Source organism: Peptostreptococcus stomatis DSM 17678, assembly GCF_000147675.1.
GTDB lineage: Bacteria > Bacillota > Clostridia > Peptostreptococcales > Peptostreptococcaceae > Peptostreptococcus > Peptostreptococcus stomatis.
Window position 1 is genome coordinate 1 of record NZ_ADGQ01000060.1, and the last position, 115,343, is coordinate 115,343.

The window sequence follows — 115,343 nt, forward strand, 5'->3', positions numbered from 1 at the left end:
CGATGTGGCTATGCTTAAAGACATTCTAAATACTAGGACTGATAAAATTCCCATGTGTTTTAGGAAGAGTATAAAAACCCTTAAAAAGCTTAGAAAGTATGTGCTAAACTCATTAAAATATGACTATACGAATGCTATGGTGGAGGGTAAAAATAACAAGATTAAGGTAATTAAAAGAGTATCCTACGGATACAGGAGCTTTAGGAATTTTAAGGCAAGGATAATGCTAATGGAAAGGTATAAAATACAAAAGGGCAACATCCATAGCTATAAGTTTGCTATGGATGCTGCCGCATAATTTAATAGATTTTGTTGATTTAAATTATCACCAACGTTATTTGACATAGAGCCGGTATTTATTGTATCAAGATGGTTTTTTATTATACTAAATTTTTGTTTTTAAATTTCATTTATTTCGTTATTGGAGGCTAGAAAATATAAAATTTATTGTATAATAAGTTTAGTAAAGAGATAAGGTACATTTTGTCTTGAAAAAACACTATTTAATAGATAAGGAGTAGCAATGGAAAAAAAATACCTACATGTCCTATCCTTTGATGGCCTATCGAGGGTGGATATAGATAAGATGAAAGAATTACCAGCCTTTGGAGAATTTTTCAAGGAGGCATCTGGTTGTATAAATGTAAAAACAATTTACCCAAGTTTAACATACTGTGCCCATGCTACAATATCAACGGGAACATATCCAGCCAGGCATGGGGTAATCAACAATACAAGGGTCCAGCCATCAAGGTTGAGTCCTGACTGGTTCTGGTATGACAGGGATATAAAGGTTCCTACCTTCCAGTCCTATGCCAAGAAGGCGGGTTATGATATTTTATCCATATTTTGGCCGGTTACAGCAGGGTCTAAAGATATAAAATACAATATGCCTGAAATATTTGCCAACAGGAAGTGGCAGAGTCAGATATGGGTCTCTATGGTAAATGGGAGTCCATATTTCCAGTATGACCTAAACTCTAAGTTTGGCAAGTTGAGAAATGGACACAAGGAGCCTGAGTTGGACAACTTCTCCCATGCATCATTTATGTATGCCCTAGACAGGTACCCAGCCCATATAAATATGGTCCACTATATAGACCTGGATTCTCAAAGACATGAGTACGGATATAATTCCAAGGAGGCCCATGAGGCCATGGTCAGGCTTGATAAGAGGTTGGGAGACCTGGTGGCCAAGCTAAAGGAAAAGGAAATTTACGAGGACTCTGTCATAGTTGTTTTGGGAGACCACAGCAGTATAGACGGCCACACAAACATATATCCAAACAAGGCCTTTGAAAGGGCAGGCCTACTCACAAAGACCCAGGACAACCTCGTTGCCAGCTACAAGGCAGTATGCAAGTCTGCTGACGGGGCCGCCTATATATATGCAGGTCAGGATATAAGCGATGATGACTTGATGAATGCAATAAAACCCCTTATAGATGAGGGAGCCATTGAGGCAGTATATAGCAGGGAAGAGGCTAGAGATATGGGGGCTGACCCATCTTGCAGGTTTATGCTAGAGGCAGCTATTGGCTACTTCTTCAAGGATGAGGTGGAAGACCACCCATTGATAAAGGCCCTAGAGGCACCAAAGAGGTCCTCAAAGCTTTGTATAAATAACCATGGATACAACCCCTACAGCAAGGAAAATTATGAAACAGTATTTCTAGTAGCTGGTAAGGGCATAAAAAAGAATGTATTTTTAGAAGAGATGTCACTGACAGATGAAGGACCTACCCTAGCTGCCATACTTGGCCTAGAAATGAAGGATACTGATGGTAGGGCACTAGTGGAGATATTGGAGGTTTAATGTGTTAAGAATTTCAAAAAAAGAAAAATCGTGGATCCTATACGATTGGGCCAACTCGGCCTTTACATTGACAATGTTGACGACGATCCTACCTATATATTTTACAGCAATGGTAGGTCAGATAGGTCTGTCAAAGGAAATGGCGACCTCATATTGGGGATATACTAATGCAATTGCATCTTTAATTGTGGCTGTCCTATCGCCTTTTATGGGTGGGCTGGCAGACTATATGGGGGTAAAGAAGAAGTTCTTTACTATCTTCTCAATGATGGGTATTATTTTTTCAGGAATGATGGCCTTTATACCTTATGGCCAGTGGCAGCTACTTATGGCTACCTATATTATTTCCCTAATTGGTTTCTCCCTGAGTAACGTATTTTATGATTCCTTTTTGACTGATATAACTACAGAAGAGAGGATGGATATGATATCGTCTCTGGGCTATGCATTTGGCTATATTGGTAGTACCATACCATTTATCATATGTATGGGTATAATCATGGCTGCACAGAAGTCAATAATTCCTATATCAAGTATTACAGCCAGCAAGGTATCATTCTTTATAACTACAATGTGGTGGTTGATATTTACCCTACCAATGTTAAAAAATGTAGAACAGATACATGGTAAACCATATGAAAAGTACAGGTTAAAAGACTCTATAATGATGTTGAAGAAGAGTTTCAACAAGGTAAGAAGGAATAGGAAGGCTTTTTTATTCTTATGTGCCTACTTCTTCTATATAGATGGTGTTGATACAATTATAAGGATGGCAGCAAGTTTTGGAACAGCTGTAGGTATCAATTCATCTACCCTGTTAGTAATCCTCCTAGTTACCCAGTTTGTAGCCTTTCCTTTTGCTATTATATACGGTAAGTTGGCCCAAATATTTAAGGGTAAGGCCATGCTGATAGCTGGTATAGGTGTTTATATAGTTATCTGTATATTTGCCTTTTTCCTTAAGTCAGCAAGAGAGTTTTGGATCTTATCCATCCTGGTAGGTAGTTCACAGGGTGGTATCCAGGCCTTGAGTAGGTCTTATTTTGCCAAGATGATACCAAAGGAAAATTCAAATGAATACTTTGGTTTCTATAATATATTTGGAAAATTTGCAGCCATAATGGGACCGTTTTTGGTTGGTATAGTGACTCAGATTACAGGTGACGTTAGAAATGGTGTCTTGAGTTTGATCCTAATATTTATAATAGGTGGGGTTTTACTCCTAAAAAATTAGCTAGTCTGCCTATATTTAAAATGTCTATAAGGAGGGGGATCTTTATATGAAGATAGTAGATTATAAAAAATATGCTAAATTTACACTTGGAGAGGAAAAATCAGATATAGTATTGAAAAATGCCAGGCTTATAATGGTCCAGACTGGAGAAGTCTTGGAAGCTGATATAGCTATCAAGGACCAGTATATAGTAGGTTTGGGCAACTATGAGGGTCTAAAAGAAGTAGATTGTAATGGCAAGTATGTGGCCCCAGGTTTTATAGACTCCCACCTCCACTTTGAATCTACTTTGGCTAACCCCAGGGAATTGGTCCATTATGCATCACTGAGTGGAACAACAACCTTTATAGCAGACCCACATGAGGCTGCAAATGTGGCAGGTATCAAGGGAATAGACTATATACTTGACCAGACAGAGGATGCCAGTGGAGATGTATATATTATGGCACCTTCCTGTGTGCCTTGTAAGGATGGGGAAGATACAGGTTGTCTGATGGAGGCTAAAGACCTTAGGTACCTCCTTGACAAGCCCAGGATTTTAGGTCTGGGAGAGGTTATGGATGAGAGGGCGGTTATAGGCCTTGAGTCTAGGATGATGGACAAGCTAGAACTTTTTGAAAATAGGGTTAAGGACGGCCATGCTATCTCTATAGAGGGTAAGGAACTGGCTGCCTATGCGATGGCTGGTATATTAACCGACCACGAGTCCACTGAGTACAAGTATGCCATGATGAAGGTGAGAAATGGTATGTATGTCCATATTAGGGAGGGGTCTGCAGCCAGGAACCTAGAGGCTATAGTTAGGGGTATAGTTGACAATAATACCGATGTATCCAGGTTTACCTTCTGTACAGACGACAAGCATATAGAGGATATACAAAGAGAGGGGCATATCAGCCATAATGTCAGGAAGGCTATTAGACTTGGTTTAGACCCTCTTGCTGCCTACAAGATGGCGACTTTAAATCCAGCCCAGTGTTATGGTTTAGATCATTTAGGCATGATAGCAGTTGGTAAAAAGGCCAACCTAATAATCCTAAATGATATGGAGACAGTTGATATAGATAGGGTTATGTATGGTGGTAGGTTTATAGACCAGGTCTATGATGGAAATAAGGGTAAGGTAGACCCAGACTTACTTAATAGCCTCCATATTGATTGGTTTAAGAAAGAAATGTTGGCCTACAAGAGTAGCCGTCATGCTATAGGTATGATAGAAGGAGAAATATTGACCAAACTAGTAGACTTGGATAATTATGAACTTGAAAATAAGGATCTAGGAAGCAAGAGGGACCAAGATAGTGAAAATTGTGATTTAGGTAAGACCATATCAAAGGTTGCAGTAATAGAAAGACACCATAATACTGGCAACTACCATGTGGCCAAGGTCTTGGGTTATAATATAAAAAATGGGGCAGTAGCTTCCAGTGTATCCCATGATTCCCACAATGTAATAGTTCTTGGTGACAATGACAGGGACATGATGCTTGCTATAGATAAGTTAAAGGAAATAAGGGGCGGATATGTCCTGGTAGAAGATGGACACGTATTCGGAGCCCTGCCACTACCAGTCATGGGTCTTATAAGTGACCTGGATAGTGGAAGGATGAATGAAATACTGTCAAGGATGATTGAAAGGGCCCACCAGATGGGTGTTCCTCGTGGTATAGAACCATTTATAGCCCTATCATTTATAGCCCTGCCAGTAATACCTGAAATCAGGATAAGGACCAGGGGCCTATATGATGTCTTAGGGGATAGATATCTTGACTAGGAATAAATTGGAAATAAGAAGAAATATAAATTAATACAACAAAAAAAGATACCAGCCTATGGTATCTTTTGTCGTCATTATGCTCTTTCAACTTTTCCAGAACGTAGACATCTTGTACAAACAGAAACTCTCTTAGGAGATCCATCAACAACAGCCTTCACGTTCTTTATATTAGCTGACCAAGTTCTCTTATTATGCTTATTTGAGTGTGATACCTGGTTACCAGATACTTTACCTTTACCGCACACGCTACATACTTTTGACATTAAGTACACCTCCTTAATACTAGAATATTAAGCCTAAAAACATAATTAATAATATCATAGTGGTATGAAAAAATCAAGTAAAAAATTGCATTACTGCTTATTTTTTTGTATAATAGTGTATAAGGATATATATAATTTAGGAGGTCAACATGAGTTCAATTTTAACTAGTAAATTAGGAAATATAGAAATAGACAAAAATGTATTGGCACAGCTTACTTATAAGGCTGCCACAGAAAGTTATGGCTTGGTTGGCTTTTCATCAAAGTCAAAGGGGATAGTAGAACTTTTAAAGGGTGAGAACGCCACTAAGGGTGTTAATATCGTAGAAATTAACGACAACCAGATAGATATAGAAATTTCTGTTATACTACAGTATGGTACAAATATTACAACAGTTGCCAACAATATTATTGAAAGAATCAAGTACACTGTTGAGACGTATTCTGGAATAAAGGTTAACTTAGTAACTGTAAGTGTTCAAGGAATAAGAGTCAAATAATCAGGAGGAGAGAAATGATAGAAAGTATTAATGGTAAATTGTTAAAGGAGATGTTTATCTCCGGTGCAAACCATCTACAGAATAACAAGGATCTAATAGACAAACTAAATGTATTCCCAGTTCCAGACGGAGATACAGGTACTAATATGTCGCTTACAATAGCTTCTGCTATAAAGGAGTTGAAGACTATAAAGTCTGATTCTATAACTGACCTGGGCAAGGCCCTATCTAAGGGATCACTGATGGGGGCCAGGGGTAATTCAGGAGTTATCCTGTCACAGATTATAAGGGGTATATCCAAGTCTATAGAAGGAAAAAATGACCTAAGTGTTGATGATTTTGCCAAGGCTCTTAAGTCAGGTTCTGATACTGCCTACAAGGCCGTAATCAAGCCTATAGAAGGTACAATCCTAACTGTTGTAAGAGAGTCAAGTGACTTTGCTGTAAAGAACTCCAAGAAGGCCAAGGACTTCGTTGAATTTATGGAAAAATTAGTTGAAGAAGCTGACAAGTCTCTTGAGAGGACACCAGACCTGTTAAAGAACCTTAAGGATGCTGGAGTTGTAGACTCTGGTGGTAAGGGCTTGGTATGTCTATATGAAGGTATGTTGAGTGCCTTAAAGGGAAGTCCTATAAGGTTATTAGGTGCCAGTGAAGAAACAAAGGCAGTCCCAGCTACTGGTGTTCACAGTGATAGTGCCAGGGATGTAGACATCAAGTTTGGCTACTGTACTGAATTTATACTAGAATCACAGGAAGTAGATTCTGATACTATAAGGGATATAATGATGGGCTATGGAGATAGCTTGGTAGTTGTTGGATATGACGGTGTTATAAAGGTTCACGTTCATACAAATAATCCAGGTAAGGCCCTAGAAGAAGCCCTAAAGTTTGGTCAATTATTGACTATAAAGATAGAAAATATGAGACTTCAGCATGAAAACCAGATAATCACTGATGAAGAACAGGAAGAAATCGATCAGGTGTCAGCTGAGGACGATTTTGTTGTAAATGAAGAAGAAAAGGACTTTGGATTTATCACTACTACAATGGGTAGGGGCCTAGCTGATATATTTGATGAGTTGGGTGTTGATATAGTTATCGAGGGTGGTCAGACAATGAACCCATCTACAGAGGACTTTATGAATGCAATCAAGATGATAAATGCCAAGAACATATTTATCATGCCTAACAACAGCAATGTAATAATGGCTGCTAACCAGGCCAAGGAACTATCTGAAAAAAATGTTTATGTAGTTCCTACTAAGAATATACCACAGGGAATTAGCTGTATGGTTACATTTGACCATGATGCAGACCCGGAAGCTAATATGGAAAACTTTGAGTCTGTGCTTGAAACTATCAAGTCAGGCGAGATTACTTATGCAGTGAGGGATACTGTAATGGGTGGTATAGAGGTTGCTGAAGGCGATGTAATAGGTATCACTGGTAAGGCCCTAATATCTTCTGGTAAGCAGGTTGAAGAGGTTACTAGAAATGTCATCAAGGAAATGGTAGATGACGATGCAAGCATAATTACCCTTTACTATGGTGAAGATGTAGAGGAGGATGCTGCAAGACTATTTGCAGAAAATATCCAGGATGAATTTGATGACCTGGATGTAGAGTTATACTATGGAGGTCAGCCTCTATACTACTACCTAATATCTGTAGAGTAGGCTTTAATATGGAACTATAAGAGGTTGACAAAGGAGGTCTAAGGGGATTTATCCATATTTATTAAGACCTCAAGTGACCAGTTATAGTTATAAGAGTATATTTGAGTATAGGTAGTCCTACCTATACTCTTTTAGTATATGGAGGTAGCATGTATAGTGTATTAAACGAAAATATACAATTTGTAAAAGGAATAGGTCCCAAGAAGGCAGAAAAGATGGCCAGGTTGGGCATATTTACAGTCAAGGATGCCCTCTACTATTTCCCAAGGCAGTTTGAAGATAGGAGTAGGCAGAAAAAGATATTCCAGCTGGAAGAAGGCGAAAAGACTGGTGTAAGGGTCAAGATAGACAGGATAAACTCAGTTAATCGTAGGGGGCTTAGGATTACAGAATTCTATGTCAGTGATGATACAGGCAAGGCTAAACTGGTATTTTTCAACAAGGCCTACCTGAGAAACACCTTTAGGGTGGGTGATATAGTCAAGGCCTTTGGCAGTGTAAAAAAGAATCTTGGTCCTATTACCGAACTACATAATTGTGAGATAGAATACGATAAGATAGACAAGAATACCGGGATAATAGTTCCTGTATACAGCCTAACAGCCGGAGTAGGCAATAAGGAAGTCATGGGGATGATCAGGAATATATTCGAATCATCCGATATAAGCATAGATGAGTACCTGCCCAAGTGGATAGTAGACAAGTACAATTTGTGTGGGGTTGACTTTGCCATAAGGAATATGCACTTCCCAGAAAAAAAGGAAAATGTAAAAATAGCCATGTATAGGCTCATTTTTGAAGAATTACTCTTTCTACAACTTGGCCTATTTGCTGTAAAGGGCAATAACAAGGTAAGTAAGGGGATAAAGTTCAAAAGGCATGAGGACATGGACAAGATAGAGGAAAATCTACCCTTTAGGTTGACTAGGGCCCAGAAGAAGGCCTATGACGATATAATGGCGGATATGACATCTGATAGGATAATGAATAGGCTAGTCCAGGGGGACGTGGGTTCAGGTAAGACTGTAGTAGCCCAACTGGCCCTGGCCAACTGCGTCCTAAATGGCTACCAGGGGGCCTACATGGCTCCAACAGAAATCCTGGCCAAACAGCATATGGAAAGTTTTAAGGAATTTTTTGATAATACTGGCATTAGGGTCGAGGTCTTGACCGGAAGTTCAACTAGAAAAGAGGCTAGTGAAATATTGAAAGATCTTGCCAGTGGGCAAATAGATATCCTAATTGGAACTCATGCCCTAATAGAGGACAGGGTTGACTTTGCCAACCTAGGTCTGGTAATTACAGATGAACAACACCGCTTTGGTGTTAACCAGAGGGGGAGGTTGACTTCCAAGTCAGAAAACCCGGATGTACTGGTTATGACAGCTACACCAATACCGAGAACCCTGGCCCTTATTCTCTATGGGGACCTGGATATATCCATTATTGATGAGCTACCACCAGGTAGGAAGCCAATAGAAACATTGGCTATAGAGAAGAGAAAAAGAGAATCCTACTATATGTCCAAGGTTAGGTCTGAAATAGAAAAGGGGAGACAGGTATATGTAGTCTGCCCCCTAGTTGAAGAGAGTGAGACCCTTGACCTAAAGTCAGCCAGTGAGGTCTATGATGAGTTGAGGGGTGACTTTTTTAAGGACCTTAGGGTAGGGCTCTTGCATGGCAAGATGAAGGCCAGTGAAAAGGACCAGGTCATGGAGGCCTTCAAGAACCATGAACTTGATATACTGGTTTCAACAACAGTAATAGAAGTAGGCGTAAATGTACCAAATGCCAGCCTGATGATTATTGAAAATGCAGAACGATTTGGCCTGGCCCAACTCCACCAGTTAAGGGGACGAGTAGGCAGGGGGAGTGAAAAATCCTACTGTACACTAATATACGGGTCAAAGACAGAAATCTGTAGACACAGGATGGCCATAATGGAAGAGACCAACGATGGCTTTAAGATATCCGAAAAGGACTTGGAACTAAGGGGACCAGGAGATTTTTTTGGAACTAGGCAGCACGGCCTACCTGAGCTAAGGGTAGCCAACCTATTTAAACATATGAAGATTTTGAGGCTGGTCCAAAAGGAGGCCAGGGAAATCTATGCAGAAGACCCATCACTTAGGCTAAAGGAAAATGAAGGCCTTAGGCTCAAGATAGAAGAAATGTTTAAGTCTATAGGTGGAAATATATCCATATAGGGAATTATGTGGAGAAATGTCACTAAGGGAAGCTATATTTGGATAAAATACATATATATTTGTATATATAATATTTTGCCTAAAATAGGAATATTAATCTAGTTAAATACAATATTGTATGATAGAATATATTTAAGTAAAGATTTTATTAGGGGGACTAGGAGTGAGAGTAATATCCGGAAGTGCCAGAGGGCTAAAACTCAATACACCAAGTGATGACAGGGTAAGACCAACTACTGACAGGGTAAAGGAGTCCATGTTCAACATAATACAGGACCGGGTTTACGATAGTCAGGTTCTTGACCTGTTTGCAGGTAGTGGAGCCCTGGGCATTGAGGCCTTGTCAAGGGGAGCCAGCCAGGCAGTATTTTGTGATAATAGTCTCGATAGTATCAAGATAATAAGGTCTAATATTGAAAAGGCTAGAGTGGTTGATAGGAGCCAGCTGGTAAATGGTGATTTCAAAAAGTGTCTAAGAGATATGGAAACCAGGAAGCAAAAGTTTGATTTAATTTTTGTGGACCCTCCCTACTATAAGGGCCTTTTTGAAGAGGTACTTGAAACCATAAGGACCAGGGAGATATTGAAAAAGGATGGAATAGTCATAGTAGAACATGATGCCAATACACCTATAGAACCCCTAGAGGGACTAGAGGTTTTCAAGGAAAAGAAGTATGGGATCACCATGTTGACTTTCTACTGTTTGGAGGATGAGGATGAGTAAGGATGTTAAGGCCATATTTGCAGGAACTTTTGATCCTATTACCAATGGTCATATAGATATAATTGAAAGGGCTGCCAAGATGTTCGAGCACTTGCAGGTGGGATTGCTGATAAATCCTAACAAGAATACCCTCTTTTCTATGGAAGAGAGGATGGACTTGATTAAGGAATCAATCAAGCACCTGGACAATGTAAGTGTTATCAGTTTTGATGGTCTTTTGATAGATTATTGCAAGAAAAATGATATAAGTGTACTTGTCAGGGGGGTTAGGACCATAGCAGATATGGAATATGAATTACAGATGGCCCACATGAACAAGGAGTTAAATGATAAATTGGAAACAGTTATCTTGCCAACCAGCAAGACATATTCTTTTATCAGTTCATCACTTATAAAAGAGGTTCTTCACTTTGACGCTGATGTGAGTAACCTGGTACCAAGATGTGTAATCGAAAAGTTAAAAGGAAAAAAATAATATAGTATGTAAATTGGAGGATAAATATGAACGAAGATATTAAGATTATGCAAATAATTGCTGATATGGAAGAGATGCTTAACCAGGCTAGTGGCTTCCCGCTATCAAAGAAGGTAGGAGTTGACAGGGATGAAATGTTAGACCTGATAGACGAGCTAAAGGGGGCCCTACCATATGAACTTGATACTGCCCTAAAGATTATAAAGGAGCAGGATTCTATCCTTGAATCTGCCAGGAATGATGCAGACTTCCTAAGAGAAGAAGCCAAGAGGGAAAGAGAACAAAAGATAAGAGAATGTAACGACGAAATAATAATAAAAAACAAACAGGTTGATTCAGAAATTGAAAGCATGATGAAGGAAGCTACTATCAGGGCTGAGGAACTTGTGTCTGAGAGCAAGATAAACAAGGATGCCAAGGCTAGGTCTGAAAAGATGATAAAGGAAGCTACAGACTACTCTAGAGACTTAAGAACAGGGGCTAGAAACTACTCTATAGAACAGTTAGAGAGTGTAGAAGCTACTTTAGTAGAAATCCTATCTGAAGTTAGGAAGGGTAAGTCCCAGCTATAGGCATATGAAGATTGGTGGAATAATAGCGGAATATAACCCCTTTCACAAGGGACATAGTTACCAGATAGAGGAATTTAAGAGGATATCCTCTTGTAGCCACCTTGTGGTAGCCATGAGTGGTAATTTTGTTCAAAGGGGAGGTCCTGCCCTAGTGGATAAGTATGCCAGGGCCCAGATGGCTCTAGATAAGGGTGTGGACTTGGTAATTGAAATACCAAGTATCTTTGCCGGACAAACTGCTGAAATATTTGCTAGAGGGGGTCTACTCAGTCTAAATTCATTGGACTGTGTAGATTCTTTTTGTTTTGGTTCAGAAGATGGTAATATAGACAGGCTTACTAGTCTGGCTGACTTTATATATGACCAGGCTGACTGGATAGACCAGAGGGCTAGGGACCTAATGAAGGGTAGCCTTTCCTATGCCAGGGCAAGGGAAGAGGCAATTAAGGAAGGCTTTAAGGACTTCGACCTAGGCAATATCCTTGCTGAGTCCAATAACATCTTGGGTCTAGAGTACCTTAAGGAGGCGAGAAGGCTAGGGTCACCTATGGAGCCAGTGACTATAAGGAGGAAGGGATCTTCATATAATTGTGAGGACCTGGGTGGAGACCTGCCGTCAGCAAGTGCCATAAGAAAGACCCTCCTAGGGTCGACTATGGAAATAAAACCTGGCCAGGAGCCGGCTGGACTCGATAATCTAGGGTTTAGAGGATTAGACAAAAGTCTGGGTATGGCCCTGGACAAGTCTGTCCTTGACATAATCAAGGATTTAGGTAACCAGGGGATAGGCCTAATGGGGGAAGAATCATTCTTCCAGGAAATATCATATATAGTAGCCAGGGACAAGGGTAAGCTGGACGGGTACTTTGAAGTCAATGGTGGCCTGGACAAGTCCATAGAAAAAGTAGTCCTGACATCTGCCAGTATGGAAGATACTTTAGAAAGCTTGACCAATAAGTCACATACTAGGGCAAAGTTAAGAAGGGCCCTCTACAATATCCTGCTTGGTATTAGGAGGTCAGACCTGGACCAGGTAAAGCTGGTTAAAAGCCTGCCATACATTAGGGTTTTAGGCATGACTGAAAGGGGTAGGGATATACTTAGGATGGCAAAAGAAAGGTCAGGTATAGAGATAGTGACTAGTCCAGCCAAGGCCCTGGATAGCGACCAATATAGGGAGAATGCCTTATACAGGCAGCTTTTGGATATAGACTTGAGGACATCCGCTATCTATTATCAAAAGTACCATGCCAAGAATCCGGACCTGCTAGCAAGGGGCCAGGCAGATTTTTTTGATACAAAGTTTAATTTTTGATTCAAGTAGATTTTTTAAGTTTGTTTTTTTAAGAAGTATATGTACTTTTTCTAAAAAAAGTGGTATATTAACAGAGGTAAAATAATTAAGGTTAAGTGGAGGAATGTAATTAAATGAAAGTTTTAGTATTAAATTGTGGTAGTTCATCATTAAAGTATCAGTTAATAGATATGGAAAATGAAGCAGTTCTTTGCAAGGGGTTGGTTGAAAGAATAGGAATAGAAGGCTCAATCCTTAAGCATGAAAAGGAAGGTCTAGATGGCAAGCACATAGTTGAGCAGCCAATGAAGGACCATAAGGATGCTATTGGCCATGTCCTAAGTGCTGTAGCAGATCCAGCTGTAGGAGCTGTAAAGGAAATGAAGGAAATAGATGCTGTTGGACATAGGATAGTTCACGGTGGAGAAAAGTTTGCTTCTTCTGCAGTATTGACTGATGAAGTAATAGCTGCAATCAAGGATTGTAGTGACCTTGCTCCCCTACACAACCCAGCCAACTTAATGGGCGTAGAAGCTTGTAAGGCTATACTTCCTGATGTACCAATGGTAGGTGTATTTGATACAGCCTTCCACCAGACAATGCCAGAAAAATCTTTTATGTATGGTTTGCCTCATGAATTATATAAGAAGCACGGTGTAAGAAGGTACGGTTTCCACGGAACTTCCCACCTATACGTATCACAGAAGGCTGCAGAAATGCTAGGTAAGAAGCCGGAAGACCTAAAGATCATCACTTGCCACCTTGGTAATGGTGCATCTATAACTGCAGTGGACGGAGGAAAGTCAGTAGATACTTCAATGGGCCTAACTCCACTAGAAGGTCTAATAATGGGAACAAGATGTGGTGACATAGACCCAGCTATAATACCTTTCGTAATGAAGAAGGAAGGTCTTGATGCTGATGGTGTTGACAAGCTAATGAACAAGGAGTCAGGAGTATACGGTATGACAGGTATATCTTCAGACTTCAGAGACATAGAAGATGCAGCAGCTGAAGGAAACCAGCTGGCTATAAATGCCCTGGATGCATATGCTCAGAGGGTTAAGAAGTATATAGGAGCTTATGCTGCCGAGATGAATGGGGTAGATGCTATAGTATTTACTGCTGGTCTTGGAGAGAATGGTATAGGCATGAGAGAAACGATCTGTGCTGACATGGACTTCATGGGAATCAAGCTGGATCCTGAAAAGAACGATGTAAGAGGTAAGGATAGGATAATCTCTGCAGATGATTCAAGAGTAAAGGTATTATTGATACCAACAAACGAAGAATTGATGATAGCAAGAGATACTTTAAGGCTATCTAATCGTTAAAAATGCTTGACAAATAAGACTCAAATATGTATAATAGACAAGTAATGTTTTAGAGGTGATAAATTTATGAAGCTAAATATAGACTCTCTAACCAATAAGGAGAGAGAAAGTGTAGACTTTGATTTTTGTGAAAATGTAGAGTCGATTAGATATTATGGTGTAGATTATAATTTGATATCACCCCTGCATCTAACTGGTAGGATATCTAGGGCTGGCAGGAATTTTTTACTGAAGGCTAAGGTTAACTTTGGTTATAAGGGAGCCTGCTCGAGATGTTTAAAAGACCTTGAGGTTCCGGTAGCTTATGAGATAGATGCATACCTAATGAAAGAGAAGTATGACGAGGATAGTTATGAAGATGTAGATATATTTCCTCTAGAAGGGACAGAGGTTGACCTCTTGGAACTTGTAGATAGTACTCTGACTTATAACATGCCTCAAAAAGTGTTGTGTAGCGAAGATTGCAAAGGAATATGTTCGGGCTGTGGGGTAGACTTGAATACCCAAGACTGTGTATGTGAAGACTCCATGGGCGACGATGACATTGATCCTAGATTTGCTAAATTAAAAGAATTGTTAAAATAGAGTAAGGAGGTGTCTTCATGGCAGTACCAAAGCGTAGAACATCTAAATCTAAAACTAAAATGAGAAGAGCGTCTAATTCAAAGATGGTTCCTACTGGTTTTGTTGAGTGTCCACAGTGTCACGAACCAAAGTTACCACACAGAGTTTGTCTAAGCTGTGGATCATACGATGGTAAAGAAGTAGTATCAGTTGACTAATTAGATTTTAGAAAACGGAATAAGATTTTTAGGTAGCGTAAGCTTTTTGCTTACGCTATTTTTACGTTCAAAAATATGGTATAATCTAAATAGTAGCTTTTTAATGGAGGTTAAATATGAAGATAGTTATAGATGGAATGGGCGGGGACAATGCACCTATGGCCCCTGTAGAGGGAGCCTGCATGGCCGTCAAGGAATACGGTATAGATATAGTAATAACAGGGGAAAAGGACCAGCTAAAAGCAGAATTGTCCAAGTATGACTGCGATAAGACAAAGATAGAAATAGTACATACCAGTCAGGTAATCACAAATGATGAAAAGCCAGTGGTCGCTATCAGGAGAAAGACGGACTCTTCTATGGTAGTTGCCCTTAATATGGTTAAAAATAAGGAGGCTGATGCCATGGTATCAGCTGGTAGTACAGGGGCCCTTCTAAGTGGTGGCGTCTTTGTAATAAAGAGGATTAAGGGTATTAGCAGGCCTTGTATATGTACGGCTATACCTACTATGGATGGGGGTGTCAGCCTCCTATCTGATACAGGTGCCAACGTGGACTGTGATGCCCAGCAGTTGCTTGACTTTGCAGCCATGACTAATATCTATGCAAAGAGGGTTATGAATATGGAAAAACCTAGGGTAGCCCTGGCCAATATAGGCACAGAAGAAGGCAAGGGTAACGACCTGGTAAAGACAGCTTTTGACCTACTAAAGGACAGGGATGATATGAACTTTATAGGTAATATGGAGACTAGGGAAATACTTAACGGGGTTTGTGATGTAGTCGTATGCGACGGCTTTATAGGTAATATCATAGTAAAAACCCTGGAGGGAACGGTATTATCACTTTTCAAGAAAATAAAAGAATCTATCATGTCTTCAACCAAGTCAAAGGTAGGAGCCCTATTGATGAAGGACAGTCTAAGGGGGCTAAAAGACTCTCTTGACTATTCATCACATGGGGGAGCGCCATTTTTAGGGGTAGAAGGAGGCCTAATAAAGGCCCATGGTAGTTCTGATGCCAGGGCAATTAAGAATGCGATTAGACAGGCCATTCAATTTGTAGATGGAAATGTGGTTGAAGAGATTAGGGCCTATATATCAAGTGACCAGGAAAAGGCTGAAAACAAGTAGGTAAACCAGACGGGTGTTTTGGAGGTAGATATGAGAGATAATTTAGCTGTTGATGACAAGGATTTAAAGTTCAAGTATTTGAAGCTAATGTCCAACCAGTATAAGACAATATCTGAAGCAAGTACAGAAATAATCAATTTAGAAGCAATATTGAACCTACCAAAGGGGACAGAGCATTTTTTATCAGACATACATGGGGAGCATGAACCCTTTATTCATGTATTGAAAAATGGGTCAGGTGTGGTTAGGAGAAAGATAGATGAACTCTTTACCAATACCATGAGGGACTCAGAAAAGAGGTCCTTGGCTACCTTGGTCTACTATCCATTTAGCAAGATGGAGATGATAAAAAAGACCGAGGCAAATATGGAGGACTTCTATAGGATATCTATTTACAGGCTGGTAGAATTATGCAAGTATTGCTCTAGTAAGTATACCAGGTCCAAGGTGAGAAAGCTCTTACCAAAAGACTATGCCTATGTCATAGAAGAGTTGATGCATGAGCATAGGAAGAGCGAGCACAAGGAAGAGTACTATATATCCCTGGTAGAATCTATAATCAGACTGGGCCAGTCAGAGGACTTTATAGGAGCATTGGCCAAGGTAATACAAAAGCTGGTAGTTGACAGGTTGCACATAGTTGGTGATATCTACGACAGGGGGCCAAGGCCAGACCTGATTATAGAAAGGCTAATGGGCCACCACAGTGTTGATATCCAGTGGGGTAACCACGACATACTTTGGATGGGGGCAGCAGCAGGAGAAAAGACTTGTATAGCCAATGCCTTGAGGATATCTTCCAGGTACGATAACCTGGATATTATAGAGGATATATATGGGATAAACCTTCTGCCCTTGGCCAGTTTTGCCATTAATACCTACAGAAATGACCCATGTAGTGAATTCCAGCCCAAGGTTGACCGTGATAATACTAATATGAGGGAAATCTCCATGATAGCCAAGATCCACAAGGCTATCAGTGTGATCCAGTTCAAGCTAGAAGGGGCTATTATCAACAGAAGGCCAGAATATGAAATGAGCCACCGCTTGCTTTTAGACAAGGTTGACTACGACAAGGGAACTATAGTAATCAAGGGCAAGACCTACCCGCTTAAGGATACAAACTTCCCAACGATAGACCCTAAGGACCCTTATAAACTGACAGAGGAAGAAGGGGAGATAATCGACAAGCTAGTCGATGCCTTTATGTCGAGTGACAAGCTCCAAAAACACGTAAACTTCCTATTCTCTAAGGGAAGCATCTACCTTAAGTACAACGGAAACCTCCTAATCCATGGTGGCCTACCACTTAATGATGATGGAAGCTTTATGTCCATGGAATTAAAGGGACAGAGGTATTCGGGCAAGGCTTTGTTAGATAAGATGGAATCCCTGGTTAGGGAGGCCTACTATGAAGAAGATGAAGAAAAGAGGTCCTATGGCTTAGACATGTTCTGGTACCTATGGACAGGCAAGTGTTCTTCCCTATTTGGTAAGGATGATATGACTACCTATGAGAGGTACTTTATAGAAGACAAGGCAACCCACAAGGAGAACAAGAACCCATACTTTAACCTGAGAGAGGACATGACTATATTAAAGAAGATCTTTGACGAGTTCGATATGGACTTTGAAGAAGACCACATTATAAATGGCCATGTGCCAGTTAAGTACAAGAAGGGTGAGAGTCCAGTCAAGGCCCAGGGTAAGGTCCTGGTAATAGATGGTGGTTTCTCCAAGGCCTACCAGAGCAAGACTGGTATGGCGGGTTATACCCTAATATACAATTCAAGGACCCTTCAGCTGGTAGCCCATGAGCCTTTTACATCAAAGGAAGATGCCGTTAAGAACGAAAGGGATATTATATCATCTACAGTCTTGGTAGAACACAAGGCCAAGAGGAGGATGATAAAGGATACAAATGATGGCCGACAGTTGTTGGAGATGGTAGAGGACCTTAAGGACCTTCTAGCAGCCTACAGGTCGGGTCTTATAAAGGAAAAATAATTTGCAAAAATAAGTATATTTTGGTATGATTGTAGCATAAGATAATAGTGAATAATCATGGAGGTGCACTATGGAAAATTTAGGTCAGATAAAGATTTCAAATGATGTTATACAGACAATAGCTGGTTTTGCAGCACTAGAAATAGACGGAATAGACAAGTCTACTTCATTCACAGATAAGCTATTCAGAAACCACGGAATAAAGGTAAGCGTAGAGGATGACAAGGCCATAATAGACATAGATATAGCCGTTAAATATGGTCAGGTAATACCAGATGTATCTGTCAAGGTTCAGGAAAGCATAGTAAATGCAGTTGAAACTATGGCAGGTCTCAAGGTTGAAAAGGTTAATGTCCATGTTGGCAGCCTAGTGATAAAAAAAGAAAAGGCAGAAAAGAAAGAAAATGACTAGAGCTAATAATTTAATAATGCAGAGGAAGGTTTCTAGGGAAATATTTATGAAGTATCTCTATAGCAGGGCCGTATCAAATGCGGGCTGGGAGGGTCTAAGTCAAGACCTGGACAGATTTTTGGATTCAGTAGAAGATGATGCTATAGAAATTCACAAGTCACATGGTGGCAAGGAAATAGATATGCTGGATTCTTATAGGGAGGTCATATTGGATTCCTCATATTTGATGGATGCAGCCAGGGCTGTTGAAGACAATATAGGGGCCATAGATGCCTATATAAATGAATATGCAAGAAACTGGACTACAGATACAATGCCTGCAGTTGACGTTGCCATCTTAAGGTTGGCTGTTGCTGAAATCAAGTTTATGTTTACTATACCAGAGGTTGTTGCCTGTGATGAGGCGGTAAACATTGCAAAGAAGTATTGTGACGATGATGCCTATAAGTATATAAATGGTATACTTGGAAGTGTTATGAAGGCTTAGTTTGCTGTAACTATAAGGCTAGAGTCTAATTAGATAATTTTAAAAATTGATGTTGATAAGGGAGGGTGAACAAGTAATTCATTCTCCCTTGTTTTGTAGACTTATATAAGGGGTGAGTTTATGAAGATAGCTATGATTGAAGATGATAATACAATATCTTTTGCAGTTCAGACTTTTTTAAAACGGTATGACATGGAGACCGAAGTTTTTGGAAATTTGACTATGACGGAAAAAATAGATTTTAATGAATTTGACTTGATAATACTAGATGTGAATTTTCCAGATGGTTCAGGCTTTGACTACCTAAAATGGTTAAGAGAATTTTCGAATATACCTGTAATTATGCTTACAGTAAAAAATACAGATGAAAATATATTGAGGGGGTTTGAATTTGGTGCAGATGAATATATAACAAAGCCATTTTCTTTACCAATATTAAAGGCCAGAATAGACAATATATTTAGGAGGAAGAATACAAAAAGTAGAGATATAGTATTTGGTGATTTGAATTTGAATTTAAAGTCGATGACTGCATACTTGAGTGGTGATAATTTAGATCTTAGTAAACAGGAATTTTCAGTTTTGGAGATTCTTTTGGAAAACAGGGGGGCTAATGTTATCAGGAAGAGGATTATAGATTCAGTATGGGGTTATGATCTCTATGAGGTAAATGATAATACACTGACTGTGACTATTAAAAGACTGAGATACAAATTAGGAAACTATGGAAAGTATATAAAGACTGTTAGAGGGATAGGCTATATGTGGGAGGATAAAAATTATGAGGATTAAGAAAGTATATTTACTTATTGTCCTTTTGAACCTGGTTCTTTCATTAGCAGTATTTCATATAAGTCCCAGGTTAGATGTAATTACATTATTCTTGTTTATATTAGTTAATACACTTATATTTCTACTCCTAATTTTAAGTGAAAGACGTAGGAAAGCTCAACTTAACAAGGAGATTGATAGTATATTTACCTTATTACATTCTTTGGATATAGATACAGATGAGTATGAACTTGAAGATGATGAATTTGGCAAACTAATGGATGAAATTATAAAGGTGATTCTAGAAAATAAAATAATTGCAGACAAGGCAAAAGAAAATAAAGAAACCTTGAGAGAATACACAGAGGATATTGCCCACCAATTAAAGACACCCCTAACTGGAATTTTACTAATGCTTGACTTGATAGAGGATGATGAAGAAAACAAAAAAGAATATCTTGGACATATAAGGTCAAATACTAATAGACTACACCATCTGGTAGATATTTTATTAAAATTGGCTGCATTAGATTCAGGTACCATTAAGATGAAAAAGGATATAGTTAATATCAAAGATATGGTTGGAGAAATCGTTACAGAAATGGAAATACTCTTTGCAGACAGAGGGTCTACAACACCTATAATAGGGGAAAATTTCGACCTGGTATGTGATAGGAAGTGGACATATGAAGCTATTTATAATGTTGTGAAAAACGGGATAGAATCATCTCCAAAAGAGGGTGTAAGAATTATCTTGAAAGAAACTAATATATACAAGAGTATAATAGTAGAGGATTACAGTCAAGGGATATCAGATGAGGTTCTTAAAAAGATATACAAAAGATTTTACAAGGAAAATCAAAATTCTAAAGGCTACGGGATAGGTCTACCTATGGCAAAAACAATAGTAGAAAAGCAAAATGGAGAGCTTATCTACACGAGGGGAAAAACTTCTAACTATTTTGAATTCAGGTTTTATATTTAATCTTAAGAAAAAAGTTACGATCACTCCCTTTTTCATTTTTATTTGTCTAGTCACTTTCTAGTCATATAAGCGTGATATTCTAGGCTTAAAGAAGGGAGGGTTTTATATGAGTATTGTAAAAACTGTAAATTTGACAAAGACATATGATTCAGGAGTGGAGGTTAGAGCTCTTTCAGAGGTGAACTTTGAACTAGAAAAAGGGGCTTTAATAGCAATAATAGGTGATAGTGGTTCTGGGAAATCAACCTTACTACATTTATTAGCAGGTGTAGATAAACCTACTAGTGGGGAAATTTATATACAGGATATGGATATAACCAAACTAGGTAAGGAAGAGTTGACAATTTTTCGTAGGAGGAATATAGGTGTAATATATCAATTTTTTAACCTTATACCTAATATTAGTGTCAGAAAAAATATACTCTTGCCCTTACTTCTGGATAATAAAAGGGAAGACAAAAAGTATTTTGATGAGATTATAAGAACTTTAGGCATAGAAGAAAAACTTGATCGCTTTCCCAAACAGCTATCAGGAGGAGAACAACAGAGGGTGGCTATTGCAAGAAGTCTTATAACAAGGCCAGCAATTATTCTGGCGGATGAACCAACGGGAAACTTAGACAGAAAAAATTCTGAAGAGATAAGTTCCTTATTTAGACTTGTGAATAAGCGTTTTAAATCAACGATTATAATTATTACACATGATGAAAAAGTAGCCAATTCATGCGATAGGGTATATAAGATGGTTGACGGTAAGTTAAATAGGATTGAGGGGTGATCCTATGAAAATTACTAATGAACTCTTGAACTCTCAAATAAAAAATAATAAAAAAGACACGCTTGCGACTAGATTGTCAATATTTTTGGCCGTAGTTTTATTGGGTACGATTATATTTATTATTGGAACGATTAAAGCAGACCAATATGATTTGATACTTTCTACTGTTGGTGATTACAATGTTTCCTTTACACAGGTAGATAGAAATATGCTCAAGTCAATTATGGATAATGATGAAATAAAGAGGGTTTCCTTTGACAAATTAATTTCAACAGATTTGGATGCAACCATAATAGAAAAGGGGGTCTACTACAAGGATTTAGAAGGTTATGAAATTCTATCTGGAAAAAGGCCGGATTCAAGTGATGAGTTGATTGTACCAAGGCGTTTTTTACAAAAATACAAGAAGTATAAGCTAGGTTCAAAACTCAAAGTAAAGGGCAAAGAATATACTATTGTTGGAGAATATAATGACTACGCAAAAAGTTTTGAAGAAAGTGCCTTGATAGGTGTCCTGGATGAAAGCAATAAAGAGAACCTATTAAAAAATACAGATGGTATAGAGGCCTATGTCTGGTATAAGAAACCAAGAGATACCTATACGTTGACGAAAAAAATGTTTGATGAGTTTAAAATAAATTACGATAAAGCACTAGAAACAGGAAGATTGTACTTTAATAGAGATATCTTAGAATATAAGATGATTTATCCATCAGGATTGATTCCACCAAAACACGTGATTGCAGATATGATTGAGTCCTATGGTGCCTGTCTGGTGCTAGTATTATTATTTGCTGTAATGATATATGGGGCTTTTAATGTATGGAATAACAGGGATATAAAAGAATTAGCCCTACTAAAGAGCGTAGGCATGACGGAAAAACAAATTAAAAAGATGATAAGGATCAAGGCTATAAAGATTGGTTTAGTTCCAATTTTTGCTGGTACACTAGTTTCATATTTAACTGCAAATTTATTGCTTTATTTGATGTGGTTCAACAACTATATTAGCTATAAAAATATGTCGTCCATAATAGGTGAAGATATGAGGACAACAGAATTTCATATAATACACCCATCATTTTCAACGGTTTGTATAATATTGTTTTTTGCCTTCTTAACTGTCTATTTGTCTGCAATTGTTCCTGCTAGAAAAAGTGCCAGACTCAATGTGATTGAAGGACTAACGGAAATAACAGGGATGAAAATAAAATATGGTAAATCAAAAATATCTGGTAAGCTAGAAAAGACTTTGGCAAGGGACTATTTTAAGGCCTATGAGTCTACCTATAGGACTATTATTTTAGCTATATTATTGTCAGCAATGGTCATGACACTTGTTTTAGTATCTCAATCATATAGGACTATTGACGAAACTTATGGAAAGTATAAAAATCCATACAATTTCAAATCAAATATCTTAACTAATACTAATTTAAATAAGGGTTTATTAAAAGAAATATATGGACTAGAGGGGGTAGATGATCTACATATCTATTGGGATAAGAGTTTTAAATTTTATCTAGAAGACAATAAGGGTTTTGAATCAGATGACTTGAAAAAGGCCTTTGAAACAGGTGGCAAGGAAAAAGATAATTTGTATGTCAATATTATAGGCTTGCATGGTAAAGACTTTGATAAAGTTGTTTCTATGAACAAATTGGATAGGGGTTTGAATTACATCTTGTTAAATAGGACACCTGATAATAATAAAACACCATATTCATTTAGAAACTATATTAAGTTGACAAATAATGATGAAAAAGACCTTGTCCTTCGCTATAATATAGATGGAAAACCAATGTCTGTTCATGTAGATGGGTATATAGATAAATTCCCATTTGATCTTAAGGGGCAGGAAGCTAGGGGTATTTATCTATTTACCAGGATGGAAAATTTAGAAAGTTTTGTAGAAAAGTATGGACAAGATAGTGGGGATCCGACGAATAGCTATATCATAAAAATGAAAATAAAGAAAAATTTAGCGAGGGTGTCTGATTCTTGTGAAAAGATAATATCCTCATATATAGCTAAGAGTGATCACTCAACGACAAATGAGATACTAAATCAAGCTTCCAAGAGAGAACAGACAAGAAACGAGCATATGTTGAACTTGGGAATACAAATTATACTTGTCCTACTAGCCCTTTCTAATGCTTACAATAGTTTTCATGGCAACTTAAGGGCAAGAAAGAGAGAATTCCAATTACTATCAACTACTGGAATGACGGAAAAACAAATCAAAAAATTGATCTATGGTGAAATTAAGATACTGTTCAAATTTGCAACTGTATTTTATGTGCTGATGTTTGTATTAGCTGTATGTGCACGTTCCTATAGGAGTAACTATGATTTTGCCTTTGTATCAAAAGCGATACTACTCAATATAAACTATATCCCAATTATATTGGTTTTTTGTGTGATAGTAGCTGGTATTCTTATAGCTATCCGCAGTGGTATTAGGGATATCTTAGATGATGATCTCAACAACATGGTAAGAGGTTTTTAAAATTAAGGACCTAGCAGGTATTTATACATGCTAGGCCCAATTTTTTTATATAATTATTAATCTAGTTAGCAAGGCTATAGTTTGAATTTTCTAGTTTGAACTTGTCTTTAAGTCCCTTAGTAGTATAGACCTTCTTGTCATTTGTAATAAAGATGGCATCTACATCCTCAAGACCCTCTATAAACTTCATACCCTCCTCAAGGCCTAGCCCAAAGGTTGAAGTAGAAAGGGCGTCACCATCTATAGACTTTTTAGATATTATAGTTACACTACTTAGGTTATTTTCAAATGGGTAACCAGTAGCTGGGTTAATCATATGGTGGTAGACCTTGCCATCCTTTTCAATAAATCTTTCATAGATACCAGATGTAACTATAGACATATCTGTTAGCTGGACAGTTCCGAGGGGCTCAGTATTTGTCTTGGCTGGGTCCTGGATACCAACATTGAAGTCAGTCTTCTTGGCATTTTGCCCAAATACGTAGATATTTCCACCAAGGTTGATAATGGCATTTTTCACACCATTTTCCTTAAGGTAGTCTGCCAGCTTGTCAGCACAATAACCCTTGGCTATACCACCTAAGTCTATCTTCATGCCCTCTTTTTTAAGGAAGACTGACTTGTCCTTGTCATTTAAAACAATATCCTTGTGACTTACTAGTGGAAGTAATTTTTTAATTTCCTGGTCTGCTGGAACCCTCGCAGCATCATTACCTATATTCCAGATAGAAGATATGGCACCGACTGAAATATCGAATTTTCCCTTAGTCTTGTCTGAATACACAAGGGATTTTTTGATTACCGTGTAGGTATCATCTGAAACCTTGACAGGCTTGATACCAGCATTTTGATTGATCTTAGAAACTTCACTGCTAGCCATCTGGGAGCTCATCTTGTTATGGATGTCTAAGACTATCTTGTCAGAACCAGGAAGGACCTTGTCTGCCTTGGACTTTCTTGTATTAATAACATTGATTTGGTTTACCGTATCTAGATAGTAGTTAGTAGTAGAGAAAGTACCTACCTTATCTATTACTGTAAAATAAAATATAAGACCAATAATAAAGAGAATTATTATTGATGCAAGTATCTTAAGATTTGATTTTTTCATTTTTACCTCCATTTATGTTATAATCAATATAGCACAATATGTATTATAACATATTTTAAAGTATATGAATAGAATTAGGAGAAGAAATGAAGAAGAGAGATATTATCCTTTTTGCAATAGTAGGCATATTAATTGTCCAAGGGGTTCTAATAAATAAATATTTAAATTCAGGCCAGGGGGCCAGGGTAGAGGTCTATGTAGAAAATAAACTCTACAATACCTACCCACTAGACAAGGACCAAAAGATAGATATAAAGGAAAAAAACGGGAGGATAAACAAGATACATATCCACGACAAGGGGGTTGAAATGACAAAGGCCAACTGCCCGGACAAGGTATGTATCCATACTGGCTTTATCAATAAGCCTGGACAGAGTATAGTCTGCCTGCCCCACAAGATAAATATAAAGATAGTCAGTGATGATGATAGCCAGGCAGACAAGGACGTAATTGTAAAATAAGAAAAGTATATAAACCTATAAATTTTATGGGTAGAGGGAAGATAATAGGAATAGAATAAGCAGTTTTTAGCTTATAGGAGTTAAATTAGAAACCAGGAGGATCTTATGGTAAATATAGGCAATGACTGGGACCAGGTCTTAGTTGATGAATTTAAAAAAGAATATTACTTAAAGCTAAGGGAATTTTTAAAGTCAGAATATAGGAGTCAGCAGGTTTTTCCTGATATGTACGATATATTTAATGCCTTAAAATATACATCTTACAAGGGTACAAAGGTCTTGATATTGGGCCAGGACCCCTACCACGATGATGGACAGGCTCATGGTCTGGCCTTTTCTGTAAAACCGGGTATAAAGACACCTCCATCCCTCTTGAATATGTACAAGGAACTGAGAGAGGAACTGGGGCTCTATATACCAAACAATGGCTACCTGGTACCATGGGCCAAACAGGGAGTCCTCCTACTCAATACGGCCTTGACTGTAAGGGCCCACCAGGCAAATTCACACAAGGGTATGGGTTGGGAGACCTTCACAGATAATGTAATTTCCTATCTGAACAAAAGGGAAGAACCTGTAATATTTGTCCTATGGGGGTCAAATGCCAGGTCCAAAAAGAAGTTGATAGATGTGGATAGGCACTATATATTAGAGGCACCCCATCCAAGTCCACTCTCAGCACATAGGGGCTTCTTCGGATGTGGCCACTTTGCCAGGGTAAACCAAATACTGGAATCTATGGGACAAGAGCCTATAGATTGGCAGATAGAAAATATTTAGTAGGTGCGGGTATATGAAATTTTCAGCGTCATTTAGTGGTGGTAAAGATTCCACCCTAGCAATAAAGAGGATGTTGGACCAGGGCAACGACTTAGTTGCCCTAATTGTTTCTACAAAAAAGGGTGAAGACATGTCCTGGACCCATAACCTGGCTAGTAAATATTTTGAAGATATTGGCCAGATACTTGATTGTAAGGTCCTGTTTACAGAGGCAGACCTAAAAGACTATGAGGACCTTTTTGAAGGGGCTCTAAAGGCCAGCAAGGAACTAGGGGCTCAAGCCTGTGTCTTTGGTGATATAGATATTCAAGACCACCTAGACTGGAATAGGACCAGGTGCAAGGAGGCTGGTATAACCTGTATACATCCCTTGGAGGGCGAGAGCAGGGAGGCTGTCCTAGAGGAGTTTTTAAATACTGGTCTTGAGGCAAGGATAGTCAAGGTCAATAAAACTTTCCTGGATGAATCCCTAGAGGGTAGAATCTTGGATAAAGACCTGGTAGAAGAACTTAAATCTAATAAGTCTATAGACCCCTGTGGTGAAAACGGTGAATACCACACCAGGATAGAGGTTTGGTCTGTAGAAAAATATCTAAAAAAAATTGCAAAATCTACTTGATTTTTATAAAAAGCTATGGTAAACTAAGGTTACTTGATACTGATTATCGTATCAAAATTAAAGATTTAATCAATCTTTAGCTTCCATATCAACACATATAAATTGTTTAATAAAAATAGGCTGGGCACAGCCTATTTTTATTTCTCTTAAACTTATAATCAAAATACAACAATTTATAATCAAAGTACAAAAAAAGATTCATAGCTTTCTGATAAAATAGAGTTTGCAAACACATCTAAAAAATCAGAAGGAGCTATGAATCATTATAATTGTTATATATAAGGTATATTATTAGCACTTAAGCAGTATTAATAATACTTAAGCAGTGTCTTAACGGAAGTTTCCATTTAGGGTATTGTAAGAAATCCAACCACCGTCAATCTTACACCAGATCCTGCTTGCAGATTCTACATAAGTATCATATACATATACTTCCTCACCCTTGTATAAGACTCTGACAGAAGAAGATGACTTGCTAGGACCACTCCTTATGTTGGCTTCACCGGCTGTTACATACTGGTAGCTATTTCTTATAGAATTAGCAGTAGCATTTGCGGCACTTAGGTTAGATGAAGGCTGGCTTGTTACTTCCCTGGTTATAACCTGTTTTACTTCAGCATCAGTCTTGCCAGATACTTTCTTGTAAAGGTCGCTGGCTGACTTGTCATCAGGAACCAGTCCTAGATATTCAGACAGTAGGGAAGAGGCAGAAGCAGTATTACCAGAATCTATAAAAGCACTGGCCTTCTTTACAACATCAGACTTTAGTGAGTTAATCCTGTCATTAGCCTTCTTGTAGTTGTCCTTATCTTCTGCAGGGATTTGCTTGTATAGGGCTATTGCCTTTACATATTCATCCTGTTGTTCCAGGTTCTTGGCTTCATCCATATTAGTCTTGGTTTCAGCCATTATATCCATCTGGTTTTTCTTGGACTTGTATTCCACATCACCAGTCTTCGCATAGAGGTCAGAATAAATTTTTGCTGCCTCTTCATAGTCCTTGATCTCTACAAAGTTTTCAGCTTTTTTATTTAGGGAAGATATTTCCATCTTACCCTTGGCAAAGATGCCACCAATCACGATTAAGGCCAAAATAACCAAACCACCTACTATAAAGATAAGCTTCTTTTTCTTATCTAGACCTTCATTTGCATCGTAATCAAAATCATTTGTAAATTTTTCTCTAGACAATGTATAATTCCTCCAATTCATAAAATAATAAGTTCAAAACTTTGATATAATAATTTTGATGTTAATATAATTATACCAAGTAAGGAAAACTATTTCAATTTAAATTATATTGGAAAGTGTAAAATTTATGGGTTTAGGAAAACTTGTCTATAGGAGGCTTTATAAGGGAAGTGGGACTGTAAAAATAAGATCTTTTATAGAAGGAGGAAGACAGCAAATAAGACCTTTTATAGACGCAAAAAAGACTATACATACTAGATGCATAGTCTTTTAGTTAGCTTACACTAAGTTTTTACAAATTCTTCTTAACAAGTTCGTTTATTTTTCTGCCGTCCGCACGTCCAGCAGTCTTAGGCTTGATAGTGGCCATAATCTTGCCCATATCCTTCATTGATGTAGCACCAACTTCAGCTATAGTCTCGATTACGATTTTTTCAAGTTCTTCTTCGCTTAATTGTTGAGGTAGGTATCCTTCTAAAACTTGTATTTCAGACTTTGTTTCTTCAATCAAATCATCCCTGTTAGCCTTCTCAAATTCAGCAAGTGAATCTTTTCTTTGCTTAAGCTGCTTTGAAATGATATCTATGATAGCATCGTCAGCCAGCTCAACACGGTTATCAACTTCATGCTGCTTGATTGCAGCCCTGATAAGTGTAACAACAGATTTCCTGATTGTATCCTTGTTTTTCATAGAAGACTTTAGGTCTTCCTGCAGTTTTTCTTTAAGGGACATTCCCTTTCACCTCTTTTTAATTAACTATCTTTTAGCGTTTTTTCTTCTAGCAGCTTCTGCCTTTTTCTTACGCTTAACACTAGGCTTGTCATAGTGTTCTCTTTTTCTAACTTCTGACATTATGCCAGACATAGCACACTGTCTCTTGAATCTTCTAAGTGCACTATCTAATGATTCGTTTTCTCTTACTCTAACTTCTGACATCTGTTTCACCTCCCTACAATCCAGCGATTTGTTAACCTAATTTGATTAGTTTAACACCATAATATTATAAGATAAATTAGGGCTTTTAGCAAGTCTTTTTGTAAAATATATAGAAATATGTGTAAATATCTAAAAAAGTCTAATATTGCTCAAAAATTATTTATGAATTTAAAAAAGTGTGGTATAATTAATAAATGGATAATATCCAATATTTTTTTACATATTGTGGGATGGAAAATGATATATAGGGACTAAAAAAGTCCATTATGTGTTTTAAATTATAAAATAATGGTATTTTGAAAATAGGTATTATAAAAGGTATTAGATTATAGATAGATATTTTATTATGGTAAATTTATGGTAAGTAAAACGGTAAAGAAAAAACAGGAGGTAATGTATGAAGGCTATTGGTATTTTAACTAGTGGAGGAGACGCTCCAGGTATGAACGCAGCCATCAGGGCTGTAGTAAGAACAGCCATATATTATGGCTACAAGGTTTACGGAATCGAAAGAGGTTACGCAGGTCTTTTAGAAAAGGACTTTAGGGAAATGGATCTTTCCTCAGTAGGTGATATCATCCAGAAGGGTGGTACAGTTTTGAAGTCATCAAGGTGTGACGAATTCAGGACAGAAGAAGGCAGGGCCAAGGCAGTCGAAATATTAGAAGAATTTGGAGTTGGAAGCCTAGTGGTAATAGGTGGAGACGGATCTTTTACGGGTGCCAACAAGCTGAGTCAATTAGGCGTACACACTATTGGTATACCAGGAACAATAGACAACGACCTTGCCTATACTGATTACACAATAGGATTTGATACAGCAACTAACACAGTTATAGATGCTATAGGTAAGCTAAGAGATACATCATCATCACATGACAGGGTGAATATAATAGAAGTAATGGGTAGACGTTGTGGAGACCTGGCCCTATTCGCTGGTATAGCTGGTGGTGCAGAATCTATCATAGTACCTGAAATGGATACAAAGACAGAAGACATAGTTAAGAAGCTAAAGACAACTCAAAAGAGGGGTAAGAAGCACAGTATCATAGTACTGGCAGAAGGGGCTGAAAATATAGAAGGTGGAGCCCTAGGCCTAAGATCTGCCCTTACAATAGAAGACAAGGCAGATGTTAGAATTACAGTACTTGGTCATGTTCAGAGAGGTGGATCACCATCAGCCTTTGACAGGATCCTGGCCAGCAGGTTGGGCAACAAGGCAGTTGAACTACTAATAGAAGGTAAGTCTGGCAGGGTTGTAGGCATAAAGGATAACAAGGTAATTGACATGGATATAGATGAAGCTCTTTCAATGAAGAAGACTTTTGATGATGATCTATATGAAATGGCAAAGATACTGTCAATATAGGCTTGAGTATCTAATTGACATAAAGACTGAGCTGGTAACTTGGTCTATAATTTATAATTTGGCAGGTAAAAAACCAGCCGTATAAGGTTATAGGAGTGATTAAGATTATGGTAAGATGTAAAAAGACAAAAATTGTATGCACAATGGGACCTTCAACTGATTCAGACCAGGTTCTAAAGGAATTAATAGAAAATGGCCTAAATGTTTGTAGGTTCAACTTCTCACATGGTTCACATGAAGAACACAAGGAGAGAATGGACAGGACAAAGAGGGTCAGAGAAGAATTAGACCAGCCAGTGGCAATCCTTCTAGACACTAAGGGGCCTGAAATCAGAACTGGTGAATTTGAAGAACCAGTAGTTCTTGAAGAAGGTGCAAAATTCGTAGTAAGTATGGACGACTGTATGGGTAATAGCCAGAGATGTAGCGTATCATACAAGGGTATGATAGACGACGTAAAGGTAGGAGATACAATCCTGATAGATGACGGCCTAGTAGCCCTAAGAATTAAAGAAATCAAGGGTAATGACATACATACAGTAGTAGAAAACTCAGGTAAGGTATCATCAAGAAAGGGTGTAAACCTACCAGGTGTAGCTATTAACCTACCAGCAATCACAGAAAAGGATATAGAAGATATCAAGTTTGGTATAGAACAGGGCATAGACTTTATAGCAGCATCATTTGTTAGGAAGGCTTCTGACGTACTTGAAATCAGAAAGGTACTAGAAGAAAACAATGCTCCTGATATCCATATCATATCAAAGATAGAAAGCCAGGAGGGTGTTGACAATATAGACTCAATCATCCAGGTATCAGACGGTATAATGGTAGCTAGAGGGGACATGGGTGTTGAAATTCCAAGTGAAGAAGTACCTATCGTCCAGAAGATGATCATCAGAAAGTGTAATGAGGTAGCCAAGCCGGTAATCACTGCTACTCAGATGCTGGACTCAATGATCAGAAACCCTAGACCAACAAGGGCAGAGGTAACAGACGTAGCCAATGCTATCTATGATGGAACTGATGCTATAATGCTTTCAGGAGAAACAGCTGCAGGTAAGTATCCGGTAGAGGCTGTAAAGACAATGAACAGGATAGCCTTGAGGACAGAAGAAACTTTGGACTACAAGGTTAGATATAGTATGGACATAGAAGAGATAACTGTAACAGATGCTATCAGTCATGCAACTTGTACAACTGCTATGGACCTATGTGCTAAGGCAATCATAACTTGTACATCATCAGGTTATACAACTAGGATGGTATCAAAGTTCAGGCCAAAGTCTCCGATTATAGCTGCAACTCAGAATGAAAGAGTTAGGAGAAAATTATCCCTATTATGGGGTACATACCCTCTAATTTCTAAGTTTGCAGAAAGTACAGACGAAGTGATGGACGAATCAGTAGAAGTAGCTAAGAATACAGGTATAGTAAATGCTGGTGATATAGTTGTAATAACAGCCGGTGTTCCAGTAGGCAAGACAGGTAAGACTAACCTGGTTAAGGTAGCTGTAATAAGTGAATTCCTGGGTAGGGGTGTTGGTATTGGTAAGGTTTGTGTAGAAGGACCTGCCAAGGTAATCATGCCAGGAGAAGACAAGGAATTTAATGAAGGTGATGTGCTAGTTACACTAGGAACTGACAGGGACATGCTAAAGTACATGGAAAAGGCGTCTGCTGTAGTAACTGAAACTGGTGGTATGACTTCACATGCTGCCATAGCAGGAATCAACCTGGGTATACCAGTAATAGTATCCGTTGTAGATATCACAAAGAAGATAAAAGATGGAGAAATGATAAAGGTAGAACCAGCCAGTGGTGCAGTTAGTAGAGAACAGTAGTTTTAACTAAATAAAAGAGATAGATTAGGTCGTATATCCAGGTTTGTATGAAATTGGGTCTACGGCCTATTTTTTGACCTTATAAAGGGGACTATGTGGTATAATAGGGTGTAGCATATAATTATTTTATAAGAATGATTAGACCCAGCTTAAGCAAATATTTGCTAAGCTAATTTATAGATATATTTTAAGAAAAAAGTGAAAAGTCTTTAGAAGGTTTGGAAAAAGATATATCAGTGTTGAGAAGGATGAAAGATGTTAGAAAAAGGTAAAAAATACGAATGCAAGATAGTAGATATAGGACAAAATGGCGTAGGCATAGGCAAGCATGAGGGCTTTACCGTCTTTGTAGATGGGGCACTCTTGGGTGAGGTCGTTGACGTCAAGATAAAGAAATCCAAGAAAAAATATGCAGAGGGCCTAGTATCAAAGATAAAGGAAAGGTCACCATACAGGGTAGATAGGGCCTGTAACCCTAAATACACAAACTGTGGTGGATGTCAAATCCAAGAACTAGACTACCAAAAACAGTTGGACCTAAAGACCAATATAGTCAAGGAAGACCTTAAGAGGATAGGTGGCCTAGAAAATGTCCAAGTCTTTGATACAATAGGTATGGAAAAACCCTTTAGGTATAGGAACAAGGCCCAATTTCCAGTCCAGATGGAGGATGGCAAGCTAAAGATAGGTTTTTATAGGAAGAAGAGCCACGATATTATTGATATAGACAAGTGCCTTATCCAGGATGAGAAAAATGACCTTATCATAGATATTATAAGGAAGTACATAGAAGAAGAAAATATCAGCATATACGATGAAAAAAGCCACAAGGGATTACTTAGGCATATAGTAACCAAGGTAGGCTTTACAAGTGGCCAGGTAATGGTAGTCCTAGTAGCTACAGAGGATAGGTTCAAGAACCTAGACAGGCTTATAGAAAGCCTAAAGGACCAGGTTGAAGGTTTTACCAGCCTGGTGGTAAATATAAACAAGGACAAGACCAATGTAATCCTGGGACTAAAGAATATAAACAAGTATGGAAATGGCAAGATAGTAGACAATATAGGAGACCTAAAGTTTGAAATATCGCCACTGTCGTTCTTCCAGGTCAACCCAATCCAGACAGATGTCCTTTACAACAAAGCCCTTGAATATGCAGACCTAAAAGAGGGGGACAGGGTCTTTGATATCTATTGTGGAATAGGGACTATATCCCTATTCCTAGCCCAAAAGGCAGAATTTGTCTATGGGGTAGAAATAGTTGAAGATGCAATCAAGGATGCCAGACTAAACGCAAAGCTAAACGGTATGGACAACCTAGAGTTCTTTGTAGGCAAGGCAGAAGAGGTAGTCCCTGAAATCTACAAGGAGGGCAAGAAGGCCAATGTAGTCGTGGTAGACCCACCTAGGAAGGGTTGTGACGAAAGGGTCCTGGATACCATAGTTGAGATGGAACCTGACAGGGTGGTATATGTGAGTTGCAATCCTAGTACCCTGGCCAGGGACCTGAGGTATTTGGAGGATAGGGGCTATAGGTGTGAGAAGGTCCAGCCTGTAGACTTGTTCCCTCATAGTGTTCATGTGGAGACGGTAGCGTTATTGTCCAAACTTGATGTCGATAAACATATAGATGTTGAAATTAAGCTTGATGAGCTTGATTTGACAAGTGCTGAAAGTAAAGCGACTTATGCACAAATCAAGAAATATATATTGGAAAAGTTTGATTTAAAGGTTTCGACACTCTATATTGCACAGATTAAAAAGAAATGTGGAATTGTACTGAGGGAGCATTATAATAAATCAAAAAAAGAGAAACAGGTTATTCCACAATGCACACCGGAAAAAGAGGAAGCTATCATGGATGCGTTAAGGCATTTTAAGATGATTTAATAGAAATGGAGGGTATTTATGAGATGGATATTAAAAATAATCTTATTTCCAATTAGATTGCTGTTAAGTATCCTCACTGCATTTCTGACATTCCTGCTCGGCATAGGAACAACTATTCTATATTTCTTGATGCTGATGTGTATCGTTGCTGCAATAGGATCATTTATACAAAAAGATATATCACTTGGAATTGAGGCGTTGGTATTAGGATTTTTGTTAAGTCCATATGGAATACCCATGGTCGGAGCAACCGTTATAGCCTTTTTTAAAGGTATAAACGAAGTAATAAAATCAATTTGAAAAATTTCATAAAAATGGTTACCAAAGACGATAGAGAAAAAACTATCGTCTTTTTCTTTGTAAAATTTTAAGGAAAGGAGGTGAAGCGATGGACTTTGACTATTTCTATAACAGAGAAGCGGAACGATTTAATTTCTTAAAAGTTCCGGAGATATTGGTTGATGGAGAAGAATTTAAGGGATTATCTGCCGAAGCAATTATCCTTTATTCCATGCTTTTGAAACGAGCAGGAATGTCCTTTAAGAATAACTGGATAGACAAAGATGGCAGGGTATTTATCTATTTTACTGTTGAAGAAATTATGAGAAGAAGAAATATCTCAAAGCCGACAGCTATAAAAACATTAGATGAACTCGATATGAAAAAAGGAATCGGACTGATTGAAAGAGTAAGGCTTGGGCTTGGTAAGCCGAATGTCATATATGTCAAAGATTTCATGAGTGTATTTCAGGTAAAAGAAAATGACTTTCAGAAGTTAAAAAACTTTACTTCAGAAGTAAAAGATGTTGACCTCAGAAGTAAAGAAAATGAACTTCAAGAGGTTAAAAATGTTGACCGTAACTATATAGAGAATAATAAGAGTAAGTATAGTAAGAGAGAATATAGTTTTGGTGTAAACGGACTTGGAACATTTCAAAATGTATTTTTAGCTGCTGAAGATATATCCGATTTACAAATTATAATGAACTCACAGCTTGATAATTACATTGAAAGACTATCAGCATATATCAAAAGCACCGGAAAGACCTATAAAAACCATAAAGCGACAATCCTTTCTTGGTTTTATAAAGATCAGGGAAGAAGTAAAAAAGTGAAAACATCAAATATCCCGACATGGGAAGAATATGATAAAGGAGAACACCTATGATGAAAGAATTAGAAAAAGTAATGATAGAAGATGTAGAGTATTCTTACGATCCTGAAAAAGAATATATCAAGGATGGACACGCATTTTGTAAAGTTTGTCACGAAAGAAAAGACGGAAAAGGGATGGAGTTCTTTGATAACAAGATGATATTTAAGATTTCTTGCAAATGCGATAGAGATAGAGAGGCAAGAGAAAAAGAAAGACAAAAGCAGATGGAGATTGAACAATTAAAGAGTAGCTGCTTCAACTCGATTATTCAGTGGTCATACACATTTGAAAATTATCAGGGAGAAGAAAATCAAAGCCTTATCATTGCAAAGAACTTTGTAAAAGACTATGAGGAAATAAAAAAAGAAAATATCGGACTTCTTTTTTATGGCTCAGTAGGTAGCGGAAAGACCTATCTTGCCTGCTCCATTGCAAATAGCCTTATTGAACAGTATCAAATAGGCGTTAAAATAAGAAATTTTGCACAGATTATCAATGAGCTGCAAAAGGGAGGATTTGATTTTGACAAGAACGCATATATTGAATCCCTTGTAAATACTTCCGTTCTTATCTTGGATGACTTAGGAATAGAAAGAGATACAAGCTATGCCAAAGAGCAAGTATATAACATCGTGAATAACAGGTACTTAAAACAGAAACCGACTATCTTTACCACTAACCTTTCCTACGACACAATCCAAAATTGTAAGGATAGCGTAGAGTATCAAAGAATCTACTCAAGAATCATAGAGATGTGTATTCCTGTTATGGTTGTAGGAGAAGATTTTAGAAAGGTTATTCAAAAGGACAAACTGAATCGGAATAAGGACAGACTTCTGAATGGAGGTGAGAGAAGTTGATCAATGAAGAAATAGCAAGAAAAACGCTGAATATGGAAGTTAGAGCTGCTAAAGTAACAGGAAAGCTAATTCTGAACTTGTTAAAGAAATTGATGAAAGAAGCAGAAAAACTTGGAGGACTTGAAAAGCTGGTTAATGCTAACGGAAATGAAGTAAAGCTAAAAGATATGGTTAAAAAGGGACAGCTTGAAGAAATTCCGGTTGAAGAAGCAGAGCTGAAAGAACTGAAAAAAGAGCTAAATAGATACGGTGTTAAGTTTTCGGTGATGAAAGATAAGGAAACAGGTAAATTCTCAGTATTTTTCCAAGCCAAAGATATGAAAGTAATGGACAAAGCATTTAAGCACGCTCTTTCCGAATCAGAAAAGAAAACGGAAAGAAAAGAATCTATCCATAAGAATATTGAGAAGTTCAAGGAGATGGCTAAAAAACTCTGTTTCCAAAGATAGAATCAAGAATAAACAAAAGGAGCGGAGCCTATGATAGATAAAATATTAAAGGACATCAAAGGCTTATTTAAGGTGCAAGATAAGGTAAAGTTTCTAAAGCAGAACATTCCCTATCTTGCATTTTTCTATTTAGGAAACATCTTTTCCCATCATGTAAGAAGCTATGTTGGAGGAGATGTGATAGATAAAATATTTCAGGGGATATTGGAGCTTAATACGATGAGCTTTCTTCCAAGCCTTCATCCTACGGATATTATAATGGGCGTGGTAGTAGCTGTTTTAATCAAAATTATTGTATATACCAAAGGGAAAAATGCTAAAAAGTTTAGACAGGGGAAAGAGTATGGTTCAGCAAGATGGGGAATGAAAAAAGATATAGAGCCATACATGGATGAAAAGTTTCAAAACAATATCCTACTTACGCAAACAGAACGATTAACCATGAATGGCAGACCGGCTAATCCTAAATATGCTCGTAACAAAAATGTGCTTGTAATCGGTGGATCAGGAAGTGGAAAGACGAGATTTTATGTAAAACCGAATCTTATGCAGATGCACTCGTCATATTGTGTAACCGATCCTAAAGGAACGATAGTCCTTGAGTGCGGTAAGATGCTTGAAGATAACGGATATGAGATAAAAATCCTAAATACCATTAACTTCAAAAAGTCTATGAAATACAATCCCTTTGCTTATCTTAGAAGTGAAAAGGACATACTCAAATTAGTACAGACAATCATTGCAAACACCAAGGGAGAGGGAGAAAAAGCAGGTGAAGATTTTTGGGTCAAAGCTGAAAAGCTCTACTATACAGCCCTTATTGGCTACATCTTCTATGAAGCTCCAAGAGAAGAAAAGAACTTCGCTACTCTCCTTGATATGATAGACGCTTCAGAAGTAAGAGAAGATGATGAAACCTATATGAATCCGATTGATAGATTATTTGAAGCATTGGAAAAGAAAGAGCCTACGCACTTTGCAGTCAAGCAATATAAAAAGTACAAATTGGCTGCCGGAAAAACGGCTAAGTCTATTCTTATTTCTTGTGGTGCAAGACTTGCTCCCTTTGATATTAGGGAACTTAGGGACTTGATGAGTGAAGATGAACTTGAGCTTGATACACTCGGAGATAGAAAAACTGCACTCTTTGTTATTATCTCTGATACAGATGATACCTTTAACTTTGTAGTTTCCATTATGTACTCACAGCTATTCAATCTACTTTGCGATAAGGCAGATGATGAATACGGTGGAAGATTACCTATTCATGTAAGGTGTCTTTTAGACGAATTTGCGAACATCGGCTTAATTCCTAAGTTTGAAAAGCTGATTGCAACAATCAGAAGTAGAGAGATTTCAGCAAGTATCATTTTACAAGCCCAATCACAGTTAAAGGCAATATATAAGGATAACGCTGATACAATCGTAGGTAACTGTGATAGTACCTTGTTTCTTGGTGGCAAGGAGAAAACCACGTTAAAAGAATTGTCTGAAACACTGGGAAAAGAAACTATCGACCTGTATAACACATCGGAAACAAGGTCAAATCAAAAGTCTTTCGGACTTAATTATCAAAAGACAGGTAAGGAACTGATGAGCCAAGATGAGATTACTGTAATGGACGGTGGTAAATGTATTTTTCAGCTTAGAGGTGTAAGACCTTTTCTTTCAGATAAATTCGACATCACAAAGCATAAGAACTATAAGTTCTTAGAAGATTATGACAAGAAGAATGTGTTTGATATTGAAGAATATATAAAGAGAAAAGGCAAGGTTAAGCTTAATAGAAATACGGTAATTACAAGATTGTAAGATTTACTGTTATAACTATATGGTCGAGGGTATATTTGATATAATAGAGCTAGATAAATTTGAATTTGTGGAGGTTTTCTATGAAGTATGAAGAAATTAAATTAAATATTTCAAATGATAAAATTAGCAATTACAAAGTATTTAAAGGGATGAAGCTGTATTCTGAAATATTTAAATCCGAAGATGAAAAGAAGTTAATAAATAAAAGAGTATTTGTAACTCCAAAAGGAAACTATGTTTATTATGAAAGGACAGATATAAATTGGAACTATTGGTCAGATAAAACAAGATATGATTCGAGTTTTGAATTAAGTGATATAAAACATAATATAGTATTTGAAGTATCAACAGAATTGACTAAGTTTACAAAATATTTAGGAGAAGAAGTAGTCAAAAAAATTATGTTTAAAGAAAAAAATGGAGAAATAGTAGAAGTACTGGATATTTAGTACATCTTGAACTCCCTATTTATTAGATTAAGTAAATTTGGAATTTTGGAGGTATCCGTTTATGAAATGGTATAATTATACGGCTAAACAAGAAAAAAGAAATTTTCAAAAAGTAATTGCTGTATGAATAGTAGGTGCAATTTTAATTCTACTTATTCGTATAGTTTTTCATACTATTTTGTAAGTAAAATATAAATCCCAGTTTGTTGAACTGAAAAATTGAATACTAAATGCGTAAGACGATAGAAAAGAAAAAAATCTATCGTCTTTTTTCATACCTATTTTCAATTTATATTGCGATCAATAAATAGGGGAAACTCGCTAATTAGCGAACTAGTATTTCAAGTACCTTTCACTAATATATACACGACAAAATGCTAATTCACTTAAATATGTTAAAGACAATAAAGGAGATAAGATGATAAGGATCAGAAGTCCCACTAAGAAAAAACTAAATAGTAAGAGTATCAGCGATTGGAAAAGAAATACTCCAGTCGCTTTTTTATTGAATTGAAAAGGAGAAATTTAAAAAGATGAAACAAGAAATGATTAACATCAACGCCAACTTAGTGGCGGAACCTACTTTCTCAAACTTTGAAAAAGACGGAGAAACGGTAGAAGTTGTAAACTTCACGCTTGTAAAAAAGTACGGAAAGGGAAAGGAGTACATCAACTGTGCAGCCTATGGAGAAAAAGCTGAGAAAGCAAAGGACTTTGAAAAAGGCGATTTAATTCATATCTTTGGTTACTTTAAGAAGCGTGAAAAAGAGGGAAAGACTTACAAAAACTTTGTAGTGAAGTCATATAACAAGATTGAAAAGAAAGAAGAAAACGAGGAGGAATAACTTATGGCATTTTTTACACAGGCAGTTAATGTATTAAAGATTTTGGTTATGGCAGTAGGTGCAGGACTTGGAGCATGGGGCGTCATCAATCTTATGGAAGGATATGGTAATGACAATCCCGGAGCAAAATCGCAAGGAATAAAGCAGCTGATGGCAGGTGGAGGTATCGTTCTTATAGGACTTAAGCTCATTCCACTACTTGCGGGTGTACTCAATTAAGAAGAAAAGGAGAGCTTAGATGTTTGGAATATTCGACAAGATAGAAGAATTCTTTAAGGAACTTCTACTGGGCGGTATCCAAGCAAACTTAGAGTCCATGTTTCTTGACATCAACGATAAAGTTGGTGCGGTTGCAACAGATGTAGGTAAAACGCCTATGGGGTGGAACGGAGATGTATTTGCCTTTATCAAAAGCATTAACGATTCCGTTATCATTCCAATAGCGGGACTAATCATCACAGCAGTTCTTTGTATCGAGCTTATCAATATGGTAATGCAAAAGAACAATATGCACGATACAGATACCTTTGAATTTTTCAAGTACATCATCAAGATGTGGATTGCTGTATGGTTAGTATCCCATGCCTTTGAGTTTTCAATGGCAGTTTTTGATGTGGCACAGCACATGGTAAATAAGGCGGCAGGGGTGATAAATACCTCTGCCACCGTTTCCGGAGATCAGATAGTGGCAATGATGGATACCCTAAAAGAAAAGGGACTTGGAGAACTTGTTATGATTCTCTTTGAAACCTCACTCATCAAGGTTGCTATACAGGTAATATCCGTTGTGATTATGCTTGTAGTTTACGGAAGAATGTTTGAGATTTATGTTTACTCATCGGTTTCAGCTATTCCTTTTGCCACAATGGGAAACAAGGAGTGGGGACAGATTGGTACAAACTACATCAAAGGACTATTTGCACTTGGACTACAAGGACTCTTTTTAATGGTTTGTCTTGGAATATACGCAGTTTTAGTTAAGACGATTAAGATAACAGATATACACACAAGTACCATGACGATACTTGGCTATGCGGTTTTGCTGGGGTTAATGATGCTAAAGAGCGGAACACTGGCCAAAAGCGTATTAAATGCACACTAAAAGAAAGGAAAGATAGTATGGATAAAAGAAAAACAATATTTACAGCAGTAGTAATTGGAGCAGGTATTATGGCGATAATTGATAGAATCAGGCTTCATAATAAGGTGGAAGAATTGGAAGAAAGAACAGATGACATCGGTCGCTGCCATAATGATTTTTGCTTAATGCAGGAAAGATATAACAAAAGTACGAATGAACAGATAGAGAGTATTCAGGAAGAAATCGGCTCTGTATATGAACACTTTGAGGAGCTGTCAAAGGGTAAAGAAGATGGGAGGTAAGATATGGCATATGTACCAATCCCTAAAGACTTAAATAGGGTAAAGACAAAGGTTGCTTTTAACCTAACGAAAAGGCAGCTCATAGGCTTCACACTTGCAGGACTGGTTGGAATACCAGTCTATTTATTTATGAGGAAGTTTGTGCCAAATGACATAGCTGTCATATTCCTTATCGTATCCACGCTTCCTATCTTTTTCATCACACTATTTGAAAAGGACGGACTGACCTTTGAGAAATATTTTAAGCACATCTACTTTCATAAGTTTTATCAACCGCAAAAGAGAGTGAGAAAGGAGGTTTACCTTGAACAAGAAAAGAAAAATTCAGCAAATAAAACTCATGCAAAACGAAAAGGCATTGAGAAGTCAAAAGCGGGACTTAAAGAAAAGTAATTGCAAGTCAAAAAAAGATAAGGGAGGAATCCTTGACCTTATCTTTAAGAAAGAACCGAAAAGATATACGGTAGAAGATACCATTCCCTATCTAAGGCTTTTAAAAAGCGGAATATGCCAGCTTGATGAAAGGCACTTCAGTAAAAGTATAGCCTTTCAGGACATTAACTATCAGCTTGCCTTAGATGAAGATAGGGACTTGATTTTTAATCAGTTTGCAAACTTTCTAAATTCCTTTGATCCGAGCATCAGCATTGAGTTTTCATATATCAATCAGCTCGGACGAAACGAAGAAATGAAGTCGGCAATTCAGATACCGGATAAAAAGGACGGTTTTGACGATATACGCTTTGAATTTAGAGAGATGCTTAAAAGCCAGATTGTAAAGGGAAATAACGGACTTAAAAAATCAAAGTATGTAACCTTTACAGTGGAAGCGGATAATTTAGAGCAGGCAACATCAAAACTTGAAAGACTGGAGATAGATATATTATCTAATCTAAAGAGCATGGGTGTGAGAGCAGAAAGCCTAAACGGAGAAGAAAGGCTAAAGATACTTCATGATGTTTTAAATCCAAATAAAACATTTGAATTTTCCTACAAAGACCTAAAGAAAAGAGAAAGCACAAAGACATATATTGTGCCTGATGAGTTTAACTTTACACCGAGTAGATACTTTAAGTTCGGCAAATTCATCGGAGCAACAAGTCATTTTCAAATCCTTGCCAGTGAGCTTTCAGATAGGATGTTATCCGAGTTTTTGGATATTGACGATAACATCAATATTTCCTTTCATATTAGGGCAATCGACCAATCGGAAGCCATTAAGATGGTAAAACGAAAAAACACTGATATTGATAAGATGAGGATTGAGGAAAATAAGAAGGCGGTAAGAAGCGGTTATGATATGGACATTCTTCCATCGGACTTAATTACCTATGGTGAGGATGTAAAGAGCCTCTTAAAAGACTTGCAGACAAGAGATGAGCGAATGTTTGTAGTAAGTATCGTCTTTATGAATTTTGCAAGGACAGTGCAAAAGCTTGATAACACGATTGCTCAAATAAGCTCTATTGCAAATAAGCATAACTGTAAGCTGAAAAGACTTGACCATTCTCAGGAACAAGGTTTAGTGAGCATGCTGCCTCTTGGTGTAAATAAGATTGAGATAGATAGAGGATTGACAAGCTCATCAACGGCAGTATTTATGCCATTTACCACAGAGGAGCTTTTTATCAATTCAAGCAATAGTCTTTACTACGGACTAAATGCCCTAAGCCATAACCTGATTATGGCAGATAGAAAGAAATTAAAGAACCCAAACGGTCTAATCCTCGGAACTCCGGGCAGTGGTAAATCCTTTAGTGCCAAAAGAGAAATGGCAAATGCTATTTTAGTAACGGATGATGATGTGATTATCTGCGATCCGGAAGGAGAGTATGGAAACCTCGTAAGGCAGTTTAAGGGAGAAGTCATTAAGGTCAGCAGTAAGTCAAAAGATTATCTGAATCCCCTTGATATAAACATGAACTACGGTGATGGGGATGCACCGCTGAAAGATAAGGCAAACTTTATCATGAGTATGCTTGAGCTTGTAGTAGGTGGCAGTGGTCTTACAGCAGAAGAAAAGTCCGTTATAGATAGGTGCCTTCCTAAAATCTATGAAAAGTATTTTGAACATCCTACTCCTGACAATATGCCGATACTTCAAGACCTATACGATATGTTAAAAGGGCAGGAAGAAAAGGTCGGTAAGAAGCTGGCAACAGAGATGGAAATCTATGTATCGGGTTCTCTTAATGTCTTTAATCACAGGTCAAATGTGGATTTAAATAAGAAGCTCCTTTGTTTTGATATTAAGGAGCTTGGAAGTCAATTAAAGAAAATCGGTATGCTTGTTATTCAGGATCAGGTGTGGAATAAGGTGTCACAAAACAGAGGAAACAAGGCTACAAGGTACTATATCGACGAGTTTCATTTGCTTTTAAAAGATGAGCAGACAGCATCCTATTCCGTAGAGATTTGGAAAAGATTTCGTAAATGGGGAGGTATCCCGACAGGTATCACGCAAAATGTCAAAGACCTACTTATGAGTAAGGAGATAGAAAATATCTTTGATAATACGGACTTTGTCTTAATGCTAAATCAGGCTTCGGGAGATAGAGAAATCTTAGCAAGGAAACTTAAAATCTCACTTCCACAGCTCAGATATGTTACTAATTCAAATGAAGGTGAGGGACTACTTTTCTTTGGAAATACCATTGTGCCTTTCCTTGATAAGTTTCCGAAAGATACAATTTTATATCAGAAGATGACTACCAAGCCGGAAGAAGTGAGGTAGCCTATGGGAAAGAAGCTGAAAAAGGATTTTAAGGAAAGGCATAAGGCAAGCCTTGAAAGAGAGATGTTTCATAGTGAAACAGATACGATACCTGAAGAAAGTAAGCTAAAACATAACGATGATTACAGAGGTAAAATCGTTCATGAGAAAGAACGGTTTCAGGATAAAGTGCATGAAAAAACAAGTAAGGTAAGTGCTGATAATGAAAAGTCTTATGGAAATTCCAAGAGAAACGCAAAATATAGAGTTTCAGATAAGGGGGGCATAACTTCTGTAACTGAAACTGGAAGAGCGGATTATGTTACAGAGGTTAAGGATGGGAAAATCTATGATCCTTTAGGAAAAGACCTTGATAATGATGGGATTATAGACAGATACGATAATGACTTTAGGGATAGCGACTATTTTGAGTCAACCTATGATGTCGAGGATAATCTTCATCATAAAGCAGAAAATACAAATAGTTTCTCAAAAAGCCAAAAAGCTCAAAAGAGAAATTATAAGAGAAAAAACTATACCGAAAGCCTTTATACAAGGAAAAAGGACGATGCACCAAAGGAAAATAAGGCTGATGATAAAAAGGCGGGAAAAGATGCTGTCAGCGAAAAAGTTCATAGCAGCCTATCAAAAGACCAAAAGAAAAAGCTAAAAAAAGACATGGTAAAGGTATCTGCCCTTTCAGGACTTGCCAAAGGAAGTGAAACGGTAAGAGACTACCTTTCTCATGGAAGTGATGAAAATCAAGGAGTGGAAGCAGGAGAAAAGACAGCAGATACAAGCTCCAAGCTCATTAATGGCATAAAGAAGTATTCTGATAAGAAAAGGGCTAAAAGAGGCTATGACCTTACAAATAAGGACTATAAAATCAGAAAGCGTAAGTCAAAGTTGGAATTTCGTGATTCCAAAAAGGAACTGAAAAAGACGGATGAGTATAAAAGAGCAAGTGCATATAAAAGATTTCAAAAGAAAAATCAGGTAAAGGCAGCAATTTCTCGTGAGAATAAGTCAAGGCTTAGAGATCGAATTAAAGAGGGACTTATCGGAACACTGAAAAGCTCAAAGGATATGATTATCCGAAAAGCAAAAGGACTAATGCTTATTTTCATAGGTATCATTATCTTAGGGACTTTTGTGATTAACTTTGCAGGAACGGGAATGACAGGCTTTATGAACTCTACAAGCTCTGTGCTTACAACAAGCTATTTATCAAAGCCAAATGTCCTAAGTGAAATCAATCAGAAATTTTCAGATATGGAGGTTGAGCTTCAAAGTGAAGTTGACCATGTGAAAGAAAATTATCCCGGATATGATGAATATATCTTAAATAATACAGAATATATCGGGCATAATGTCCATGAGCTTTTATCCTACATTACATCAAGGTGCGGAGAGGTAAAGAGTGTATCGGAAGTAGAATCCATATTAAAAGAATTATTTGATTCCATGTATGACCTTGAGTATAGGGAAGAAATTGAAATCAGATACAGGACGGTTACAAAAACCTATACCGATGAAGATGGCAATGAATATACCGAAAGCCACGAAGAACCTTATGAGTATAAAAAACTCATCGTAACGCTTCATAAAAAAGAGATGGACAGCATTATCCGAAAGGTCTTTGCAAACTATCCCGATAATCTAAAGCACTATGAAGCCTTGTTCCTTGCACAAGGCAATATGGGAGAAGCCTTTGGTAATTCTGACCTTATCAGTGCAAATGGAGGTATCGGCGGTGGAAAAGAGTATGAGGCATCTACGGAGGTTCAAAAGAAGATTGTTAATGCTGCATACATTACGCCATCTCCGGGTGCAGGCTGGTGTGCCATGTGGGTATCACAGGTCTATCAAAATGCAGGACTTGGATATATAGGTGGGAATGCCTGTGATATGTACCGAAACTATACCTTTACATCAGACAGGTCAAAGCTCAAGGTCGGAATGCTTGTGGCAGTTGAAAGCAGCAGTAGCGGAAGTAGTGCAGGGCTTACCTATGGTCATGTAGGTATTTACATTGGAGATGGAAAAGTGATTGATAACATCGGTCGAATAAGAGTAACTACCTTAGATGATTGGATAGCAACATTTTGTAAGCACCATCCCGTAGGATTCGGTTTTCCGCCAAATGTAAAGAAATAGGAGGTAACAATTTGAAAAAGGAACTGATAGCAGTAAAAAACAGAATAAAAAAGTTAAAGGATAAAAAGGCTCTGATTGATGAAGAATTGGAGCCTTTATTCATTCGTGAAGAAGAGCTTGAAAATGAAGAAATCATTGCCATTTGCAGAAAGAATAACATCACAATCAGCGATTTGATGGCAAAGGTAAACAGACAAAAAGCAGAAATGAAAAAGGAGAAAACAAATGAAAACCAGTTTGAAAAAGAATAATAAGTTTTGGACGGTAGCACTTGCGGTAATTGTAAGTATTAGTTGTATTTTAGGTCTTTGGACGGTTGTTTATGCACAGGAGCAAAAATCTGAAGCTCCAACAAAAAACGAAGCTGTTCAAACGGAAGTTGAAGTAAATGTAAGGTATATCTTTGAAGATGAAAAGGTCTTTAAGGAAGAAAAGATAAAGGCTGAGAAAGGACAACTTATTGATAGCGGAGATCTTCCAATGCTCCCAGATGATATGAAATTCATTGATGAGTTTCTGTTTTATGAGGTAAAGGGAGATGAAAAAGATGAGATTATCCGTAAGGTAGCAAAGGCTGAACTTAAGGATAAAGAAACTAAGACGGAAGAAGAAAAGCCACAGCAGGACAAAAGCACTCAGACGGAAGATAAAAAGACGAAAGATAAGTCAACGCAGACAGAGCTTTCCAAAGAGGATATTTCCAAGATGGAAAAGCAGGCAAAAGAACTTAAAGGGAAGCTTGATAAGCTAAATGGTGAGATTAAGGATAAAGATAAGTTAAGCGATAAGCAGAAGGAAAAAATCAAAGCTCTTGAAGATGAAATTGAAAGTCTGAAAGAAAAACTGAAAAAAGAAAAGGATAACAAAGATTTATCTTCTGATATTAAAAAGAAAATGGACAAGCTAAATGAAAAGATTAAAGATCTTGAAAAAAAGGCTAATGAAGTGAATAAAGCTCCGGCATCATCTAATGTTGTTACACCAATTCCACCAAATAGCAGTATAAAAACAAGTGCAGGAAATTCTCAGCCACCTGTAAATACAGGTAAGGGAAGTGAATCAAAGATAAGTTTTGGAAATACTACAAAAGATGAAAATACTAAACAATCAAAAGATAAAGAAAAGGAAATTCGTTATCCTAATAAGCTGACAGCTAAAACGCCTGCTAACAATAACAGCCAAGATTCAGCTATGGATGGCACAAGTAAGAGTGTAAATACCAATAAGGGAGTAGCTTCTGCACCGTCTAAGGCAAGAGGAAGTGTTACGGAAAATAAGGATAATGCCAATACGGAATATCCGATTCATCATAGCGATGATAAGGATAATAAAGAAACTGATAAATATTCGGCAGATGCAAGGCAGTTTATTACCTTTCAAACGAAAAACGGTAAGACCTTTTATTTAATCATCAATCATGATGAAGATAGTGAGAATGTAATGCTTCTTACGGAAGTATCTGAAGATGATCTCTTAAACATGGTGGAGAAAAAAGAAGCACCAAAGCAGGAAGTAGTAAAAGAAGAACCTGTTAAGGAAGAAGTAAAGCCTGAGAAGAAGGACGAAAAGAGTAATTTAGGAACCTATATTATTTTGCTTCTTGTTGTAGGTGGAGCATTAGGAGCAGGCTACTACTTTAAGATTGTAAAAAAGAAAGAAGATAAGGAGCTTGAAACCTTAGAGGAGGAAGATGATGATTTCTTTTCTGAAGCAGAAAGTGAAGAAGAAACAAATGATGCAGATGAAGTGGAAGATGAAGAATAAACGCACCTAAAAACATATTATTTTGGGTGCAAAGTTAGGGCGGGAGAGTAATATCTTTCGCTCTATTTTGATTTATAACAGGAGGAAAACACAGATGAAGTTAGTTATTGCAGAAAAGCCGAGTGTTGCAATCTCCATTGCAAAGGTTATTGGAGCAAATAAAAAGAAAGACGGATATTATGAAGGAAACGGATATAGGGTGAGCTGGTGCGTTGGACACCTAATTCAAATGGCAAATCCGGACGTTTATGATGAAAAATATGCTAAATGGAATATTACAGATTTACCGATTGTTCCAAAGAACTATAAGTATGAGATAGCAAAATCCACGAGGAAACAGTTTAATATCCTTAAAAAGCTGATGAATGATAAAGAGATTGATATGGTTATCAATGCCTGCGATGCAGGGCGTGAGGGAGAAAGTATTTTTAGACTTGTATATAATCAAGTGAATTGTAAAAAGAAGATGAAACGCCTTTGGATTTCTTCAATGAAAGATAGTGCCATTAAAGAGGGTTTTGATAACCTAACAGACGGAAAAGACTATGATAATCTCTTTGAATCGGCACAGGCAAGAGCGATTGCGGATTGGTTAGTCGGAATGAATATTAGTAGGCTCTACTCTTGCCTGTATCAGCAAAATTACAGTGTTGGCAGAGTGCAGACACCTACCCTTGCCATGATTGTAAAAAGAGATGATGAGATAGCAAACTTTAAGAAAGAAAAATATTATGCAGTGGAGCTTGCTACAAATGGTTTTACACTATCAACGGATAGAATTGATGATGAAGTTGCTGCTGAACAGCTCTTAAATTTAGTAGGCGATAAGATTGAAATAACCGATATTATTCAAAAAGAAAAAATTACAAAGCCTGATTTACCTTTTGACCTGACAACACTTCAAAGGGAATGCAATAAGTATTTCGGATATAGTGCCAAGCAGACACTTGACTATGCTCAAAGTCTTTACGAAAAGAAAATTATTACCTATCCAAGAACAGACAGCAGGTGTTTAACAGAGGATATGATTGTAAGTACGATCAATAACATCTTAGGGAAAAATGATTTTGATACAGAGCGTATAAAGACGGTATTTAACTCTAAAAAGGTTACAGACCATCATGCTATTATTCCGACAGTAAGTTCACTGAGTGAAGATTTATCGGGTATTCCTGAGAGTGAAGCAAAGGTATATAGGCTTATATCTGATAAATTTCACGCAAGTGTGGGTTATCCATTAGTTGAAAGCACAACGAAGATTGTAGCTTCATTTGATGGTTTTGAATTTACAAGTTCAGGTAAGGTAATTAAGGATGAAGGCTTTAGCAAATACCTTAAAGAATACAAATCAAAAAAGAGTGAAGATGCTGTATTGCCTGATGTAAGTGTTGGTGATGTTTTGAGCGTTGAAAATAAAGAGATAAAAGAAAAATTTACCCAACCGCTGAAACACTTTACTGAAGATACGCTTTTAAAGGCTATGGAGATTGCAGGAAATGATGCTTTAGAAAATGGTGTAGAAGTGGAAAGAAAGGGACTTGGAACACCTGCAACAAGGGCAGGGATTATAGAGAACTTAATTTATAAAGGCTTTGTAGAAAGGGATAAGAAAAATCTTGTAGCCACGCATAAAGGAATTAGCCTTGTAACGATTGTAGCTGATAACTTTAAGTCGGCAGAAACGACAGCAAAATGGGAAATGGAATTATCGGATATTGCTCAGGGAAAATCTTCAAAGGAAGAATTTTTAGAAGCGATTGAAAATGATATAAAAGAGGCGGTTTTTACATATACAAAGTAAGAGGTAACTAATATCAGAGTGGAAAAAATACCCTAAAAGTGCTATAATATATTGAAATATTTTTTTTGAAAAGGAGGTATTATGCAGCTTTTATATATAAAGAGAATGGCTCATAACATTCTTGAAAATCAAAATATAGAGAGCAGTTTTATCGAATATAAAAAGTCGGCAAATTTTAAAGATAAAATTCTAAAAACTGCTTGTGCCTTTGCCAATAACTATATGAACAATGAGATAGGCTTGTTGTTTGTTGGAATTGAAGAAGTTGATAATAAAGAAACGGGAGAAAAGGCAATTCCGAAAAGACCGATAGAGGGGATAAAAGAGTCTAAAGTTGAAGGTATTGAAAATGAATTAAAATCTCTTCTTTCTAATATCCATCCTAACATAAATTACCATATTATTACGGACAAAATTGATGATGAATATTATATCGTAGTTGCGGTAGAGAGTGGTAGTAATGGACCGTTTCAAACAAGTGAAAGGGCGGAAAGGGATAAAGATATTAAGCTAAAGGCAGGAAGATATATCAGAGTCGGCAGAGATTCAAGACTTCCAAATCCAACCGAAGAATTTGAACTTTTAAAGAAATTTGCAAACTTTTCTTTTAGTTCCAATCTCAATGATACAGCTACCATAGATGATTTAAGCTATGAATATATGAAAGAATATCTGCTTCAGACGGGAGCAAAGAAAGATATTAGAGAAATGTCTAAGTTGGATATGGCAAAGAGTATGGGACTTGTCAGTGAAAGTGAGTATGGCGGTTATAGAGCTAAAAATTTTGCTGTGCTGATGTTTGCGGAAACACCAAATAAATTTATTCCAAATGCCCATGTTGAAATCATAAGAGAAATTGACGGAACGGATAAAATGGAATCAAAAAGATTTGATGGGCCGGTTTGGATACAGGCAAAACAAGTCAGCAAGTATTTTGAAGATAATATTATGGCTTCATACACCATAAGGGAAGCTGATAAAATTGAGCATAAGATTATCTATAACTATCCTCTTACGGCATTTGAGGAACTTGCTACTAACGCTATTTTGCATAAAGAATATGATACGCCTGAATATGTAGGAATCTATATTTACAAGGATAGAATTTCTTTTGTAAACCATAACAGACCACTTCCTCCTGTAACTATCGAAGCTCTTAATAGGGATAGAAGTTTTGACAGAAGGCAGTATCTTAATAAAGAACTTAAAGATATGTTCTTTTCATTAAACTTGATAGAGTCTTACGGATCAGGAATAAGGCGTGCAAAAGATGCACTATTAGAAAATGGTTCTCCTGAGCTTAAGTTTTATCCGGACAATGAAGAAGATAACTATACTAACGCAGTTATGGGTATAAATGCAGAGTTTTTAAAGGAGTTTAATGGTAGTGCTACCCAAGAAACTACCCAAGAAACTACCCAAGAAATAAAAATTGAGAAATCCGTACCGAATAGAATTATTGAATTGATGATGATGGAGCCAAATATTACAGCAAAACAAATTGCGGAACATTTAAATGTTTCTTTTGATGGAGTTCGTTATCACATAAAAAAATTAAGAGCAGATGGTAAGATTAAAAGAGAAGGCTCTACCAAATCAGGTAAATGGGTAGTAATGAAATAGAATAAACAAGGTCATAGAATCAAAAGGTGATTAGAGTAAAATCTAACCACCTTTTTTGTTTGGAAAAAAGAAGGAGGTAAAAATGCGAATAAATGATTTTCATAACATTTTGGAGCTTGTAAAACAAGATGTGCTTCAAAGTGAAGCAGAATATCTGAAGCTACTAAAGGTTGTCGGAAGCAATCAGAGATATGACTTTAGAAGTCAGCTTAGTATCTATGATAGAAATCCTGAGGCGACAGCCTGTGCCAAGTTCGACTATTGGAGGGAACGCTTTAACCGTACCGTTATGAGAGGACAAAAGGGTATCCCAATTTTAGAGGACTACGGCACATACAAGAAGGTGACCTATATCTTTGATATAGGTCAGACAGTTTCAAGAAACAGAGATGTCAATGAAGTAAATCTTTGGAAGTTTGACAAAGAAGTTCATAAGGATGTTCTAAAGGAAATGATAAAAAATGAGGGCTATGAGGAAAGTGAAAGCACCTTAGAAAATATCTTTTCTTTAAGCAGGCTTTACGGAGATGAAAAGATAGACAGTCTTATGAACGAGCTTAGAATAGCCAATGAGAATAGAATATCTTTTGCAAAGTTTGTGAGGGACTCTATAAGCTATGCAGTTGCTTCAAGATTTAAGGCAGATTATCCGATAGATAACGAACTTTTAAGAGAGAATTTTCAAAGGCTTGATAGCATATCTCTTATGAGTCTTGGTGAAACCGTATCGGATATTAGTGGAAAGATTATTGATGGAACCATTCAAAAAAGCAAAGAGTTTGAGCTTCAAAAAGAAGTTTTAATAGGAAAAGAAGCGGGATATAATAAAATTAAAGAAGAATTAGAGGAGGTAGAAGAAAATGTACTTCGACGAGATGATCAGGAAAGAAATGAAAACGAGCGAGTTCTCCGAAATGGAGAGTACGGACGAGATAATAGAGAAAATCAGGGAGAATACACTAAACAGCTTGGAGGAACAGCCGGATTTCATGAAAGAATTCCCGAATCCGATTTACGCAGTGATGAGACTCACTTATCTTTCAGAGAGCGAGGAGCAGAGCCATTTCGAGATGTTAGTGGATCTATACAAGGAGAAGAAGCTGACAGGACACCTGATGGATATTCAAAAACAAGCGATAGACTTTATGAGAGCGGAGAAGCCGAAACTGATGGCAGCTTGGAAGATAGAGGACGAGAACGATCCGCAGTATGGGGCGATGATTTCAGCTCTAAAGGAAATGACGATCAAGGAAGTAGTGGAAATTTAAAAGATAATACTGAGGTAGAGATAAGAGAAGCTGATAAGGCTTCTTTTTCTTTACCCGAAAATACTTACGGACAGATGAGACTTACCATTCCATTAACTCAGAAGGATATAGATGCTGTCCTTATTAACGGAGGAAATCACGATGGAAGTAGACTTCCTGTTATTGCAGAGTTTTCTAAAGGAAAAAGTAATGGAGAATTGGGAGAATACCTCAAAGATACATTTAGAGGCGGAAACGGATTTTACATTGATGAAAGAGAAGTATCTTCCTGGTATTCGGATAAAGGCATTCATTTAGCTTACGGTACATCGGCAAGAGAAGATGATACACAAATTTTAAGTTGGAGTGATGCTGCAAAGAGGATAAATGAGCTTCTTGATAATGGTGAGTTTGCTACAAATGTAGAGCTTTTAGAGGCACAGGACTATGAAAGAGATAGAATTTCAGAATCCTTATGGTATCTAACGCATGATTTAAGCGAAGAAGGTCAAGGACAGGGATATTTTGAAATCTTAAAAATAAGCGGAGGAGGCTTTTCGGAAGAAACAAAAAGATTATCTGAGGCATTAAAAAATCCTGAATACCTAAAGGACACAATTAAAGAATACAGTAGGTTCTTAGCAGGCTACAAAGAAAACAGAGGTGTACTAAGATTTCATTATCACAAGGTAGATAGCCCTTATCAGAGATTACAGGAACTTGAGCTGACACGAAAGGAATATAGTACCAATCTGACAGAACTTCCTAAAGTAAAGCCATTTATTACAGAAGATGAAGTCCTTGAAAGCCTTTCAAGAGGAAGCGTCGTTGATAGAGGAAAAGAACGAATCACCAAGTTTTTTGAAGAAAATCATACGCTTCAGGAAAAAGCGAACTTCTTAAAAGATGAGTATGGCATAGGTGGAAGCTCTCATGCGGTTTCAGGGGCAATGGGAAGTGATGAATGGCACGATGCTAAGGGACTTAAATTACAGAAGAAAGATTGCAGTGATGTTTTTCTTACTTGGTCAAGTGTGGCAAAGCATATTGATGAGCTGCTTTCTAAAAATCTTTATCTTGAGGAAAAAATAGAAGGTAATTCAGAGATAGAAGAAGCAAAAGAACCACAATATTATTCTAAAGATGATCCTGAAAACTTAATGACTGATGAAATGCTTGAAAGAGTGCCTGAGCTTTATGCACAGGAAGATGTCGCTTTAGCAGATAAAGAGGTTCATGCTGCATATATCATTCCGTTTAGAAGTAATTGGACTTGGTATATGACAGAATACGATAGAGAAAGTGGAGATGCCTTTGGACTTGTACTTGGGATTGAACCTGAATGGGGATATTTCAGTATTGAAGAGTTGAAAGAATTAAATGCCCAGAGGCTTATTTTAGAAGATTTTCCAAAGACCTTTAGAGAACTTAAAGATACGGAACTTGTTAAGCAGATGGATGAGCAGGAGCTTCAGTCAGTCTTTAACGGAGAACTTAGTTTTGAAGAAGAAACAGAGCTTGAAGTACCTGAAGAAGTAGAAGAAAGAATAGCTGCAACACCTGTTCAGGGAACACTATTTGATTACCTCAAAGAAAGAGAAGAAGTAGAGCTTAATGAAAAAGAGGAAAGCCTTGCAGATGAATTTGCAGTTAAAACAGGCGATACCGTATATTTCAACCATGAAGAATACACTTTAAGGGAGATTTCTAAAAACCAAATCACAGGAAGATATGATTTATGGATTGATCCGGCAAGAAGTGGAAATCATCAAATCCCCATTGTAGCCTTTGAAGATAATGAGGACTTATTAAAGCAGGTAAGTCTTGAAAGACCTAACTTTATTGTTGGAGATGAAGTTAAATATAAGGATAAAAACTATACCATCACACGCTTTGATGATATGGGAAATAACCTAAAGACAATAACAGTCAAGGACAATACCGAATATCTTGGTGGTATGATAACAGGCTCCGATGTAATTCCTTATCGTTTTGAAAGCGACCTTGATAGGCTATTTGAAAATCTAAACTATACGAAACTTGAAAAAACTATTGAGGAAGTAGAAATAAAGAAAACGGAAGCACATAACTTCAAAATTACAGAAGAAACGCTACCTGAAAAGTTATCTCCAAGCGAAAGATTAAATCAAAACATTGAAGCAATTTCCATGCTTAACAGAGTGGAGAGCGGACAAAGAGAGCTTGACAGTACAGCGCAGGAAGTTTTAGCAAGGTATGTAGGCTGGGGCGGACTTGCTGATGTGTTTGATGAAAGTAAAGAGGGACAATGGGAAGCTGCAAGAAGTTTCTTAAAGGAAAATCTATCACCATCTGAATATGAAGCTGCAAGAGAATCTACCTTAACAGCCTTTTATACACCTAAAACAGTTATTGACAGCGTATATAAGACACTTGCAGGTATGGGATTTAAGAGCGGAAATATCTTAGAGCCAAGTATGGGAGTTGGAAACTTTATAGGAAATCTTCCCGATGAAATGAGTAAGTTGAAGTTTTACGGTGTAGAGCTTGACTCAGTAAGCGGTCGAATTGGAAAACTCTTATATCCTGAAAGTGAAGTGCAAATTAAGGGATTTGAAGAAACTACCTTTTCCAATAACTTCTTTGATGCAGTTATCGGTAATGTCCCCTTTGGAGAATATAAGGTAAATGACAGGGAGTATAACAAAAATAACTTCTTGATTCATGACTACTTCTTTGCGAAATCCATTGATAAAGTAAGAAATGGTGGTGTTATCGCCTTTATTACATCAAGCGGAACAATGGATAAAAAGGACGAAAGTGTCAGACGCTACCTTGCAGCAAGAACAGAGTTTTTAGGAGCTATCAGACTTCCAAATGATATCTTTAAGGGTGTTGCCGGAACGGAAGTAACATCGGACATTATTTTCCTAAAGAAAAGAGATAGTATTAGAGAAAGGGATGAGGACTGGATACATCTATCTGAAGATAAAAACGGACTTACCTACAATAAATACTTTGTGGATCATCCTGAGATGGTGCTTGGAAGTATGGAGGAAGTGCTCGGAAGATTTGGAAATATGATAGCTTGCCTTCCAAAAGAAAATGCTAACTTAAAGGAATTACTTACAAAAGCAAGTGAAGAAATCTCTAAAGATGCAAAGTATGAAGAAATAGAGCTACTTGACGATGAAATTAGCACAATACCTGCAACAGATGATGTCAAGAATTTCTCCTATACCATTATTGATGATGAAGTATATTACAGAGAAAACTCACTTTTCGTAAAGAAGGAAGTAACGGAGAAAAATAAGGAAAAGATTAAGGATTATCTTGAGTTAAATGATGCTCTAAAAGATGTAATCTACAAGCAAAAGGAAGATTTTTCCGATGATGAAGTAAGGAAAGCTCAGGAAAAGCTAAATGAAGTCTATGACAGCTTTTCTAAAAAGCATGGATATGTCAATAACCTTTCTAATACCAGAGCCTTAAAAGAAGATAGTAACTTCCCGCTTGTTTCCTCAATAGAAATTCTTGATGAAGAAGAAAACTTTAAGGCAAAGGGAGATATTTTTTCAAAAAGAACAATAACAAAAGCAAAGACAATCGACCATGTAGATACTTCTCTTGAAGCTCTTGTGTTATCTATGTCTGAAAAAGGTTATGTGGACTTTGACTATATGGGAAGTCTTACAGGAAAAGACAGACCTACTTTGATAGAAGAACTTAGAGGAGAAATCTACTTAAATATCAGAGAAGAACAGAACTTTTATAGACCGCTTTCCTTTAACCTCGAAGATGGAGATTTACCTTTTGCCTGTGCAAATGGCAGCAATTCATATAAATATGGATATGTAACAAAAGATGAGTACCTATCAGGAAATATAAGGGATAGGATTGCCATATTAGACAGTTATCTATCAAAACTTAGACAAACGGAAAGAGAGCTACCTCATCTTGGCTATGCGGAAGATGGCAAAGAAAAAGAACTGATAAGCTATGAGATGAACCGATTGGAATACCAAAAGGCAGAGCTTACAAAAGTTTTACCAAAGGAGCTTGAAGCAAGTGAAATCAATGTAAGGCTTGGTGCTACTTGGATACCGATAAAAGATATTGAAAAGTTTATCTTTGAAACACTGAAAACGCCGGGCTGGGCAAGATGGGATATTAAGGTTAAATTTTCAAATCTTACAAGCGAATGGAATATTGAGGGAAAAAGCAAAGACAGAGGAAATGACCTTGCTGAAATGACTTATGGTACATCAAGGGTAAGTGCCTATAAGCTGATTGAGGATGCCTTAAACCTTAAAGAAACAAAGGTCTTTGACCAGATTGTAAATCCTGACGGCTCGAAAACTTCTGTGCTAAATAAAAAGGAAACTCTCCTTGCAGGACAAAAGCAGGAGCTTCTAAAAGAAGAATTTAAGAACTGGATATTTAATGATCAGGAAAGAAGAAACAGACTTGTAAAACTGTATAATGAGCGTTTTAACTCTATCAGAAATCGTGAGTATGATGGAAGTAAACTATCTTTTGAGGGAATGAATACTAAAATAGATTTAAGACCTCATCAGAGAAATGCCATTGCAAGAAGTTTGTATGGTGGAAATGCGCTACTTGCTCATGTGGTAGGTAGTGGAAAGACTTTTGAAATGGTAGCTTCCGCAATGGAATCTAAAAGACTTGGGATGTGTTCCAAGTCTTTATTTGTTGTGCCGAACCATCTAACAGGACAAATAGGCAGAGAGTTTATGCAGCTCTATCCGTCAGCAAATATTATGGTGGCAGATAAAAAAGACTTTGAGCCGAAAAACAGAAAAAGGTTCATAGGAAGAATTGCAACAGGAGAGTACGATGCGGTTGTAATCGGGCATACGCAATTTGAAAAAATTCCGATGAGTAAGGACTATCAGGAAAAGCATATTCAGGATCAGATTGATGAAATCATAAATTATGTTGAGGAATATAAGCATGATAGAAATCAAAACTTTACAGTAAAACAGCTTGAAAAAACAAAGAAAAAACTGGAAACAAGGCTTGAAAAGTTAAACGACGATTTTAAGAAAGACGATGTTATTACCTTTGAGGAATTAGGCGTTGATAAGCTATTTATCGACGAAGCACACAATTACAAAAATCTCTATCTCTACACAAAAATGAGAAATGTAGCAGGTATCGGTCAAAGTGAAGCCTTTAAGTCCTCCGATATGTTTATGAAGTGTAGATATATGGATGAAATGACGGGTGGAAAAGGTATTGTATTTGCCACAGGAACGCCTGTAAGTAACTCTATGACAGAGCTTTATACCATGCAGCGTTATCTTCAGTATGAAAGTCTTAAAAAGAATAATTTAGAGCATTTTGATAGCTGGGCATCTACCTTTGGTGAAACACAGTCTGCCTTTGAATTATCTCCGGAGGGAACAGGGTACAGAGTTAAGACAAGATTTTCAAAGTTTTATAACCTGCCTGAGCTAATGAGTATGTTCAAGGAAGTAGCGGATATTCAAACAGCGGATATGCTGAATCTTCCAACACCGGAAGCACACTATGAGGTTATTAAAACATTGCCAAGTGAGGAACAAAAAGAAATCCTAAAGAGCCTATCTGAAAGAGCTGATGATGTCAGAAATAGAGTTGTTGAGCCTGATGAGGATAATATGCTGAAGATTACTAATGACGGAAAGAAACTTGCTTTAGATCAGCGTTTAATCAATCCTCTGCTACCTGATAATCCTGATAGTAAGGTCAATGTATGCGTAAAAAATGTGTTTGCCATTTGGGATAAGACAAAAGAAGATAGGTCAACACAGCTTCTATTTTCCGATATGTCAACTCCAAAAGGCGATGGAGAGTTTAATATATATGATGATATTAGAGAAAAACTTGTAGCAATGGGGATACCGAAAGAAGAAATTGCCTTTATCCATGAAGCTAATTCAGACAAACAAAAAGATGAACTCTTTGCAAAGGTAAGAAAAGGAGATGTGAGGATATTACTCGGTTCTACTCAGAAGATGGGAGCCGGCACAAATGTGCAAAATAAGCTCATCGCTCTTCACGACCTCGATGTTCCTTGGCGTCCTGCCGACCTTGAGCAGCGTGCAGGTAGAATTGTAAGACAGGGAAATGAAAATAAAGAAGTGAATATCTATCGTTATGTTACAGAGAATACCTTTGATGCCTATCTCTGGCAGACCATAGAGAATAAGCAGAAGTTCATATCTCAGATTATGACAAGTAAAACACCTGTCAGAGTAGCGGAAGATGTGGACGAAAGCAGTTTAAATTATGCTGAAATAAAAGCACTTGCAACAGGTGACCCAAAGATTAAGGAAAAGATGGACTTGGATAATGAAGTTACAAAACTTAAAATGCTGGAAGCAAACTTCAAGTCCAATCGTTATAGGTTAGAGGATAAGGTAGCGAAAAACTATCCGGAAGAAATAGCAAGGACGGAAAAGCTGATTGAGGCTGTAAAGAAAGACATATCAGAAGTTGATCCGCAAGGAGAGGACGAAAATAAATTTACTTCGATAACCATAAAGGGAGAGAAGATATTTGATAAAAAGGTCGCAGGAGAAAAGCTACTCGAAGCTATCAAGACCGTAAAAATCAATGAAAGTAAGATTATAGGAAAGTATAGAAATATGGACTTGGAAGTAAGCTATAACTTCTTTACCAATTCACATAACTTTAGCTTAAATGGTGCTGCAAAGCATTCAGGAGAGCTTGGAACAAGTGCAGATGGTAATATCACAAGACTGGATAATGCTCTTGAGAAAATGCCTGAGAAATTAAATAGGCTTGAAGAAAAACTTATCAGCACAAAGGAACAACTGGAAAATGCCAAAGAAGAATTAAAGAAACCTTTTGAGAAGGCAGATGAGCTGAAAACTAAGGTGTTAAGGCTTGCAGAACTGAATAAGCTCCTTGATATGGGAGAAGTGGAAGAAAGGAGAAATGATAATCCACTTGTAGAAGATGTAAAACGAGCCATCATTGACTTCTGCAACAGAGAGTATGAGGAAAACCATAGTTATGATGAGTTTGACGCTCTATATCCTGATTTAAAGCACATAGGAATTGCTTATACTGATACACCGGATGAAAGACATGGCATACAGTTTGAGTTAGACCTTGAGAATTATACAGCAACTCAATATGTAAATGATGTTGTAGTAAGTCATTATGATTATGTAAAGGAAAATGGAAGTGTTGAAAAGGCTCTTGATGTCATAAAATTTGAAATGGAAAATGGAGAGTTTAATACCTTTGTTTCGGTAGATGAAGAAGAATTAAAGCAAGCAATGGGACTTGAAATTGATGATGAAGGTAACTTCTATGATCCACTTTCTAAAGACCTTGATAATGATGGAATTGCTGACAGATATGACAATGACTTTAAGGACAGCGATTATTTTGAGTCAACCTATGATGTTGAAGATAATTTGCATACCAAAGAGGAAGCCACACAGAAAACGGGTGATAAACCATCTATCTTAGGACAGATAAGAGCCTATCAGGAAGAAAGTAAAACAGAAGAAAAACAAACTGCAAAAGAACAGGAATATGTACGATAAGGGAGGGAAACCTCCCTTTTACCATGAAAGGAGATAAAACATGGATTACAAAACAATGAGAAATCAGATAGAAGATATGGTAAGTGATAATCACAAGGACTTTGTTAAGGCGGTTATCAGCATGGAAAAAGGTATCAACGATGAAAGTGCTTTGGATAAGCTCTATGAGGCTTATATGGACAATGACACCGTTAATTTACTGCATGAGGAATTTGATTACATGATTGAAGATTTAAGAGAACAGGGGCAGATTAAAGATCTTCCTTATGTTCAAGAGGAGAAAGATAATCTTGTCAATATCGTTGGAAATATTGTAGGAAAGATCGATGTAGTTGAAAGAGAAAATAAGAACGGCGAAGCCTTTCAAGTAGTAAACTTCTCTGTGGCATCTAAAGATGATGAGGGCAATAAGGTATATCATAATTGCTCCGCATACGGAGAAAAGGGTGATATTCCAAAAGACTTTAAGCAGGGAGATTTTGTAAAACTCTTTGGACAGATCAGAACTTCCGTTGACGATAACGGCAAGGAACATACTAACATCAGGATACTTTCTTCAAAGCTCTTAAAGGCAAAAGAACAGATGAAAGGTCGAGATGAAAAGAAAGAGTCTGTGCTTGGAGCTATCAAAAAATATCAGGCTGAAGATAAGGAAAAGCCTAAAGAAAAGAAAGAAACATCAAAAGAAGCTGAGAGATAAACTTATGGTCGGTGTGGTCTTGGGACTGCACCGACTCTTTTTTTATTTGCGAAAAAAGGAGATAAAGATTATCTCTCCATCTCCTTACCCATATAAATTCCGTAATTTTTTCGTATCTTATAAAGCTCGTCCATAGTGGATTTTGAGGAAGAATACTCTTGCATAAGGCTATTCTTTTTTTCTTGTAATTTATCAAGCTCAGCTAAAATATCCTTTGAATTTGGAAGCTTGGAATAAGATCTTTTAAGCTCTGAGAGAGCATTTTCATATAGGGTAATCTGAGCTTTGTACTCTTCAAAAAATACCTTGTCAGACGGATTAGCAGTATATTCCTTGTAGCACGCTCTGTATTTTTTAACGGTATGAACTTGCTCCATAGTGGTGGAAAGCTTCTGCATTTCCTTATCAATAGCCTTGATTTTCTCTTGTATATTTTGCCTTTCATCGGCTGCTTTTTGAATATACTCGTCAAGCTGTTTAACGGATTTAATGCCATGTTCTCTGATATAAATAACAGACTCAGCCATTGTATGAAGGTTATGTTTGGTTGCCCAATATTCGTAGCCTTTGCTTTCCTTTACCTTTGCATTGGTGTTCATGTCAATAACATTGCCGATGCGTTTTTTGACGTCGGGAGTCTTGATAAACTCTCTTTCTGCAATTCGTTCTTTTAATCTTTCCTCGGTATAATCTTCTCCGATTGTTTTAGTCCTTGTAAATCTCGCCTTATCTTTTGGCTTAAAAGCAATGTGCTTACCGTATTTGATTTCATAGCCAAGATCAGCCATCTTCTTTAAAAATTCGTCCCAGTCCTTTGACTGTTTTATTATTCTATCAATGTCAAATTGAAGTTTACTTTTCCAAGAAGTGCCATGCTTTGCCTGTTCGTTTTCATACCAAGATTTACCGTTAATCTTATATTCTTTCTTATAGCTTTCGTAAAACTCGTCAATGACAGATAGGCTATTTTCTTTGCAGAGTTTATCACTCTGATAACGGATTTGGTGATAGCTTTTCTTGTTAGACTGGTAGCACCTCCCTGTTACCATATTTACATTATTGAAGATGATGTGATTGTGGATATGCCCCTTATCTACGTGAGTAGATAAGACAAATTCGTACTCATCTTTGAGTATCTTTTTACACAGCTCCATACCAATCTGGTGAGCCAATTCAGGGCTTGTTTCTCCGGGTAAAAAGGATTGAATGAGGTGTCTGGCAAGAACAGTTCCGTTTGTTCCTGAATCATTTCGTGTCCTTAAAAACTGAGTATGAGCAGTTTCTTGATGACATTTATGAGTGCTTACCAAGATTTGCTCATCTGTTTTTTCTTCATTAACAATATATGAAATGGCAAGATTAAGGGTTGATTTTATAGGATGTATTTTTGTGATAGCCATAAGATTTAATCACCTCCTGAAGTTCTGTTAAGAAGCAGAGAATGTATTTGCCACAACTCCTTTGAGAAATATTCTATCTGCTTTTTCATATCATTTATATCGTCCTTATAGATTATGCCGGTAGAATTTACACGCTTTGCAATTTGATTGATGTTGCTTGTAGCATTGGAAAGTAAACCCTGTAAATCTCTAAATGGCTCTAAATCCACTTGATATATTTCCTTTTCTAAAACGCACTTGCGTATGAAGTGGCTCATATTTTTACACTTCGCAAGTTTTCTTTTCTCCTCAAAAAGAGCCTTTTCTTCTTCTGTCAATTTAATTTCAAGTCGTTCATTTCGTATTCTATTTGCCATAGGTAAATCCTCCTTTGAATGTGTTTCGGGGTCTTAGGGTACACCCTAACAAGTTAAAAATTGATAAAAAAAGAAGCAGATCCCAAAGGGCTGCTTCATCAATTTTTTCGTAAGTGTCCGTACACTTACTGTGCTTGCTACAAAAGACTGATTATGGTAGCAAGCGTTAAGCACATATTGAATTCTAATATTAGTTTAAGTAATTGTACTTCTATATTTACTTGGTGTGATACCATAAGTTGATTTGAATATTTTAGCAAAATGTCCTGTGTGTGTATAGCCAACTTTTTTTGCTATCGCAGATATTTTATGCTCGGGATTTTTCAGCAATAATAGTGCTTTATTAAGCCTTAATTCTTTTAAGTACTCGTAGGGAGGAACACCGTAGTATTTGCGAAAAGCTAATTGAAATCGTGCAGGACTCATTAAAGCAATTTTAGAGAGTTCAAGTCCGTCAATATGAACAGATAAATCTTTTTTCATAGCTGATACAACTCTTTTCAGATTTTGCTTATCTTTTTTAGTTAAGACAACGGATATATTTTTTTCTTTTTCTTCTAACCTTGTAATTATGATAGATAATAGTTCCATAACTTTGCTTTCCAAATATAAAGGCAAAATTTTTCCTTCGGCTTGGGATTCCCTTATCTGTTGAAATATAAAATTCAATTGAGGAGAATTTTGAGTTTTTAACAAATAAGAATTAAGGATTTTTGTTTTTTCATATTCAAAATCATCATATTTTAACTTTAAGAAAGTATCAAAGTATTCTTTAGTTAGGATTATTTTCGTGAATTTTACAGGCTTATTTGCTTCGCAATAGGTATAAGTTTTCTTTTCCGTATTTAAGTAACAATATATACCTTTTTCTACATTATTTAACTTTCTGCCACCGACTTTAAATGAACTGCTTTCTGTTTCAAATTGGCTAATCTCTAAATACTTTTCAGATACTTCGGTTATTTTCTCCATTGTTTCATTTGGAGTAAAGTCAGCAATTAAAATAAGAATTAAACTGCTGTCAAACTTTAGTATGCGGAAAGTACCTTTGCCAAAATTGGGATCTATTTGAAAGATTTGTTTGTTTTCAGTTGATAAAGTTGGAACAGGAATAAAAGGAGCGTCATGCACTAAGTTTGTTAAATAATCAATAACGGTTCTTTCCATCAATTTTGCCCACCTTTCTCAATGTCAAGAATTTATTTAATTTTATCACGTATTTATAAAAATGTAAATAAAAATACCGATAAAAAGCTTATAAATAAAGGGATTATAAGCAATAATGAAATTCCTAGTTTGATTTTGAGTTATAGAAAATTAGCCTTATAATGAATGTGAATAGTTAGATACAGCTAACTATTAGGAAAGGAGATGGAATAACTAATGGAAAAAAAGAAGACAGGGATATCTTATGTATTCCAATTAGCAAAAGATGAGAGAAAAAAGCTACATTTAGGAATGTTTTTATCTGTCATTTCTGCGGCTTTATCATTAGTTCCTTATTTTGTAGTTTATAAGATATTACTAATGATATTCCAGAAAAATATTTCGTATACAGAAATTTTAATGTGGGCAGGTATAGGAATTACAAGTGCCGTTTTGCAAGCAATACTAATGTCATTTGCGGGCATTTTATCTCATACAGCAGCTTTTAACACAATACACAGAATTAAGCTGAAAGTTGTAAATCATATTTCAAAATTTAATTTGGGATTCTTTCAAGAGCATGACCCCGGAGAAATTAAAACATTGTTGTTTGATGATGTGGATAGAGTTGAAAATTTTTTAGCTCATAGCACTTTGGAATTAGCACAGGTAGCAGTTGTTCCGGTTATTATGTTTATTTTCCTGTTGAAATTAAATTGGATGATGGCACTTGTTATGTTAATCCCTATGATTTTAGGATTGGGAGTTCCGATGATGCTGATGAAAAATTATCCTGACATGTCAACGGAGCTATCCGAAGATATTGCTGATTTAAATGCTTCAGCAAATGAATTTATAAAGGCTATGCCTGTCATTAAAATGTATCAGTTAACAGCAGAAAAATTTGAACAATATAGGAATTCATTGAATGCGTATATTGCTTGTTGGAAAAAGATGTGTATGAGTTCTTGCTATCCTTTATCAATAACCTTAGTAGTTTTGGATTCAGCAATCTTATTTACATTGCCATTCGGAGGATATTTCTTTTTGAGAAATTCTTTATCAGCAACATCCTATTTGCTATTTATTATGCTTACAATGTGCTTTTTCGTTTCGTTCTTAAATATGGTAACAATCTTTATGCAATCTATGGAGCTTGGAAGCGGACTGAATAACATAAAAAAAATAATGGATATGGATGAACTGAAAGACGGAACAAAAATCATAAACAAGAATGAGTGTATGGAAATAGATTTTAAAGATGTTACTTTCAGTTATGGCGATGAAGAAACAAAAAATAAAGCATTACAACATATCAATTTGTCCTTAAAACCAAATACAATAAATGCTTTTGTGGGAGCTTCCGGTGCAGGTAAGACAACTGCTGCACAGTTGATTGGTAGGTACTGGGATGTAACAAGTGGAGCAATTAAAATCAACGATATACCTATCAATGAATTAAAAATAGATAATTTGATGGATATTACATCATTTGTTTTTCAAGATGTATTTCTTTTGGAAGATACTCTCTATGAGAATATTCGTATGGGAACAGATGCAGATAAAAATAAGATTATTGAGGCTGCGAAAGCAGCACAAATTCACGACTTTATTATGAGTTTACCGAATGGATATCAGACAAGAATCGGGGATCAAGGGGTGAAATTGTCAGGTGGACAGCAACAAAGAATCTTAATCGCAAGGGCAATACTCAAAGATTCTCCAATTATTATTTTTGATGAAGCAACTTCCTATTCAGATATAGAAAATGAATATCAGATACAGTTAGCACTTCAAAACTTGTTGAAAAATAAAACAATCATTATGATTGCTCATCGTTTGCATACTATTAAGAACGCAGATCAAATTGTCGTATTTGATGAAGGGGAAGTCGTAGAGGTTGGAACACATAAAACTCTTTTAGAAAGAAAAGGGGTCTATGAAAGTATGTGGAACACATACACAAAAGATTACTTTGGAGAGGAGGTAAGTGCAAATGCTTAAGATTATTAGAACACTTCTGAAAGAGAAAAAAGAAAAATTGTATTTACCGATTTTTCTAATTGTTATGGATTCGATAGGAAGTATTGTTTTGTATTTAATGCTCTATTTTACCGTTGTTAATATATTGCAAAACACATTAACTATAAGTTTAATCATAGAATACACTGCAATATGTTTTATAAGCATGATTGTAAGAATAATCATTTATAGACACGCATACTATTTAAGCTTTTCAAGAGGAGCTGAAATGTGTGGGGATATGCGTTTGGATTTAGCAAATCATTATAGGAGTTTGAGCCTTGGTCATTTCCAAAAAAATAGTAGTGGTTATCTATTATCAACTCTTACAAAGGATTTGAGTAGTTTTGAACTGATCATAACGCACACCTTGCCTTCGGTTATTAAAACGGCAGTTACAGCAGTATTGATTTTATTAGGCACATTTTTTATCGATTGGAAGCTTGCATTATTAGAGTGTTTAGTATTGCTTATTGCATATCCTATGTTGGTATGGGGCAACAAAATGATAGAAAAATATGGAGCAAGAAAAAGAAAACTAAATTCTAAGATGATTTCTATTATTTTAGAGTACATTCAAGGTATGAAGGCATTTAAGTCAGCCAATATGACAAGTGAACATTTTGAAAGAATGATAAACACACTTGAAAATGTTAGAAAGACAAGTGTAGATGCGGAAAAGAAAATGGCGTTGCCTACAAGTATGTATTTTGTCATAGTTAATTTCCTACTTCCTGTCGTTCTTTTGATTGGTGGGTATTTGTTCATAGGCGGACAAGTAGAGCCTGAACAATTTGTAGCTTTTATGCTTATGAGTTTAGCATTATCTGCACTTTTAATTGCATTTGAACATTCGTATGGTTTGTTAAAAGATTTGAAATTAGCTGCAAGCAATCTTGAAAAAGCATATGAAACAAAGCCGCTCTCTTATGTTGAAAATGAAACAGAATTGGAAAACTTTGATATTCGATTTAAGAATGTAAACTTCTCTTATGATGGAAATAAAACAACTTTGAAGAATATTTCTTTTGAAGCAAAAGAGGGGACTTGCACAGCTTTAATCGGTCCTTCCGGTGGAGGAAAAACCACAATTGCCAATTTGATTGCAAGGTTTTGGGATGTGAACAGCGGAGAAATTTTAATAGGAGGTAAAAATATAAGAACTATAAAACCTGATGAGTTACTTAAATATGTGAGTCAGGTTTTTCAAGACAATGTACTACTGACTGATACCGCCTATAACAATATCAAAGTTGGAAAACCTAATGCAACAAAAGAGGAAGTCTATCAAGCAGCAAAATTAGCTTGTTGCCACGAATTTATTTTGAAAATGAAAGATGGATACGAAACGGAAATAAAGGATGGCGGAAGTACACTATCAGGCGGCGAACGACAAAGAATTGCTATTGCAAGAGCGATTTTAAAGGATGCACCGATTCTTCTGTTAGATGAATCTACCGCTTCTCTTGATCCAGATAATGAAGCTAAAATCAATAAGGCTTTAGAACATTTAATGCAAGGAAAGACTGTTTTTGTTATTGCTCATAGACTCCATACGATTAAAAATGCCGATCAAATTATTCTAATAAATGATGGGATAATTGAAGAACAGGGCGACCATAATAAACTTTATGGCGAAAAGGGACATTACTATGAAATGGTAAATACACAAGAAAGAGCAAAAAAATGGATGATAAAGGAGGATAGTTATGGAAAGGCTTAGCACTTTGAAAGAAAAGACAAAGGGGAAAGTTGCTGAAATTATCGGTGATACACATTTCCAAAGCAGAATAATATCCATTGGGATAACTGTCGGAAGTGATATTGAAGTAATCCAAAATTATAAAAAGCAACCGATTCTAATTTATTGTAGAGATACGATGATTGCTGTCAATAAGATAGAGGCAGAGAAAATAATGATGGAGGTACTTTAAGATATGAAAAGAGTAACAATAGCTTTACTTGGACAGCCTAATTCCGGAAAATCCACTTTATTTAACGGATTGACAGGCTCAAATCAACACGTTGGGAATTGGCCGGGTAAAACCGTTGAGAAAAAAGAAGGCGAATTTTCGTATAAAGATACCAATTATACGATTGTGGATTTACCAGGAACTTACGGATTATCAGCAAATTCAGAGGAAGAAGTTATAACAAGAGAATATATAGAAACCGGGAACGCAGACTTAATTGCTATTATGGCAGATGCTTCACAATTAAATCGAAGTCTATTTATGCTCTCTGACTACATTGGAATAAATATTCCGGTTGTCTTAATCATGAACATGATGGATGTTGCTACAAGTCAAGGGAAAAATATAAATATAAAGGGATTACAAAAATCCTTGAATATACCTGTCATTCCTATCGTTGCGGCAGATAAAAAGGAATACAAAGAGTTTTATGCTTTTCTGGAGCGTTCAGACAGCGGAAGGATTTTAGCAGACAATAATTTTGAAAGAGCATATGAAAGTGTCGCCGGAGATAAATATAAATTGCTGAAAAATTACATTCCTGATGAAGGGATAGGCGTATTTTCAAAATCATGGATTGTCGGGAAATTATTCGATCAAGATGTGAAAGTAATCGAATTGGTAAAAGATAGTGTTGATGAATACAAATTTAAAGAAATAGAGGATATATTAAGAGGCATCAAAAATGGGAATCTGATAACCGGTAATTGCAAATTCGATTGGATAGATAAACTTATCAATGCAAATGTTATTCAGAAAAAGAGAGTATTTAAGAGAAGCAAATTTGATCGTATAGCTACAAGTAAAGCTTTCGGAAAACCTATGGCTATCGGAGTTATCATTTTAGGTTTGATTGTTTCCATGCTTATCGGCTTTCCGCTAATGGGATTGTTCGGGTTTGTGATACCTAAAATATCAGCATTATTAGCAAAAGGGCTTGTCGCCATTGGAGTATCAAATTGGCTGATTTCACTTTTGTGTGGAGCTGTAATGACTGCAATTACTTTTGCATTGCAAATGGCAAGTTATGTATTGGGAATTAGCTTAGTATTTGGATTTTTGGAAGATGTAGGATATATGGCAAGAGTTTCCTATGTCTTTGACAACACTATGTCGAAATTAGGATTGCAAGGAAAAGCAATCATGCCGTTCTTGTTAAGTTTCGGCTGTAATATAGGTGGAATCACAGGAACGAGAGTAATTGATTCATGGGGACAGAGGGTTATGACGATTGCATTATCTTGGGTAGTCCCTTGCGGGTCAACATGGGGCGTAATCGGTCTTGTTACAGGAACATTTTTCGGAAAGCAGGCTATATTTGTGATACTTAGTTTATTTGCAGTAGCATTCCTACATTTGCTAATCACATATAGAATTTTCAGGAAATCACTTTATGGGGGAAGTCAGCATTTTGGAATGATTATGGAACTTCCGCCGTATCATAGACCTCATTGGAAGAATTTATTTTCTTCTGTGATAAACAAGATGGGAAATGTTCTGAAAAGAGCATTGAGTATTATTATCCTCATTTCTGTAGTATTTTGGATTCTTGCCTATACACCTGACGGGAATATAGCAAACAGTCTTATTTATAAGGTGGGGACATTTATAGAGCCTGTAACAAAATTATTTGGTTTACCATGGCAATTATTTATGGCTTTTGTTGCTTCTGCAATGGGAAAGGAATCTGCATTAGGAGTAATGGCATCTCTGTTTACTTCTTCCGGGATATGGCATGCGGTTGAAGCAAAAGGAACAATAGATACAGCTATTTTAAGCAATAATATGTTGACAACAATTTCAAAACCTGAAGCCTTAGCATTTACTTTTGCATTCTTTTTCAATATGCCTTGTTTAATGGCTCTTGCAGCTACCGCTCAAGAAACCCATTCAAAAAAATGGACGATAAAAATAGCATTGTATTATATATTATCTGCTCTAATTATATCTTGTGTTGCATATCATATTGGAAGACTTATTTTTTAAGGGGTGATAAGGGTGCTTATACAACTATTAGAAGTATTGAAAAAGAAAAAGAACTGCACTTTGCAAGAACTTGCTGAATTGACAGGGGAGGATTTAGAAAGTGTAAAAATGAAAATTGAATATCTCGAAAATAATGGATATTTGGTAAAAACCAAAAGATCTGAAACAAGTAGATGCCAAAGTCAGTGTTTTGAATGTTCGAATTGTATTGTTAACCAAGATGATATTTGGATTGTAAAAGAATGACATAAAGATAACAAATGGAGGGACAGGCTATGAAAAAGGCTATATATTTATTTGAAGTAATAACTCAAAACAAAATCATTCCTTCTTCTTATAAGATTTATAGTTGTCTGTTTTTCCATATACTCGTCTAAACAATTAAATATAGTTAAAGAAAGAACAGGTTTATTTCATTTTAGAGGACTTCTTATGCCAAGATGCAGGAGTCCTCCTTTTTTGTCTGAAAAACAAACAGATAAAAAAGAAATGGAGGAAACTTTATGGCAAAAGAGTATTACCTTTATGTCGGAGGACAAAAGGTGAAAGTCAGTGAAGATATTTATAAAGTCTACTGGCGAGAACGAGAACACGAGAAGTATTTAGAGCAGGTGGACAGAAAAAACCACCTGCTTTTCTTTTCGTCATTGGATCATGATGGACACTTTGTAGATAATCTTGTTGATGAAAGCGTTGATGTTGAAAAGATTGTTGAAACACAGATGATGATTGAGGCGGTAAGAAATGTTATATCAAAATTAAACGATGAAGAAAGAGACATCATTGAGCGTTTGTATTTCAATGACGAAACACTATCGAGTATAGCAAGAGGTAAGAAGGTGAGTTACCAAGCTATACAATGGCGAAAAAATAGCATTCTTAAAAAATTAAGGGTGTTATTGGAAGAATTTATGAAGTGATCACCTTGTGTATGAGGGCAGATTTTCCTTGTTTAAGGTGAAGGGAGATCTGTCCTCTTAATCTAATTGAAGAATTATTTTCAAGAATTGCTTAAAAGAAAATCTCTCTAAAAGCCAATAGGCACTTGTTCCTTGACAACTGAATAGACCAAGGTAGGACTTTATCTACTTGTGGAGAATTATGGCTTACGCCATGACCTTTCTGCTGAAAGAGATTTCGGTTTTATGAATACTGGGTTAGCCAAGGATACAAGAAAGTGAGCGATAAATAAGAATACATAAAAACAGAGGTGGCAATCTGTTCGGTGATACAAGTAGTGATAATGATACTTCAATAGTTTAAGCCGGCTCATCTGGAATAAGGGGCGGAGGTGAGATTCCTATGTTGCTGCCAAGCACCTACCAATGTCATAAAACTTATAAATAAATTTGAAAGAGGAGGATTTAGAAATGAATAATGAATTATTAAAATACAGCCTCCAATTATCTATGTTATCTATACTGCTTTCTAAACACTTGCTCAGTGATATTGAATACAAAAAGATAAAACTAAAGCTGATGAAAAAGTATAATATCTCCACAGAATTATATTTATAATGTTTTGCAAGTGTGGTATAATAGAACTGCATAGAAATATACAAAAAGGAGGCGGATGCAGTGAAAAAAGATGTTAAAGTTATTAAAGGTGATACCACACTGAAGAGAACTGCATCAGGTTGTGTTCAACGCTCAATAAAGAGAGTAGCAGCTTATTGCAGAGTAAGTACGGATACCGAAGATCAAATTAACAGCTATAATTCTCAAGTAGAACACTATACAGATTTTATAAAGCAAAACAATGAGTGGACACTTGCGGGAATATATGCTGATGAAGCGATAACCGGTACACAGGTTGATAGAAGAATTGATTTTCAAAGGTTGATAAATGATTGTATGAATGGCGATATAGATATGGTGATTACAAAATCCATATCAAGATTTGCAAGAAATACTTTGGATACTTTGAAATATGTAAGAAAGCTCAAGGAATATAATGTTGCGGTATTTTTTGAAGAAGAAAACATCAATACCTTAACAATGGACGGTGAGTTGCTTTTAACTATTTTAAGCTCAGTTGCTCAACAGGAAGTAGAAAATATTTCAGCCAATGTTAAAAAAGGCTTGAGAATGAAGATGGAAAGAGGTGAAATGGTCGGGTTTCAAGGTTGCTTAGGTTATGACTATGACCCGGAAACCAAGAGTATTTCCATCAATGAAAAAGAAGCTGAGATTGTACGATATATTTTCAGAAGATACCTTGAAGGTGTTGGCGGAATGGTTATTTCCAGAGAGCTTGAAGAACAAGGTTATTTATCACCAAGAGGACATAAGAAGTGGACTGAAACTACGGTTTTAGGAATTATTAAGAATGAAAAATACAAGGGCGATCTTCTCATGGGTAAAACATTCACTGTTGATCCTATTTCAAAAAGAAGATTGGATAACTTTGGGGAGCAGGATAAATTCTACATTGAAAACCATCATGAGCCTATTATTTCAGAAGAAGATTTTGAAAAAGCGCAGGGAATCAGATTAAGAAGGGCAAAAAACAGAAATACAGTTGCAAACAATGGTGGTAAAAGAGAAAAGTATTCAAGGAAATATGCTTTCAGTAGTATGCTTGAATGTGGTTTTTGCGGTCATATACTTTCAAGAAGAAATTGGCACTCAAGTTCTGAATATAAGAAAGTAATTTGGCAATGTGTTAATGCCACTAAAAACGGAAAGAAGTATTGCCCACACAGCAAAGGCATTGAGGAAGAAGCCATAGAAAAAGCATTTATGGAAAGCTATCGTCAGGTATGTCACAACAATGTGGAAATCACGAATGAATTCTTGAAAACTGTGGAAGAAGAACTAAAAGATAATAGCTTATCAAAGGATTTGAAGAAAATTAGTAATCAACTTGATAAAATACTGAAGAAAGAAAAAGACCTTGTTGAATTAAGGCTTAATGAATCAATCAGTATGGACATATATCAAGAGAAATATAATGAAATATCTATCAGTAAGGAAAAATTGCTTGAAGAAAAAAGAGCGTTAGAGATAACTCTAACTGATGAAAAAGCATTAAAGAAAAGGCTTGAAGGATTTAAGAAGCTATTGGAGTCAAATAAATATCTTGAAAAATTTGATAGAACTGTATTTGAAAGTATAGTAGACAAAATCATAATCGGTGGAACTAATGATGATGGAGAAATTGATCCTGCAATGATTACTATCATATATAAGACAGGGAAAAAAGACTCTCAAGATGGACGATTATTCAAGAGCAGAAGAAAAAATGCAAAAGCTGCTGAGGAAAATGACAGCAATAAATTGTATCCTCAATCAAGCAACGAGGTTAATAAATTGTGTTTCTATTCAACAGACAACACATGTTGAGTGCGTAGTATTGATGTCAAGAGTTGCACCCACTAAGTAAATAAAGTGTAGAAAATAAAGGCTTATTTATAGGCCATCGTTAAAAGGTATCGGTAGTCTGGAGTAAGCCTTATTATTTATGATAAAAAGTGATTGAGTGGGAACATATCCATAGACAAAAGTTGACACTAGGGAATGGATAACAAGAAAAAATGTACCCACTTGCACCCACCTATAAATTTGATAATTGCAAAATAGCCTAATTAACATTATAATATATCTAAGAAACAAGTATACTAAAATATTGGTGGAGAATCTCTATGAATGGAAGAAAAGATATGGCTGAAAATGTAACTGTAATACAGAAGCAGAGAGTTATAAAAGATTATGCTGTGGGGATATATGCTCGTGTAAGTACAAGCCATAAAGCCCAAATGGATAGTTTATCGGCACAAGTATCGGGATTGACGAGACTTGCGGCTGCACATAGAACATGGTTTGTGGCGGATGTTTTTATTGATGTTGCATCTGCTAAGACAGGATCAAAAAGATCAGAATTTAATAGAATGATAAATGAGTGCGAGCATGGGAATTTAGATATTATTCTTACCAAAAGTCTCAGTCGTTTTGGACGTGATGCTAAAGAAGGCTTAAAAGCTATTAGAAGAATACAAGCAGCTGGGAAAAGAATTATCTTTGAGAAAGATAAGATAGATACAGAGACCGTTAAAGATGAATTATTGATTAGTATAATTGAAGCGTGTGATCAAGCAGAAAATGACTGGAGAAGCGAAAATATACGCTTGGGCTTAAAATATAGAGCCGAGGATGGAACATCAGGACTATATAATAGAGCCTGTTACGGCTATAAAAAAGATAAGAATGGAATGCTTATAATTGATGAAGAAGAAGCAAAAGTTGTTAGAAATATTTTTGACTGGTATCTTGAAGGATATAGCATTGGAGGCATCATAGATAAACTGGCAGAAAAGAAAATAAAGACATCGAAAGGTAAAGAACGATGGAGTAAAAGAGCGATTGAATCTACACTCACACGAGAAAAATATACAGGTGATGTGGCAATTGCGGATTCAGGGGGATCTGAGAATCGTTATTTGAATAAGAACCATCACGAAGGGATAATTTCAAAAGGGCAATTTGAAGCAGTTCAACTAGAAATGGAACTTCGTAGTAATGTTGAAATTGGAGAAGATGGAAAGGCTCGAAGAAAGAGTAAAAAATATAGTTCGAAGATACTAAAATGATAGGAGAAAATATATGAGAGATAAGTATTCTAAGTCTAATATTAATAATGTTTCGGGAAATATTTTTAATGGCCCAACTAATATTGTGGCAGGTAATAATTATTCTAAGGAAGCTGAAGAAGATAAGGTTGCATCATATACACCAGAACCTGTTTGGAGAAGTCCGATAACAATGGCAATGCTTTCATGGATAGGATTTATAATTTCTTTAATAGGACTTTTCCCAATGTATAAAATATTTGAGCCCTTAATCAATTTAATAACTAATGAGAGTATTAAGTCAGATTCAAATAATAGTATTTACTTCATAATTTTTTCTGTAATATCGATACTTCTTGTGCTAGTCATGTTTTTGAGGAATATTACAAAAAAAGAAACTAGACATCCCTTATTCTTTAATTATGCAATAAGCGGTCTTGGAAGGAAGATCACAATAGAAAAAATTCATATTGACAAATGTCCTATATGTGGTGGCACAATGAAATATTTCAATAAGGCTGTAGAATGGAGAAATACAACATATTCTGATGGAAAAACAAAAAGTGAGGTTACAAAAAAAGTGCCTGCGTTACAATGCAAGCGAAATTCAGATCATTGGTATGAAGTGGATCCGGCTGCAGATAAATTAAAATAGGTTTAATGAAAATAAGTATATTATTGTTGTAAAGTTGCAACTATATGCAAATTAAAAAATTGCAGTTGATGCTGGACAAATATTTTCGAGTGAGAAATTTCTGAAAAAGATTAATAATTTATATAGTATATAAAATAGCCTAATCAAAAATTATATGTTTGAAACAATAGAAATATTATAGTTATTATAAAATCAATGGGTTTTGCAGAGGTATTTAATTTTCCAAAATAGCCTAATAATCTCATGTGGAGTGCGTAGTTTTGATGTCAAAAGTTGCACCCACTAAGTAAATAAAATGTAGAAAATGAAGGCTTATTCATAGGCTATCGTTAAAAGGTATCGGTAGGTTAGAGTAAGCCTTATTATTTGAGAAAAATTAAGGTTGAGTGGGAACATATCCATAGCCTAGAGTTGACACGAGAGAATAGATAACAAGAAAAAATGCACCCACTTACACCCACTTTGAAATTTTGATTTGATGCAGAAAGAAAGGTACTGTATCGTGTGGAGAAGAGATGAAAATGTAGGAATTGATACACAAACCCACGCTTATATTACTCAATTTGCTTAAAATAAAGACTTTAGGAAAAATCAAAAATTGAATAAAAATAATCGTTGCTCTAGCTTATCAGAAAGCTAGATTTTTTTATTTTAGGTGTGTCAATTTCAATAACAAGGGGGTCAATAAAATCATTTTGGGTGTGTTTTGAATTAATGATATATCAAGCAGTGCATGAAATATAATCAATTATATCAAAACATATATTAAATAATATAGAAAAATGTTATAATACAAGGTGGAAGCACATTAATAACAAATGAGAGGAATTTTGATATGGATCAAAACTTTATAGATAAGTGGATAAGTATTGATGAAGCTGCAGAATATTTAGGTATAAAAACAGTAACACTTAGAGGTTGGATAAAAAAGATGATACACTTCCAGCACATAAAGTTGGAAAACAATGGAAATTTAAGTGTTCAGAAATAGATGAATGGATAAAGAGTGGAAAGAGCGCTAATGTTGATTAGAAATGAGGAGTAAAGCTTGAAAGAAATATTATTAAGCATGAAACCTGGATGGTTCAACATGGTGGTTTCTGGAGAAAAGTTATATGAGTATAGAAAACATTTCCCCGAGGGAAAAGTTAGAGCCTATATATATGTTACTTCACCTATTAAGGCAATAGAAGCTATTATTGAATTTGGAGAAAGAATTAATCTGTTGGACTTGAAAAGTAAAGATTATGTATCACAAGATATGCTCTCAAAAATAGATTATTACCTTGAAAATAGCAATTATGCTGTTCCAATATTAAAAGTATATAGAACTTGTAAAGTTGACTTAAATCATATACGACATCAAGTCAAAGGATTTATTGCTCCTCAAATGTACTATTTTTTGAGAGAAGAGTCAAAACTTACAGATTTTATACATAGCCAAGCTCAAATTATAGGGCAACCAATATATGAAAATATACTTGAGAAAATATCGAAAGATGATTTGTGTAAAATTTTTGATAGATCGGAGGTTAGAAATATGGGGCAATTATCATTATTTGATGACCCGAATTTTTTAAATAATAATAATAAAGAAAAACAAGTTGATAAGAGCAAAATTCTAGGTATACATCCTAAATTAGTATCATTATTTAGTGGATGTGGCGGAATGGATCTTGGTTTTAAACAGGCTGGATATGAAATAGTTTATGCGAATGATTTCGATTCTGATGCACAGAGAGTTTATGAAAAAAACTTTGGGGAAATTGATAAGAGAAGCATATTAGATGTAGATGAAAAGGAAATTCCTGATTGTGACATCCTAACTGCTGGATTTCCTTGTCAGCCATTCTCTAATGCAGGAAATCGAAGGGGCGTTAACGATTCGCGTGGAAATTTATATAAAGAGTGCTTAAGAGTAATAAATGAAAAACACCCCAAAGTAGTAGTTTTTGAGAATGTTAGAGGTCTTCTTTCAACGAAGGATGAAAATGGTAATCCTCTAATAGAAACTATTATTAGTAATCTATATGAATTAGGATATAAAACAACATATAAACTAGTAAATGCAAGTTCATATGGAGTTCCACAGAATAGAATACGAGTGATTGTTGTTGCATTTAGGAAAGACTTAAATAAAATGTTTATTTTTCCAGAAGAACAATCTAAAGAAGGTCTAAATATCGGGATGTGTTTAGATATACCAGAAGAAGTTCCTAATCAGGTTGATTGGCCTTTTTCACCACAAGCTATGAATTTAATTCAACATATTCCTGAAGGAGGATCTTGGAAAAGTATCCCTTATGAATATTTACCAGAAAGATTTAGGAAAATCAGGGATAATATGAAACGTTATCATGCTCCTAATATGTATAGACGTTTTGCGCGTACTGAAATTGCAGGAACAATAACTGCTTCAGCACAACCAGAAAACTGTGGGATTATTCACCCATTAGAAAATAGAAGATTGAATGTAAGAGAGATAGCCAGAATACAAACATTTCCTGATGATTTTACATTTTTTACAGATAATAAAAAATCTGTGACAGGTATGTATAAAGTTATCGGTAATGCGGTACCACCAAAACTGGCAGAAATAATTGCAACTGAAATTTTGTTACAGTTATCAGATGAATTAGAGAAGGAGGAATAGAGCTTGAAAAGAATATATGTATCAAATAATGGGTTGAAAAAATGTGTAGAGTACTTTCGTAATACTATAATTTCTTCTCCTGAACAGCTTGGAATGTTCTTCTTCTTTAAATCTATAGGCTTTAGTGAAAATGAGTACAAAGCATTTCCTAAGGTTAGTGGTATTTCGGATGAGCAAAGACAAGATTATTTAAAAAAATTATATAATCTTTCTGCTGTTTTCGATAAAGATGCAGAAAGCGGAGAGAAAAGATGTTGTCTTTTTCCTTTTTCTATAACTTCGGAAATAGGTAGCAAGCAGCAGTTTAACCCAGGGACAGTATTTAAAGGTTTGCTCAGTAGAATGAGAGATACTGTAGATAATACATTGGTTGATGATACGAAGTTTTTGAGAAAGGATGATACTAATCCAGATTTTTTTAAATTTCCTAGAGATTATATACAGATACTGCAGAATAACTTTCTAAATAATCAACGTATATCTCTAGTATATTTTTCAGCATGGTATTTTAGGTTTAGGGGCATTGAGTGCAATGATTCTTGGTTAGAAAATCCAAATGTTGATCTATATAAAGCATTTACTAGGGTTTGCACAAAAACATTGGTAGAAGAATTAAAATTGACAGATAGTGAGTTAAATGAACTATTCTATCATGATGAGGATGAGATAATACCATATTCATCAAATAAAATAAGTGGCGCTGATTTAAGAGGCCATTTACAATTTGCTAAGGATAGTATTCCTGAAATAAAAGAATTACCAAGAGGAGGAAATGATTATATGAGTGATACAAAAGATATTGAAATCCAAAAGACTGAAGAGTTATCACAACCAACAGGAAATAATATTACTGTTGATAGTTTAAAATCATTATTAAATGCGTTGAAGCAAGTTATTCTATATGGTGCACCAGGAACAAGCAAATCACACATTACAAACAAAATAAAAGATGATTTTGAAGACTCAGCCATGATACAATTTCATGCAAGTTTAACCTATGAGCAGTTTATAGGGGGGATTTCCGTAGATTCTGATGGTAAATTTATATCGAAGCCAGGTATTTTTCTTGATTTTTGTGAACGAGCAAGAAGAGAAGAGGAGAATGGAAAGAAGTATTTGTTTATTATTGATGAGATCAATAGAGGAAATGTATCAAAAGTATTTGGAGAAACAATACTGACTCTTGATAGAGAGTATACAGCTGATTTAGTAAGTCCCATAATATGGGAAGGTAATTCTGTCAAAAAATTCTCCATTCCTTCTAATGTATACATTATTGCAACGATGAACTCTGCCGATAGAAGTATTGCTCAGATAGACTATGCAATTAGACGAAGATTTGCCTTCGTTAAGTTTTATCCTAATTATGAGCTTATTGAATCTATTTCAGATTGCACGGAATTATCAGATATAAAACCAAATGTTTTGTTTAAGAGTATTAATAAGGCGCTTCTTAATGTTCTTAAAGACGAAAATATGATTCTTGGACATGCTTACTTTATACCTAAATGGGCAATTCAAGATGATAAGAAAATACATTGGACTCCAGAGGTATTAAAAGTATTGATTAATTATTATGTGTTGCCAATCATTGAAGAGTATACATATGGTAATAGTAGATATCTGGCAAATATTCTCGGAAGAACAATACCAACACGAATAGATGATAACGACTTGTTTATAAGCGAAATAAAGAAGCAGTTTAGAGTAGATTAATAGGGGGGGTATTTATATGAATGAAATTCATATACCTCAAGGTGGGTCGTTAAGACTTAATGAAGATGAAATAAGTATTTTGAGTTCAACATTTAAAAATATTGGTGTTGATATATCTTGTATTGATTTTAACCAAGGGATTGTTTCTTTTCCACAAGCATATGTTGGTTATATTAGTTTGCCAGGTAGAAAAATAATTATTAATCCAAAACATGAAGGAGTTACTTTTAAGCATATTCTGCGTATATACTATTTTCTATACACGTCAGATTCTTCAGATCTAGATGAACCTATTTATGATATGGATGCTGAAAAATCGTATGATATAATTCAAAATTTTGTACATGAATTAGAAATTGTAACTAAGAAAGGGTTGCCTGTAGAATATAAAAATAGGAGAAACACTCTTCAGTATCTACGTGGCAATATTAATCTTACAAATACAGCATTGAATGTAAAACTTGGCAAAAAAGACATCTTTGATTGTGAATATGATGAACTGTCTCATGATGTTCCTATAAATCAGGTTTTATATAAGGCACTAAAAAAAGCTGCACAGATGGTTGATTTAGGCACTGGATCTCTATTAAGCAAAAGTTTTCATGATGTATCTGAGGTTTTCGAAGTACCACAGAATATACAATTAAACACTAATACAAAGTACTGCAAAAAGGTAATGACACTTGCATATATGATTTTGAATGATTTAAGTATTTCAGATTATGGCAATTCAACATATGGACAAAACCTCTTAATTAATTTTGATCGTGTTTTTGAGGAATTTATTAAAAAGATTCTTACAGTTTATTCCGGTGATTATAACTTTACTTATTGGGATGACGAAAAGACATATGCTTTATGTAGAACACATGATAGAGAGTTTTTTAAATCATATATTCCAGATATGTTATATGGATATCAGAGTAAAAGTTTTCCAAATACAGCATATTGTATTTTAGATATGAAAAATAAAACATCAAAGCCATTTAGTAATGCGGATGTTTATCAAATGTTCTTTTATGCAAATCAGTTAAAGAGTAAAAAGGTCATTCTATGTTATCCTGCAAGCAAAAATATAAGTAATGCTCTATTGAGTTTTGAAAACGAAGACTTTTTAATAAGAAAGATATATGCTGCTTATATAAATATTGCAGGAGATACGTCAAAAGACTTTAAAAATAATATATATTCTTTTATAGAGAACGTTAAGAATTTATTATAGTTGTTTATAATGAAGGGAGGTTGCAAAAATTGAAAAGGATATGCTTAGGAACAATAATAACCTTAATACATCAAAGTCGCACACGCAGTGCAGACACGATTAAATCAGTGTGTGGTGGTATTTTTGCGACCTTTGGATTGGATATCAATAATTACAATAAAGAATTACCAAGTCATTTAAAGAGTGGCCATGATCCTGTGCCGGGTGATCTATTTGCAAAGGCAAGGACAATTGATATTAATGAGGTAGCATCTGGAGTTGAACGTTATATTTTACCGCTTATACACCCTGATAAGCATAAATGTCTATTTTGTGCAATCAAGGATGTTATCCGAGATGACACATACATTACTGATAGTACGATTATTGGAACTATGCCAGGGTACGAGAAGGAAAATATTTTGAAGTATGATTCTTTTTATGAATCTATTACTCTAGCAAATATTTTAATTTTTGCTATCACCCAAGTAGAAAATGACAAGCTAAAAACAAATATTCGTGAAATAGGAAAAGATTATGTAGATAGTTTTTTAACTTTAAAAGAGAGTCTTTTTTTCTTATCGCCTACAGTTGAAAATGATCAAGTTTTTCCACTGAAGAGAACATTGAAGGATCCAATGTTTGATAGGGTGTTTCTAAAAGCTACTGATATTACAGTCTCTGCACTTGCTAATCCGACCCAAGCTTCTGTGTTCTATATCGATCCGACAAATTGTAAATTTAGGTTTAGTGGTTTAAAAGATTTTATAATTAATAATGTCGGAAGCTATGTTTTTTCTAGAGCACAGATAAAGCGTATTATCGATAGAACAAAGAATCCTGCTGCTGTAGGGGCAAATGCAATGCTGAAATTTATGACAGCATATGGTACGAAGGCGGAAACAGTACTTGGAGAAATTCTACTTTATACATTTATGGAGCAGGAATTAGATGCTCCGAAAATTATGAGTAAGATTGAAATTGATGAATCCAATCGCAATATAGTTAGTAAAAGTGATGGAGTGCACTTGTTATCAATTAATAAATCTGGACAACCGTTTCATCAGCTTGTTTTTGGAGCATCTGATATTATTGGAGATTTGGGTATGTCTATAGATCGTGCCTTTGAAAAAATACTGTCGATTGAAGCTAATCAGGACATAGAATTACGAATGGTTGATAACACAACACAATGGACTATTTATGATCCAGAAGCAACAAAGTATATGGTTGAACTTATGACTCCTCAACGAAATGGTTCCTACAAACCGGATATGGCTTTTGGTGCATTTCTAGGATATACCATTAATTTAGATCAACCAGAAACGGATAGCCAAAAATATCGTACCGCTGTAAAGGAACAACTGAAAAAGGACATAGACAGAGTGCAACCATATATTATAAAGAAAATCCAAGACAATGGGCTAAGTGGATATAGTTTTTATTTTTATATACTACCTTTTAATGATGCACCGCACGAAAAAACTAGTATTATTAAAGAATTACTTACAGGAGGTGGTATTTAATGAATCTTGTACCAAGAAATACCACACTCGCAGAAGCATTGTATAGAGATATTGAAAAAAATGAGTACTTACAAGAAATATATGGAGATCTCCTTTATAATTATTCAATAAATTTATTTCACAGCGATAGAAGACAAAGAGATATTCCTATTGCTGATGCTTTACGTTTTGCAGATCTTTTGGCAAAATCAACATATCCGATGACTGCAGATAGAGATCACTTGTGGGGGCAAGAAATTGCTATTTTACTACGTCTGCTCTATCCGGAAGATGAAGCTGTGAAGTATTATTTAGGATCAGTGCTCTCTTCAGTTGGAAATTATCGAGGCCTAATGTCAAAAACGATGGAAGGCTTTCATAGTGAAGACTTTTTTGACAGTGTATATTATGAGTATGATAAAGAAGAACATCGAATTCCTGGAAAAGAGAAGGAATATTTTTTTAATGATCAAATGATGGTATATAAGGGGCTAAAAGAAAAATTTTTTAGTTACTCAGGACCTACATCAATGGGAAAATCATTTGTAGTTCAAACTTATATTCAACAACAAATTGAAAATGGATCAACTGAAAATTTTGCTATTCTTGTACCAACAAAAGCTCTTATTAATGAGGTGAAGAGTAATATGATAGGAGTTTTACAAGGAAAACTTAAAGATTTGAATTATCGTGTTGTGACCGCATCTGGTGATTTGGTGTTGCAACAAGACCACCATTTTATTTTCATTATGACTCCAGAACGTTTACTTCATATGTTGATTGAACGAGAAAATATATGTATCGATTTCTTATTTATAGATGAAGCACACAAAATATCTAGTCGTGGTGGAAGAAGCTCTTATTATTACAAAGTTCTTACTCAGATTGGAAAGATGCAACAACTTCCAACAGTAATATTTGCTTCACCCAATATTCCTAATCCTGAAATTTATATGAAAGCAATTCCAGGGATAGAAAAGACACAGATGAAAAAGCTAAAATCGAAGTTTGCTCCGGTATGTCAGTTTAAATATTTTTTAAATGTACCTGAGCGAGGTGGATACTATTACAATGATTATAGTAAGAAATTAGAGCGCTGTTATACCTTGCCAGAAGGACAAGAACTTTGTGACATTGTTGCTATGGTCGGGTATGATAAACAAAATGTTGTATATTGTAGTTCTCGTAAAAGTGTTCTAGAACAGGCAGTAAAGTATGCTCAAAATATAACTCCTAAAGATGATAGCGAACTCATATCACTTGCTGCAGAGATCAGAAAAGAAGTACATGACGATTGTTATCTTGCTGACTTGATCCTTAGAGGTGTTGCATATCATGTAGGGTATTTGCCTGCAAATATTAGACTTCGTATAGAAAAGAGCTTTGAAAAAGGCGTTTTAAGAACTATTTTTTGTACAAGTACGCTAGTAGAGGGAGTAAATCTCCCTGCAGATAATCTTTTTATTACAAGTTATCGAAATGGTCTCAGTAATATGGATGAAGTAGATTTTAGAAATCTTATTGGACGTGTTGGAAGAATCAAATATAACTTGTATGGAAATGTTGTGCTTTTGAGGCTAGACGATAAACTTAAAACCGAACGATATAAAGAATTACTTACTAATGATGTGCCGCTACAAGAACTATCTATCGAAATTAAGAATAACACAGATTGTATGAGTGCACTTATTAAGGATCTTACTGATGGCGATATTGAAATGAGTACTTGTCATGAAAAAGCAACGGAAACAGATTTTGAAGCACTTAGAAAGTTTGGTCTTATTTTAATTCGTGATTTAGCGAATGGTGATAGAACTCCAGTTTCGCAAAAATTTGAAGAGTATCTTACAGATAAACAAAAAAGACGTATTATTGAAAACTTCCCAATTGAGAGTACAAGTGATGACATCACAATTTCACATGATCAGGCAGATAAGTTGCATGATGCCATCATCCAAGGTCTTCATTATCCAGAGATAAATGGAGAAAACGATGAAGTAGATTTTGAAGAGTTAGTTGATTTTATGATGAAACTACGAAGAATTTTCAAATGGGATATTTATGAAAAAGAAACTTTAGGTAGACCTGGAACTAATAAATTTGATTCAGTAATGAGGTGGTATTCTACTATTTTACTTCGTTGGATTCGTGGTAACGGATTACAAGTATTAGTTAGCAGTGCGATTTCTTTTAAGGAAAAGAATCCGAATACAGGTGTATGGTCTGGAAAATATAGAGTTGATGAAATATATAACCCTAATTCTAAGTATCATAAAAATTTAGTAATAGCAGAATCATTAAGCGTAATAGAAAGTGTTTTGTTGTTTAGTATTGCTAATTATTTCAGGAAGTTTTCACTTGAATATAAATCAGTACATCAAGTAGATAATTTTGATAATGATTGGTATGAATTTGTAGAGTATGGAACGATAAATCCGGACACAATATTTTTACAACAAAATGGATTTTCTAGAGAAGCTTCTTTGTTTATACAAAAACCATCAAATTATTCCAAGTATATGGTAGTGGTGGAAAGTGTAAAGAAAATAAAACTAAGCATTTTAGAATGTGGAAATATAGGAGTAGAGACTGAAGCTGCAGATATTCAGTACAATGTTCCGGAACTGTTTATAGAATAAAAATGGAAGCTATAATAGCCTCTTGCGAAAGCAAGGGGCTTATTTTTTTTGCAATTTTTAATTTCCCAATTCACTCCCAATTCTCACCCAAAATCCTCCCAACTTAGGCTGTATTTTTAAATACCAACAATTTTTATAATAAAAGTGACCAAAGTAATTCGGTCAAATTTGAAAGAAAGCGAGGTGATACATAGGGAAAAGAATTCAAAACAGACATCTAAGACAGTAGCTTCTAAAGCGAGCTAAGTTCTTCGTGATGGTCGTTACAGCAAGATATCAAAGTCTGTAGCTGGGAGTGCACTAGCACAAACTAAAAAGAGTGGAAGGTAAGCTCTAAAAAATAACCTTATATAACAAAGTAGTGACTGATTTGAATAATCGGCCTACATAAACTAAATTATTTCAGAGCCTGATTAGCTATAGGGCAATGGGATACATCATAAGGCACTCACAGATTTACCTGTGAGATGCTATGTGAAGTACCTCTATTTTCCTATGGCTATTTTTGGCAAGAGAGTCGGTACTTCATATAGTATCGGCTCTTTTTGTATCCCTTGCCCAGACTGCTATCAGCAGAAAGGTAGGGATTTTAAATGCGAATTAAAAAAACAGATCAAAATGAACGTGGTGTCTACAAGTACACCACAACAGAAAGAACAGAAAAAGGTGCATACGTTGAAAAGACAATTACACTCAAACCCGGAGAAAATGGTGTAACGGAGCTGGATATTAAAATGCTACATTCGATGGATGATAGCGAGGTTTACTACAATCTAAAGAATGCCAGACCAGAAAGAACAAAGGAAGAAAAAGCTGAGATAAAAGTATGGAAACAAAAATTTGTCGGCGACTTCAAAGAAAGACATGGATATGAACCGAACAAGTACATCATAGAAGATGCAGTTAACGATGCTTTTCCAAGAGACTATAACTTATCTCTAGATTTTGATGCTGATGGAGACATTGACCCAGATAAAAGGTTGATTGCATCTATCTCAGATAAAGAATCGGATGAAATGTTTGAATGGTCTGAGCGTATGGAAGAGGTGCTTTCCTTATTAACTGACAAGCAAAGATTAGTGATTAATCTCATGTTTGTAGAGGGATATAAGCAGTCAGAGATTGCAGATTTAATGAATATTTCATCTGCTGCAGTCAAGAAGCATTTAGATAAAGCGAAAGAGATAATCAAAAATAATTTCTAAAAAAATTTGGACGGGGTTAAAAACTCGTCCTTTTTCTTTGCCTGTGATGTGTAAGGGAGAAAGCCTTACAGAAAGGAGCAAGTCTATGAAACACAAAGTGATTATCAATGTAACAAATGATAAGGGTGATAAGACGAAAGTTTTATGTGGAGCACAGATGTGGCTGCCAAGAAGGCTAATTAAGTGGTTGTTTGGCGAGTACACACAAGTATATCTATTAGAGCCAGGTAAAACCGTTGAATCAGTCGATGTCAAAGAGATTATGAAAGGAGAATCCCTATGAAAAAAGAATTTGTAGAACTAGTAGTTAAGGATTTAGAGATGCTGACATCTCATCTTAAAGAACTATTGGTAGATGAAGAAGATGGAAAAGTAGAAAAGACAAGGGCTGAGCCTAGTAAGAAAATCAGTCTAGAAGATGTAAGAGCAGTGCTTGCAAAACTTAGTCAACATGGAAAAACAGCTGAAGTAAAAGACCTTCTTACTAAATATGGTGCAACGAAGCTATCTGATGTTGATGAAGGAAAGTATAAAGACTTATTAAAGGAAGCGGAGGGAATCGAAATTGACTAAGCAGAAGGTGAATTGCACCACAGGTGAAAGAGATGCTGGCCTGGGCCATGCAGTTTTATCTCCATCCAGTTCTCATAGGTGGCTAAACTGTACACCAAGTGCAATGCTTGAACTTGAGTTTGAAAATACTAGTTCATCGGCTGCAGAAGAAGGAACAGCTGCTCATACATTTTGCGAACATAAGCTAAAAAAGGTACTTCATATGAGAAGTAAAAGGCCAGTATCGGATTATGACTCTGATGAAATGCAAGAATGTACAGATGCCTACGTGGACTATGTGATGGAGCAATTAGAAATCGCAAAACAAGTGTGTAAGGATCCTATGATTCTTATCGAGCAGAAGGTGGATTTTTCAGAGTATGTTCCCGATGGTTTTGGAACGGCAGACTGTCTTATCGTGTCAGATGAAATACTTCATATCATTGATTTTAAATACGGATTAGGTGTTTTAGTTGAGGCATATGAAAACCCACAGATGAAGTGTTATGCCCTTGGAGCATTGGCAATATATGAAAGCCTATATGACATCAAAGAAATCAGCATGACAATTTTTCAACCTCGTAGGGAGAATATATCGACCTATACGATATCTACGAGTGAACTGAAAAAATGGGCTGAGGAAGTCTTAAAGCCAAAAGCAGAAATGGCCATTAAAGGCGAAGGTGAATACTGCTCCGGTGAGTGGTGTAAGTTCTGCAGGGCATCTGTTAGATGTAGGGCAAGAGCAGAAGATAAGCTAAAACTTGCCAAGGAAGAATTTAAACTGCCACCACTACTTACGGATGAGGAAATCGAAGAGATTTTATCGATTATTCCTGACTTAACCAAGTGGGCAAATGAGATTATGAACTATGCAACGGAAGCTGCAGTAAATCATGCAAAGAAGTGGACTGGATTTAAGATAGTCGAGGGCAGGTCGATTCGTAAGTATAAGGACGAAAATGCAGTAATCCAAAAGGCAAAAGAACATGGATATACCGATATCTTTAAATCTAGTCTCATTACTCTAACAGAAATGCAAAAGTTAATGGGCAAGGCAAAATTTGAGGAAGTGCTAGGTGACCTCATTATAAAACCATCTGGCAAACCAACGCTCGTACAAGAATCGGATAAGCGTAAAGCAATGAATATTTCAAATATTAATGATGAATTTATGGAGGAAAAATAAGATGACAAATAACAAGACTAAGGTGATTACAGGTAAGGATACAAGACTTTCATATTTCAATGGCTGGGAGCCTAAATCCATTAACAGAGGACCAGAAAAGTACAGTGTATCAGTTTTAATTCCAAAGGATGATATCAAGACGATTAAAGCGATTGAAGAAGCAATCGATGTAGCAATTGAAGAAGGCATCGGAAAGTTTGGTGGCAAGAAACCAAACAAGGCAGCTATTAAACTTCCTCTTCGTGATGGAGATATCGAACGAGATGATGAGGCGTATAAAGGTCATTATTTTATCAATGCCAATAGTACCTCAGCACCACAAATCGTAGATAAGAAAGTAGTGCCAATTCTAGACCGTAGTGAAGTCTATTCCGGTTGCTATGCAAGAGTATCACTTAACTTTTATGCTTTTAATTCTAATGGAAATAAGGGTGTAGCTTGTGGACTTGGAAATATACAAAAAATTCGTGATGGTGAGCCACTAGGTGGAAAAGTAAATGCAGCAGATGAGTTCACAAGTCTTGAAGATGATGATTTCTTGGCATAGGAGGTAAATTATGACACAGATGCAAAATTTTATGTTATCGGTTTGTTTTGGGGCTGTTATGGGAACACTCATTGCCTCATGCTGGATTACGATTAAAGATTACTTTGATAAACGAAAAAAGAAAAAGCTGGAGGGTAAAAAATGAATTTAATTGATATATTTCTATCTATCTTTATTGGTACACTGATATTTGATTTTGTGGCTAAAACGGTAGTGAGTCTATATATGGATATCAAAGAACAACTGCACAGAAAGTAATGAAAAGGGTGGTGGATTCGTCTACCACCCATATTTCTTAATGTAGGGACGTGTCCCTGTTGAGCTTGCAAAGCGTACGAAACAATAATCCACCCGATATGCGGGTGCGTGACAGATGTTATACAAAAAAATCACCATTCCGTAGTATAATTGAATTGTTCAAGCTCAATAATACGAATAGGAAGGTGATTTTATGGCTAATAAAGCGAACAGCTTATCTCACACAAAATGGATGTGCAAATATCATATAGTATTTACACCAAAATACAGGTGAAAAATAATATATAATCAATATAAACAAAGTATAGGCCAAATTCTGAGACAATTATGTTCGTATAAAGATGTAGAAATACTAGAAGGCCATCTTATGCCAGACCATGTACATATGCTAGTAAGTATACCACCTAGAATTAGTGTATCACAATTTATGGGTTATCTCAAAGGAAAAAGTGCACTAATGATATTTGACAAACACGCAAACTTAAAATATAAATTTGGAAATAGGTATTTTTGGTTTGAAGGATACTATGTAAGTGCAGTTGGATTGAATTTATTCGTGGTTTGGAATATACTATTGTTAATGAGTGTAACTGTAAAGTTATTTACGGAGAGATTATGATGGAATATTTATCAATAAAGCAAACATCAGAAAAAAGGGGTATTACGGTTAGAAGAATACAGGTTCTTTGCACAGAGGGACGTATACCTGGTGCCACAAAGATTGGATCATATTGGGCTATTCCTGCAGACGCTGAAAAACCAAACGATAAAAGAATTAAGAGTGGTAAATATATAAAGAAAGGTGATATTAATGGATAGAAGTGCTTTCATTAAGACTCTGAAATAAGTATTGTAATATGATAGAAAATATAAATTAATTGAATCAAGAGACCAACTGTTGAGGTTGTTAGGTAGAGCAAGAGTTAATTTTGTTCCGCAATATGAATTTGCAAATCATGGTCGCTCCCATCAACATTGGGAGATTGTGGAATTACGAGTTCCAGTTTCTTTGTTAGAAGTCGCAGAAGAAAATGAGAAAATTTTAGTAAAGTTAGTAGAGTATGTATATGAGGAATCTGATGATTATGCTTTACACCACGTTGAAATACGTCCACAGGTAATTAATACACCAGATGAAGTAACAGAGCATAATGTAGTTTTTGATGCAATTCAAGAGGAAGTTATTCAGGGTATTAGAGATGCAAAATTTATAATATGGGCAGCTGTTGCATAGTTTTCCAATGAAGCTATTTATCAAGAGTTATTAGCTAAAAAGAAGCAAGGATTAAATATAAGAATAATACTCTCGCAGGAAGACTCGAATACAAATATGATTTCAAAACTGGAAGAGAATAATTTCGATGTTGTGGTCATTCCGAGATTTGGAAGTAGAGGATATAACCGTATGCATGAAAAGTTTTGTATAATAGATATGGACTATGTAATGCATGGATCATATAATTGGACATTAACAGCTAATTATAATGAAGAAACCTTAGCAACTGCACTTGATCATGAACTTGTCGCAAAGTTTGCTAAAGAATTTATGGAATTATATAAGGGGATTTATTTTTAAACGAAAACAAATTGAAAGTTGTGAGGTAAAGCATTATGTGTAAATATATTTTGAATGCTCCAATATGGAATGCATTGACAGCAATAGGTACCTTAGCTGCGGTAATTTTATCATTATATCTTGCAAATAGGGATAAAAAGATAATAAGAAAGCTCCATATTGCCCAGCAATTTACATAGTTTTACTCTGAAGGAGAAATATACTTGTTCGTAACAATTGAAAATGTGGGTAATGTACCTATAATTTTAAGTTCTTGTGGACGAAAGATTAATGAAAATAATGCTATTGTTGATTATACAATCAACCAAAAAATTCAAGATAATACGAGAAAATATTAATTCTTAGCATATATTTATAAAAGATATGTTTATTACTAAAGGAGTTTATTTCAAATGCAAAAAACGATAAGAGTAATGGGAAAAGGTAAGATATCTGTTAAACCAGATATGATTAGACTTGATATTACTGCTAATGAAGTGTGTAAAGAATATGATGAAGTAATTGAAGAGTCTACATTGTGTATTAAAAAAATCAAAGAGACAGTTGAAAGAGCGGGTCTTAATGGTAGAGAACTAAAGACAGTAAAATTTGATGTAGATTCAAAGTATGAGAGTTATTGTGATAAAAATGGCAACTATAAAAGTAGACTTGTTGGGTTTCAATATACTCAAAAGTTTTATATTCAGTTTCCTAATGATAATTTACAACTTGGCAAAATATTATATGAACTTTCACATTGTGATATTAATGTTGAGTTTTCTATAAAACATACTGTTGAAGATATTACAGCAGTTAAAAATGAGTTACTTACAAACGCAGTTCAAGATTCTAAAGTTAAGGCGGAAATTTTATCTAAATCTTCTGGAGTATTACTGGGGGATATAGTAAATATAGACTATTCTTGGGGTGAGATAGAAATTTACTCAGAACCTATTAAAAATTATTATCTATATGAAAGTACAATAAATGAACCATACAAAATAGATATTGAAGCTGATGATATTGATGTACAAGATACTGTTACTATTGTGTGGGAGATAAAATAAATATATAAATTATTAAATACTTCATTATAAGAAAAATATCCCTTGGTTGATTGTATAATCAAGTTGAACAATTAAATAAAAAATCCATAGCTATACTTCTGTGGTAGAATGTAGGTGTCAAATCAACAATCAACCAAATGAGTCATCACTGTGGATCATAAATATCTCCGCTTGTAAAATACAAAAATTTCAAAAAGTATCACAATGAACTTGAGTATAAGTTTATTGGTATGAAAACTACAGACGGAGTTGAAATCAAAAGTATATCATATCATTTTACAGGCAGAGCGATAGGTACTCATGATTGGGCAAATCCGAATAACTCAAAAGAAATTATGAAGAGGTTGAATCATAAACACGTACCTAGTGAAGTACTATTGAAATGCGTTGAAGAAGGTAAATTGTTTAAGAAGACCAACGAAAGCTGTGTGTTTTATACAGTAGGAACATATCTCACAAGTGAAGATTGTATGTATTATGATTCTGATGGTCAAAACTGGTACACTGAAAAAGGAAAATATGTACAGTCGTTATACGACAAGATATTAGACTGGAAGTACAGTCAAGAGGAGGCATAGTGGATAATCTAAAGATAGTGTATAAGATACTGGTTGGAATTGAAGCGTCTATGGACAGTAACCGATTTGATGGTACATTTCTAGAGGCATTAAAAATATCAGAAGAAAGAAGAAATAAAATACTCCAATCAATGATTGATGATGGATTAATTGATGGGTTTACAAGAGTCAATTATGCGGGCGGCTATGGCTTTAAAGCTTTAGAGCATAGGCTGACAATTAAGGGCATGGAGTTTCTACAAGAAAATTCGGCAATGCAAAAAATAAAGAATGGTTTAAAAGATATTAAAGACGTAACACCATTTATATAATTTGTTTGACACCTCTTTTAAGGGGTGGTATAATACAAGTATATAAATGAAGAGTGTTCGATATACAATATATCAAGGACAAAAAAGGGAAGAGTTGCCGCTCTTCCCTTTAAACGTTATTTCTTTTTATTGTCTAGGAATTGTATTGTATAATGCAATATAAGACCAGCGACTATAGGGCAAATAACATTTCCCATTATGAAAAGTGTCCAGTTAAGCAATATATCACCTCCTTTAGAGGGATAGGACATACTTATTATATCATTAAACCAAGCAATCCGAAAAGGATTGCTTTTTTGTAGAAATGAAAACCCCCAGTTAGACTGGTGGTTCCGTTTAGCTTTAGCGATGAGAAACTATTAAAAAAATCCTCCTTTGTATATAATTAATCTGTGGTCTGGCAACTACAAATTAATATTAAAAGGCACAAAGGAGGATTTAACATGTTAAAAGACATTCATAGTTTATCACACATAAGGTGGAATTCCAAATATCATGTGGTGTTTGCACCAAAATATAGAAGAAAAGTATTTTATGGGGAAAAAAGATAGGAGATAGGAGGCATACTCAGGGAGTTATGTAATTGGAAAGGTTAAATATAATACAAGCAGAGGTGTGTATAGATCATGTAGATATGTTGATAGAAATACCGTCTAAAATGAGTGTATCAAGCTTTATGGGATTTCTAAAGGCTAAAAGCAGTATAATAATTTATGAAAAATGGGGCAACTTAAAATACAAATATAGAGGTCGTCAGCTCTGGTGTTGGGGTTACTATGTAGATACAGCAGGCAAGAATGACAAGATAATAAAGGAATATATAGCAAAACAATTAAAAGAAGACGAATTAGGAGAACAACTAACATTTGATGTCAGTGACCCTTTTAAAGGGTAGCAGTTAAAATTTGCAAAAGTCAGACTACAAAAAATACCTTTTGAGGTATTGCTAGTAAATAAGGCCTTAACGGCCGAAAATGAAGAACCAGCAGCTAGGCTGGTGGATTTCTTTTTGTCCTATAGACCTCTAATTAGACATATAAACTGATGACAATAAAACTCCTATATGGCAGCATTCAAAATAAAAATATGGTGTAATAGCTTGCCACGTAAAATACTAAATTATCGTACACCGGATGAAGTCTTCGAAGATGAGCTTGACCTTATATATAGACAGAGAGCTTCGTGATATGGATTTTTAGTTATCAATGTTCAACTTATTATTGCAATTTACGTACAAAGTATTTTAACAGATTTTATGACATTCTTGCTTAGTATAGGAACGACCATGCTATACCCATCATTAAGCACGATAGTCATCTTTACAAATATTCTTTAATGATTGAAATTTAAAGAATAAATATAGGTGAAACAGCATTGATTTTCGTGCTTAAAAAATATATAATTTAAGTACGAAAAGGCGGTAATAGATATGACTCAGATATGTTCGGGCTAATTATTATGATATCGGGAAAACTTTAATAAAAAATCCATATGGGTGAGATGTGGCGCTTTATGATAAGGAGAGAACGCATTTAGATCTTATTAAAGACAAAAATCGAGTGGATACTTTCATTTTTAGCGAGGCAATAAAGCTATACTTTTCAACCGATGACAAATCATATAAAGTTTACCGAACGTTTGAAATACTATGAAGCATTTGTTGAAGAACTTGTAAGACATAATATATCAGCAATGGCAGATATGTTTGCAAGATATTTAAATCAGAGACTGAATTTATATTTGTCTATTTTGGATAATTAAGAATAATACAGAAGCAGTAAAAGGAGAAGAGCTATGAAGTTTAAGATGATTCACGAGAATTTAAATGTATCTAATTTGGATCAGTCCATTCGATTCTATAATGAAGCACTTGATTTACACGAGGTGAGACGAATGACCGGCGATGGGTTTATCATTGTGTACTTAAAGAGTGATGCCGGCGATTTTGAGTTGGAACTTACCTGGCTGAGAGACCATCCTCAGGCCTACGATTTAGGAGAGTGTGAATTCCACTTGGCATTTCAAGCGGAAAATTTTGAGGAAGCGCACAAAAGGCATAAGGAGATGGAATGCATTTGCTTTGAAAATGAAGCTATGGGCATCTATTTCATTCAAGACCCGGATGGCTACTGGCTTGAAATTTTACCATAAATTTTCCGATTTGTGGGGACAGGCTGTTTTTCAGAGAGAAAACCGTCGCATGGCTTACGACTATACAATTAGAACGGATGTTAGAAATAAGCGGCTTGGAACGTCATTCGTGATAATGAATTTTTATGATAAAGAATTAGAAGAAGTTTTGCACTGAAGTTAAATATTTCGGAAGATCCGGTATGTGGTTCAGGGCATTACCACATAGTTCAGTATAGGGCAGAACAACAGGGTAAAAGCGAATTAATAGCATATCAGGCATATAATCGTGGTGGAATACTATATTGAAAAGTGATATTAGACAGAGTTACGCTTGCTGGCAAAGCTTGTTTGTACTCAGTATCTGAAATAAATATATATATTAAAACTCTAGGTTTGTAGAACTAAGTAAAATGGAAATAGACGAATGAAATGGAGTGAGAAATCACTCTATTCATTTGGCTTCAAGTATTTATACGCATCTCCGGATTAAACAAAATTACAAAACACGAAATAAAAAATTCATCTTAATAAAAAGGTTATTATTGTGATGAAGCACTTATTCCTAAACATGATAATGATGGTATTTTATACATTGGAGTAGTGAATTCTTTCTTAATAAGGCAATCATAAATTTATAAAATATTTTGTATCATTCGATTGACATGAGAGTGAAAAACCTAATTTTTCTTAAAACCGAACCTTATGCAAATGTACTCACCCTACATACGAACGTAATTACTTGACATTCTTGGTGTTCACTTGTTTCTTGTGGAGAGTGTGGCACTGCTTGTAAGAGCTGATATATAAATAAAGTAGAAATTGAGTATATTTATATTTCCAGCACCAAATGGAGACGACAACAACTGATTCATCTAAAAAAAGCTAATTAATTGTTTAATAGTGTTATTGATGTATATATTGGAATTATAAAATGGGATTTATTTTTAAACAAAGACAAATTTGAATTTGTATAGTACCTTAGAGTAATGTATGAGCATTGTGTATTGTCTGATGCTCTAAAATTATTCTAAAACATTATATTATAGGAAGTGAGAGAATATGGATAAAAAAGTAGTAATTATTGGAGCAGGTGTTTCGGGCTTGAGTGCTGGAATATATGCATTGCAGGCTGGATATTCAGTAGAAATATACGAAAAAAACAAAATGCCCGGTGGTGAGTGTGCAGGGTGGAATAGGCAAGGATATCATATAGATAATTGCATTCATTTTCTCGTTGGATGCAATAAGGATGAACAATTATATAAAATGTGGGAAAATCTAGGAGTTCTTTCTGATAGTTTGGAGATTTATCGTGAGCCATATTTTTATTGTATGGAAATGGACGGGGTAACACTACATTTGTGGAGAAATTTAGAGAAAGCAAGAAAAGTGTTTTTAGAACTTGCTCCAGAAGATACCAAAGAATTAAATTTGTTTTTTGACTGTGCTAAAAGCTTAGAGTGTATAAAGCCGCCATGTGATATTTCAATTGCTCATATGAACCTAATACAATTTATTAAACTAGGAATGAGCATGAAAGATGCTAATAAGGCTATAAAGGAATATGGAAAACAGTCTATGGAAGACTTTACAAATCGTTTTACAAATTATTACATTAGAGCAATTTTTAAAAATTACTTTAATAGCAACTTCATTGCCCTCTCCTTTGTTGCATCGTATGCTTTTTATACAAGTAATACAGCAGCTATTCCAGAGGGAGGTTCTGTTGGCTTGGTTAGTAGAATGCTTGCAAAATTTGAATCCTTGGGTGGAAAACTACATTTAGGCGTTAATATTGAAAAAATAAATATTGCAGATAAGCAGGTTGTTAGTATTATTGGTAATAATGGAAAGGTTATCAACTCAGATAACTATATTTGGTGTGCAGACCCACATTCTCTTTTCTATGACTTAATTGATGAAGGATATTTGGATAAAAATCTTAGGTACATGTATGAGAATCCGGAGGGTTATGTTTCTAATACAGGTTATCAGGTTGCATTTGGAATAGTTACTGAAGCGGATTTGAAATTACCTGAAGGAAGCATTATTTTTCCTTGTGACGAATATGATGTTGCAGGAGAAACACACAATTTTTGTGGAATGCGTGTTTATGATTATGATGAAACACTATTTCCTATGGGAAAGAGAGTTATTCAGTGTAATGTTTTACAAAATGCTGAAAATTATGCGTACTGGTTTGGGCTAAAAGATAATAAGGAGAAATATAATCAAGAAAAACAGCGAATTGCAGAAGAATTGAGATTAAGGGTTGAAAAAAAGTTCCCTCAGCTTGAGGGTAAACTCATCGTGCTTGGAACGTATTCTCCAGTTACATTCACAACTTGGTGTAATGCCTACAAAGGGGGATATATGAGCTTTAATCCACAGAAAGGTTATAAAAGTAAGTATGTTAAGAGCATTATCAAAGGGATAAACAATTTATACCTTGCAAGTCAATGGATTCAAACTGGTGGAGGGCTTCCTATAGCTGCAGCAAGTGGAAAGTTTGCCATAGATAATATGAAATCTCATAGAAAAATTCCAGTTTGTCGAGGTAATATCTTTTAACGATAACCTTATGTTATCGTTAAAAGGTCCATGGATATATTTCCATATACGAAAAGGTCAAGAGGACGTACTTAGCATTCACTCGTTTCATGTAGAAGCAGTGTACGTTCCAACGCAAGACATCAAAAAAACGAGTAAGGAGAAGTTTGATTGGGAGGAGGCGACTGATGAAGTCTTAACACTACTCACAAGGGTTGACCCACTAAGTAAATAAAGTGAAGAAGACAAACCTTTATTCGAAAGTTATATTAAAAGCTAACGGCAGATTTGAGTAAGACGCATTTTTATGGGAAATATGGTTAAGTTTGTACATATTATTAGTAGAGTGACACTAGCGAATTAATAATAGAAAATATTTACACACCACTGACATATCAATTACGTTTAGAAAGTAAGATTTTACATAGTTTGGAGGAGAGAAAAAAATGGTATACGAGAATAAATTTACATTTTGCTTTAAAACGAAGGTGGAGATTGAAGTGATAATATAAATAGTGTTGGTGCAATCTAGGACTTGAGTTCTGTTTATATTGTGACTTATTAGTTACACAAAATATTGTTTTAATAAAAAGCTATTAGTAAATAACAAAAAAACGAATAATATAATGAATTTTAGGAGGTAAAATGTCATATATAAATAACTATATAGATATAACTAATGCAAAATCGATAAAATATATATACGGAAGGATTGATCCAGATGACCATGAAGTCTATGGATTTAAGGAAGTTTTGGATGATTTTACTAATGCGAGATACGTAAGAATAGCCACCTTTAATATAACAGAGCCCAAAAAGTATGATTATTTATTAGATACAATATATAAATTGGATGAAAATAAAGATATAAAGTTAATAGTAAATTTACCAGATAAATCTATAGAAAAAATAGAAAAATATTTAAAATTATTGGATCCTTTAAATTTTAAAGGAAGACCTCAAATATCAATAAATATTCATAATCATTCGAAAATTATTGGCACTGAGAATTTAGTATATATTGGTTCTCAGAATTTCTCTTATGGAAGTAGAAACAATTATGAAGCAGGTGTAGTTATAAAAGATAAAGAAGTAGTAGAAAAAATTTTTAAATCATTTGATGAAATTTTTAATAATGGTAGATATTACGGGTCAGATCAAGTAAAAAAAATAATATCGATACTATATAAAGTTGAAAAATTAGAAAAGATTTTACAAGCATATAAAGAAAGTTTAAAATTTGATGAAGAGGAAATAAGCTATTTGGATTCATACGATTTAGAATCTTACTATGAATATATAAATGAATCTTATTATGAACTAGATAAAGGATATAGTGACCTGTGCAAAGAAATAGAAACTACTAATCAAGAAAGTATAAATTTATGCCTTGAAAAATTAAGGGACATATCATACTGTATAGAATCATTGAAATTAGAAGAGTATTCATATGATATGGCGACTTTGATAGAAAAGAATAAAGATGATTGTGGTGTTCCAATACAATTTGCAGAACAAATGGAACAAGAAAGTGGATATAATGGAGCGCTTGATGAGATTCGCGAAAATTATTTAGATATATTAGACATAGGTAAAATTAATGAGAAACAAGAAGAAGCTGATAAAGTTGGAGTAGCTTTAATAGATATTATTTCAAAGTTGGAAAATGCAGCAAGTAATATCGATGAAAAAGGGAAAAAAGAAATTCAAGTAAAAGCACAGGAAATTAAAGATGATAATAAAAAATAGATATATGAGAGTCTATAAAACTAAATGCAATAAGGTAACAATGACATATTTTATTGGTCATTGCAGTACGAACCGTATGTTGAAGTTTTGAAACCAGAAGGTTTAAGAAGTCGGTTCAAATATAATCCACTATTATACGTTGAAAGGAAGAGTAAACAATGGCAAAGGAAAATGCTGTTCTTGATAAAAAGGAACAAATGAACGAAGATTTGATAGAATTCTTTGATTTTGATGAGTTGGAGGAAAAACTCCAAAGTCAATTGGAAGAAGAATTCTCGAATTTGGAATTTCTTAAAGAGGAAAAAGAAAAAATAGGAAACCCAGATGCCTTGGGAAAGGCAATACTTGATGAGGTCTGGAAACAGTTCGGAAATCAGATTGGTTTAGATATGACCAATGAAACTTTAAACCAAAAGTATGATAGGGAGCATCAAGACGAAACTTATAAAAATGTTGGTAAAAAGGTCATGCAAGACCCGAAATACAAAGAGGCCAATAAGGCTATGAAAGAGCAACAGCAATCTGGCAACTTAAAAGATGAATATACAGGCAAGAATATAAATAAAAATGATGATGCAAATTTAGACCATGTGATTCCCAGAAAAGAGTTGTATGAAAATAAACGTAGAAAACAAGCCGGAATAAATACAGAAGACCTTGCTAATAAAGATGAAAATCTCAAACCTACAAACGAATCCTTAAATAAAAGCAAAGGCGCGAAGAGTGTTGACGAGTATATCAGTGGTAGAGAGCAAAGAGAAAAAGACCTCAGAGAACAAAACGAACGTGTCAACAAAAAAATTGATGAATCTAATATGTCTGATGTTGAAAAACGGAAGGCAAAGGAAAAGAATAACAAGCGTTTACAGGATAAACTTGATACTGATGATGAGTTGATGAAAAAAGCCTATAAAAAATCAAGTAAGTCTATAAATAAGGAAATAGCGGAAGGAGTGGCTGAAGAAACAGCAAAGAAAGCTGGAAAAGATGCCTTAAAGGAAATGGCGGTAGCAGCATTGATTTCGTTGCTTAAAGAAGTGATGAACGCATTTGTAAGGTTCTTAAAAAGTCAGGCAAAATCATTTAAGAGTTTCTGGGAAGAAATGAAAAAAGCAATTAAATCGTTTTTTGAAAAGATAACTAATGTTTTGCAAACTGGGGCATCCAGTGTGGTCGGCACCATTGTGATCGAAATTTTTGGACCTATCGTAAGCACATTCAAAAAATTGGCAAGTCTTATTAAACAAGGCGTTTCATCTGTAATGGATGCTGTAAGATATCTTAACGATAAGGAAAATAAGAACAAACCTTTCAGCATTAAGGTGGCACAAGTCGGTAAAATAATCACCGCAAGTTTGGTTTCTGGTGGTGCAATTTTCCTTGGAGAATTATTTGAGAAACTTCTGCAATCAATTCCTGAAATGCTGATAGAGTTACCATTGTTAGGTACTTTGGCACATGTAATAGGTATGTTTCTGGCAAGTTTGGTGAGCGGACTTGTGGGTGCGATTACCATCAACCTCATTGATATGTTTATTGCTAAAAAGCAAAAATCAGATGCACAGGCGGCTACAATAGAAAAAGGAAATCAGATTATTGCTAAACAGCATCAACTTAAAATTGTAAATGAAGTCTTGCTCGATAGAGATAAAGAAAAGGCTTGGTCTAATATTTCGGGAAGACATCAAGAAGCGGCCTCTATTATGAAGGATGCATATGGAAACATTATGGAGGATTTTGTAGAAGATTTTTCTGAAAATGAATATTCAACAATAATATATGCAGAAGATATAATGACCAACAAGGAAATGGAAAAGGTAAGCAATGATTTAGACGATTTACTTGAAGGGATGAAGTAAGGAAGAAAAATCTCAGAACAGCAATGTTGTTGAAGATATGTATCAAGCGAAGAGTGAAAGAGTGCAGGCTGTTTATGAAAGCCATTCTGAAACCTGCTCTATCATGAAAGATGCATACAGTAACATTATGGAAGATTTTGTAGAAGACTTTTCAAGCAAAAAAGATGCAAATACAAAGGACGAAAATAAAGAGGTTATTATCGATAACGAATCTGTTTCGATTATGAAGGAGATTAATTCGATTTCTGATGAATTGGATGACCTGTTAAAGTAGGGGTGTAGATTATGAATGAGATAACTGTTAAAAGACATAGCTTTGAGTTGGCTAAAAATCGTTTAAAGGAGTTTTCAGAGAAAACTGAGGCTGAACTCGAAATTGATAAAGTTCGAACAGATGGTGATTTTTTTGGTCTTGGTGACCATAAGGTAACCGGAGATGAGTTGAACAGAAGATTGGAAACGATCCAGGAGCATTTTATTGCCGTTAATACAACAAACAACAAGGTGATTAAGGAGTTTCGAGAAGTTTATAATGCATTTGATGTGCTTGATAAGGACTACATCACAAGCATTGTTGCCAATGTTAAAGCCATAGAAAAAACCAGCAAGGATGTCAGAGTACAACAAGAAACATTGAAACAGCATAATGAAAAACTTGCAAATCAGCAAAGTAAATTGGATGCACATCAAGCGGAAATAGAAAAAAACGTAGAAAATATCTCAAAAATTGTTACCGCATTAAAAGTTTTCAAGGAAAAACTGGAATGCTATAAGCACCTAACTGATATCGATAAAATTTGGAATGATTGCAAGAGTATACAGAACGAAATCAGAGTAGTGTCAGATAGCATTACAAAGCTTTCCAAGAAAACAACAGAAGATATTGCAACAGCTAATAATAAAAATAAGGCTTTATCAGATCAGGTAAATAGAGATATTCTTACTCTTCGTAAAGAAGCAAAATCGTTTAAAAAATTATTTTCTGATTTGTCTGAAAAACTTGAATCCACTTCAAATTTATTATATAGTCAGATTTCTGTAATAAAGGAAATAGATTTATTTACAGAACAATTAAAAAAACTCACTCACATTGATGATGTCGATGGTATGTGGAACAATGTCGAAGAACATACATCTAAACTCATAGAATTTGAAAAAAGAGACGAAGAACTTGCTGATGCTATTCAGAAAAATAAGGAAGAAGTAAATGAGAATATTGTGGTAACGGTACAGGCGACAAATGCAGCTATTGAGACTTTAACAAAGAAAGTTAAATATGCGTACTGGATTGGCGGAGGAGCTGTAGGCTTGGCAATAATTGAGTTTATTTTGATTCTGGTGAGAAGGTGATATGATGGATAAGTATGGTAAAGCATTATTTAACAATGCTTCTAAATTGGATGCTGTTACAGATGCTTGTGGTGAAATTACAAAGTTGGCAACAGCAATTGTGGATGAACACAGCAAGTCGGCTACCATTACATTGCTTAAAAGAATATCTGAATCTGTGGACAATCCGAAATACAAAATTGAGGTTACACGAGCAGCACAGCTTGTTAACTCCAGTTTGATTGAATTTTATGGTTATACCACAATTCAAGGTATATGCAAACCGACCACGGATGCGGGCGAAGATAAGAGAACGCTTCAAGAGTTGTTAGATGAATTGGATGCCCTTATTGGTTTGGAAAAAGTAAAGAATAAAGTGCAAGATTTGATAGTGTATCAAAAGGTTCAAAAGTTGCGTAGAGAGAAAAATCTCCACTCAACAAAGAATACCTTGCATCTAGCATTCACGGGTAATCCTGGAACGGGAAAAACAACAGTTGCAAGAATCGTAGGTAGAATTTATAAGAGAATTGGGTTGCTTTCAAAAGGACATTTTGTTGAAGTTTCAAGAACAGACCTCATTGCAGGATATCAAGGGCAAACAGCACTTAAGGTCAAAAAAGTTATTGAACAAGCTAAAGGTGGCGTTCTGTTTATCGATGAAGCTTATAGCATCACGGAAAATGACCATTCCGATTCTTATGGTAGAGAGTGTTTGACAGAATTAACGAAGGCTTTAGAAGACTACAGAGATGATCTGGTTGTGATTGTTGCTGGATATACTGAGCCTATGAATAAATTTTTTGAGTCCAATCCTGGATTAAAATCTCGTTTTAATACATTTATAGAGTTTGATGACTATAGTTCTTCTGAGATGGATAAAATTTTGATTTCCATGTGCCAAAGAAACGATTATGTTCTAGATGATGAAGCTAAAGAAAAAATCCACTTGTATTTTGAACAGCAAATTTTATCGAAGGAGGAGAACTTTGCAAACGGCAGGTTAGCAAGAAACCTGTATGATAATTTGGTTATGAATCATGCAAGACGAGTAGTAAAAGTAGATACTCCAAGCAGTGTTGATTTATCAACCATTAAAGCCGAAGATTTCAATTTTGAATATAGTAAAGTGGAAGATAATTGACATATTCCTGCAAACGGTTCGAACACAAAAAAGGCTGTGGACTTGTTCCAATAAACGGTGAAATAGTCAAGACAATCAATCGTATCGAGCCATGTTGAGACAGTAGCGTTTATTGTCCAAACTAGATGTCGAGATGTAAATGATCCAGTGGACACTGTGTTTAAGGCACTAGGGTGGAATAGATGTCTATTACAAAAAAAGAAGAGGGCACATTTCTTCTGCAGATAAAGGGGAAGAATACTATGTTTTATTGGGCATTGCAGTATGGACCGTATGTTGAAGTTTTGAAACCGGAAGGTTTAAGAAATCGGTTCAAATAAGCTATTTTTGAATTGAACAATAAGTATAAAAAATGATTACGGATAATTTTATTTCTATCAACTTAAGTTTGAAAGTAGAAAAGGGGGATTCAAGATGAAGGTAATATTGAGTAGGAAGGGTTTTGATAGTGCTAATGGTGGTATACCTAGCCCGATATTTGAAGATGATACAATGCTGTCATTTCCAATTCCGAGTAAGGATCGTGAGATGGATAAAATTGCATATAATGAATTGACCTATAATGGGGTTCTGTTATATAAGATACTTAAAGATCTTGGCTATAGTGGTGATGAATGCTGTCACCTTGATCCAGACCTGGATATTACAAGAAGAGTAGATCCAGTTGCAGGGTGGAAACCTGCATTTGGGCAAATAAATCAGTCTGCATCATATCTGTTAAATAATAAGATAGACGAAGGTGACTTGTTTTTGTTTTTTGGTAACTTTAGGCATGTTGTTGAGAGCGATGGAAAATATAAGTTTGCACGCAGAAATAAAAATTCAGAAGATCCATACTATGGTAGAGAAATGCAGGCTATATGGGGATATCTTCAGGTTGGAAAAGTCATTTCAGAAGCTGAAGAGCAAAAGGAATTTTTCTGGCACCCACATGCTTGTAATAAACGGATATTTGGAAACAACAATCTGATATTTACAGCTGCGGAGCATCTGTCATTTGCACCGGATATGCCCGGATGTGGGATTTTTTCTTATAATGAAAAAAGAGTACTTTCAATGCCTGGAAAACCCAAGGCAACCTGGAAGAAGGAGAAGGCATATGATGTAGACAATATAAATGAGATAAACAATAGGAAGAGTAAACGCAAGAATTCAGCCAAAGACCCGGAAGGAATTTATTATGCAGGAATATGGCAGGAATTGGTTCTGAAGGATAATAAAGAGTCGAAAGATTGGGTTAAGAGAATATTCTGATGTACAGAATAATGTACATGAATTCTTGTGTACTGATTTTTAAATGAAGAGGAGGTATAGATTGTGTTTTTTAATGAAGAAGAATTAAAAGTAGCTGAGGACCTGGCTTGGAAGATGCTTGATGGATGAACCATGCTTATATGCCAAACTTAATGGATTATGCACATTTTTATTACAAAGGACAGATCATTTTTGATCCATGGATGAATGAAAAGTCACAGGGATTACTTTGGCCAGATCACGAGAGCAAAGAAACCTCTGTTAATCCGGTTGAGTATTATGGACATAAAACAATAGAAAATTATATAGTTAATTTATTTATGCTTAGACCGGAATGGGCACCTGAAATTACAGAAAAAATCAAGAAAAATTTGGGAGCTAATGGTAGATTATCATGGATAACATTCACTATGCCAATTGAGGTTTATATTGCTATGTCAGATGAACAAGCTGAGGAAGAAAAGGGAGTAGTTTGTATTGAAAGTGGAATGCCTGATTCTAGTAGAATATATTTGGAAATGGTAAAGCTTCCGCCGGAGTTAGTTACAATAGTTAAGAATGGATGGGAGCGAGAAATATTTTTTAGAAAAAAGAATGCTAAGAAAATTTTTGAGCTGCTTTATCCAGATGGTATAAGGTTCGACTACAAAAAGGCTTTAAATAGAATTAATGGTGAGAAAGTTAGACTGATAGGTTGGGGAGATTAGTTTGAGAAAATGGACTGAAGAGGAATTGTTTAATGAGTTATCTTCAATCTGATGATTATGCTTTACATCACGTTGAAATACGTCCCAGGTAATTGATACACAAGATGAAGTGATTCAGGGAATTAGAGATGCTAAATTTATAATGAGGGCAGTTATTGAATGGTTTTTATTTATCAAGAGTTCTTAGCGAAAAAGAAGCAAGGATTAAATGTAAGAATAATAGTTTCGCAGGAAGACTCAAATAAAAATATGATTTCAAAAATGAAGAAACCTTAGCCACTGCACTTGATTATGAACTTGTAACAAAGTTTGCTAAGGAGTTTATGGAATTATATAATGGGTTTTATTTTTAAGCAAAGAAAAATTAGAAGTTGGAGGTAAGTAGTTGAAAGAAAATCGAGCGGATTTTAGCAATATAAAATCATTTGAAGAATTTAACAGATACTATTGGTATCGAGAAGAGCTTTCGCAAATTTGTAAGTCTCTTGGATTAGAATACAGAGGTACAAAACAGGAGCTGAATCATATTATAGAACAATATTTTAAGGGAAATAGAATAGAAAAGTCTGTAAGAAAAGTAAACAAAAGACAAGCCGAAGCGATAACCTTAAATACGCCATTGCTTGAATGTGGCTTTTCCTTTAACCAAAAATTTCGAGAGTATTTTTCGGTTGTAACAGGCGTAGATCCATTTAAATTTAATGCTGACATGGCTACAGCTTGGCGAAAAGTAAAAGCTGAGAATGACTTAAACTTTACAATTCAAGATATGCTGAAAGTATACTATGGTGAGTCAGACTATGCTAAGTATGATCATTCAGTTTGTCAATGGAATCAATTCTTAAAGGACTTTTGCTCAGATGAATTTAGCGATTTTTATTCTAATAAGTTAAAAGTTGCTGCTATTCTATGGAAAGAAGTCAGAGATTCAACAAATGAAAAAATCTATTCAAGACAACTTCTGGATGAGTATAGATACAAAATAGAGGAGCATCAAAAATAAACAAATCCCAGTTTGTCGAGGTAATATCTTTTAACGATAACCTTATGCAATCGTTAAATAGTTTAGTAGATATGTTTTCGTATACAGACGGGATGTAATGTTATGAGACATATGTTACAGATATAAAAAAAGAGAGATACTTTAATATAATAGTTATTACCGACAAAACAATATCAAAAAGGAGTATCTCTCATGAAAAGTATAACAGAAGAAATGCGTTTTCTCCAATGTTTATGTGAATATGCTATTAAGTATGGAGTAACTCAAGTAGCAAGATGGTATCATATCAATAGGCAGTTTGTATACCGTCAATTAAAAAATATGATAGAGATGTACGAAGTCTTGCATTAAAATCAAGAAAACCGCACAAGAACCCAAATGCACATAATGAGGAAGAACTTGACTTAATTCGGCGTATGCTCAATTGTAATGATATATATTGTCTTGCAGAAGTATATGTAAGATGTAAGAGAAATGGATCCACAAGAAGTTAAAGATAAATTTTTTGGATATAGGTCCCTACTTTTTCGAACAGTTTAAATAAAGGATGCATTACTTTTGACGAAAATCTCAGCAGTTAATACTGTATATTTGAGTTAATTTAAAGAGTTTTTACTGTAAATATATTGATATAATCGATTTGCTTTGATACAATTAAGAAAAATAATAATTATATTTTTAGGAGGATTTTATGGCGAATATAATTGCAATAGTTTGGGATTTTGATAAAACTCTAGTTAATGGATATATGCAAGAGCCTATATTTGAAGAGTATGGGTATGATGCTACACAATTTTGGAAAGAGGTTAATTCGTTGCCAGAAAAGTATTTAAAGGAACAAAATGTTAGAGTTAATCCTGATACAATATATTTAAATCACTTTATAAAGCTTGCAAAAAATCGAATTTTCGAGGGTTTAAATAATGAGAAATTAAAATCACTTGGGGAAAAATTGAAATTTTATAATGGTGTACCAGAAATATTTGAGAGTACAAAGAAGGCTATTGAAGATAACTCTTTATATCAAGCTCATGATATAAAGGTTGAACATTATATTGTAAGTACTGGAATGAGTCAAATAATCAAGGGGTCAAAGGTCATTGATTATGTCGAAGATGTTTGGGGGTGTGAATTAATTTAAGGCGAAGATAATGAAGGAAATTCATGCATTAGTGAGCTGGGGTACACAATAGATAATACTAGTAAAACTAGAGCATTGTTTGAAATAAATAAAGGTGTTAATAAAGAAGGTGTTTCTGATGTTAATTTAAAAATTCCTGAAGAATTAAGAAGAGTACCTTTTGTTAACATGGTGTATGTCGCAGATGGACCTAGTGATATTCCGGCTTTTTCTCTTGTAAATAAAAATGAGGGAGCAACATTTGCTATTTATCCTAAGGGTGATATAAAAGCAATGAAACAAGTTGAACAACTACGTTCAGATAATAGAATAAACATGTATGCAGAAGCGGATTATAGTGAGGGGACTACAGCTCATATGTGGCTAATAAATAAAATAACAGAGTTTGCAGATCGAATTGTGAAGGAAGAAAAACAAAAATTGGCAAAATATACGGATGTAAACACACCCAAACATTTAATATAAATTTAAAAGGTTGCATAATATTTAGTGCTAGTAAGCGAAAAAGATTATCTTTCAATGCTAAATATTATACAACTATAATCTAATAATAGAAAGGGAGGTTTTTATGGATCTAATTCAAGCAATTTTAGATGGTATAGCAATAGCAGCAATCTTCAATGGTATAGTGGCTGCTTTGGTTCTTATCAATCCAAGATACTTTTTTGATTCTTATCCAAAAGCAATTCAGAAGGCTGCACCGGAACAAATGACAAAAAAAGAGAAAAAAATTAATGTTATCCTAACGATTGTGATTGTAGGGATTTGTTTGATATATTCCATAGTGAGCCTCCTACACACAGGAATTACTGGATTTAGGAATATTTTTATAATGGGATACATTCAGTGGTCCATATTAAACTTAGGAGATTTCTTTTTGTTGGACTGCCTTTTGTTTCAAGGTAAGTATAAGTCAAAGATTGTGATTCCTGGTACAGAAGGACATCCAGATTATGAATTTTGTAATTGGATGAAACATTTGGCAATAAAGGAACATTTTGTCGTTGCACCATTAATTATTGTACCACTTGTATCGGTGATTCAGGCAGGTGTTATATTCTTAATAAGATAATCCAATCGAAGGAGGTAGTATTTTATGCAGAAAAACTTAGAACAAATGAGAATAATAAGAATAATTTCAGGTGTGTTAGATGCAATCACTTTAATGTATTTTGTATCATATATGTATTGGATTTTTGCTGTGCTTAATAAGGATAGCCACATCTTATCTGACTTTTTTATCAAAGTAAACCCAATGACCGTAGGAACATACTGCATGGGGCTTTTTATGATATTACATCTGATTGCCTTTAGAAACCCTATAGGAAGGTGCGTAATTTGTATCCCATATATACTATCTCTAGTTGTATCTTTTATAGCTACTATGGGTATGACTGGCTGGGGTGATTTGATTATGTATGCTCCACATATCCTTATAATTGGTCTTGCAATTACAATAATGGTCAAGCAGAAAAAAGATAAGCTAAAAATACTATATAAATAAACTAGAATTTTCGGAGGAAAGGTTATGGGAAAGAAGAAAAGAGTTACTCTACCAAAAAACTTTGAAGAACTAATTAACAATGGAGACATAGAAGGGCTTAAAGCACTCTATGAAAAGTGTGAGCTCAATGCCTCATATGATGGACGCTTTGGAAAGAATACAGCCCTTCATCATGCCAATGTACCTGAAGAACTTGCTCGTTGGCTTGTAGGAGAGGGTTTAGATGTAAACGTTGAAAATTATTACGGTCGTACACCCCTATATAGTCATGCTACCCTAGGAAGAAGTAGTGTTAAATTATTCTATGACTTGGGTGGAGATATTGAGAAAACTGATAGATACGGAAATACCCCACTGCATACTGCGGCAAGTTTTTTCCATTCAGATACAGTTCGTTTTTTAGTGGAAAAGGGGGCAAATATTTGTGTGAAAAATGATATGGGTCAAACCCCACTTGCTTCTTGTCTATCTGTTTGCGGGAATTCCAATATTATTGAAGCTGCTAAAATTGCCGATATCATATTGCAGGCGGGGGACAAGATTACACCTGATATGATAGAAAGAGTTAAGCATATAGGCCAAAATTTTGAATTTCATAGGGAGAACTTTCATAAGGATTCTATTCCTGAAACAGATTCAGCACTTAAAAAACTATACACATTATTTAATGTGGAACCTGTTAAAGAACGTAAAATTCATGATGGCATTTCTCCAATTATTGTCAAAGATGGGTCTTGGAAAGAACAATTTGAGATGCTTTGGGATTTTTTGGTTCCTTCCCGTGGACCGGCAAAAACCCTACAGGGGGAAGCTATTCGTATAAGTGGACGAGTACATGATGAATTATATAGAAATGGTGGAGTGAATTGGGATAGGGGATATCGCAACATGCTTATAGCTTTATTGAAATTTTTTGCATCTGGAAATTCTCTTGCAGAAAAAGAATTAGAGGAAGCTAAAAGGCTAGTATCAGATATTCGCAAAAAAGATAGTGATGAAGATTTCATAATAAACCACTTGTGCCAGCTTTCGGTTTTATGGGTAGGGTTAAATCCTGATCCAATTTCATTAGATAAAACCAATTATACTAGGTAATAGAATATAAGTTAAATGTCAGTAAAGGTATATTAGTGAAATGTTAAATCAAATCAAAGTCTATTGGTATAAAGAAAAAACTGAATACGAGGATAGATATAAACAAGCATTTTTAAAAGACTATGAAAAATCAATAGAATACCTTGAAAAAATGAAAAGTTATCTATTGGATAAAAAGGAAGAAAATCCGCAAGACATAGATTTTAATATTGCAGTTACATTTCTTAACATATATGATAAGGAGATTATAGATGGAAAAAACAAAAGTAATAGGAAAAAATATAGGGGTCATCGCACTTTCTATCATAGTACTAATAATAGGAGGAATTGCAGAAAACCTAGCTAAACAATACTTTTCTGGCCAGTATTTACAACTTATAATACCAGCCCTTGTAAGGATTGCAGTTACCATTGTCCTAGCCTGGTTTGTATCATCAAAGCTGTTAAAAATTGACTCAGATGAACTGGGACTAAAGTTAAAGAAGATAGATATAAAATTGGTCCTTATTTCTCTTGCCTTGCCAATCCTAGTCCTTGTTTTCTATGCCTACATACTTCCAGGTCAAGCATATGTTGCAAGGCCGGGAACATTTTGGATATCTCTGATAACTGCTATTTTTAGTCTTGGTATTACAGCAGGAATATGTGAGGAGTTAATATTCAGGGGTATGATTTTCAGGTACATGAAGAAAACTCTAGGTCTAAAAGTTGCGGTGATTATACCTGCTATCTTATTTGCATGTGCCCATATAATGAACATGCAGACTTTTGATCTTATAGACCTGGTACTTTTAATTCTAGCTGGTTCATCTGCTGCAGTAATGTTTACCCTGTTTGCACTGAAATCAGGTTCAATCTATCCAGGGGCATTGGCGCATACGGTCTGGAACACTCTTATAATCGGAGGAGTCTTTGGAATAGGGGATATAGTTAATGGATTGAGTAACGAATCATATATTATAATTCCAGTAAAGTCTACGAGTAAGTTACTTACAGGTGGTAATTTTGGTGTTGAAGCAGCCCTACCAGCTATTGTTGGATTTATAAGCGCTGCCTTGCTTATAGGTTTTTTAGCGAGGAAAGCTTCAAAGGAAAGTAATTAAAGAGTAGGGGGATTGGATTTGCATAAAAATACTATCAAAAAGGTAAGAATCATATCCAATAACATCTCTTTTGATTCTACGCCAAGCCATGACGAAGAAGTGGAACAAGAACTTACCATAAATGATGAGGGAGAGGTAAGTTTTTCAGGATATGACTATGCTGATTATGAAGAAAAATTAGAAAAATCAAGGACTATGACTTCAAAAATACCTAAAGAAAAAGCTGATAAATTGCTTGCTGGATTTACAATATTTTTTGATTATGAATACATAGTAAACCACGCTATAGATGTTGGGTCTTGGGACTTAGAAATAACGAGTAAGGATGGGAAAGTACGTATATATACGGGTTCACTTTGTACGAGGATTGATTATGAGGGTCAAGACCTGTCGGATCTTGTTCGTGATACACTAGGTATGAAGGACTTGTTTGTCTTTGATGGAAGGGACAGGCCAGACCTTATAAATAGAATCACTTTGGATTATCTGAGAACTACAAGAATAGAAGCAAGTTATGAAGAGGAAAATGGTGATGAGGAACGTGGTGAAAAGGAAAATGAAGAGCGGGAATACTTAACTTGGAAATATAGTGAACGATTAATTATAGATAGAAAGACAGAAACCCTAGAACATATTCAAAATGTTGCCCCTGGTCATAAGGTTACTCGCAAATTTGAGGTTGAAGACAGGGTTAAAAGTCTGTTGAATAGTTTTGACCCAGAAGCCATATTTACTAATATCGAAGGGAATCCAGATGATGCTATAGATAGGCCAGATGAAGAAAAGGACTATATCATCACCATTGACTGTAAGAATGGGGCAAGCCGTGCTATAAGTGGTAGTTTTGATAAAAAAGGACTGCCAGATGACTTTGGAGACTTTATTGAAAAGGTAATTGATTTTATGTATTACTATGGATTTGGAGAAATTTTCTCCAAAGCAAATTACAATGGGGTGAAAAGACGTAAATCTGATTACATTTATTGCAGTGTAAGCTTTAGTGGGGGATACAAAACCTACTATTATATCACTGATGATGATAGTATAGAGGTTGGTGATTTAGTTATTGTTCCTGCAGGCCGGGATAATCATGAAGCAGTTGTAGAGGTAGAGGAGATTGAATATTTTAGTGAAGACGAGGTTCCTTTGCCTGTAGAAAAGACAAAGAGGATTATAAGAAAATATCTTGATGATGATTTTGCTTAAAAATTTGATTGTATGATATATTTGCCTGGAGAATGGAATATACCACAGATTTATGTGGTGGCGTTTATTTCGTCTAGGTATAAAAATGTGGATTTTATAGAGTATAAAAATGAATTTTGTAGTGTTTTAAGAGGAGATATAATGTATTATTCAGAATTAGTAAAAAAAGCTATTAATATTATGTATGAAGCTCATAAAGAAGACTTTGATAAAGGTGGATATCCTTATGTTTTCCATCCATTCTACCTTGCAACTCAAGTGGATGGAGAATGTGCTACATGTGTTGCATTACTTCATGATTTAGTCGAAGATCATAGGGATAAATATGACTTTGATTATTTAATAAAAGAGGGCTTTCCTCTTGAAGTAGTCGATATATTACGATTATTGACTCATGAAAAGGAAGTACCATATATGGAGTATATAAAATCTATATCTAAAAATCAAATTGCGAGAGAAGTTAAGATTCAAGATTTAAAACATAATATTAATATTGACAGAATGGATGGTATAAAGAGTAAAAAATACTCATTATATATCAAGGCCTTAGAAGTTTTGGAAGAATATGATTTAAATGAACAAGAATCAGTGACAAAAAGTGATAGTAGTATACTTAAATTTAAGGATGCAAGAAATATGAATAATAATAGTTTAAATTATGATGGAAGTAAATGGATATACTATCCAGAATTTTATACTCAATATAGATATGTACTTGGAACCAAAGGTAATAAACCAATTATTGTGATTGGAATTAATCCATCTACAGCAGGTCCAAATGACTTAGATAATACAATGAAATCTGTTGATAGATTAGCATCAAACAATGGTTTTGACTCATATATAATGCTTAATGTATATGCACAAAGAGCAACAAATCCTAGTGATATGGATACGATTTTTAATGAAAAACTTCATGAAGAAAATATGGAGGCTTTTAAATGGATTTTTAATAATGTAAAGAGTCCACCTATAATCTGGGCTGCATGGGGAACAAATATTTATAAGAGGTCTTATCTTAAAGGTTGTTTGAAATGCATAGTTGATTTGAGTAAAAGTTTTAATTCGAAGTGGTATAATGCAGGTGAGTTGACTGAAAAAGGCCATCCACGTCATCCATTATATTTACCAAAGGATACTAGATTTGAACCTTTCGATATAGATTCGTATATTAAAAATTTATAGAAAACAGGTGATTTAATCGAGTAGGTATTAAATGTCAAATGATGATTTTGTAAATTTAGAAGAATTGATTGAGTCTAGGAATTTTTGGAGGTAATAGTTTGAAAAAACAAATAAAGCAAAGACTAACCAGTCTAGCTACTGGAGAGTTAGTGGCCGTAGTAGTATTTTGGGTTAATTTTTTCCTATTTAAAAAATGGATTACTAGTACGAATGCTCTGATTTCTATTTCATTCCCCTTATTAATACTAAGTTTTGTACTTATACAAGGCTCAATATTTTGGTGTATTTTGATAAAACGGATTTCAAAGCCTAGGTTTGCTCAAAAATATACGGGAAGGATTTACAAGGGCTTAAAGATAATAGATTTAATCTTACTGTGTATAGGAATACTGGTGATAATATTCAAATATAGTGGCTTTTACACCTTAATAATATCCTTAGCGATTTGGATATTCGCTGTGATAGAATGGGTAAATTACTATAAATTACAGTTATCATACAGTCTAAATCCTGCTGTTTTACTAAAATACATACGAGAGGGAAAATTGAGAAAGAGTAAGATAGCAAGAGAAATTGAAAAAACTTGTAAAAAATAGGCCGGGGAATCTTTCTATAAGGTCTATTTTTTGTGCAATAATGGTATTCCATAGTGACATAGGTATTTTGAGTCACTGGATATGGTATAATTATGTAGTGAAACTTAAATTAAAATAACAAAAAATAAGTGGCGAGGAAAACTATGACTATGAAGAATGATTTAAATATTATTGAAGATAAAAATATTGATTATAACAATATAGTCCTAAAGATAGGCCTACCCCTAATTGTCTTATTAGCCTGCATATTCTTTCTATACAGCATGGCCCAACATGATGGGGATTATACTGCTATAAGCAACCAGGGTCAAAGAATTGAACAAAGCATATATTACAAATATGATGGCAAAGTATATGCAATGATTCCTAGTGGTGGCTACTACCAGGTAGAAGGTGCTGATACAATCACATTTAAAGTAGTTGATACAGATATCACTTACAATAAATGTGTTGCAGTGGACAAAAACAATGTCTACTTTGGAAATAAGATAATAAGGGACTTAAATCCCAAGGCTATTTATTCTATTGGCAATGGTTATTTTAGTGATGGCAAAAGTACTTACTTTTGCTCAAACCAATCGGAAAGAAATACTGACCTATCCTGGCCAATGGAAGTCATTCAAAGTATGGAATATATTGTATCAAAGGACAAGAAGCCACAATCATACATATACCCATATCAAAAACTTGCGACTAAAAGATCAATTAAGAAGTTTGACAGACTTATATATTTTGCGACAGATGGGAAGAACCTTTACTACAAGGGCAAGCCTCTTAAAAATGCTGATATCAATACAATAAGTACGGTTTCAGGTAATGGAGAGTTTTTCTGCGATAAAAAAAATGTATATTACAAGGATGAAATTCTACCTATAAATAATTCAGGTCAATTAGAGATAGTTGAAATACCACAGGAAGATTATTTCCTATACGATAGGAAGACTGGCGAGGTTTTCAATGGGACTTACAGGTTTGATGAAAAGTACGCCCCATATGAAGTTATTGGAAATAAAAGCACCCATGCCCATAGTATGTTTTTTATATCCAAGGATGGACTATATTACTATAATTCAAAAAGGCATAGGATAGAAAGGTCTGGTGATAATCCTTTTAATGGGGATGTAAAGGCCTTAACTGACAATGTTTTTTCAGATAATGATAAGATCTATTACCTGAATGCCTATGAAGAAATCAGGTATGGCAAACATCGTATACCTAGAACCTTTATTAAACATACCCTATTAGTAGCTTTTGATTCTAAAGAAGGTTGGGAAAAGATAGGAGATATTGACCATGGTATTATAGGGTCACTTTGGGAAAAAAATGGCCTCTACTACTACTTTGACAACCTGGGAAATAGCCAACTAATAAAAGATACGGTTTATAAGATAAGGGATAAAAAGGTAATTGATGATATGATGTCCAATATTAAAAAACGAAGCGATGATAAAATAGGGGTTGATTATATAAGAAATTCCATAGCAGAGAAAAAGATTGACCCAATTTCTGGTGAAACTATATCTGATGCTAGTGTTACAATTTATGGTTCCAAATATAAGATTGTAAGAAACATTGGTCTTTTAGTAATTACTATCCTTATAATATTAGGCAGGAGACATTATTGGAATAGTAGAAAATACTAGCACTTTTTTAGAGATAAGCTTTGTAAACATCTATTTCGTCTTAATAGAAGCCTTTGCTAGCAAGAAAGTCACAAGCACTATAGGAATGAAAATAGTTTATTGCCTTAGTATTTGTGGTACCTATTAAATATGACAAGCATGTAAAAAAAGAATACTTTTATAAAGGAAAAAGTTGATTATTAAAATCATACAGGAGGTAGTATATGAGCATTATAAAATCATTAGCAAATAGAAGATCATATTATGATATAGATAAAAATATGCCGGTTTTAGAAAATGAAATCGAAGAAAAAATAAAGGTGGTTACAGCCTTAGTACCAGATGCATTCAATTCGAAAAGTGCCAGGGTAGTGATTGTTTTTGGTGAGAAGCACGACCTATTATGGGATGAAATTTACAATGCATTCGAGGGAAAGCTAGCAAGGGAAAAGGTTGATTCCTTCAAGGCAGGGGCAGGTACAGTCTTGTTTTTATATGACGAAGAGACAGTTAATAATTTACAAGAAAAATTTAGCAACTATGCAGACAACTTTCCTGTTTGGGCAAATCAGGCAAATGGAATGCTACAGCTTGCTGTTTGGTCGGCCTTAAGAGAA

The 115,343-nt window shown here is 35.3% G+C and carries 104 protein-coding genes and 5 pseudogenes (1 of these 109 running past the window's edge); 101 read left to right on the forward strand and 8 right to left on the reverse strand.

From position 1 onward, the window contains the following. From HMPREF0634_RS05905 to ade, 4 genes are all read left to right on the forward strand, one after another. Positions 1-298 (forward strand): transposase (locus HMPREF0634_RS05905; RefSeq protein ID WP_165480193.1); only part of this gene is annotated, 298 nt, incomplete at its 5' end. Positions 299-523: 225 nt separating this feature from the next. Then, positions 524-1,816: an alkaline phosphatase family protein gene (locus HMPREF0634_RS05910; protein ID WP_007789931.1), complete on the forward strand. Its 1,293-nt coding sequence runs from the start codon at positions 524-526 to the stop codon at positions 1,814-1,816. A 1-nt stretch (position 1,817) separates the two neighbouring features. Then, positions 1,818-3,050, forward strand: coding sequence for an MFS transporter (locus HMPREF0634_RS05915; protein WP_007789982.1), 1,233 nt, complete (start codon positions 1,818-1,820; stop codon positions 3,048-3,050). 46 nt (positions 3,051-3,096) lie between these two features. Further along, on the forward strand, positions 3,097-4,824 hold the full coding sequence (ade, locus tag HMPREF0634_RS05920; RefSeq protein WP_007790021.1) for an adenine deaminase: 1,728 nt from the start codon (positions 3,097-3,099) through the stop codon (positions 4,822-4,824). Positions 4,825-4,901: 77 nt separating this feature from the next. On the opposite strand, the gene rpmB is transcribed toward ade, so the two are convergent. Then, complete coding sequence (rpmB, locus tag HMPREF0634_RS05925) at positions 4,902-5,090, reverse strand: 50S ribosomal protein L28 (protein WP_040565826.1); 189 nt, start codon at positions 5,088-5,090, stop codon at positions 4,902-4,904. Positions 5,091-5,239: 149 nt separating this feature from the next. On the opposite strand from rpmB, the gene HMPREF0634_RS05930 reads away from it, so the two are divergent. The 18 genes from HMPREF0634_RS05930 (at position 5,240) to HMPREF0634_RS06015 (ending at position 23,739) form a co-directional block, all read left to right on the forward strand. Then, entirely contained in the window at positions 5,240-5,590 is a 351-nt protein-coding gene (locus HMPREF0634_RS05930; protein ID WP_007790026.1) for an Asp23/Gls24 family envelope stress response protein, read from the forward strand. A gap of 14 nt (positions 5,591-5,604) precedes the next feature. After that, a complete protein-coding gene (locus HMPREF0634_RS05935) occupies positions 5,605-7,269 on the forward strand; it encodes a DAK2 domain-containing protein (protein WP_007790127.1) in 1,665 nt (554 codons plus the stop codon). A gap of 149 nt (positions 7,270-7,418) precedes the next feature. Then, complete coding sequence (gene recG / locus HMPREF0634_RS05940) at positions 7,419-9,476, forward strand: ATP-dependent DNA helicase RecG (RefSeq protein ID WP_007790145.1); 2,058 nt, start codon at positions 7,419-7,421, stop codon at positions 9,474-9,476. Positions 9,477-9,639: 163 nt separating this feature from the next. Beyond that, positions 9,640-10,200 (forward strand): 16S rRNA (guanine(966)-N(2))-methyltransferase RsmD, encoded by a 561-nt coding sequence (gene rsmD / locus HMPREF0634_RS05945; RefSeq protein ID WP_007790050.1) that lies wholly within the window; start codon positions 9,640-9,642, stop codon positions 10,198-10,200. Beyond that, the gene (gene coaD, locus HMPREF0634_RS05950) at positions 10,193-10,675 is read left to right on the forward strand and encodes a pantetheine-phosphate adenylyltransferase (protein WP_007790093.1); all 483 of its coding nucleotides are present in this window, start codon (positions 10,193-10,195) and stop codon (positions 10,673-10,675) included. Before rsmD ends, coaD begins: the two co-directional genes overlap by 8 nt. Positions 10,676-10,701: 26 nt before the next feature. After that, positions 10,702-11,247 carry a hypothetical protein gene (locus tag HMPREF0634_RS05955; RefSeq protein ID WP_040565827.1) on the forward strand — a complete coding sequence of 182 codons (546 nt, stop codon included), beginning with the start codon at positions 10,702-10,704 and terminating at the stop codon, positions 11,245-11,247. Between the two features lie 4 nt (positions 11,248-11,251). Continuing rightward, complete coding sequence (locus HMPREF0634_RS05960) at positions 11,252-12,562, forward strand: tRNA(Met) cytidine acetate ligase (RefSeq protein WP_007789999.1); 1,311 nt, start codon at positions 11,252-11,254, stop codon at positions 12,560-12,562. Positions 12,563-12,675: 113 nt separating this feature from the next. Beyond that, positions 12,676-13,875 (forward strand): acetate/propionate family kinase, encoded by a 1,200-nt coding sequence (locus tag HMPREF0634_RS05965; RefSeq protein ID WP_007790146.1) that lies wholly within the window; start codon positions 12,676-12,678, stop codon positions 13,873-13,875. 66 nt (positions 13,876-13,941) lie between these two features. Next, the gene (locus tag HMPREF0634_RS05970; protein ID WP_007789976.1) at positions 13,942-14,460 is read left to right on the forward strand and encodes a YceD family protein; all 519 of its coding nucleotides are present in this window, start codon (positions 13,942-13,944) and stop codon (positions 14,458-14,460) included. 17 nt (positions 14,461-14,477) lie between these two features. Further along, positions 14,478-14,657, forward strand: a complete 180-nt coding sequence (rpmF, locus tag HMPREF0634_RS05975; protein WP_007790120.1) for a 50S ribosomal protein L32 — start codon at positions 14,478-14,480, stop codon at positions 14,655-14,657. A 116-nt stretch (positions 14,658-14,773) separates the two neighbouring features. Further along, a complete protein-coding gene (gene plsX / locus HMPREF0634_RS05980) occupies positions 14,774-15,790 on the forward strand; it encodes a phosphate acyltransferase PlsX (RefSeq protein WP_007789933.1) in 1,017 nt (338 codons plus the stop codon). Between the two features lie 30 nt (positions 15,791-15,820). Beyond that, positions 15,821-17,797, forward strand: a complete 1,977-nt coding sequence (locus HMPREF0634_RS05985) for a fructose-bisphosphatase class III (RefSeq protein ID WP_007790079.1) — start codon at positions 15,821-15,823, stop codon at positions 17,795-17,797. A gap of 70 nt (positions 17,798-17,867) precedes the next feature. Then, positions 17,868-18,209, forward strand: coding sequence for an Asp23/Gls24 family envelope stress response protein (locus HMPREF0634_RS05990; protein WP_007789949.1), 342 nt, complete (start codon positions 17,868-17,870; stop codon positions 18,207-18,209). Then, complete coding sequence (gene nusB / locus HMPREF0634_RS05995; protein WP_040565828.1) at positions 18,202-18,696, forward strand: transcription antitermination factor NusB; 495 nt, start codon at positions 18,202-18,204, stop codon at positions 18,694-18,696. The genes HMPREF0634_RS05990 and nusB overlap by 8 nt, the downstream gene beginning before the upstream one ends. A 120-nt stretch (positions 18,697-18,816) precedes the next feature. Next, positions 18,817-19,488, forward strand: a complete 672-nt coding sequence (locus HMPREF0634_RS06000; RefSeq protein ID WP_007790125.1) for a response regulator transcription factor — start codon at positions 18,817-18,819, stop codon at positions 19,486-19,488. After that, positions 19,478-20,452 (forward strand): sensor histidine kinase, encoded by a 975-nt coding sequence (locus HMPREF0634_RS06005; protein ID WP_007789984.1) that lies wholly within the window; start codon positions 19,478-19,480, stop codon positions 20,450-20,452. Before HMPREF0634_RS06000 ends, HMPREF0634_RS06005 begins: the two co-directional genes overlap by 11 nt. A gap of 106 nt (positions 20,453-20,558) precedes the next feature. Next, positions 20,559-21,230, forward strand: coding sequence for an ABC transporter ATP-binding protein (locus tag HMPREF0634_RS06010; RefSeq protein ID WP_007789992.1), 672 nt, complete (start codon positions 20,559-20,561; stop codon positions 21,228-21,230). A gap of 4 nt (positions 21,231-21,234) precedes the next feature. Beyond that, the gene (locus HMPREF0634_RS06015; RefSeq protein WP_007790197.1) at positions 21,235-23,739 is read left to right on the forward strand and encodes an ABC transporter permease; all 2,505 of its coding nucleotides are present in this window, start codon (positions 21,235-21,237) and stop codon (positions 23,737-23,739) included. 61 nt (positions 23,740-23,800) lie between these two features. On the opposite strand, the gene HMPREF0634_RS06020 is transcribed toward HMPREF0634_RS06015, so the two are convergent. After that, positions 23,801-24,850: an FAD:protein FMN transferase gene (locus HMPREF0634_RS06020; protein WP_007790081.1), complete on the reverse strand. Its 1,050-nt coding sequence runs from the start codon at positions 24,848-24,850 to the stop codon at positions 23,801-23,803. Between the two features lie 86 nt (positions 24,851-24,936). Here HMPREF0634_RS06020 and HMPREF0634_RS06025 point away from each other — a divergent pair, with 86 nt between their 5' ends. The 3 genes from HMPREF0634_RS06025 to HMPREF0634_RS06035 all read left to right on the forward strand — a co-directional run bounded on the left by HMPREF0634_RS06025 (position 24,937) and on the right by HMPREF0634_RS06035 (position 26,710). Next, positions 24,937-25,311: a NusG domain II-containing protein gene (locus tag HMPREF0634_RS06025; protein WP_007789925.1), complete on the forward strand. Its 375-nt coding sequence runs from the start codon at positions 24,937-24,939 to the stop codon at positions 25,309-25,311. 105 nt (positions 25,312-25,416) lie between these two features. Continuing rightward, complete coding sequence (locus HMPREF0634_RS06030) at positions 25,417-26,091, forward strand: uracil-DNA glycosylase (RefSeq protein ID WP_007790198.1); 675 nt, start codon at positions 25,417-25,419, stop codon at positions 26,089-26,091. A gap of 13 nt (positions 26,092-26,104) precedes the next feature. Then, positions 26,105-26,710, forward strand: a complete 606-nt coding sequence (locus tag HMPREF0634_RS06035; protein WP_007790095.1) for a Dph6-related ATP pyrophosphatase — start codon at positions 26,105-26,107, stop codon at positions 26,708-26,710. Positions 26,711-27,040: 330 nt separating this feature from the next. Here the strand turns inward: HMPREF0634_RS06035 and HMPREF0634_RS06040 are convergent, their stop codons facing one another. The 3 genes from HMPREF0634_RS06040 to rpsU form a co-directional block, all read right to left on the reverse strand. Further along, positions 27,041-27,901: an SH3 domain-containing protein gene (locus HMPREF0634_RS06040; protein ID WP_007790074.1), complete on the reverse strand. Its 861-nt coding sequence runs from the start codon at positions 27,899-27,901 to the stop codon at positions 27,041-27,043. Positions 27,902-28,193: 292 nt separating this feature from the next. Next, positions 28,194-28,634, reverse strand: a complete 441-nt coding sequence (locus tag HMPREF0634_RS06045) for a GatB/YqeY domain-containing protein (protein ID WP_007790175.1) — start codon at positions 28,632-28,634, stop codon at positions 28,194-28,196. Between the two features lie 24 nt (positions 28,635-28,658). Next, a complete protein-coding gene (rpsU, locus tag HMPREF0634_RS06050; protein WP_002844447.1) occupies positions 28,659-28,838 on the reverse strand; it encodes a 30S ribosomal protein S21 in 180 nt (59 codons plus the stop codon). A gap of 397 nt (positions 28,839-29,235) precedes the next feature. Here rpsU and pfkA point away from each other — a divergent pair, with 397 nt between their 5' ends. The 22 genes and pseudogenes from pfkA (at position 29,236) to HMPREF0634_RS06160 (ending at position 60,465) form a co-directional block, all read left to right on the forward strand. Continuing rightward, complete coding sequence (pfkA, locus tag HMPREF0634_RS06055) at positions 29,236-30,207, forward strand: 6-phosphofructokinase (protein ID WP_007790199.1); 972 nt, start codon at positions 29,236-29,238, stop codon at positions 30,205-30,207. A gap of 107 nt (positions 30,208-30,314) precedes the next feature. Continuing rightward, complete coding sequence (gene pyk, locus HMPREF0634_RS06060) at positions 30,315-32,051, forward strand: pyruvate kinase (protein ID WP_007790113.1); 1,737 nt, start codon at positions 30,315-30,317, stop codon at positions 32,049-32,051. A gap of 255 nt (positions 32,052-32,306) precedes the next feature. Next, positions 32,307-33,662, forward strand: a pseudogene (gene rlmD, locus HMPREF0634_RS06065) (23S rRNA (uracil(1939)-C(5))-methyltransferase RlmD); the annotation flags it as partial. A gap of 297 nt (positions 33,663-33,959) precedes the next feature. Beyond that, a complete protein-coding gene (locus HMPREF0634_RS06070) occupies positions 33,960-34,241 on the forward strand; it encodes a CD1845 family protein (RefSeq protein ID WP_040565829.1) in 282 nt (93 codons plus the stop codon). An 88-nt stretch (positions 34,242-34,329) separates the two neighbouring features. Next, a complete protein-coding gene (locus tag HMPREF0634_RS06075) occupies positions 34,330-35,109 on the forward strand; it encodes a replication initiator protein A (RefSeq protein ID WP_007790101.1) in 780 nt (259 codons plus the stop codon). Continuing rightward, the gene (locus HMPREF0634_RS06080; protein WP_007789980.1) at positions 35,106-35,957 is read left to right on the forward strand and encodes an ATP-binding protein; all 852 of its coding nucleotides are present in this window, start codon (positions 35,106-35,108) and stop codon (positions 35,955-35,957) included. The genes HMPREF0634_RS06075 and HMPREF0634_RS06080 overlap by 4 nt, the downstream gene beginning before the upstream one ends. Beyond that, positions 35,954-36,440 (forward strand): annotated as a pseudogene (locus HMPREF0634_RS06085) (PcfB family protein). The gene HMPREF0634_RS06080 and the pseudogene HMPREF0634_RS06085 overlap by 4 nt, the downstream one beginning before the upstream one ends. Next, positions 36,437-38,218: a VirD4-like conjugal transfer protein, CD1115 family gene (locus HMPREF0634_RS06090; protein ID WP_007790046.1), complete on the forward strand. Its 1,782-nt coding sequence runs from the start codon at positions 36,437-36,439 to the stop codon at positions 38,216-38,218. The pseudogene HMPREF0634_RS06085 and the gene HMPREF0634_RS06090 overlap by 4 nt, the downstream one beginning before the upstream one ends. Before the next feature lie 80 nt (positions 38,219-38,298). Next, positions 38,299-38,667, forward strand: coding sequence for an EXLDI protein (locus HMPREF0634_RS06095; RefSeq protein ID WP_003042548.1), 369 nt, complete (start codon positions 38,299-38,301; stop codon positions 38,665-38,667). 533 nt (positions 38,668-39,200) lie between these two features. Continuing rightward, positions 39,201-39,512 carry a hypothetical protein gene (locus HMPREF0634_RS06100; RefSeq protein ID WP_007790044.1) on the forward strand — a complete coding sequence of 104 codons (312 nt, stop codon included), beginning with the start codon at positions 39,201-39,203 and terminating at the stop codon, positions 39,510-39,512. Positions 39,513-39,515: 3 nt separating this feature from the next. Next, positions 39,516-39,731 carry a Maff2 family mobile element protein gene (locus HMPREF0634_RS06105; RefSeq protein WP_003042805.1) on the forward strand — a complete coding sequence of 72 codons (216 nt, stop codon included), beginning with the start codon at positions 39,516-39,518 and terminating at the stop codon, positions 39,729-39,731. 19 nt (positions 39,732-39,750) lie between these two features. Next, positions 39,751-40,614 carry a VirB6/TrbL-like conjugal transfer protein, CD1112 family gene (locus HMPREF0634_RS06110; RefSeq protein WP_000466908.1) on the forward strand — a complete coding sequence of 288 codons (864 nt, stop codon included), beginning with the start codon at positions 39,751-39,753 and terminating at the stop codon, positions 40,612-40,614. A 17-nt stretch (positions 40,615-40,631) separates the two neighbouring features. Further along, a complete protein-coding gene (locus HMPREF0634_RS06115) occupies positions 40,632-40,895 on the forward strand; it encodes a hypothetical protein (RefSeq protein ID WP_007790048.1) in 264 nt (87 codons plus the stop codon). A 3-nt stretch (positions 40,896-40,898) separates the two neighbouring features. After that, positions 40,899-41,288 carry a PrgI family protein gene (locus HMPREF0634_RS06120; RefSeq protein WP_040565830.1) on the forward strand — a complete coding sequence of 130 codons (390 nt, stop codon included), beginning with the start codon at positions 40,899-40,901 and terminating at the stop codon, positions 41,286-41,288. Then, positions 41,200-43,629, forward strand: a complete 2,430-nt coding sequence (locus HMPREF0634_RS06125; RefSeq protein ID WP_007789938.1) for a VirB4-like conjugal transfer ATPase, CD1110 family — start codon at positions 41,200-41,202, stop codon at positions 43,627-43,629. The genes HMPREF0634_RS06120 and HMPREF0634_RS06125 overlap by 89 nt, the downstream gene beginning before the upstream one ends. Before the next feature lie 3 nt (positions 43,630-43,632). After that, positions 43,633-45,765 carry a CHAP domain-containing protein gene (locus HMPREF0634_RS06130; protein ID WP_007789966.1) on the forward strand — a complete coding sequence of 711 codons (2,133 nt, stop codon included), beginning with the start codon at positions 43,633-43,635 and terminating at the stop codon, positions 45,763-45,765. Between the two features lie 11 nt (positions 45,766-45,776). Further along, entirely contained in the window at positions 45,777-46,016 is a 240-nt protein-coding gene (locus HMPREF0634_RS06135; protein WP_004804465.1) for a hypothetical protein, read from the forward strand. Then, positions 45,991-47,529, forward strand: coding sequence for a CD1107 family mobile element protein (locus tag HMPREF0634_RS06140; RefSeq protein WP_007789959.1), 1,539 nt, complete (start codon positions 45,991-45,993; stop codon positions 47,527-47,529). The genes HMPREF0634_RS06135 and HMPREF0634_RS06140 overlap by 26 nt, the downstream gene beginning before the upstream one ends. 94 nt (positions 47,530-47,623) lie before the next feature. Continuing rightward, on the forward strand, positions 47,624-49,330 hold the full coding sequence (locus tag HMPREF0634_RS06145) for a DNA topoisomerase 3 (RefSeq protein ID WP_007790064.1): 1,707 nt from the start codon (positions 47,624-47,626) through the stop codon (positions 49,328-49,330). An 81-nt stretch (positions 49,331-49,411) separates the two neighbouring features. Then, positions 49,412-50,953, forward strand: a complete 1,542-nt coding sequence (locus tag HMPREF0634_RS06150) for an AlbA family DNA-binding domain-containing protein (RefSeq protein ID WP_007790143.1) — start codon at positions 49,412-49,414, stop codon at positions 50,951-50,953. A gap of 82 nt (positions 50,954-51,035) precedes the next feature. Beyond that, positions 51,036-59,765: a helicase-related protein gene (locus HMPREF0634_RS06155; RefSeq protein ID WP_007790034.1), complete on the forward strand. Its 8,730-nt coding sequence runs from the start codon at positions 51,036-51,038 to the stop codon at positions 59,763-59,765. A gap of 40 nt (positions 59,766-59,805) precedes the next feature. Beyond that, on the forward strand, positions 59,806-60,465 hold the full coding sequence (locus HMPREF0634_RS06160; protein WP_003042425.1) for a single-stranded DNA-binding protein: 660 nt from the start codon (positions 59,806-59,808) through the stop codon (positions 60,463-60,465). 68 nt (positions 60,466-60,533) lie between these two features. Here HMPREF0634_RS06160 and HMPREF0634_RS06165 read toward each other — a convergent pair whose 3' ends face one another. The 3 genes from HMPREF0634_RS06165 to HMPREF0634_RS06175 form a co-directional block, all read right to left on the reverse strand. After that, complete coding sequence (locus HMPREF0634_RS06165; protein WP_007789965.1) at positions 60,534-61,865, reverse strand: relaxase/mobilization nuclease domain-containing protein; 1,332 nt, start codon at positions 61,863-61,865, stop codon at positions 60,534-60,536. A gap of 5 nt (positions 61,866-61,870) precedes the next feature. Further along, a complete protein-coding gene (locus tag HMPREF0634_RS06170; RefSeq protein ID WP_005542215.1) occupies positions 61,871-62,221 on the reverse strand; it encodes a plasmid mobilization protein in 351 nt (116 codons plus the stop codon). A gap of 195 nt (positions 62,222-62,416) precedes the next feature. Then, positions 62,417-63,388 carry a helix-turn-helix transcriptional regulator gene (locus HMPREF0634_RS06175; protein WP_007789957.1) on the reverse strand — a complete coding sequence of 324 codons (972 nt, stop codon included), beginning with the start codon at positions 63,386-63,388 and terminating at the stop codon, positions 62,417-62,419. A 216-nt stretch (positions 63,389-63,604) separates the two neighbouring features. Here HMPREF0634_RS06175 and HMPREF0634_RS06180 point away from each other — a divergent pair, with 216 nt between their 5' ends. The 54 genes and pseudogenes from HMPREF0634_RS06180 to HMPREF0634_RS06435 form a co-directional block, all read left to right on the forward strand. Further along, on the forward strand, positions 63,605-65,371 hold the full coding sequence (locus tag HMPREF0634_RS06180) for an ABC transporter ATP-binding protein (protein ID WP_007790129.1): 1,767 nt from the start codon (positions 63,605-63,607) through the stop codon (positions 65,369-65,371). After that, positions 65,364-67,112, forward strand: a complete 1,749-nt coding sequence (locus HMPREF0634_RS06185) for an ABC transporter ATP-binding protein (RefSeq protein WP_040565831.1) — start codon at positions 65,364-65,366, stop codon at positions 67,110-67,112. Before HMPREF0634_RS06180 ends, HMPREF0634_RS06185 begins: the two co-directional genes overlap by 8 nt. Then, positions 67,099-67,323, forward strand: a complete 225-nt coding sequence (locus HMPREF0634_RS06190; protein ID WP_007790023.1) for a FeoA family protein — start codon at positions 67,099-67,101, stop codon at positions 67,321-67,323. The genes HMPREF0634_RS06185 and HMPREF0634_RS06190 overlap by 14 nt, the downstream gene beginning before the upstream one ends. 3 nt (positions 67,324-67,326) lie before the next feature. Continuing rightward, a complete protein-coding gene (gene feoB / locus HMPREF0634_RS06195; protein ID WP_007790119.1) occupies positions 67,327-69,348 on the forward strand; it encodes a ferrous iron transport protein B in 2,022 nt (673 codons plus the stop codon). 12 nt (positions 69,349-69,360) lie between these two features. Further along, complete coding sequence (locus HMPREF0634_RS10200) at positions 69,361-69,594, forward strand: HVO_A0114 family putative DNA-binding protein (RefSeq protein ID WP_040565832.1); 234 nt, start codon at positions 69,361-69,363, stop codon at positions 69,592-69,594. 257 nt (positions 69,595-69,851) lie between these two features. Next, a complete protein-coding gene (locus tag HMPREF0634_RS06205) occupies positions 69,852-70,268 on the forward strand; it encodes a sigma factor-like helix-turn-helix DNA-binding protein (protein WP_007790186.1) in 417 nt (138 codons plus the stop codon). 450 nt (positions 70,269-70,718) lie between these two features. Beyond that, positions 70,719-70,865: an SHOCT domain-containing protein gene (locus tag HMPREF0634_RS09680; protein ID WP_007790057.1), complete on the forward strand. Its 147-nt coding sequence runs from the start codon at positions 70,719-70,721 to the stop codon at positions 70,863-70,865. A gap of 60 nt (positions 70,866-70,925) precedes the next feature. Next, positions 70,926-72,692 carry a recombinase family protein gene (locus HMPREF0634_RS06215; protein WP_007790003.1) on the forward strand — a complete coding sequence of 589 codons (1,767 nt, stop codon included), beginning with the start codon at positions 70,926-70,928 and terminating at the stop codon, positions 72,690-72,692. A 299-nt stretch (positions 72,693-72,991) separates the two neighbouring features. After that, positions 72,992-73,936 (forward strand): recombinase family protein, encoded by a 945-nt coding sequence (locus HMPREF0634_RS06220; protein WP_007790137.1) that lies wholly within the window; start codon positions 72,992-72,994, stop codon positions 73,934-73,936. Positions 73,937-73,949: 13 nt separating this feature from the next. After that, on the forward strand, positions 73,950-74,570 hold the full coding sequence (locus tag HMPREF0634_RS06225; protein ID WP_040565833.1) for a hypothetical protein: 621 nt from the start codon (positions 73,950-73,952) through the stop codon (positions 74,568-74,570). A 918-nt stretch (positions 74,571-75,488) separates the two neighbouring features. Beyond that, complete coding sequence (locus HMPREF0634_RS10155) at positions 75,489-75,602, forward strand: helix-turn-helix domain-containing protein (protein WP_408634987.1); 114 nt, start codon at positions 75,489-75,491, stop codon at positions 75,600-75,602. A 16-nt stretch (positions 75,603-75,618) separates the two neighbouring features. Then, the gene (dcm, locus tag HMPREF0634_RS06235; RefSeq protein ID WP_007789985.1) at positions 75,619-77,223 is read left to right on the forward strand and encodes a DNA (cytosine-5-)-methyltransferase; all 1,605 of its coding nucleotides are present in this window, start codon (positions 75,619-75,621) and stop codon (positions 77,221-77,223) included. A 3-nt stretch (positions 77,224-77,226) separates the two neighbouring features. Then, positions 77,227-78,939: an McrB family protein gene (locus HMPREF0634_RS06240; protein ID WP_007790087.1), complete on the forward strand. Its 1,713-nt coding sequence runs from the start codon at positions 77,227-77,229 to the stop codon at positions 78,937-78,939. Positions 78,940-78,955: 16 nt separating this feature from the next. Further along, complete coding sequence (locus tag HMPREF0634_RS06245) at positions 78,956-80,161, forward strand: 5-methylcytosine restriction system specificity protein McrC (protein ID WP_040565834.1); 1,206 nt, start codon at positions 78,956-78,958, stop codon at positions 80,159-80,161. A 29-nt stretch (positions 80,162-80,190) separates the two neighbouring features. Continuing rightward, entirely contained in the window at positions 80,191-81,666 is a 1,476-nt protein-coding gene (locus HMPREF0634_RS06250; RefSeq protein ID WP_007790134.1) for a HamA C-terminal domain-containing protein, read from the forward strand. Further along, positions 81,666-84,284, forward strand: a complete 2,619-nt coding sequence (locus tag HMPREF0634_RS06255) for a DEAD/DEAH box helicase (RefSeq protein ID WP_007790055.1) — start codon at positions 81,666-81,668, stop codon at positions 84,282-84,284. Before HMPREF0634_RS06250 ends, HMPREF0634_RS06255 begins: the two co-directional genes overlap by 1 nt. Positions 84,285-85,018: 734 nt before the next feature. After that, entirely contained in the window at positions 85,019-85,489 is a 471-nt protein-coding gene (locus HMPREF0634_RS06260; protein ID WP_243440517.1) for an RNA polymerase sigma factor, read from the forward strand. An 85-nt stretch (positions 85,490-85,574) separates the two neighbouring features. Next, positions 85,575-85,772 (forward strand): hypothetical protein, encoded by a 198-nt coding sequence (locus HMPREF0634_RS06265; RefSeq protein WP_040565835.1) that lies wholly within the window; start codon positions 85,575-85,577, stop codon positions 85,770-85,772. Continuing rightward, the gene (locus HMPREF0634_RS06270) at positions 85,769-86,062 is read left to right on the forward strand and encodes a hypothetical protein (protein WP_007790069.1); all 294 of its coding nucleotides are present in this window, start codon (positions 85,769-85,771) and stop codon (positions 86,060-86,062) included. Before HMPREF0634_RS06265 ends, HMPREF0634_RS06270 begins: the two co-directional genes overlap by 4 nt. Next, on the forward strand, positions 86,055-87,230 hold the full coding sequence (locus HMPREF0634_RS06275; RefSeq protein ID WP_007790154.1) for a DUF2800 domain-containing protein: 1,176 nt from the start codon (positions 86,055-86,057) through the stop codon (positions 87,228-87,230). Before HMPREF0634_RS06270 ends, HMPREF0634_RS06275 begins: the two co-directional genes overlap by 8 nt. Before the next feature lies 1 nt (position 87,231). Continuing rightward, the gene (locus tag HMPREF0634_RS06280) at positions 87,232-87,777 is read left to right on the forward strand and encodes a DUF2815 family protein (RefSeq protein ID WP_007790108.1); all 546 of its coding nucleotides are present in this window, start codon (positions 87,232-87,234) and stop codon (positions 87,775-87,777) included. 10 nt (positions 87,778-87,787) lie between these two features. Then, a complete protein-coding gene (locus HMPREF0634_RS10060; protein WP_276324350.1) occupies positions 87,788-87,922 on the forward strand; it encodes a hypothetical protein in 135 nt (44 codons plus the stop codon). Between the two features lie 306 nt (positions 87,923-88,228). Beyond that, a pseudogene (tnpA, locus tag HMPREF0634_RS06285) lies at positions 88,229-88,585 on the forward strand (IS200/IS605 family transposase); the annotation flags it as partial. Positions 88,586-88,650: 65 nt separating this feature from the next. Further along, entirely contained in the window at positions 88,651-88,854 is a 204-nt protein-coding gene (locus HMPREF0634_RS06290) for a MerR family transcriptional regulator (RefSeq protein ID WP_007790180.1), read from the forward strand. A 79-nt stretch (positions 88,855-88,933) separates the two neighbouring features. Then, entirely contained in the window at positions 88,934-89,269 is a 336-nt protein-coding gene (locus tag HMPREF0634_RS09860; protein ID WP_040565837.1) for a phospholipase D-like domain-containing protein, read from the forward strand. Between the two features lie 12 nt (positions 89,270-89,281). Next, positions 89,282-89,611: pseudogene (locus HMPREF0634_RS09865) on the forward strand (phospholipase D-like domain-containing protein); the annotation flags it as partial. Between the two features lie 35 nt (positions 89,612-89,646). Further along, positions 89,647-89,790 (forward strand): hypothetical protein, encoded by a 144-nt coding sequence (locus HMPREF0634_RS09805; protein ID WP_165480194.1) that lies wholly within the window; start codon positions 89,647-89,649, stop codon positions 89,788-89,790. A gap of 213 nt (positions 89,791-90,003) precedes the next feature. Further along, the gene (locus HMPREF0634_RS06310; RefSeq protein ID WP_007790067.1) at positions 90,004-90,657 is read left to right on the forward strand and encodes an SIMPL domain-containing protein; all 654 of its coding nucleotides are present in this window, start codon (positions 90,004-90,006) and stop codon (positions 90,655-90,657) included. 335 nt (positions 90,658-90,992) lie between these two features. Continuing rightward, positions 90,993-91,235, forward strand: a complete 243-nt coding sequence (locus tag HMPREF0634_RS09990; protein ID WP_040565856.1) for a hypothetical protein — start codon at positions 90,993-90,995, stop codon at positions 91,233-91,235. Next, positions 91,235-91,546 (forward strand): YjcQ family protein, encoded by a 312-nt coding sequence (locus HMPREF0634_RS06325; RefSeq protein ID WP_007790114.1) that lies wholly within the window; start codon positions 91,235-91,237, stop codon positions 91,544-91,546. The genes HMPREF0634_RS09990 and HMPREF0634_RS06325 overlap by 1 nt, the downstream gene beginning before the upstream one ends. 443 nt (positions 91,547-91,989) lie before the next feature. Next, positions 91,990-92,441: pseudogene (gene tnpA / locus HMPREF0634_RS06330) on the forward strand (IS200/IS605 family transposase). 899 nt (positions 92,442-93,340) lie between these two features. Then, positions 93,341-93,697 carry a VOC family protein gene (locus HMPREF0634_RS06335; protein WP_007790041.1) on the forward strand — a complete coding sequence of 119 codons (357 nt, stop codon included), beginning with the start codon at positions 93,341-93,343 and terminating at the stop codon, positions 93,695-93,697. A gap of 153 nt (positions 93,698-93,850) precedes the next feature. Continuing rightward, a complete protein-coding gene (locus HMPREF0634_RS10160; RefSeq protein WP_276324353.1) occupies positions 93,851-93,985 on the forward strand; it encodes a PhzF family phenazine biosynthesis protein in 135 nt (44 codons plus the stop codon). Between the two features lie 753 nt (positions 93,986-94,738). Continuing rightward, positions 94,739-96,250 carry a phytoene desaturase family protein gene (locus HMPREF0634_RS06340; protein WP_007790152.1) on the forward strand — a complete coding sequence of 504 codons (1,512 nt, stop codon included), beginning with the start codon at positions 94,739-94,741 and terminating at the stop codon, positions 96,248-96,250. Between the two features lie 624 nt (positions 96,251-96,874). Next, on the forward strand, positions 96,875-97,978 hold the full coding sequence (locus HMPREF0634_RS06345) for a phospholipase D-like domain-containing protein (RefSeq protein WP_040565839.1): 1,104 nt from the start codon (positions 96,875-96,877) through the stop codon (positions 97,976-97,978). 158 nt (positions 97,979-98,136) lie between these two features. Next, a complete protein-coding gene (locus tag HMPREF0634_RS06350) occupies positions 98,137-99,837 on the forward strand; it encodes a hypothetical protein (RefSeq protein WP_007790194.1) in 1,701 nt (566 codons plus the stop codon). A gap of 37 nt (positions 99,838-99,874) precedes the next feature. Beyond that, complete coding sequence (locus tag HMPREF0634_RS06355) at positions 99,875-100,111, forward strand: hypothetical protein (RefSeq protein WP_123795842.1); 237 nt, start codon at positions 99,875-99,877, stop codon at positions 100,109-100,111. A gap of 11 nt (positions 100,112-100,122) precedes the next feature. Next, positions 100,123-101,187 carry a coiled-coil domain-containing protein gene (locus tag HMPREF0634_RS06360; protein ID WP_007790192.1) on the forward strand — a complete coding sequence of 355 codons (1,065 nt, stop codon included), beginning with the start codon at positions 100,123-100,125 and terminating at the stop codon, positions 101,185-101,187. A 1-nt stretch (position 101,188) separates the two neighbouring features. Then, entirely contained in the window at positions 101,189-102,310 is a 1,122-nt protein-coding gene (locus tag HMPREF0634_RS06365; RefSeq protein ID WP_007789970.1) for an AAA family ATPase, read from the forward strand. 182 nt (positions 102,311-102,492) lie between these two features. After that, positions 102,493-102,630, forward strand: coding sequence for a WCX domain-containing protein (locus HMPREF0634_RS10165; protein WP_123795844.1), 138 nt, complete (start codon positions 102,493-102,495; stop codon positions 102,628-102,630). A gap of 94 nt (positions 102,631-102,724) precedes the next feature. Beyond that, positions 102,725-103,564, forward strand: coding sequence for an Nmad3 family putative nucleotide modification protein (locus HMPREF0634_RS06370; RefSeq protein ID WP_040565841.1), 840 nt, complete (start codon positions 102,725-102,727; stop codon positions 103,562-103,564). 140 nt (positions 103,565-103,704) lie between these two features. After that, on the forward strand, positions 103,705-104,271 hold the full coding sequence (locus tag HMPREF0634_RS06375; protein WP_123795846.1) for a hypothetical protein: 567 nt from the start codon (positions 103,705-103,707) through the stop codon (positions 104,269-104,271). A gap of 385 nt (positions 104,272-104,656) precedes the next feature. Then, positions 104,657-105,274 (forward strand): SAP domain-containing protein, encoded by a 618-nt coding sequence (locus HMPREF0634_RS06380; RefSeq protein ID WP_007790085.1) that lies wholly within the window; start codon positions 104,657-104,659, stop codon positions 105,272-105,274. A gap of 691 nt (positions 105,275-105,965) precedes the next feature. After that, positions 105,966-106,415, forward strand: coding sequence for a hypothetical protein (locus HMPREF0634_RS10000; protein ID WP_007789915.1), 450 nt, complete (start codon positions 105,966-105,968; stop codon positions 106,413-106,415). A gap of 75 nt (positions 106,416-106,490) precedes the next feature. Further along, the gene (locus tag HMPREF0634_RS10005) at positions 106,491-106,880 is read left to right on the forward strand and encodes a hypothetical protein (protein WP_007789994.1); all 390 of its coding nucleotides are present in this window, start codon (positions 106,491-106,493) and stop codon (positions 106,878-106,880) included. Between the two features lie 103 nt (positions 106,881-106,983). Continuing rightward, a complete protein-coding gene (locus tag HMPREF0634_RS06390; protein WP_007789991.1) occupies positions 106,984-107,487 on the forward strand; it encodes a hypothetical protein in 504 nt (167 codons plus the stop codon). 24 nt (positions 107,488-107,511) lie between these two features. After that, the gene (locus HMPREF0634_RS06395; RefSeq protein WP_040565843.1) at positions 107,512-107,919 is read left to right on the forward strand and encodes a hypothetical protein; all 408 of its coding nucleotides are present in this window, start codon (positions 107,512-107,514) and stop codon (positions 107,917-107,919) included. A gap of 24 nt (positions 107,920-107,943) precedes the next feature. Continuing rightward, positions 107,944-109,014, forward strand: a complete 1,071-nt coding sequence (locus HMPREF0634_RS06400; RefSeq protein WP_007790155.1) for an ankyrin repeat domain-containing protein — start codon at positions 107,944-107,946, stop codon at positions 109,012-109,014. A gap of 251 nt (positions 109,015-109,265) precedes the next feature. After that, complete coding sequence (locus HMPREF0634_RS06405) at positions 109,266-110,117, forward strand: CPBP family intramembrane glutamic endopeptidase (protein WP_007790112.1); 852 nt, start codon at positions 109,266-109,268, stop codon at positions 110,115-110,117. Between the two features lie 18 nt (positions 110,118-110,135). After that, the gene (locus tag HMPREF0634_RS06410; protein WP_050786367.1) at positions 110,136-111,323 is read left to right on the forward strand and encodes a hypothetical protein; all 1,188 of its coding nucleotides are present in this window, start codon (positions 110,136-110,138) and stop codon (positions 111,321-111,323) included. Between the two features lie 141 nt (positions 111,324-111,464). Beyond that, positions 111,465-112,508, forward strand: a complete 1,044-nt coding sequence (locus HMPREF0634_RS09705; protein ID WP_207326447.1) for a DUF1643 domain-containing protein — start codon at positions 111,465-111,467, stop codon at positions 112,506-112,508. A gap of 98 nt (positions 112,509-112,606) precedes the next feature. Next, a complete protein-coding gene (locus HMPREF0634_RS06425; protein WP_007790148.1) occupies positions 112,607-113,104 on the forward strand; it encodes a hypothetical protein in 498 nt (165 codons plus the stop codon). 149 nt (positions 113,105-113,253) lie between these two features. Then, positions 113,254-114,747 (forward strand): DKNYY domain-containing protein, encoded by a 1,494-nt coding sequence (locus tag HMPREF0634_RS06430; RefSeq protein WP_165480196.1) that lies wholly within the window; start codon positions 113,254-113,256, stop codon positions 114,745-114,747. Positions 114,748-114,950: 203 nt separating this feature from the next. Beyond that, a protein-coding gene (locus HMPREF0634_RS06435) for a nitroreductase family protein (RefSeq protein ID WP_007790037.1) crosses the window boundary here: on the forward strand, positions 114,951-115,343 show its 5' portion. 180 nt of this gene lie beyond the right edge of the window; 393 of the gene's 573 nt are visible here — the first part of the coding sequence; its start codon is at positions 114,951-114,953; the stop codon falls past the right edge of the window.

What these genes read in the sequence shown, in the direction of transcription:
- HMPREF0634_RS06155 (WP_007790034.1), top strand. Translation starts at nt 51,036, where the DNA reads ATGCGAATAAATGATTTTCATAACATTTTGGAGCTTGTAAAACAAGAT.
- HMPREF0634_RS06070 (WP_040565829.1), top strand. Translation starts at nt 33,960, where the DNA reads ATGAGATGGATATTAAAAATAATCTTATTTCCAATTAGATTGCTGTTA.
- HMPREF0634_RS05985 (WP_007790079.1), top strand. Translation starts at nt 15,821, where the DNA reads ATGAGAGATAATTTAGCTGTTGATGACAAGGATTTAAAGTTCAAGTAT.
- rpmF (WP_007790120.1), top strand. Translation starts at nt 14,478, where the DNA reads ATGGCAGTACCAAAGCGTAGAACATCTAAATCTAAAACTAAAATGAGA.
- HMPREF0634_RS06090 (WP_007790046.1), top strand. Translation starts at nt 36,437, where the DNA reads ATGATAGATAAAATATTAAAGGACATCAAAGGCTTATTTAAGGTGCAA.
- HMPREF0634_RS06140 (WP_007789959.1), top strand. Translation starts at nt 45,991, where the DNA reads ATGAAAACCAGTTTGAAAAAGAATAATAAGTTTTGGACGGTAGCACTT.
- HMPREF0634_RS06165 (WP_007789965.1), bottom strand. Translation starts at nt 61,865, where the DNA reads ATGGCTATCACAAAAATACATCCTATAAAATCAACCCTTAATCTTGCC.
- HMPREF0634_RS05990 (WP_007789949.1), top strand. Translation starts at nt 17,868, where the DNA reads ATGGAAAATTTAGGTCAGATAAAGATTTCAAATGATGTTATACAGACA.
- HMPREF0634_RS06340 (WP_007790152.1), top strand. Translation starts at nt 94,739, where the DNA reads ATGGATAAAAAAGTAGTAATTATTGGAGCAGGTGTTTCGGGCTTGAGT.
- HMPREF0634_RS10060 (WP_276324350.1), top strand. Translation starts at nt 87,788, where the DNA reads ATGACACAGATGCAAAATTTTATGTTATCGGTTTGTTTTGGGGCTGTT.
- HMPREF0634_RS06310 (WP_007790067.1), top strand. Translation starts at nt 90,004, where the DNA reads ATGCAAAAAACGATAAGAGTAATGGGAAAAGGTAAGATATCTGTTAAA.
- HMPREF0634_RS06270 (WP_007790069.1), top strand. Translation starts at nt 85,769, where the DNA reads ATGAAAAAAGAATTTGTAGAACTAGTAGTTAAGGATTTAGAGATGCTG.
- HMPREF0634_RS06095 (WP_003042548.1), top strand. Translation starts at nt 38,299, where the DNA reads ATGAAGTATGAAGAAATTAAATTAAATATTTCAAATGATAAAATTAGC.
- HMPREF0634_RS05970 (WP_007789976.1), top strand. Translation starts at nt 13,942, where the DNA reads ATGAAGCTAAATATAGACTCTCTAACCAATAAGGAGAGAGAAAGTGTA.
- HMPREF0634_RS06075 (WP_007790101.1), top strand. Translation starts at nt 34,330, where the DNA reads ATGGACTTTGACTATTTCTATAACAGAGAAGCGGAACGATTTAATTTC.
- HMPREF0634_RS06390 (WP_007789991.1), top strand. Translation starts at nt 106,984, where the DNA reads ATGGATCTAATTCAAGCAATTTTAGATGGTATAGCAATAGCAGCAATC.
- HMPREF0634_RS06245 (WP_040565834.1), top strand. Translation starts at nt 78,956, where the DNA reads ATGAATGAAATTCATATACCTCAAGGTGGGTCGTTAAGACTTAATGAA.
- HMPREF0634_RS06220 (WP_007790137.1), top strand. Translation starts at nt 72,992, where the DNA reads ATGAATGGAAGAAAAGATATGGCTGAAAATGTAACTGTAATACAGAAG.
- plsX (WP_007789933.1), top strand. Translation starts at nt 14,774, where the DNA reads ATGAAGATAGTTATAGATGGAATGGGCGGGGACAATGCACCTATGGCC.
- HMPREF0634_RS06185 (WP_040565831.1), top strand. Translation starts at nt 65,364, where the DNA reads ATGCTTAAGATTATTAGAACACTTCTGAAAGAGAAAAAAGAAAAATTG.
- pfkA (WP_007790199.1), top strand. Translation starts at nt 29,236, where the DNA reads ATGAAGGCTATTGGTATTTTAACTAGTGGAGGAGACGCTCCAGGTATG.
- ade (WP_007790021.1), top strand. Translation starts at nt 3,097, where the DNA reads ATGAAGATAGTAGATTATAAAAAATATGCTAAATTTACACTTGGAGAG.
- HMPREF0634_RS06395 (WP_040565843.1), top strand. Translation starts at nt 107,512, where the DNA reads ATGCAGAAAAACTTAGAACAAATGAGAATAATAAGAATAATTTCAGGT.
- HMPREF0634_RS06350 (WP_007790194.1), top strand. Translation starts at nt 98,137, where the DNA reads ATGGCAAAGGAAAATGCTGTTCTTGATAAAAAGGAACAAATGAACGAA.
- rpsU (WP_002844447.1), bottom strand. Translation starts at nt 28,838, where the DNA reads ATGTCAGAAGTTAGAGTAAGAGAAAACGAATCATTAGATAGTGCACTT.
- HMPREF0634_RS05930 (WP_007790026.1), top strand. Translation starts at nt 5,240, where the DNA reads ATGAGTTCAATTTTAACTAGTAAATTAGGAAATATAGAAATAGACAAA.
- HMPREF0634_RS06005 (WP_007789984.1), top strand. Translation starts at nt 19,478, where the DNA reads ATGAGGATTAAGAAAGTATATTTACTTATTGTCCTTTTGAACCTGGTT.
- HMPREF0634_RS06345 (WP_040565839.1), top strand. Translation starts at nt 96,875, where the DNA reads ATGTCATATATAAATAACTATATAGATATAACTAATGCAAAATCGATA.
- HMPREF0634_RS06365 (WP_007789970.1), top strand. Translation starts at nt 101,189, where the DNA reads ATGATGGATAAGTATGGTAAAGCATTATTTAACAATGCTTCTAAATTG.
- HMPREF0634_RS10000 (WP_007789915.1), top strand. Translation starts at nt 105,966, where the DNA reads ATGGCGAATATAATTGCAATAGTTTGGGATTTTGATAAAACTCTAGTT.
- HMPREF0634_RS06025 (WP_007789925.1), top strand. Translation starts at nt 24,937, where the DNA reads ATGAAGAAGAGAGATATTATCCTTTTTGCAATAGTAGGCATATTAATT.
- HMPREF0634_RS09680 (WP_007790057.1), top strand. Translation starts at nt 70,719, where the DNA reads ATGAATAATGAATTATTAAAATACAGCCTCCAATTATCTATGTTATCT.
- HMPREF0634_RS06225 (WP_040565833.1), top strand. Translation starts at nt 73,950, where the DNA reads ATGAGAGATAAGTATTCTAAGTCTAATATTAATAATGTTTCGGGAAAT.
- HMPREF0634_RS06045 (WP_007790175.1), bottom strand. Translation starts at nt 28,634, where the DNA reads ATGTCCCTTAAAGAAAAACTGCAGGAAGACCTAAAGTCTTCTATGAAA.
- HMPREF0634_RS06080 (WP_007789980.1), top strand. Translation starts at nt 35,106, where the DNA reads ATGATGAAAGAATTAGAAAAAGTAATGATAGAAGATGTAGAGTATTCT.
- HMPREF0634_RS09990 (WP_040565856.1), top strand. Translation starts at nt 90,993, where the DNA reads ATGAAGAGGTTGAATCATAAACACGTACCTAGTGAAGTACTATTGAAA.
- HMPREF0634_RS06170 (WP_005542215.1), bottom strand. Translation starts at nt 62,221, where the DNA reads ATGGCAAATAGAATACGAAATGAACGACTTGAAATTAAATTGACAGAA.
- HMPREF0634_RS05965 (WP_007790146.1), top strand. Translation starts at nt 12,676, where the DNA reads ATGAAAGTTTTAGTATTAAATTGTGGTAGTTCATCATTAAAGTATCAG.
- HMPREF0634_RS06100 (WP_007790044.1), top strand. Translation starts at nt 39,201, where the DNA reads ATGAAACAAGAAATGATTAACATCAACGCCAACTTAGTGGCGGAACCT.
- HMPREF0634_RS06255 (WP_007790055.1), top strand. Translation starts at nt 81,666, where the DNA reads ATGAATCTTGTACCAAGAAATACCACACTCGCAGAAGCATTGTATAGA.
- HMPREF0634_RS06115 (WP_007790048.1), top strand. Translation starts at nt 40,632, where the DNA reads ATGGATAAAAGAAAAACAATATTTACAGCAGTAGTAATTGGAGCAGGT.
- HMPREF0634_RS06370 (WP_040565841.1), top strand. Translation starts at nt 102,725, where the DNA reads ATGAAGGTAATATTGAGTAGGAAGGGTTTTGATAGTGCTAATGGTGGT.
- HMPREF0634_RS06180 (WP_007790129.1), top strand. Translation starts at nt 63,605, where the DNA reads ATGGAAAAAAAGAAGACAGGGATATCTTATGTATTCCAATTAGCAAAA.
- HMPREF0634_RS06110 (WP_000466908.1), top strand. Translation starts at nt 39,751, where the DNA reads ATGTTTGGAATATTCGACAAGATAGAAGAATTCTTTAAGGAACTTCTA.
- HMPREF0634_RS06265 (WP_040565835.1), top strand. Translation starts at nt 85,575, where the DNA reads ATGAAACACAAAGTGATTATCAATGTAACAAATGATAAGGGTGATAAG.
- HMPREF0634_RS06120 (WP_040565830.1), top strand. Translation starts at nt 40,899, where the DNA reads ATGGCATATGTACCAATCCCTAAAGACTTAAATAGGGTAAAGACAAAG.
- HMPREF0634_RS05910 (WP_007789931.1), top strand. Translation starts at nt 524, where the DNA reads ATGGAAAAAAAATACCTACATGTCCTATCCTTTGATGGCCTATCGAGG.
- feoB (WP_007790119.1), top strand. Translation starts at nt 67,327, where the DNA reads ATGAAAAGAGTAACAATAGCTTTACTTGGACAGCCTAATTCCGGAAAA.
- HMPREF0634_RS09705 (WP_207326447.1), top strand. Translation starts at nt 111,465, where the DNA reads ATGTATTATTCAGAATTAGTAAAAAAAGCTATTAATATTATGTATGAA.
- pyk (WP_007790113.1), top strand. Translation starts at nt 30,315, where the DNA reads ATGGTAAGATGTAAAAAGACAAAAATTGTATGCACAATGGGACCTTCA.
- HMPREF0634_RS06020 (WP_007790081.1), bottom strand. Translation starts at nt 24,850, where the DNA reads ATGAAAAAATCAAATCTTAAGATACTTGCATCAATAATAATTCTCTTT.
- HMPREF0634_RS06405 (WP_007790112.1), top strand. Translation starts at nt 109,266, where the DNA reads ATGGAAAAAACAAAAGTAATAGGAAAAAATATAGGGGTCATCGCACTT.
- HMPREF0634_RS06355 (WP_123795842.1), top strand. Translation starts at nt 99,875, where the DNA reads ATGTATCAAGCGAAGAGTGAAAGAGTGCAGGCTGTTTATGAAAGCCAT.
- HMPREF0634_RS06280 (WP_007790108.1), top strand. Translation starts at nt 87,232, where the DNA reads ATGACAAATAACAAGACTAAGGTGATTACAGGTAAGGATACAAGACTT.
- HMPREF0634_RS09805 (WP_165480194.1), top strand. Translation starts at nt 89,647, where the DNA reads ATGTGTAAATATATTTTGAATGCTCCAATATGGAATGCATTGACAGCA.
- HMPREF0634_RS06360 (WP_007790192.1), top strand. Translation starts at nt 100,123, where the DNA reads ATGAATGAGATAACTGTTAAAAGACATAGCTTTGAGTTGGCTAAAAAT.
- HMPREF0634_RS06400 (WP_007790155.1), top strand. Translation starts at nt 107,944, where the DNA reads ATGGGAAAGAAGAAAAGAGTTACTCTACCAAAAAACTTTGAAGAACTA.
- nusB (WP_040565828.1), top strand. Translation starts at nt 18,202, where the DNA reads ATGACTAGAGCTAATAATTTAATAATGCAGAGGAAGGTTTCTAGGGAA.
- HMPREF0634_RS06015 (WP_007790197.1), top strand. Translation starts at nt 21,235, where the DNA reads ATGAAAATTACTAATGAACTCTTGAACTCTCAAATAAAAAATAATAAA.
- HMPREF0634_RS05960 (WP_007789999.1), top strand. Translation starts at nt 11,252, where the DNA reads ATGAAGATTGGTGGAATAATAGCGGAATATAACCCCTTTCACAAGGGA.
- rpmB (WP_040565826.1), bottom strand. Translation starts at nt 5,090, where the DNA reads ATGTCAAAAGTATGTAGCGTGTGCGGTAAAGGTAAAGTATCTGGTAAC.
- coaD (WP_007790093.1), top strand. Translation starts at nt 10,193, where the DNA reads ATGAGTAAGGATGTTAAGGCCATATTTGCAGGAACTTTTGATCCTATT.
- HMPREF0634_RS06130 (WP_007789966.1), top strand. Translation starts at nt 43,633, where the DNA reads ATGGGAAAGAAGCTGAAAAAGGATTTTAAGGAAAGGCATAAGGCAAGC.
- HMPREF0634_RS06035 (WP_007790095.1), top strand. Translation starts at nt 26,105, where the DNA reads ATGAAATTTTCAGCGTCATTTAGTGGTGGTAAAGATTCCACCCTAGCA.
- HMPREF0634_RS05935 (WP_007790127.1), top strand. Translation starts at nt 5,605, where the DNA reads ATGATAGAAAGTATTAATGGTAAATTGTTAAAGGAGATGTTTATCTCC.
- HMPREF0634_RS06145 (WP_007790064.1), top strand. Translation starts at nt 47,624, where the DNA reads ATGAAGTTAGTTATTGCAGAAAAGCCGAGTGTTGCAATCTCCATTGCA.
- HMPREF0634_RS05955 (WP_040565827.1), top strand. Translation starts at nt 10,702, where the DNA reads ATGAACGAAGATATTAAGATTATGCAAATAATTGCTGATATGGAAGAG.
- HMPREF0634_RS06010 (WP_007789992.1), top strand. Translation starts at nt 20,559, where the DNA reads ATGAGTATTGTAAAAACTGTAAATTTGACAAAGACATATGATTCAGGA.
- HMPREF0634_RS06150 (WP_007790143.1), top strand. Translation starts at nt 49,412, where the DNA reads ATGCAGCTTTTATATATAAAGAGAATGGCTCATAACATTCTTGAAAAT.
- HMPREF0634_RS06205 (WP_007790186.1), top strand. Translation starts at nt 69,852, where the DNA reads ATGGCAAAAGAGTATTACCTTTATGTCGGAGGACAAAAGGTGAAAGTC.
- HMPREF0634_RS10165 (WP_123795844.1), top strand. Translation starts at nt 102,493, where the DNA reads ATGTCTATTACAAAAAAAGAAGAGGGCACATTTCTTCTGCAGATAAAG.
- recG (WP_007790145.1), top strand. Translation starts at nt 7,419, where the DNA reads ATGTATAGTGTATTAAACGAAAATATACAATTTGTAAAAGGAATAGGT.
- HMPREF0634_RS06000 (WP_007790125.1), top strand. Translation starts at nt 18,817, where the DNA reads ATGAAGATAGCTATGATTGAAGATGATAATACAATATCTTTTGCAGTT.
- HMPREF0634_RS06335 (WP_007790041.1), top strand. Translation starts at nt 93,341, where the DNA reads ATGAAGTTTAAGATGATTCACGAGAATTTAAATGTATCTAATTTGGAT.
- HMPREF0634_RS06030 (WP_007790198.1), top strand. Translation starts at nt 25,417, where the DNA reads ATGGTAAATATAGGCAATGACTGGGACCAGGTCTTAGTTGATGAATTT.
- HMPREF0634_RS06105 (WP_003042805.1), top strand. Translation starts at nt 39,516, where the DNA reads ATGGCATTTTTTACACAGGCAGTTAATGTATTAAAGATTTTGGTTATG.
- HMPREF0634_RS06175 (WP_007789957.1), bottom strand. Translation starts at nt 63,388, where the DNA reads ATGGAAAGAACCGTTATTGATTATTTAACAAACTTAGTGCATGACGCT.
- HMPREF0634_RS06375 (WP_123795846.1), top strand. Translation starts at nt 103,705, where the DNA reads ATGCCAAACTTAATGGATTATGCACATTTTTATTACAAAGGACAGATC.
- HMPREF0634_RS06430 (WP_165480196.1), top strand. Translation starts at nt 113,254, where the DNA reads ATGAAGAATGATTTAAATATTATTGAAGATAAAAATATTGATTATAAC.
- HMPREF0634_RS06160 (WP_003042425.1), top strand. Translation starts at nt 59,806, where the DNA reads ATGGATTACAAAACAATGAGAAATCAGATAGAAGATATGGTAAGTGAT.
- HMPREF0634_RS06260 (WP_243440517.1), top strand. Translation starts at nt 85,019, where the DNA reads ATGCTACATTCGATGGATGATAGCGAGGTTTACTACAATCTAAAGAAT.
- HMPREF0634_RS06290 (WP_007790180.1), top strand. Translation starts at nt 88,651, where the DNA reads ATGATGGAATATTTATCAATAAAGCAAACATCAGAAAAAAGGGGTATT.
- HMPREF0634_RS06190 (WP_007790023.1), top strand. Translation starts at nt 67,099, where the DNA reads ATGGAAAGGCTTAGCACTTTGAAAGAAAAGACAAAGGGGAAAGTTGCT.